Origin of the sequence: Inquilinus sp. 2KB_23 (genome assembly GCF_052115705.1) — a bacterium.
Classification (GTDB): domain Bacteria; phylum Pseudomonadota; class Alphaproteobacteria; order DSM-16000; family Inquilinaceae; genus Inquilinus; species Inquilinus ginsengisoli_A.
Window position 1 is genome coordinate 169874 of the sequence record NZ_JBFRHF010000009.1, and the last position, 84449, is coordinate 254322.

An 84449-nucleotide genomic window follows, 5' to 3' on the forward strand; every position below is an offset into this window, starting at 1 on the left:
GACAGGCGATCTTCCCCGCCCCAGCCATACAGCCAGTTGTCGGTGCTGTTTCCGACGAGGACATCGTTGAAAGCGGACCCTTCGACATCCTCGATGCGATAGAGAACATCACCCTGCGCATCGCCATGCTGGCCGATCCCGGCCACATTCCGCAGGTCGACCGTCACATAGATGCTGGAGTCGGCATAGCTGGCAAGGTCGAAGCCGTCGCCGCCGTCGAGGCGGTCCGCGCCGGTCCCGCCGGTCAGGATATCATCGCCACCGTTGCCGAAGAGGCTGTCGTTGCCTCCCAGGCCCGACAGTTCGTCATCGCCATTCCCGCCTGACACCGTATCGTTGCCGTCAGTCGGCTTGGCTGCTGCGGCCGTATCGCGGTCTGCCAATCCGGAATCCGTGGATTCCGATTCCCTGAACATGATCATTGATAGAATTCCCCCTGAGCGCTCAATTTTTATTTAGTAAGGCAATTATGCCTAGAATACGGCGATCGCCAATATCGATTCTATCCCCGTTCCCGATCGCCGCTCGCGGCCAGAAATCGATCAATCCGCGTCGGCACGGGCGCCCGCCGATGCCGGCGGGCCGGCCTGAGCCGTTGCGGAAGGTCACAGCGGCTGTTGACCGTTATCGATCCGGCCGCGGTGATGGAGCACGCCGCCCGGTCCACCAAAAGGGCGAGATCACGGTGGTGAAGGGCGACGGCTTGCGGTGGCTCGACACCGGATGAAGACAATCGTCTTCTTCTCGTCCGGACCTCGCTGCGGCGGAAATGCTATCCGTCAGATAGAATCTCCAATTCCACAAAGGGGGGAGCACGCCATGACCGACGCAATCAGGTTGCCGGCAGATTCGGAGAGGCGTTCACGGCTCGGGCGGTCGCTCCATCGCGGCCTGCTGATGTCCCTCCTCGCCGCGGCATCGCTGTGGCCGGCCGGCGTCTTTGCCGCCGACCGCGACGAATTCTTCTGGCTCGGGGAAATCAACAAGGCGACCGCCGTCATCAACACCGACGAGGGCCTGCTCGACAAGCAGCTGACGCCCGGAATCGCGGCGGCCCTCGCCAAGGTCATCGCGGACGGAGACAAGAAGGGTGCCAAGCGGCCCAGCAGCGTGATCACCTTCGAGCCGCTGCTGATCGAAGCCGGCGGCATGGATGTGACGCTGCTGCACGCCGGGCGCTCCAGCCAGGACATGCACGCGACCTACCGCGCGGCGATCCTGCGCGACGATATGCTGGACCTGGCCGAACAGCTCAACCTCACGGCCACGACGCTGGTCGACCTGGCGGCCAAGCACGCCGACACCGTCGTGCCCAACTACACCAACGGCGTCGCCGCGCAGCCGAACAGCTTCGGCCACTACCTGCTCGGCCATGCCGCCGGGCTGGCGCGCGACGCCGAGCGTATCCGCCAGGCCTATGCGCGCATCGACCGGTCCGCGATGGGCACGACGGTGCTCAACGGCACCGGCTGGCCGCTGAACCGCCAGCGCATGGCCGATTATCTCGGCTTCGCGCAGCTGGTCGACAACGCCTATGACGCGTCCCAGATCTCCTCGATGGATGAACCGGTCGAGGTCGGGGCGGTGGTCACGGCGATCGCGCTGCACACCGGCAATTTCGTCGAAGACATCATGACGCAATATGCCGGGTCGCGGCCCTGGATCCTGCTGGAGGAGGGCGGCGGCAACACCTATGTGTCGAGCGCGATGCCGCAGAAGCGCAATCCGGGCCTCCTCAACTCGACCCGTAGCGATGCCTCGACGGCGATCACGCTGGCGCTCGGGCCGGTCATCCAGACCCACAACATCACGCCGGGCATGTCGGACCCGAAGGATGTCGACCAGAACACGGCGATGGTCGCCGCCGGCATCAAGACGCTGAAGGATCTCGACCGCGTGCTGAAGGCTCTGGTGATCAACCGCGACCGGGCGCTGGAGGAGCTGAACAGCGACTGGACGGCCTCGCAGGAGCTGGCCGACATCCTGATGCGGAAATACAGCGTGCCCTTCCGCGAGGGCCATCACTTCGCGTCGGAGCTGGTGGACTACGCCAAGCAGAACGGTATCAAGCCGCTGGATTTCCCCTATGCCGAGGCCCAGCGCATCTACGCCGAGGCCGTGGCCGGCACGAAGTATCCGCAGGCGCTGCCGATGGCCGAAGCGGAGTTCCGCGCCGCCCTCGATCCGGTGGCGATCGTGAAGGCGCGTGCCACGACCGGCGGGCCGCAGCCCGCGGAAATGGAGCGCATGATCGCCAAGGCCAGAGCCCAGCTCGCGGACCAGGATGCCTGGATCAAGGAGCGGCGCGGCGTCATCGATGCCGCCCTGGCCCGGCTCGACGGGGATTTCGCCAAGCTGATGCGGTGACGGGCAGGGGATCGGGACGCCGCCCTGTGCGAGCGTCCCGGTCCCCTGATGATCCGCGGCTTGCCGACTATCGTGTCAGCGGCGTACGCCGCCGGTCTTTTTCCGTCGTGCCAACTCGAGGAACTCCGCTTTGACGCGAGCAAATAGTCCCGGCGGGATGAAGCCGTAGGCGAAGACACCGGCCTTGCCCGGCACTGGCGAAAGGCCGCCATTGGGCCATTCGTCGATGTTGTGCTCCGACACGATCACCCAACTGGGCACGTCGTCGAGGCCGATCGCCTGCTTGACCTTCGTGGGGATCTCGATCCCGATCGTATCACCCGAGGGCGGTGTGTGCGTGATCGGCAGCAGCACGACATAGCGAGGACGCGTGGCGCTGTCGCTCGCTGCCACGAGACAGGTCGGGCGGTCCTTACCTTGGTCCTGTCCACGTTCAGCCTCGTGCGTCCACAGATAGTCGTAACGGACGATAAGGCCGGGCTTCGGTTCGGGGAACGACACAGGCCGTTCTCGGCTCTTACTTCAGCAGCTCATCCAGCGCGTCGTGTTCAGGATCCATTTCGGCCCGCTCCACGGCGTCGATGACCACATCGGGCGCATCCGCCGTACGATGAGTCCGCTGGGCAGCCGCCCTCAGCCAGTCGTAGTGCTCGGCCGACATCAGCACGAATTCACGCCGGCCGTGGCGGGTGATCTCGACCGGCTCGCGTTGCGCCTGATGCTGAAACTCGCCGAACTTGCGCTGGAATTCGAGAGCCCCGACCTTGGGCATGAGCGAGCATCCTGTTTGCAGTATGAAGTCCAAATTATACGTATAATGCGTATCTCTGGCAACAGCCGGTCCGGAGCCCGGCCGGACCGGCTTTGCGTTAGGGCTATGCCCTCACCAGCAGCCGCCCCGCCCGATCCACATCGGCTTCGCCGTGGCGCCAGGACATCCGGCCGTTGACCAGCACGAAATCCAGGCCCTTCGACGGGGTCTTCGGCGCTTCGAAGGTGGCGGCGTCGGCGATGCTGTGGGCGTCGAACACCACCAGGTCGGCGGCGTGGCCCTCGCGCACCAGGCCGCGGTCGTGCAGGGCGAAGCGCATCGCCGACAGGCCGGTCATCTTGTGCACCGCCGTCTCCAGCGGGAACAGGCCGAGGTCGCGGCTGTAATGGCCCAGCACGCGCGGGAAGGTGCCCCACAGCCGCGGATGGGGGTGGCTGTCATGCGGCAGGCCGTCCGACCCGATCATGGTCAGCGGGAAGGACAGGATGCGACGGACATCGGCCTCATCCATCTGGAAGTAGATGGCGCCGGCCGGGTGCAGCCGCACCGCCGCCTCCTTCTCGGTGCAGCCCCATTCCCGGGCGATGTCGGCGAGGTCGCGGCCCGCCACCTCCGGCTTCGCCTTCGACCACGCCACCATGATGCGGATGTCGCCGGTGACATGGTCGGGGTCCAGCACCGTCGAGCCCGCGGTGTAGGGATAGGCGTCGAGGCCGACCGGCTGGTTTTTGCTGGCCGCCTCGATCACCGGCAGGGTCTCGCGGCTGCGGCCCCAGTTGTGCGGTCCGGCGCATTTGTGGTGCGAGATCACCACCGGCACCTTGGCGCGGCGGGCGGTGCTGAAGCTTTCCTCCAGCGAATCCAGTACCTTGTCGTGCTCATTGCGCATATGGGTGGCGTAGACGCCGCCGCGGTCGGCCAGAAGTTCCGCCAGCGCCACCACCTCGTCGGCATCCGCCGCGGCGTTGGGCTTGTAGTAGAGGCCGGTGGAGAAGCCGATCGCGCCCGCGTCCAGGCTGTCGGCCAGCAGGCGCCGCATGGCGTCGATTTCCGGCGTGCTGGCCTTGCGGTCGAGATCCGGCATGGTGCCGATGCGCAGCGAGGAATGGCCGATCAGCGCCGCGACGTTGATGCCCGGCACCACCTCGCCCAGCCGGGCGCGGTATTCGGCGAAGCTCGCGAACTCATAGGCCGACTGGTCGCCCAGCAGGTTCAGCGGCGGCGGCGGCGCGCCGGTCAGGGTCAGCGGCGACAGGCTGATGCCGCAATTGCCGACCACCGCCGTGGTCACGCCCTGGCTGATCTTCGGCAGCATGTCCGGGCCGTCGATCACCGCCCGGTCGTCATGGGTGTGCACGTCGATGAAGCCCGGCGCGACGATGCGGCCGGCGACGTCGATGCTCTCCCGCGCCCGGCTGGCGGCGATGCTGCCGGTCGGCGCCACGGCGGCGATGCGGTCGCCCAGGATGGCGACATCGGCCTGCACGCGGGGGGCGCCGGAGCCGTCGATCACGGTGCCGTTGCGGAGCAGGAGGTCGTAAGGGGCACGGTCAGGCATGGGACTTCCCTGGGGCAGGACGCCGGGCAGCGGCGGGAGGACGCGGCGGCGGGCGCATCGCCGCGCCAGCCGGCTCGTCGAGGGTGGGGATCTGGCTGAGGGTGTATTTGATGCGGCGCAGGCTCTCCAGCGCAGCCGGGCCGCGCCGCATGGCAACGCCGGTCGCGACCACGTCGATCACCGCCATATGGGCCAGGCGCGACGCGGTCGGCTTGAAGATGTCGCTGTCCTCCGGCGGCGCCACCGCCAGCAGGATCTCCGCCGCCCGGGCCAGCGGCGTGTCCGGCCGGGTCAGGGCGATGGTGGTGGCGCCGTAGTGCCGGGCGATCTCGACGCTTTCGACCAGGTCGCGGAAGCGGCCGGAATTGCACACCGCCAGCACGCAGTCGCCGGGCCCCAGCGTCGCCGCCGACATGCGCTGCAGCTGGGTGTCGGCATGGAAGTCGGTCGGCAGGTCGAGCCGGAAGAACCGGAGATAGGCGTCGTGGCCGACCGCGTGCGACCCACCGCCGATGCCGTAGATGTCCAGCCGCCGGGCCTTGGCGATGCCGTCGATCGCCTGGCGCAGCGGCTGGGGGTCAAGCTGGTCGCGCACCACCGTCACCGCCTCGATGACGCTGTCCAGCACCCGATCGGCCAGCTGGGCAACGTCGTCCGGCGCGCCTTCCTGCGGCCGGCGCTGCAGATAGGGGCTGGCGACGGCGAGGTTCTGCGCCAGCTTGACCTTGAAGTCGCGCACGCTGTCGCAGCCCAGCGCCCGGCAGAAGCGGGTGACCGAGGGCTCGCTGACCTGCGCCCGCCGTGCCAGCTCGGCGATGCTGGCATGGGTGGCCCCACCGGGGTCGGCCAGCACCGCCTCCGCCACCCTCTGCTCCGAGGGCCGCAGCGACGCCTCCATGCGGCGGAGGCGCGAGACGATGTCGACCACATAGGCCATCAGAAGAAGGTCCGGATCGCGCCCGAGACGCGGTAGTCGTCCTCCACCACCATCATCACCTGCCATTTGTCGAAGGTGGTGCAGGGGTGGGAGATGCCGCAGCCGATCAGGTCGCCGACTTGCGGGTCGAAGCCCTCGGGCAGCTTGAGATAGGCGTGCTGGTCGTTCAGCCCGGTGATCACGGCGCCGGCCGGCACGCGCTGCGGCGCGGCGGTGGAGCCGGCGGGGCGCCACAGCGTCGGGATCGGCAGGTCGATGTCGTAGGAGCAGTCGCGCTTGCCCATGGTCAGGATCGCGAGGCCGGGTTCCGGCCGCGACTGCACCGCGGACCAGACCTCCAGCGCCGGCTCCAGATCGCCATGCCGGCGCCAATCGGCCGGGATGCGGCGGACGACATGCTCGAACAGCCGGGTGTACTGGCCGGAATCATGGGTCAGGTAGCAGCCGCTGCGGATCACCACCTGGACTTGGCGCGACAGCCGGACTTCGGAGAGCTTGCGGGCGACGATGTCGTAATAGGCGGAGCCGCCGGCGCTGAGCAGCACCGTGCCGTTGGCGAACAGCCCGGCCCGGTCGACCTCCGCCGCCACGGCCGCGAGGTCGTCCAGGAAGGCGGCCACGGCGATCTCGTCGGCCGCCGCGTCCTGGGTCACCACCAGGCCCTCATAGCCCTCGACCCCGCGCAAAGCGAGGCCCGGGCGGCCGGCGGTGGCGCGGGCCACTTCCAGAGCCTCGGCGGCCGTGCGGCAGCCGGTGCGGCGGCCTACCATGCCGAGCTCGACCAGCAGGCCCAGCGGCCGGCCCGGCGGCGTCACGCGGGCGGCCTCGGCCAGCCGCTCGACCCCGGCGACGGAATCGACCAGGCAGAAGGCCTCGAGCGCCGGGTCGGCGGCCAGGGCCGCCAGCACCGACCGCATCGCCGCCGCGTCGACCAGCTGGTTGGCCACCAGGATCCGCTTGACCCCGAAGCGGCGGCACACCTCGAACTGCTGGGCGGTGGCGACGGTGATGCCCCAGGAGCCGTTGGCGAGCTGCAGGTCGAACAGCTGCGGGCTCATCGTCGTCTTGCCGTGCGGCGCCAGGGCGACCCCGGTCTCGGCCAGGATGTCGCGCATCCAGCGGGCGTTGCGCTCGATCACCGACCGCTTCAGCACCGCCTGGGGGAAGGGCAGGTCGCCGGCCAGCGCGTTCCAGCCCTGGTCGCCGACGGCGCGGAACGGGATCGGCTGCAGCCCGGGCGGCAGGCCCTTGGTGGCGCCGTCGATGGCTGAGTCGAGGATCGGGTCGAGGGCGAGGACGGAGGCTTGCATCGTCGGGTCCTTCACAACCGCCGGCCGGAGGCGGCATCGAACAGGTGGGTGTGGGTGATGAGGGGGGTGAGGGGCACGACGTCGCCCGGCACCACCCGGCGGCGGCCGTGGATCACCGCGGCGACGCGGGTGCCGGCCAGGCTGCCGTAGAGATGGGTCTCGGCCCCGGTGGGCTCGACCAGGTCGATGGTCACCGGCACGCCGTTGCCGTCCTCGGCCAGGCTGAAATGCTCCGGCCGGACGCCGAGCAGCACCGGCTGGTCGTGCTCAGCCGGGCGGTCGGGGGCGGGCAGGCGGGTGCCGTCCGGCGACTCGACCACCGCGCCGCCGCTGTCGCGCCGGTAGCGCCCGGGCAGGAAGCTCATCGCCGGCGAGCCGAGGAAGCCGGCGACGAAGACATTGGCCGGCAGGTCGTAGAGGTCGAGCGGCACGCCCTGCTGCTCGATCCGTCCGCCATTCATCACCACGATGCGGTCGGCCAGGGTCATCGCCTCGATTTGGTCGTGGGTGACGTAGACGATGGTGGTGCCCAGCCGGCGGTGCAGCGCCTTGATCTCGGTGCGCATCTGCACCCGCAGCTTGGCGTCGAGGTTGGACAGCGGCTCGTCGAACAGGAACACGGCGGGGTCGCGCACGATGGCCCGGCCCATGGCGACGCGCTGGCGCTGGCCGCCGGACAGCTGCTTCGGCAGCCGTTCGAGATAGTCGAACAGGTTGAGGATCCCGGCCGCCTTGCCGACCTTGGCCTCGATCTCCGGCTTCGGTTCGCCGCGCAGCTTCGGGCCATAGGCGATGTTCTGCCGGGCGGTCATGTGCGGGTATAGGGCGTAGGACTGGAACACCATGGCGATGTTCCGCTTCTGCGGCGGCACCTCGTTGGCGCGGGTGCCGGCGATCGTCAACTCGCCGCCGGAGATGGTCTCCAGCCCCGCGATCATGCGCAGCAGGGTGGACTTGCCGCAGCCGGACGGGCCGACCAGGACGACGAATTCGCCATCGGCGATGTCGAGGTCGACGCCATGGACCACCTGCGCCTCGCCGTAGCGCTTCACCACCCCGCGCAGGCCGACCGTCGCCATGGTTCAGAACTCCTCCCGCATCAGAACTCTTCCCCCTATTAGAACTCTTCCAGCGTCAGTTCGCCCGCCATCACCCGGTTGCCGGCGGTCAGCCCGCCATCGACCGGCAGCATCGCCCCGGTGATGAAGCCGGCCAGATCGTCCGAGGCCAGGAAGGCCACGGCCTTGGCGATGTCGGAGGGTTCGGCCACCCGTTGCAGCGGATACCATTTGCGCAGGGACTCGAAGATCTCCGGCTTCTTGTCGATCCGCGCCTGCCAGATCGGGGTGCGCACCGTGCCCGGGCAGATCACATTGGCGCGGATGCCGAAGGGCCCGTACTCCACCGCCAGGGCCTTGGTGTAGCTGATCAGACCGGCCTTGGCCGCGCTGTAGGCCGGGTGGCCCAGCGCCAGCAGGGCGTTGACGCTGCTGATGTTGACGATGCTGCCGCGGGCCTGGGCCTTCATGCCGTCGATCACCGCGGCGATGACGTGGTAGGGGCCGTCCAGGTTCAGCTCGATGTCGGCATGCCAGCTGTCGATGGTGGTCGAGGCCAGGGTGCCGCGGTCGCCGCCGCCGGCGTTGTTGACCACGATGTCGACCGGGCCGGTCCTGGCAACGGCCGCCTCGATCGCCGCCCGGGTCTCCGCGGCGTCGCGCAGGTCGGCCGGCGCGGCAGCGGCCTTGATACCCGCCTCGGCCAGTGCCGCGACCCGCGCGTCCAGCGCCGCCGCATCGCGGTCGGACAGGATCAGCATCGCGCCGGCCTTGGCGAACTGGTCGACGATGGCGCCGCCGATGCCGCCCAGAGCGCCGGTGACGAGGACGGTCCGGTCGGCAAAGCGGGTCATCTCGAGGTCTTTCCGGCGGTGGCGGCGTGGGGTGGCGGCGCGATGGTATCGCACTGTTTGAAACTTACAAGACGGGTGTCATCCGCGTGCGCTGCAGCATGGGCCGTGGTGCGCCGCACAGGCAGGTGCTGCGAAAATTCCAGGCTCATCGCCGAATAATGAACAAGGCGATCGCGCAGCCACTTCCGAATTGCGTCCCAACGATGATTGTAAGAGAGTTACATCCAGGGACGGTTCCGGCGAAAAGCCGGTCGCGGCCGCCCCATGCCGGCCTCACCCCGGAGGGCGGTTCCCAAGTGCGATCGTGCGGCCGTGGCGCCGCCGAAACAGGAGGCTCTTCATGCAGCATGCGCTCCGGTCCGTGCTCCTCGGCGCGGGCGCGTCCATCCTGGCGGCCTTGGCCGTCGCCGCCCCGGCCCTGGCCGCCGAGGTGCGGGTGACCGTCGCCGAATACAGCTCGAAGACCGGTCCCTATTTCGAGGACGCCGCCAAGGCGTTCGAGGCCGCCAACCCCGGCACCGACATCAAGATCGAGGTCGTGCCCTGGGATGTGCTGCAGCAGAAGCTGACCACCGACATCTCCGGCAACGCCAATGCCGACCTCGCCATCATCGGCACCCGCTGGCTGGTCGATTTCGTGCAGCAGGGCGTGGTCACGCCGCTCGACAGCTATATGAACGATGCCTTCAAGGCGCGGTTCATCCCGACCTTCTTCGCGCCCGGCGTGCTGGACGGCAAGACCTACGGCCTTCCGATCGCGTCCTCCGCCCGCGCCATGTATTACAACAAGGAGCTGTTCGAGAAGGCCGGCATCGCCGCGCCGCCCGCGACCTGGGACGAGCTGGTCGCCGACGCGACGAAGATCAAGGCGCTGGGTCTCAAGGACACCTATGGCTTCGGCCTGCAGGGCAAGGAGATCGAGACCGACGTCTATTTCTACTATGCGATGTGGAGCTTCGGCGGCGACATCGTCGGCGCCGACGGCAAGAGCGGCGTCGACAGCCCGGCCGCGGTCAAGGCCGCGACCCTGTACAAGCAGATGATCGACGACGGGCTGACCGAGCCGGGCGTCACCGCCTACAACCGCGAGGACGTGCAGAACCTGTTCAAGCAGGGCCGCATCGGCATGATGTTCACCGCCCCGTTCCTGGCCAGCCAGATCAAGACCGAGGCGCCGAACCTTCAATACGGCGTCGCACCGGTGCCGAAGGGCACCACCTCGGCCACCTATGCCGTCACCGATTCGATCGTGATGTTCGACAATTCCAAGGTGAAGGACGAGGCGTGGAAGTTCCTCGACTTCCTGTTCCAGAACGACTGGCGCGAGAAGTTCACGGTCAATGAGGGCTTCCTGACCGAGAACCAGGCGGTGGCCAAACTGCCGTACTTCGCCGACGACCCGAACCTCAAGGTCTTCACCGCCATGCTGCCGAGCGCCAAGTTCGCGCCGACCATCGCCGGGTGGGAGGAGATCGCCGACGCCACCGGCCGGGCGATGCAGAAGATCTATCTCGGCGAGGCCAAGCCGGAGGAGGCGCTGAAGGCCGCCGCCGACCAGGCCAACGGCGTGCTGGGGGCGAAGTAGGCCCTTCTCGTTTTCCCTTTTCCTGTCATGCCCGCGCTTGACCCGGGCATCCAGAGACTGTCGACATTTTCTGGATTGCCGGGTCAAACCCGGCAATGACAGGAGAGGGACGGGCTCCAGGATTTAGAGGTATTCCGTCACCCATGACCGCCCCGCTGGCCACGCGGCTGCCCGGCCTGACGCCGATCCTGCTGATCCTGCCCAGCTTCGGGCTGGCGGCGTTCATCATCGCCTATCCGGTCTGGGACCTGCTGACCGTCGCCACGCATCAGGTCAACCGCTTCGGCCAGCTGCGCGACTTCACCGGGCTGATCAATCTCGGCAATGTCCTGGCCGACCCGCTGTTCCTCGGCACGCTGTGGCGGACCCTGGTGTGGACCGGGTCGGTGGTGTTCGGCACGGTGCTGGTGTCGGTGCCGGTGGCGCTGATCCTGAACCAGGACTTTTACGGCCGCGGCGCGGCGCGGGTGATCGTGATGCTGCCCTGGTCGGTGTCGCTGACCATGATGGCGATCGTCTGGCGCTGGGCGCTGAACGGCGAATCCGGCCTCTTGAACCTGACGCTGCAGGATCTCGGCCTGATCGACCAGAAGGTGGTGTGGCTGGCCTCGGCCGCCACCGCCTTCCCGGTGCAGATCCTGATCGGGATTCTCGTGTCCGTGCCGTTCACGGTGACGATCTTCCTCGGCGGGCTGTCGGCGATCCCGACCGACATCTACGAGGCCGCGTCGGCCGACGGCGCCTCGACCTGGCAGCAGTTCAGCACCCTGACCCTGCCGCTGATGCGCCCCTTCATCAACATGGCGGTGGTGCTGAACATCATCTACGTCTTCAACTCCTTCCCGATCATCTGGGTGCTGACCGGGGGCGGCCCGTCGGATTCGACCCAGATCCTGGTCACCTACCTCTACAAGCTGGCCTTCACGCTGGGGAAGATGGGCGAGGCGGCGTCGATCTCGCTGATCATGTTCGCCATCCTGCTGGTCTTCACCCTGATCTATCTGCGCATGGCGATGAGGGGCGAACGCGATGCTTAGGCGGAGCCTTCTCTGCTGGCTGGCGCTGTCGCCGCTGGTCGTCGTGGTGCTGTTCCCCTTCGCGGTGATGATCGCGACCGCGCTGAAGCCGGCGGCGGAGGTGCTGTCCGCCGACCCGTCCTGGCTGCCCAGCCGCATCGCCTGGGAGAATTTCGTCACGATGTGGCAGGCGACCGATTTCGGCACCGCCCTGCTGAACAGCCTCTACGCCGCCACCCTCTCGACCGTGCTGGCGCTGGCGGTCAGCATCCCCGCCGCCTATGCCATGTCGCGCTATCGTTTCCCGGGACAGGGGCTGTACCGCGACTTCCTGCTGGTCACCCAGATGCTGTCGCCGATCGTGCTGGTCATCGGGCTGTTCCGGCTGGTCGCCTGGCTCGGCCTCGTCGGGTCGGTCGATTCGCTGGTGCTGGTCTATGCCGGCTTCAACATCGCCTTCGCCGTCTGGATGCTGCAGAGCTATTTTGCCACCATCCCGCTGGATCTGGAGGAGGCGGCATGGCTGGAGGGCGCGTCGCGCTTCCGCACCGTGGTCCGGGTGTTCCTGCCGCTGGCGGCGCCGGCCGTGGTGGTGACCGCGATCTTCACCTTCATCAACGCCTGGAACGAATTCGCGGTCGCGCTCAGCCTGCTGCGGGCGCCGGAGACGCACACCCTGCCGATCAAGATTTTCTCGCTGGTCGCCGGCCGCTATACGATCGAATGGCACCATGTCATGGCCGCGACCTTCCTGGCGACGGTTCCCGTCGCCATCGTGTTCGCCTGGCTGCAGCGCTATCTGGTGCGGGGGCTCGCCCTCGGCGCCGTCAAGTAGGAACCATCATGAGCAAGCGTGAGCATTTCGGAACCACCGTCACCGGCGCCGGCGGGCAGAAGCTGCCCTTCTCCAAGGCGGTGCGGGCCGGGGATTTCGTCTACGTCTCGGGCCAGGTGCCGTTCGACGAGAACGGCGTGGTCGTGGCCGGCGGGATCGAGATCCAGACCCACCAGACCATGAAGAATGTCGAGGCGGCGCTGGCGCTGGCCGGCTGCACCCTGGCCGACGTGATCAAGGTCACGGCCTGGCTCGACGACACCCGCGACTTCGCCGCCTTCAACCGCACCTATGACAGCTATTTCACCGGCGACCGGCCGGCGCGGTCCTGCGTCCGCGCCGACATGATGATCGACTGCAAGGTCGAGATCGAAGCGATCGCCTTCAAACCATTGAGCTGACGCGCGGCGCGACGGGGACCGGCCGCTCGCCCTGCACCATGGTGCGGTACAGCAGCCGATCCTGGCCGTCATAGTCGTTGACGGCATAGTGCAGGGTGCAGCGGTTGTCCCAGATCGCCAGGTCGTGCGCGGTCCAGCGCAGCCGGCAGGTGAATTCCGGCCGGATGGCGTGGGCATAGAGGAAGTCGAGCAGCGGCTTGCTCTCCTCCACCGTCATGCCGTCGAAGCGCTGGGTGTAGATCGAATTGATGAACAGCGCCTTGCGCCCGGTGGCGGGATGGACGCGCACCACGGGATGGGGGATCTCGCGATCCGCCTCCGGCCGGTTGCGCTCGATGCCGATCGACTTCGAGACCGCGACATTGCCGGGAATGCCGCCGGTGCCGTAGGGCTTGCCGGAATGCATCGCGTCGAGCCCGTCGAGCAGCCGCTTCATGCCGTCCGACAGCGCGTCATAGGCGGCATGCATGTTGGCGAACAGCGTGTCGCCGCCATGGCTCGGCACGTGGCTGGCATAGAGCAGCGAGGCCATCGGCGGCTGGTCGAGGAAGCTGAAATCCGAATGCCAGGCATTGCCGAAGGTGCTGACCTTGCGCTCGTCCGCCGCCTTCTTCACCGCGACGACATCCGGGTGCTCGTCCATGTGCTTGATGTAGGGCGCCCGGCTGATCGGCCCGAAGCGCCGGCTCAGCGCCACCAGATCCTCCGGCGCCAGCTCCAGGCCATGCAGGTGGATCACCAGATAATCATCCAGGGCCTGGCGGATCGCGGCGAAGCTGTCGTCGTCGACCGGGCCGGCGAGATCGATGTCGGCGCCGAGCGACCCGGCCATCGGCCGGATCTCGACGCGTGCGCGGGGGGTGCTCATGGCCGCAGTATAGGCACCCGATTCGGTGAGTCGGAAGGGTCGGCAATATGAGAATGAACGGGCAGTCCGCTCTCTTTTTCTGTCATTGCCCGGCTTGACCGGGCAATCCAGGGGCCACCAAGAGCCGCTCTGGCCGCCCCTGGATGCCACGGTCAAGCCGTGGCATGACAAACAGAAACAGGCCGAAGTCGGGCCCGCCCTGACCTACGCCTGCTCTTCCGCCCGGATCGCATCCAGGCCTTCCCGATAGCCCGGATAGGTCAGCGTGACGCCGAGCTCGTCACGGATCCGGTCGACCGTCAGCCGTTTGCACTCGGCGTAGAATTCCCGGCCCAGGGGCGACAGGCCGGAGTCCTCGAACGGCACCAGCGGCGGCGGGTCGATGCCGAGCAGCTGGCAGGCGTATTCGATCGGGTCGTTCGGGCTGGACGGGTGGCCGTCGGCAACGTTGTAGACCGCCCCGGCGCGCGGCCGGCGCATCGAGGCCAACAGGACGCTGCCGATGTCGTCGACATGGATGCGGTTGAACACCTGGCCCGGCTTGTCGATCCGCCGGGCCCGACCGCGCCGCAGCTGGTCGAAGGCGCTGCGCCCGGGCCCGTAGATGCCGGCCAGGCGGAACACCTGCACCGGCACGCCGGTGTCCTGGAACGCCGCGAACCAGGCGCGTTCGGCCTCCAGCCGCTTCCAGCCGCGCGGTGAGCCGGGGGCGGGGGCGGCGGTCTCGTCGATCCAGGCGCCGTCGCGGTCGCCGTAGACGGCGGGGGTCGAGAGGTAGCCGACCCAGCGCAGCTCCGGCAGCGCCTTCAGCGTCTCCGCCAGCGCCGGCACCGCCGGGTCGCCCGATTCCTCCGGCGAGATCGACTGCACCAGATGGGTGGTCCCGGCCAGCACGGCGGGATCGAGCGGCTGGCCGGGGCCGAAGGCGTGGGCATCGAAGCCTTCGGCCCGCAGCTGTGCCAGCCGGTCGGAGTCGCGGGTGGTGCCGGCGACCTGCCAGCCCAGGTCGCGCAGGCGCCGTGCCAGCCGCGTCATGCTGTAGCCGAGGCCGAAGACGAACAGTCTTCCGGGTCGCAGTTCGTCCATGGGGTGTCGCGTCGCCTGTTGCATCCGAGGGGACCGCTATAGCAATGTGCCGGCCAGGACGTCGACGGTGCGTCCTGCGACGCCCCCGGGATGCTTGATGCAACGGGGTTTCTTCGGACGGATAGATCCAAGCGATATCCGCGCGTGCCGCCCACCGTCCGCTGCCGGGATTCGTCCCGGCCGTGCCGGCATGGCGTGGGGCCAGGAGGCATGATGGCGGGCAAGCTGGGTGTGATGATCTGCGGCCATGGCAGCCGGGATCAGGGGGCCGTGGACGAATTCGCCGCCGTCTCGCTGCAGCTGCGCCGCCGCCTGCCGCAATACGAGGTCGATTACGGCTATCTCGAATTCGCCCGGCCGATCATCCGCGACGGGCTGGACCGGCTGCAGGCCAAGGGCGTGACCGAGGTGCTGGCGATCCCGGGCATGCTGTTCGCCGCCGGCCACGCCAAGAACGACATTCCCTCGGTGCTCAACACCTACCAGGCCCAGAACCCCGGCCTGACCATCCGCTACGGGCGCGAACTCGGCATCGACGTGAAGATGCTGCGCGCCGCCGGCGAGCGGGTGCAGGAGGCGGTGGAGATCGCCGATGCAAGGCGTGACGACGGGCCGGTGCCGCTGCACCAGACCATGCTGGTGGTGGTCGGCCGCGGCGCCTCGGACCCCGACGCCAATTCGAATGTCGCCAAGGTCATGCGGATGATCTGGGAGGGTCTGGGCTTCGGCTGGGGCGAGACCGCCTATTCCGGCGTGACCTTCCCGCTGGTCGAGCCGGCGCTGGAGCATGCGGCCAAGCTGGGCTATCGCCGCATCGTCGTGTTCCCGTATTTCCTGTTCACCGGCATCCTGGTCGACCGGATCTACGACGCCACCGACACGGTGGCCGCGCGCCATCCCGGGATCGAATTCGTCAAGGCGCGCTACCTCAACGACCATCCGCTGGTGCTGGCGACGCTGGAGGAGCGCATCGGCGAGATCCTGGACGGCACCGGCAACATGAACTGCCAGATGTGCAAGTACCGGATGCAGGTGCTGGGCTTCGAGGCCGAGGTCGGCCTGCCGCAGGAAAGCCACCACCACCATGTCGAGGGCATCGCCGGCGGCCCGGCGCATGAGCATGGCCATGACCACGGGCACGACCATCACCACCACGGCGATCACGGCCATCCTCACGATCACGCGCACGGCCATGATCACGATCACGGGCATCGCCACGATCATGGGCACAGCCATGACCACGGGCACAGCCATGGGCACGATCACGGCCACCACCACCATCCCTATCCCCATGCCGACCACCCGCTGGGGCCGAAGAGCCTGAAGAAGGCCGGGTGAGGGCAGGGATGGCGCGGTCTTCCTACACCCCCGGCGACGAACCGCTGCCCCTGCTCGACGAGATCGAGAAGCGGCGCGGCCTCGCTTTGTCGTCCGGGGAAGACATGGCGGGCCCGTCCCGTCGCTATGACTATCTCCGCGATCCCGACGCGATCTACCGCCAGTCCTTCGCCACCATCCGGGCCGAGGCGCGGCTGGAGCGGTTCCCGCCCGATCTCGCCGAGATCGCCATCCGCGTGGCCCATGCCTGCGGCATGGTCGAGGTGGTCGACGACCTGGTCTTCGACCCCGAGGTCGCGGCGCGCGGCCGGGCCGCTTTTGCGGCCGGTGCGCCGGTGCTGGCGGATTGCCGCATGGTCGAGGCCGGCATCATCCGCGCCCGGCTGCCGGCCGGAAACGACGTGGTCTCGCTGATCGGCGATCCGTCGCTGCCCGACCTGGCGCGCCGCCTCGGCACCACCCGCTCCGCGGCGATGGTCGAGCTGTGGCGCGACCGGCTGGACGGCGCGGTGGTGGCGATCGGCAACGCGCCGACCGCCCTGTTCCGGCTGCTGGAACTGCTGGCCGACGGCGCGCCGAAGCCGGCGGCGATCCTGGGCTTCCCGGTCGGCTTCGTCGGCGCCGCCGAATCCAAGGCGGCGCTGGCCGGCAGCGGCCTCGGCGTGCCGTTCCTGACCCTGCCCGGGCGGCGCGGCGGCAGCGCCATGGCCTCGGCCGCGGTCAACGCCCTGGCGCGGGACGGGATCTGATGGTCGCGCCCTGGCTCTCGGTCATCGGCATCGGCGAGGATGGGCTCGACGGCCTGGCGCCGACCGCCCGCGCCCTTTACGACAGCGCCGAGATCGTGGTCGGCGGCAAGCGGCACCTGGAGATGGTGCCGGAGGATGGCCGCCAGCGTATCCCCTGGCCGCCGCAGCTGCTGGCCCTGGTGCCGGAGATCGAGGCGCTGCGCGGCCGCCGGGTGTGCGTGCTGGCCAGCGGCGACCCGATGTGCTTCGGCGTCGGCGTCACCCTGTCGCGCCGCATCCCGATCGCCGAGATGGTGGTGGTGCCGGCGCCCTCCGCCTTCAGCCTGGCCTGCGCCCGGCTGGGCTGGCCGCTGGTCGAGGTGCGCATGGTGACGCTGCACGGCCGGCCGCTGGAGCTGGCGGTGCCGCATCTGCAGCCCGGCGCCAGGCTGCTGGTGCTCAGCGCCGACCTCACCACGCCGGGCCGGCTGGCCGCGCTGCTGCGCGACACCGGCTGGGGCCGCAGCGGTTTCACCGTGCTGGAGCGGATGGGCGGGGAGGGCGAGCGGATCACCCGTGCCACGGCGGACGGGTGGGGCGACCAGGAGGTCGACGACCTCAACACCATCGCGGTCGACTGCGTCGCCGGGCCGGGGACGCGTGTCTTCCCGACCGTGCCGGGGCTGCCGGACGACGCCTTCGCCCATGACGGCCAACTGACCAAGCGCGAGATGCGGGCGATGACCCTGGCCGCGTTGGCGCCGTCGCCCGGGCAGATGCTGTGGGATGTCGGCGCCGGCTGCGGCTCGATCGCCATCGAATGGATGCGCTGCGATCCGCGCAGCCGGGCCGTGGCGATCGAGCGCGACGACAGCCGCATCGCCCTGATCGCCCAGAACGCGGCGGCGCTGGGCACCCCGTTCCTGAAGGTGCTGCGCGGCGAGGCGCCGGCCGCGCTGGCAGGCGACCTGCCGCGGCCCGACGCCGTGTTCATCGGCGGCGGCATCACCGGGGAAGGCGTGGTCGAGGCCTGCTGGGCGGCGCTGCCGCCGGGCGGCCGGCTGGTGGCCAATGTGGTGACGGCGGAGGGTGAGGCCGCGGTGGTCGGCCACCACGCCCGCCTCGGCGGCAGCCTGACTCGCATCGCCGTGTCGCGCGCCGAGCCGATCGGCGGCTATCACGGCTGGCGCCCGCTGATGCCGGTGACGCAATGGGCGGCGGTGAAGCCGTGGGGGGCGGCATGACCGGCACCCTCTACGGCCTCGGCGTCGGGCCGGGCGATCCGGAGCTGGTCACGCTGAAGGCGCTGCGGCTGCTGCGCGCGGCGCCGGTTGTGGCCTACCCGGCGCCGGATGTCGGCGACAGCTTCGCCCGGGCGATCGTGGCGCCGCATCTGCCGGGCGGGCAGGTGGAGATCGCCATCCGCGTGCCGATGCGGGTCGATCCCGCTCCGGCCCAGGCGGTCTACGATGCCGCGGCGGTGGAGATCGGCGGCCATCTCGAGGCCGGGCGCGACGTGGCGGTGCTGTGCGAGGGCGACCCGTTCTTCTACGGCTCGTTCATGTATCTGTTCGGCCGGCTGGCGGAGCGCCACCGGATCGAGGTGGTGCCCGGCGTCTCCTCGCTCACCGCCTGCGCCGCCGCCATCGGGCTGCCGCTGGCCGCCCGCAACGACGTGCTGACGGTTCTGCCGGCGCCGTTGCCGGCGGAGGAACTGCGGCCACGGCTGCAGGCCGCCGAGGCGGTGGCGATCATGAAGCTCAGGCGTCACTTCAAAAAGATATCGCAATTGCTTGAAGAAACTGGATTGTATCGCGATGCCCACTATGTCGAGCGGGCGACGCTCGGGCATCAGCGGGTGCTGCCATTGGCCGAGGTCGACCCCGACACCGTGCCGTATTTCTCGATGATCCTGGCGCATCGGCGCGGGGCGGCGTGGCGATGACGGCGCTGATCACCCTGACCGCGGGCGGACTCGAAATCGCTCGACGTCTCAAGCCGTTGTTGCCCGATGCTGCGATCCACGCGCCGTCCTGCCGCGTCACCGGCGCGGATGTCGCCTTCGACAAGCTGGCCGACCACCTGCGGACGCTGTTCCAGGCGGGGGAGCCGATCATCGGCCTCTGCGCCGCGGGGGCGCTGATCCGCATCCTGGCGCCGCTGCTGTCCGACAAGCGCACCGAGCCGCCGGTGCTGGCGGTGGCGGAGGATGGCAGCGCCGTGGTGCCGCTGCTGGGCGGGCATCACGGCGCCAACGACCTGGCGCGGCAGGTGGCACAGGCGCTGGGTATCTCGCCAGCGATCACCACCGCCGGCGATCTGCGTTTCGGCGTGGCGCTGGACGATCCGCCGGCCGGCTGGCGCCTGTCGGAAACCAGCGATTACAAGAGTTTCGTGGCCGATCTTCTGGCCGGCGAGACCGTGCGGATCGAGGATGGCCTGACCTGGCTGGCCGGGGCCGGCCTTCCACTCAACCCGACGGCGCGCAAGGGGATCGTCGCCGACATCCGGGCCCTCCCGGCCGATCCCGACCGGCTGGTGTTCCACCCGGCGGTGCTGGCGGTCGGCGTCGGCTGCGAGCGTGGCGCCGAGGCGGCGGAAATCGAGGCGCTGATCCGCGACACCCTGGCCGAGGCCGGGCTGGCGCTGGGAGCCGTCGCGGCGCTGGTCTCGGTCGACCTCAAGGCCGACGAGGCCGGGCTGCAGGCGGCGGCGCAGGCGCTGGGCCTGCCGTTGCGCGTGTTCGACCCGGCGACGCTGGAGGCCGAGACGCCACGCCTCGCCAACCCATCCGAGGTGGTGTTCCGCGAGATCGGCTGCCATGGCGTGGCCGAGGCGGCGGCGCTGGCCGCGGCCGGCCCTGGCGGCCGCCTCATCGTCGAGAAACACAAGTCACGCCGCGCCACCTGCGCCGTGGCCGAAGCACCTGATATTCTCGACCCGGATCGCATCGGCCGCCGCCGCGGCACGCTGGCGCTGATCGGCATGGGTCCGGGTCGGGCGGATTGGCGGGCGCCGGAGGCCGACCGGCTGATCGCCCGGGCCACCGACCTCGTCGGCTACAGCCTCTATATCGACCTGCTCGGTCCGGCCGCGGCCGGCAAGGCCCGGCACGACTACAAGCTGGGCGAGGAGGAACTGCGGGTGCGCGCGGCGCTCGACCTGGCGGCGGAGGGGCGGGATGTCGCCCTGATCTGCTCCGGCGATGCCGGCATCTACGCCATGGGCAGCCTGCTGTGGGAGCTGGTCGAACGCGGCGGCCGGCCGGACTGGCGCCGGGTCGAGATCACCACCGTGCCCGGCATCTCGGCGATGCAGGCGGCGGCGGCCCGGATCGGCGCGCCGCTGGGTCATGATTTCTGCACCATCTCGCTGTCCGACCTGATGACGCCCTGGCCGGCGATCGAGAAGCGGATCGCGGCGGCGGGGCAGGGCGATTTCGTCGTCGCCTTCTACAACCCGGTGTCGCAGCGCCGGCGCAGCCAGCTGGCCCGTGCCCGCGAGATCCTGCTGGCGCACCGACCGGCAGCGACACCGGTGGTGCTGGGCCGCAATCTCGGCCGCGAGGGCGAGACCCTGACCGTCACCACGCTGGGCGAGCTGACCGTCGACATGGTCGACATGCTGACCCTGGTGCTGGTCGGGTCCTCGGAGAGCCGGGCGCTGCTGCTCGGCGACGGCACCCCGCGCGTCTACACGCCGCGCGGCTATGGCGACAAGCCGGAGGCGCAGCGGGCATGACCGTGCATTTCATCGGCGCCGGCCCCGGCGCGCCCGATCTGCTGACCCTGCGCGGCCGCGACCTGATCGCCCGCTGCCCGGTCTGCCTCTATGCCGGGTCGCTGGTGCCGGAGGCGGTGGTGGCGCATGCGCCGGCGGAGGCACGGGTGGTCGACACCGCGCCGCTGCATCTCGACCAGATCATCGCCGAGATCGAGGCGGCCCATACCGCGGGCCAGGACGTCGCCCGGGTGCATTCCGGCGACCCGTCGCTGTATGGCGCCATAGCGGAGCAGATCCGGCGGCTGAAGGCGCTGGACATCCCCTACACCATCACCCCGGGCGTACCGGCCTTCGCCGCCGCCGCCGCGGCGCTGGGCACCGAGCTGACTCTGCCCGATGTCAGCCAGACCGTGATCCTGACCCGGACCACGATGAAGGCCTCGGCCATGCCGCTGGGCGAGGAGCTGGAGACGCTCGGCCAGTCCGGCGCGACGCTGGCGATCCATCTGTCGATCCGCAACATCCCGGCGATCCGCCGGGCGCTGGAGCCGCGCTACGGCGCCGATTGCCCGGTGGCGGTGATCTATCGCGCCACCTGGCCGGACCAGCAGATCATCCGCGGCACCCTGGCCGATATCGGCGCCAAGGTGCGCGCGGCCAAGATCACCCGCACCGCGCTGATCCTGGTCGGCCGGGTGCTGGGCGACACCGAGTTCACCGACAGCGCCCTGTACGACCCGGCGCATGTCCACGTGCTGCGCCCGAAGCGCGCCAAGAAGACCGTTTCCGTATCCTGACCGAAGGGGGATTTCCGATGCGATTCACCAAGACCGCCGCACTCGCCGTTCTCGCCACGCTGCTGCCGGTGGCGGCCTATGCTCATCCCGGCCATGACGTCTCCGGCTTCACCGCCGGCTTCGAGCATCCGCTGTCCGGCCTCGACCACATCCTGGCCATGGTCGCCGTGGGCATCTGGGCCGGCCAGGTCGGCGGCCGCTATGTCTGGCAGGCGCCGCTGGCCTTCCTGGCGCTGATGGCGCTGGGCGGTCTTGCCGGCATCGAAGGGCTGGGCCTGCCGATGGTGGAGATCGGCATCGCCGGGTCGATCGTGGTGTTCGGCGCGATGATCGCTCTGGCGGTGCGGCCGGTGGCCTGGATCGGCATGGCGGTGACCGGCGTGTTCGCCGTGTTCCACGGCTATGCCCATGGCGCCGAGATGCACCCGGACGCTTCGGCCCTGACCTATGGCGTCGGCTTCATGGTGGCGACGGCGATCCTGCACGGCGCCGGCATCGGCGTGGCGCTGGGCCTGAAGCGGATTAACCTGACCGCCGTCGAGCGGGCGCTGGGCGCGGCGATCGCCGTGGCCGGCGTCGTCATCGCAGCCGGTTAAGCGCCTGCCAGCCAGTCCAGCGCCCCGGCGATGTCGGCCACTATCGGGATGGGGGCTGATGCCGCCGGCAGCGCCGGGCGTCGGATCATGACCACCGGGATCGCCGCCTCGCGCGCCGCCGTCAGCTTCGCCGCGGTGGCGTCGCCGCCGGCATTCTTGGCGACCACGGCGCGGATGCCGTGGCGCGCGATCAGGGTGCGCTCGCCATCCAGCGTGAACGGGCCGCGCTCGCTCAGCAGCAGGCAATCCGCCGGCAGATCCTGCGGCGCCGGCGGCTCGATCGAGCGCAGCACGAAGCGCAACCCAGCACAGCGTTGGAACGGCGCCACCTCCTGCCGGCCCAGGGTCAGCAGCACGGCAGCGCCGGCCGGCAGCGCCGAGGCCAGCCAGTCGGCGGCCTCGGCCGCATCCGCCACGTCGATCCAGCGGTCGCCCGCCACCGCAACCCAGGCCGGCCGCTCGATGCGCAGCAAGGGCAGGCCGAGCCGGGCACAGGCGGCGACGGCATGGGCCGACATGGTGGCAGCGAAGGGATGGGTGGCGTCGATCACCCGGTCGATGCGTTCGGCCTGCAGATACGCCGCCAGCCCGTCGACCCCGCCGAAGCCGCCGGTGCGCACCGCGCCGGGCAGCGCGGCCGGTGCCCGGGTGCGACCGGCCAGCGAGGTGGTGACGTCCCAGCCGCCCGCCTCGGCCAGCGCACGGGCCAGCGCCGCCGCCTCGGTGGTGCCCCCGAGGATCAGCAGGCGCCTACCAGCCATCGGCCGCCCCCACCAGCCCGCCCTGGCGGTCGAACACCAGGATCTCGACGGCGACGCCGCTGCCTTCGACCACGGCCTGCGCCGTCGCCTGCGCCCGGCGTGCCACCAGATCGGCCAGGGGGATGCCGGCCGCGCCCGCCAAATCGAGCACCTGCTTCGCCGTGTTGGCGTTCCGCGCCTGGTCGACCAGTTCGGCCGGGGCGCCGGCCTCGGCCAGCCGGTCGCCCAGCCAGTCGAAATCGACCTCGCTGCGGCCGGAATGCAGATCCAGGAAGCCCTGCGCCAGCTTGGTCAGCTTGCCGAAGCCGCCACCGATGGTCAGGCGCGGGATCGGGTGCGCCCTGAGGTACTTCAGCAGCCCGCCGGCGAAGTCGCCCATGTCGAGCAGCGCGTTCTCGGACAACCCATAGCGCGCGACCACCGCGGCTTCCGAGGTCGACCCGGTGCAGCCGGCGACATGGCCCAGGCCGAGGGCCCGGGCGACATCGATGCCGCGATGGATCGAATGGATCCAGGCGGCGCAGGAGAACGGCACGACCACGCCGGTGGTGCCCAGCACCGACAGCCCGCCGAGGATGCCGAGCCGCGGGTTCCAGGTCTTCTGCGCCAGCTTGTCGCCGTCCGGGATCGAGATCTCGATCACCACATCGCCGGCGTCGCCATGTTCGGCGGCGATCCGCGCCACCACCTCCGACATCATCCGGCGCGGCACCGGGTTGATCGCCGGCTCGCCGGGCGGGATCGGCAGGCCGGGCAGGGTGACGGTGCCGACCCCGGGGCCGGCCTTGAAGCGGACGCCCGATCCGGCCTCGCCGCGCCGCACTTCGGAGACGACGAGAGCACCATGGGTCACATCCGGATCGTCGCCGGCATCCTTGATGATGCCGGCCCGCGCCCAGCCGGGGCCGAGCCCTTCCAGCGCCAGGGCGAAGGCGGGCGTCTCCCCGCGCGGCAGGGCGATCGTCACCGGATCCGGGAAGCGTCCAGTCAGCAGCGCGGTATAGGCGGCGGCGGTCGCGGCGGTGGCGCAGGCCCCGGTGGTCCAGCCGCGCCGCAACGGCGCTCCCTCGGAAGTCTGGGCAGGTTTGCGGGCCATGATGGATTTCGATACAGCATGCGTCGCACGCTGCATAGCGATGCCGGGGCGCGCGTTCTAAGGTGACGGCGATGGTTGATCTTCCCTTGTCCTTCCCGGCCTTCGAACCCGGCTGGGTCTGGCTGGTCGGCGCCGGGCCCGGCGATCCCGGCCTGCTGACGCTGCACGCGCTGCACGCGCTGCAGTCCGCCGATGTCGTGGTCTATGACGCGCTGGTGTCCGACGCGGTCATCGCCCTCGCCCCGCCGGGCGCCGTGCTGGAATTCGCCGGCAAGCGCGGCGGCAAGCCGTCGCCGAAACAGCCCGACATCACCGCCCGGCTGATCCAGCTGGCCCAGGCCGGCCAGCGCGTGCTGCGGCTGAAGGGCGGCGACCCCTTCGTGTTCGGGCGGGGTGGGGAGGAGGGGCTGGCGCTGGTCGAGGCCGGCATCCCGTTCCGCATCGTGCCGGGCATCACCGCCGGGATCGGCGGCCCGGCCTATGCCGGTATCCCGGTGACCCATCGCGACACCAACCATGCCGTGACCTTCCTGACCGGCCACGACGCCACCGGCGACGTCACCGGCGGCATCGACTGGGCGGCGATCGCCCGCGGCTCGCCGGTCATCGTGGTCTATATGGCGATCAAGCATATCGGCCGGATCGCGGCGCATCTGGTCGAGGGCGGCCGCGCGCCGACCGAGCCGGTGGCGGTGATCAGCCGGGCGACGACGCCGGAGCAGCGGGTGCTGGAATCGACGCTGGCCACGGTGGCCGCGGATGTCGAGGCCCAGGGGCTGCAGGCCCCGGCCGTGGTGGTGGTCGGCGAGGTGGTGCGGCTGCGCCAGGCGCTGGACTGGCACGGTGCCCTGGCCGGCAAGGTCCTGACCAAGGACCCGCTCGGCACCCGCGCGAAGGGCGAGGCGGTCTGAGCCATGCCGGCCCTGATGATCGCGGCGCCGTCCTCCGGCAGCGGCAAGACGGTGGTGACGCTGGGGCTGCTGCGCCATCTGCGCGACCGCGGCGTGGCGGTGGCCTCGGCCAAATCCGGGCCGGACTACATCGACCCCGCCTTTCACGCCGCGGCCAGCGGCCGGCCCTGCGTCAACCTGGATGGCTGGGCGATGCGGCCGCAGACGCTGGACGCGCTGGCGGAGCGCCAGGCGGAGAATGCGGATCTCCTGATCGTCGAGGCGGCGATGGGGCTGTTCGACGGCGCCCCCGGGCCGGGCGCGTCCGGTGACGGCTCGGCCGCCGATCTCGCCGCCCGCTTCGGCTGGCCGGTGGTCCTGGTGCTGGACGCGGGCGGGCAGGGCTTCTCGGCGGCGGCGGTGCTGGCCGGGTTCAAGGCCTTCCGCGACGACGTCCGGATCGACGGGGTGATCTTCAACCGGGTCGGCAGCCCGCGGCACGCGGCGATCCTGCGCCGCGCCGCCGGTCATGCCGGCCTGCCGGTGCTCGGCTTGGTGCCGCGCCTGCCGGCCCTGGCGCTGCCCTCGCGCCATCTCGGCCTGGTCCAGGCGGGGGAGCATGCGGCGCTGGAGGCGTTCCTGGCCGCGGCCGGGGCGGCGATCGGGGCGGCCGTGGATGTGGAAGCTGTAAGGCAACTCGCTCTTTTGAGTCCCCCCTCCCCCCGCGGGAGGGGGGACTCAGAAAGCTTCATTCCACCCCTCGGCCAGCGCATCGCCGTCGCCGCGGACACGGCCTTCGCCTTCACCTATCCGCATCTGCTGGCGGCGTGGCGCGAGGCGGGGGCGGAGATCCTGCATTTCTCGCCGCTGGCCGACGAGGCGCCGGATCCGATGGCCGATGCCGTCTACCTGCCGGGTGGCTATCCCGAACTCCATACCGGCCGGTTGGCCGGGAATCGCCGGTTCCTCGACGGGCTGCGCGCCGCGGCGGCCCGGGGCAGGGCGGTCTATGGCGAGTGCGGCGGCTACATGGTGCTCGGCACCGGCCTGACCGACGCGGAAGGGCAGCGCCACGCCATGGCCGGGCTGCTGCCGGTCGAGACCTCCTTCGCCGAACGGCGGCTGCATCTGGGCTATCGCCGGGCGGTGCTGGCCGCAGCGACCCCGCTGGGGCCTGCCGGCACGGCGTGGCGCGGGCATGAGTTCCACTATGCCTCGATCCGCGCCGAAGGGCCGGGCGAGCCGTTGTTCGAGGCCTGGGACGCCGAGGATGCGCCGCTGGGCTTCCTCGGCCGGCGCGCCGGATCGGTCTTCGGCTCCTTCTTCCACCTGATCGACCAGGCATGAGTATGGTTCCGCATGGCGGCGACCTCGCCGCGGCCGAAGCGCGCTGGGGTGTCCCGGCCCGGGGCTGGCTCGACCTCTCCACCGGCATCAATCCGGTGCCCTATCCGATCCCGGCGATCGACCCCGCCGCCTGGCACCGGCTGCCGCAGCACGACCGGCTGCGGCAGCTGCTGGCGGCGGCGCGGGACGCCTATGGCGCCCCAGATACCGCGCCGGTGGTCGCCGCGCCGGGGACCCAGATCCTGATCCAGCTGCTGCCGCGGCTGCGGCCCGGCGCACGCGTCGCCATCCTGGGCCCGACCTATGGCGAACATGCCGCCTGCTGGGCGGCGGAAGGGGCTGATGTGACCGCGGTCGACAGTTTGGACGCGGCTGCCGCGGCCGATGTCGTGGTCCTGGTCAACCCGAACAACCCCGACGGCCGCATCGTCCCGTCCGACCGACTGCTGGCTCTTGCAGATGGTCTGGCGGCGCGTGGCGGCCTGCTGGTGGTCGACGAGGCCTTCGCCGAGGTCGCCCCCCAGGCCAGCGTGGCGGCGGAGGCCGGGCGGCCCGGGCTATTGATTCTCCGATCGTTCGGTAAATTCTTCGGCCTGGCCGGCGCGCGGCTCGGCTTCGCCTTGGGGGCTGTGGCGGAGATCGACCGGCTGGCCCGCCTGCTCGGCCCCTGGGCCGTGCCCGGCCCGGCGATCGAGATCGGCATCGCCGCCCTGTCGGACCGGGCCTGGCAAGGCGCGGCGAGGGCGAGATTGTCGGCCGACGCCGCGAAGCTCACGGCGACACTCGAAGCCCGTGGCCTGCGGGACCGTGGCGGCACCGACCTGTTCCGGCTGGCTGGGCATCCGGACGCGGCCGGGGTGTGGAACCGCCTCGGCCGGGCCGGCATCCTGGTCCGGCCCTTCCCGGACCGGCCGACCCTGCTGCGCTTCGGCCTGCCTGCCGATGCCGCCGGCTTCGAACGGCTGGCCGCCGCGCTGGGTTAAAGCCCCCGGAGCCGGGCCATGACGTAGCCGTCGACATACTCGCCGTCGCGATAGGCGTAGGCGCGCTCGCGGCCCTCGATCTCGAAGCCGAACTTCTTGTAGATCGCGATCGCCGGTTCGTTGTCGGTCCACACCCCCAGCTCCAGCCGCTTCAGGTCCAGCCAGTTGTCGGCGCTGTCGATCAGCGCCGCCATCAGGGCCGAGCCGATGCCGCGGCCGTGGAAATCGTCATGCACGCCCATGATGATGTAGCCGGCATGGGCGCGCCGGCCCTTGCCCGGCTGCAACTGGGCCCGGCCGACCGCGCGGCCCTCGACCACCGCGACGATCTGGACCTCGTCCGGCGGGATCGCTTCGAGCTGCTTGCGGATGGCGTCGGGCGACCGGAAGGGGGTCTGCAGCGTGCCCCAGCGGTAGCGGGGCTGGGCCTGCATCTCGACGATGTCGGGCCAGTCCTCGGGACGCATCGCCCGCAGGGTGAAGCCGGGATCGGTCATGCGGTCGGGTCCTTCGGTGTCGCCGGATCGGGGCGATCATAGCGCGGCAGATCCCGCTTTCGAACCCCGGGCGGGAATCTGTTTTAAACTTAAAGCATTTCATGATTAGATCATTGCAATCGCTTCCGCCGGACGGGGGCACATGAAAGACTGACGGCGCGATCGGCGGCCACCGTCGGCGCGGCAAGAAACGGGGGAGAGCATCATGGCGAGACGCGTTCCGGCCTTGTTGGCGGCTGCGATACTGGCGGTGGCGTTGCCGCTGGGCGCCCAGGCGGAAGAGGGCAAGCTCAAGATCGGCTTCATGGCCACGCTCTCCGGCCCACCCGCCGCGCTGGGCCAGCACATGCGCGACGGCTTCCAGCTCGGGGTCAAGGAGCTGGGCGGAAAGCTCGGCGGCATTCCGACCGAGGTGGTGGTCGAGGATGACGAGCTGAAGCCCGACGTCGCGGTCAACAAGGTGCGCAAGCTGCTGGAGAGCGACCAGGTCGACATCGTCGTCGGCGTCGTCTTCTCCAACGTCATGATGGCGATCGCCAAGCCGGTGACCGACGCCGAGAAGATCCTGATCAGCCCCAACGCCGGGCCGTCGCCGTTGGCCGGCAAGGGCTGCAACCCGTATTTCTTCTCGGTCTCCTACCAGAACGACCAGAACCACGAGGTCATGGGCAAGTATGCCCAGGACAAGGGCTGGACCAAGGTCGCGCTGATCGCCCCGAACTACCAGGCCGGCAAGGACGCGCTGGCCGGCTTCAAGCGCTTCTACAAGGGCGATGTGGCCGAGGAGATCTACACCCAGGTCAACCAGCAGGATTTCTCGGCCGAGCTGGCGAAGATCGCGGCGGCCGAGCCGCAGGCGGTGTATGTGTTCATGCCCGGCGGGTCCGGCGTCAACCTGGTGCGCCAGTACCGCCAGGCCGGCCTGGCCGACCGCATCCCGTTCCTGTCCGCCTTCACCGTCGACGAGACCACGCTGCCGGCGACCAAGGACGCGGCGCTGGGCCTGTTCGCCGGGGCGCAATGGGCGCCGAACCTGGACAACCCCGCCAACAAGGCCTTCGTCGCCGCCTTCGAGACCGAATACGGCTACGAGCCGGCGCTGTACGCCGCCAACGGCTATGACGCGGCCAAGCTGATCGACGCGGCCATCCGCCAGGCCGGCGGCAAGGCCGATGCCGAGACGCTGAAGACCGCGATCCGGGCCGCCAAATGGGCCAGCGTCCGCGGCGACTTCGCCTGGAACAAGAACAACTTCCCGGTCCAGGACTTCTATTTGACCGAGGTGGTGAAGCGCGACGACGGCAAGATCGTCACCAGCCGGGTCTCGACCGTGTTCCCGCATTACGGCGACGCCTACGCCGACCAGTGCGCGATGAACTGAGGCCGGCCGGCGTGCTGTCTCCGGTCCTGCTTGTTCCCCCGCCGTCATTGCGAGGAGGCGCAGCCGACGAAGCAATCCATGGCGCCGGTGCGGGCTGCCCGATGGATTGCTTCGCTGCGCTCGCAATGACGGTATCGGAAGGCGGAAGGGCTCTGCCATGAGCACCACCCTCCTGGTCGTCCAGACCCTGAACGGGCTGCAGCTCGGTGTGCTCTTGTTCCTGATCGCGGCCGGGCTGACGCTGGTCTTCGGGGTGATGGACTTCATCAACCTGGCGCATGGCGTGCAGTACATGCTCGGCGCCTATTTCGCCGTCGCCTTCTACGGCCTGACCGGGCATTTCCTGGCGGCGCTGCTGCTGTCGCTGGCGGCGGCGCTGGCGCTGGGCCTGCTGCTGGAGGTGCTGGTGTTCCGGCACCTCTACGGCCGCAGCCATCTCGACCAGGTGCTGGCGACCTTCGGCCTGATCCTGTTCTTCAACGAGGCGGTGCGGGCGCTGTGGGGATCCTCACCGCTGAGCATCCCGATGCCGGAGGCGCTGTCCGGGTCGATCGCGCTGATGCCGGGCCTGCTGTACCCGGTCTACCGCCTCGCGGTGCTGGCGGCCGGCCTCGGCGTCGCCGCGCTGCTGTGGGTGCTGATCACCCGGACCCGGATCGGCATGCGGGTGCGGGCCGGGGCCAGCAACGCCGACATGGTCTCGGCGCTGGGGGTGAACGTCCGCCGGCTGTTCATGGTGGTGTTCGGCGTCGGCACCATGCTGGCGGGCTTCGCCGGCGCCCTGGCCGGGCCGATCTTCGCGGTCGAGCCCAGCATGGGCGACAACTTCCTGATTCTGGCCTTCGTGGTCATCGTCATCGGCGGCATCGGGTCGATCAAGGGCGCCTTCATGGCGTCGCTGCTGGTCGGGCTGGTCGACACGCTGGGCCGGTCCTTCGCCAGCGACATCTTCAAGCTGGTGCTGGCGCCGGCCTCGGCAAACCAGGTCGGGCCGGCCCTGGCCTCGATGCTGATCTACCTGCTGATGGCGGCGATCCTGTTCTTCCGCCCCGCCGGACTGTTCCCCGCCCATGGCCAGTGATGTGATGGTCACGACGGAGGCCCCCGCATCCCCGTCGGCGCTGCGCTCGGCGTGGCCGGCGCTGCTGATCTTCGCCGTGCTGGCGCTGGTGCCGGTGGTGGCGCCGCTGCTCGGCGCCGGCAGCTACGCCCTGACCATCGTCAGCCGGATCATGATCTTCGCTATCGCCGCGGTCAGCCTTGACCTGATCCTCGGCTATGGCGGGCTGGTGTCCTTCGGCCACGCCGCCTTCATCGGCCTCGGCGCCTATGCCGTCGGCATCCTGGCCGATGCCGGGGTGGGCGAGGGGCTGGTGCTGCTGCCGGCGGCGATGCTGGCGGCGGCGGTGTTCGCCCTGCTGACCGGCGCCATCTCGCTGAAGACCCGCGGCGTGCACTTCATCATGATCACCCTGGCCTTCGGCCAGATGGCCTATTTCACCATGACCAGCCTGTCCGCCTATGGCGGCGACGACGGGCTGACGCTGTGGGCCAAGCCGCTGGTCGCCGGATTCAAATGGCTGAACGACCGATCGGCCTTTCACTATGTCGTCCTCGCTCTGCTGATCGCGGCCTGGGGGCTGTGCCGCGCCGTCACCCGCTCGCGCTTCGGCCGGGTGCTGCGCGGCTGCCGCGAGAACGAGGAGCGGATGCGCGCCCTCGGCTACGACCCCTTCGCCTACCGCCTCGCCGCCTATGTCATCGCCGGCGCCATCGCCGGGCTCGCCGGGGCGCTGCTGGCGATCCAGGCCGATTTCATCAGCCCGGCCTACATGTCCTGGCAGCGCTCGGGCGAGCTGATCGTCATGGTGGTGTTGGGCGGCATCGGCAGCCTGCACGGCGCCATCATCGGCGCCGCCGCCTTCCTGCTGACCGAGGAGCTGCTGTCCGGCGTCACCGAGCATTGGCGCCTGATCTTCGGGCCGCTCCTGATCCTGGTGGTGCTGTTCCTGCGCGGCGGTCTGGGCGGGCTGCTGGGGAAGATCCGCCATGACTGAGCCGGTGCTGGCCGTCGAGGGCCTGTGCAAGCGCTTCGGCGCGCTGACCGTCACCGACGGGGTCGGCTTCGAGGTGCGGCCGGGCGAGATCCACGCCCTGATCGGGCCCAACGGCGCCGGCAAGACCACGCTGATCCAGCAGCTCTGCGGCCGCCTCGTGCCCGATGCCGGCACCATCCGCTTCCTGGGCGGGGACATCACCCGGCTGCCGGCGCACGCCCGAGCCCAGCGCGGCCTGGCCCGCACCTTCCAGATCACCCATCTGCTGCCCGGCTTCACCGTGCTGCAGAATGTGGCGACCGCGGTGCAGCGCCGGCGCGGCTCCAGCTTCCGCTTCTTCCGGCCGGCGGGCCGCGACCCCGACCTCAACGCCGCCGCCCAGGCGCTGCTGGCCCGCACCGGCCTGGCCGCCCGCGCCGCGACGCCGGCCGGAGCGCTGAGCCATGGCGAGAAGCGCCAGCTCGAACTCGCCATGGCCCTGGCGCTGGAGCCGAAGCTGCTGGTGCTGGACGAGCCGATGGCCGGGACGGGGCGCGAGGAGACGGCGCGGCTGGTCGAGCTGCTGAAGGGCCTGGCCGGCGGCCTGCCGATGATCCTGGTCGAGCACGACATGAGCGCGGTGTTCGCCCTGGCCGACCGCATCTCGGTGCTGGTCTATGGCCGCATCATCGCCACCGGCGCGCCGGACGAGATCCGCGCCAGCCCGGAGGTCCGCGCCGCCTATCTCGGCGAGGAGGCGGCATGACCGCGCTGCTGACCATCGACGGGCTGGAGGCCGGCTATGGCGGCGCCCAGGTGCTGTTCGGCGTCGCCCTGACCGTGGGGGCGGGGGAGATCGCGACCCTGCTGGGCCGCAACGGCATGGGCAAGACCACCACCATCCGCAGCCTGATGGGGCTGCTGCGCCCCGCCGCCGGCCGCATCGTGTTCGACGGCGCCGACGTCACCGGCCTGCCGCCCTACCGCCTGGCCCAGGCCGGCATCGGGCTGGTGCCCGAGGGCCGCCAGATCTTCCCGACCCTGACGGTGGAGGAGAATCTGGTCGCCACCGCCGCCGACCGCTTCCGCCGGCCCGCGCCCTGGACGCTGGACCGGGTCTACGCCGCCTTCCCGCGGCTGGCGGAGCGGCGGCGGCACCGCGGCACCCAGCTGTCGGGCGGCGAGCAGCAGATGCTGGCGATCGGCCGGGCGCTGATGACCAACCCGAAGCTGCTGGTGCTGGACGAGGCGACCGAGGGGCTGGCGCCGCTGATCCGGGCCGAGATCTGGGACTGCCTGGGCCGGCTGAAGGGCGAGGGCCAGTCGATCCTGATCATCGACAAGACCCTCGACGCGCTGCTGCGCCTGGCCCAGCGCCATGCGGTGATCGAGAAGGGGCGGGTGGTGTGGAGCGGCACCAGCACCGAGCTGATGGCGGCGGAGGGGATACGCGAGCGCTATCTGGCTGTATGATCCCGGCTGCGCGTTCCCCCACTGCGAGGTGTGCGATGAACTCGGCCAATCTCCAGCTCGAAGGCGTCTATGCCGCGATGACGGCGCTGATGACGGCCCTGCGCGACAAGGGCCTGCTCGACCAGGAGGAGATCGACGGCGCGCTGGAGCGGGCCGAGACCGCCCTGGTCTCGAACTCCCGGCGGCCGACCGAGCTGAGCGCCGCGAGCGTCGAGGCGATCTGCTTTCCGCTGCGCTACCTCCGGCTCGCCAACCGGGCCACGGCGGACGGCCCGGCCCTGTCCTTCGCCGAGCTGGCCGCCCGGGTCGGGCAGATGAAGGCCAGCCGCTGAAACCGGGGGTCGCGTGCGACACTGACGCCGGGCATCGGCGGCTGCTTCGGCTTGACGCCGCCGCCCGGTACCCTATCTAGGGGACGCCCCGGCCTGTCGTCGCGGTCGATGCATTTGAGATCGGCAAGGATCACGGAGCCCATGACCACCCCGAACCCCGGACTGGACGAAGCCTCGGACGACCATCACGAGGACATCCTGTATCCGGAGGCGGTGCCGTTCGTCCTGCTGCACCTCGCCAGCTTCGCGGCGATCTGGACCGGCGTCACCTGGCAGGCGCTGGTGATCTGCGTGGTCCTGTACGTCCTGCGCATCTTCGCCATCGGCGCCGGCTACCACCGCTATTTCGCCCACCGGGCCTATTCCACTAGCCGGGTCTTCCAGTTCTTCCTGGCCTTCCTGTCGCAGAGCACGGCGCAGAAGAGCGCGCTGTGGTGGGCCGCCAAGCACCGGCACCACCATCTGCATTCCGACACCGAGCTGGATGTGCATTCGCCGCGGCACCGGGGCTTCGCCTACGCCCATCTCGGCTGGATCTTCTCGACCCGCCACCGCACCACCGACCTGGGCAAGATCGCCGATTTCGCGCGCTTCCCCGAGCTGATGCTGCTGCACCGGTGGGAGCTGACCCCGGCCGTCATCCTGGCCGTGATCACCTTCCTGATCGGCGGCTGGTCGGGCCTCGTGGTCGGCTTCGTCTGGAGCACGGTGCTGGTCTATCACGGCACCTTCTGCATCAACTCGCTGGCCCATGTGCATGGCCGCAAGCGCTACGTCACCGGCGACGATTCCCGCAACAACTGGCTGCTGGCGCTGATGACCATGGGCGAGGGCTGGCACAACAACCACCACGCCTTCCAGAGCAGCGTGCGTCAGGGCTTCCGCTGGTGGGAGTTCGACCCGACCTTCTACATCCTGAAGGCCCTGTCCTGGTGCGGCGTGGTGTGGAACCTGAAGACCCCGCCCGAGGCGGTGCTGCGCAACGAGCAGCGCCTGGGCACCAAGATCATCGAGCGCGCGGCCGCCGAGCTGGCGGGCAGCTTCCACATCGACCGCATCGCCGCGGCAATGCGCGAGGCGCTGGCCCATGCCCATGCGCCGACCCTGTCGGACCTGCAGGACGCCCTGGCGGCCGCCCAGCACAAGACCGTGGACCTGCTGGCCAAGGCACATTTCCCGGCGCTGCCGACCCGCGAGGAGTTCCGGCTGCGCGCGGCGGCGATGTTCGCCAAGACGCGGTCGATGGAGGACATCGTCGAGCGCGCCCACCGCATGGTCCTCGACGCCGTCAGCAAGCGCCTGGCCGCGGCCTGACCGGCCATCCGATCCGGTGGACGCCGGATCGGGCCGAGAAGGAGCGTGTTGCCTCTCCCGCCAGGCGGGAGAGGTCGGGCTCGCGCAGCGAGACCGGGTGAGGGCTGGCCCAGGCCTCGACAAAATCCCCTCACCCGGAGCCGCTTCGCGTCTCCGACCTCTCCCGCAAGCGGGAGAGGCAACGCAAAGGCCGATTGCCCCGGGCCCGCACCGGTTTGACGTTGCGTCCCGCTGACAGCGCTGTCAGAATCCCGGTCTGAGCTCAAAAGAAGCTCGTGGCAGATCTTTGCCAGACATTGGGAGGACACGAAGATGGGCGATCGCGAACATCGCAGCAGACGTGACTTCATGGTCGCCGCAGCCGCCTCGGCGGGCGCCGCGGCGGCCCTGTTCGGCGGCGTGGACCTGAAGACGGCGGCCGAGGCGGCCGAGGCCGTCGGCCGGTCGGAGAAGCCGCTGAAGGCAGCCTTCTCGAATGCCGGCCTGCAGGCGACGTGGTGCGCCCAGGGCAAGCAGGCCGCGGAATTCTGGGGCAAGCTGTTCAACGTCGAGATCACCTGGTTCGACGGCGAGCTCGCGGCGCCGAAGCAGCGCGGCGCGATCGACAACATGGCCTCCCAGAAATGGGACTTCGTGGCGATCCAGGCCTTCGGCATCGGCACGCTGACCCAGCCGGTGCAGAAGATGATTGACGCCGGCATCCCGGTGATCGACATGGACACGCTGATCGCGCCGCTGGAGCAGATCAACGTCCACTCCTTCCTGGCCCCCGACAACGAGTTCATGGGCGCCGCCGTGACCCAGGCGCTGTGCACCGCCATCAAGGGCGAGGGCACCATCATCATGACCCAGGGCGCGCTTGGCCACACCGGGGCGCAGGGCAGGGCCCGCGGCTTCGACTCGGTGGTCAAGCAGTACCCGAAGATCGAGGTGCTCAACACCGATCCGGGCGACTGGGACGTGTCGAAGGTGGCCCGGATCTGGGAGACCCACCTGACCAAGTATCCGAAGATCAGCGCCGCCTTCTTCCACAACGACGACATGGCGCTGGCCGCCTACAACGTGATGAAGGCGCACAACCGCACCGACATCCTGATCGGCGGCGTCGACGCCATGCCACCGGCGATCCAGGCGGTCTCGGAAGGCCGCATGTTCGCGACCGTGCGCAACCCGTCCTGCCGCATCCATGGCGGCGCCGTGGTGGCGGGGGTCGCGGCCGTGACCGGCGGTGAGAAGACCGGCGAAGGCATCCCGAAATCGGTCGTCACCGACGGTCCCGTGGTCACCAAGGCCAACGCCGCCGGCATGCAGTGGATGCAGGATCACTTCCTGATCTGATCGCAGCCGATCGGTCGTGAAAGGATCGTCATTGCGAGCGCAGCGAAGCAATCCATGGGGCAGCCCGCATCGGCGCCATGGATTGCTTCGTCGGCTTCGCCTCCTCGCAATGACGATGGAGGCGGGCGTCCGGAAGACGTCTCGAAGAATGGACAGGCCCGCGCCATGACCCAGACTCCGTTGCTCGAGCTGAGCGGCATCTCGAAGTCGTTCGGCGGCGTCCGGGCGCTGCGGGAGGTCGACTTCACGCTCGAGGCCGGCGAGATCCATGGCCTCGTCGGCGAGAACGGCGCCGGCAAGTCGACGCTGATGAAGATCATCGCCGGCGTGCATGCCGACTATGACGGGCAGATGCGGATCGAGGGGCGGGCCGTCCGCTTCCGCTCGGCCCGCGACGCGGCCGCCGCCGGGGTAGGCATGGTGCATCAGGAGTTGAGCATCGTGCCGGACCTCAGCGTCGCCGAGAACGTGTTCCTCGGCACCCAGCCGGTCGGCCGCTTCGGCATCGTCGACTGGGCCGGGATGCGCAAGGCGGCGGGCGAGCAGATCCGCCGGCTGGGCATCGACGTCGACCCGCGCACGCCAGCCGGGGCGCTGCCGATCGGGCTGCAGCAGCTGATCGAGATCGCCCGGGTGCTGTTCTCCGGCGCCCGCATCATCATCCTGGACGAGCCGACCTCGGCGCTGTCGCCGCCGGAGATCGAGCGCCTGTTCGGCGTGCTGCGGCGGCTGCGCGAGGAGGGCCGCAGCTTCGTCTTCATCTCGCATTTCCTCGACGACATCCTGAAGGTGTCCGACGCCGTCACCGTGTTCCGCAACGGCCGCCGCATCCTCAGCGCCCGCGCCGCCGAGACCGACAAGGCGGYGCTGATCGAGCACATGATCGGCGCCGGCCACGGCGAGCTGGAGGAAAGCTACACCGGCGAGATCCGGCTCGACTCCAAGCCCGGCGCCCCGGTGGTGCTGGCGGCGGAAGGACTGTCGGCCGACCGCTTCTACAACGACATCTCGCTGGAGGTGCGGGCGGGCGAGGTGCTGGGCATCTACGGCTTCATGGGCTGCGGCCAGCTGGAGCTGGCGCGCACCCTGTTCGGCAAGCTGCAGCCCGACCAGGGCCGGATCCGGGTCGCCGGCCGGGCCGTGCGGCTGCGCAGCACCGCCGTCGCCCGCCGCGCCGGCATCGCCTTCGTGCCGGAAAGCCGGCGGGCGATGCTGTTCCACCACGAGCCGATCTACAAGAACACCTCGATCGCCATCCTGGACCGGGTGTCGCGCTGGCTGCTGAGCCCGGAGTCGGAGCGGCGCATCGCCCGCGAGCGGGTCGAGGAGCTGCGCATCCGCACCCCGCATGTCGACGCGCATCTCGGCGCCCTGTCCGGCGGCAACCAGCAGAAGGTCGCCCTGGCGAAGTGGCTGACCTTCACGCCCAAGGTGCTGATCTTGAGCGAGCCGACCCGCGGCATGGATGTCGGCGCCAAGGAGGATGTGGTCCGGATCGTGCGCGGCCTGCGCGACCGGGGCATCGGCGTGGTGGTGGTGTCGGCCGAGCCGGAGACGGTGCTGTCGCTCGCCGACCGCATCCTGGTGATGCGCAAGGGCGGCATCACCCGCGAATTCGCCGGCGGCATGGTCAGCAAGGACCGCCTGCTCGAGGCGGCATGATGGTGGAGCAGGGGAATCGCATGGACGCGTCAGCCAAACCGCCGGTCCGCGGCACCGCCTCCCGGCTCGGCGGGATGCTGGGCGGGCAGCTGCGCAACATCGCGCCGTTCATCACCCTGATCATCCTGGTCGGCTTCTTCAGCATCGCCAGCCCGTCCTTCCTGACGGTCGACAATTTCAGCAACATCCTGAACCAGATCTCGGTGACGGCGGTGATCGCCGTCGGCCTGACCTTCGTGATCCTGTGCGCCGAGATCGACCTGTCGGTGGCCAGCATCGCCAACGCCACCGGCATCATCGTCGCCTTCCTGACCGCGCAGGAAACCTACGTCACCATCGCCAACGTGCCGCTGCCGGGCTGGCTGGCGATCGTGATCGCGCTCGCCGGCTGCGCCCTGCTGGGCCTGGTCAACGCGGTGGGGGTGACGCGGATCGGCATCCCGTCCTTCATCATGACCCTGGCCATGATGCAGATCGGCGCGGGGATCTGCGCCATGCTGGTGCGCGGCCAGATCGCCTATGCCGTGCCGCCGCTGGTGGTCACCCTGGGCTCCGGCTCGATCGGCGGCATCCCATGGATCGTGATCGTGGCCGCCATCATGCTGCTGGCCGGGCACCTGGTGCTGACCTACACGCGCTTCGGCCGCTACGTCTACATGGTGGGCGGCAACCGCGAGGCGGCGGAGTATTCCGGCGTCAACGTCCGGGTCATCGTCGGCGCGGTGATGGTGATCTCGGCCGTCTGCTCCGGCATCGCCGGCATGCTCGGCGTCGCCTATTTCGGCAGCGCCCAGCAGAACGAGTTCGACACCTTCCTGCTCGACGCCATCGCCGCGGTGGTGGTCGGCGGCACCAGCCTGTTCGGCGGCCGCGGCGGCATCGGCAACACCATCATCGGGCTGTTCATCCTGGGCGTGCTGAACAACGGGCTGGACCACGTCAACATCGACAGCTTCCTGAAGATCCTGATCCGCGGCCTGATCCTGCTCGCGGCCCTGGTGATCAACGTCTACGCCCAGCGGCTGCGCTCCGCCGGCGACACCGGCAAGGCGTCGTGACGCTTCGGCGCCGTTGACCCCCTTGCCCGCGCCTCCTACTGTGCGGCCATCGCGCAGCTGGTTCCCCAAGGGCGGACGCCCGAGGGGATGAAAAGGGAACGCGGGACGGTCTATCCTTTCAGGAGGCCTGATCCGCGGCTGCCCCCGCAACTGTAGGCGGCGAGCCCAACTCCGACAGCCACTGGCCGATGGCCGGGAAGGCGGAGGCAGGCGACGACCCGCGAGCCAGGAGACCTGCCGGCGAGGCGATGCGTGCGAACCGCCGGGCGGGGTGAACCGGTGGCGCGGGATGCATGGCGCCTTCCGGGCACCGTCTCCGGCGTCCGATTGCCCTGGCCGGCCGACCGGAAGGGCGAGGCGTGCAGCATCGAGCTATCAGTGGCTAGTCTGCCGGCAGCGACGCTGGTGCTGGGCGGCGCCCGTTCGGGCAAGAGCCGCCATGCCGAGGCGCTGGTCGAGAGCCAGCCCGGCGACTGCATCTATCTCGCCACCGCCGAGGCCTGGGACGCCGAGATGGTCGAGCGCATCTCCCGCCACCAGGAACAGCGCGGCTCGCGCTGGCGCACGGTCGAGGCGCCGCTGGAGCTGGTCGAGACCCTGGACAAGGTCGCCGGCCCCGGCCACGCCGTGCTGGTCGACTGCCTGACGCTGTGGCTGTCCAACCTCATGCATGCCGACCGCGACATCGCTGATGAGACCGACCGGCTGGTGCGCTGGCTGGCGGCGCCGGCCGGCCCCGTGGTGCTGGTCTCGAACGAGGTCGGGCTCGGCATCGTCCCCGACAACGCCCTGGCCCGCGCCTTCCGCGACCATGCCGGGCGCCTGCACCAGGCCGTGGCGGCCGTGGTTCCCTCCGTCGTCTTCGTCGCCGCCGGCCTTCCCCTAACCCTGAAATCCGCCTGAGAGAGACCGCATGCCCGCCAAGATCCCCGCCACCGTCATCACCGGCTTCCTCGGCGCCGGCAAGACCACGCTGATCCGCCACCTGCTGCAGACCGCGAATGGCCGCCGGCTGGCCCTGATCATCAACGAGTTCGGCGATGTCGGGGTCGATGGCGACCTGCTGCGCAGCTGCGGCGACGCCACCTGCCGCGAGGAGGATGTGGTGGAGCTGGCCAATGGCTGCATCTGCTGCACCGTGGCCGACGACTTCATCCCGACCATCGAGAAGCTGCTGAACCGCGCCGAGCCGCCGGACCACATCGTGATCGAGACCAGCGGCCTGGCCCTGCCGAAGCCGCTGGTCAAGGCGTTCGGCTGGCCCGAGATCCGCACTCGGGTCACGGTCGACGGCGTCATCACCGTGATCGACGGCGCCGCCATGTCCGAGGGCCGCTTCGCGCTGGACGAGGAGGCGCTGGCCGCCCAGCGCGCGGCCGACGAGGGGCTGGACCATGACAACCCGCTGGAGGAGCTGTTCGAGGACCAGCTCGCCTGCGCCGACATGGTGATCCTGAACAAGACCGACCTGCTGGATGAGGCCGGGCTAGCGACGGTGTCCGCCGAGCTGGCCGCGCAGCTGCGCCCGGGGGTCAAGGTGGTCAAGGCCCGCCACGGCGCGATCGACGCCGCGGTGCTGCTGGGCCTCGGCTCCGCGGCCGAGGACGATCTGGCGGCGCGCCCCTCGCATCACGATGCCGAGGACGAGCACGACCACGATGATTTCGAGAGCTTCCATGTCGATCTCGGCGCCGTGACCGACCCCGACGCCCTGACGCGCAAGCTGAAGCCGGTGATCGAGGCGCATGACATCCTGCGGCTGAAGGGCTTCGCCGCGGTCGAGGGCAAGCCGATGCGCCTGGTGGTCCAGGCGGTGGGCGGCCGGATCCAGCATTACTACGACCGCCCGTGGCGCGCCGACGAGGCCCGCGGCACCACCCTGGTGGTGATCGGCGAACGCGGCCTCGACCGCGCCGCCATCACCGCATCGCTCGCGGCCTGATGCATCTCCTCGCCACCCAGCCGGGCAGCGTCGCCGACGGGTCGGAGGCGGTCGATCTCGGCCAGAGTCCGGGCGACATCGTCGTCCTGACCGCGGCCGACACCGAACTCGCCTGCCTGTCGGCGGCGCGGTCCGGTTTCGGCGAGGATTTCCCCTCAGTCCGGCTGGCCAACCTGCTGCAGCTCGGCCACAACCTGTCGGTCGACACCTATGTCGACGACGTGGTCAGCCGGGCGAAGCTGGTGGTGGTGCGGCTGCTCGGCGGCGCCGGCTATTGGCGCTACGGCATCGAGCAGGTGCATGCCGCCTGCCGGCGCGAGGGCATCCCCCTGGCCGTGCTGCCGGGCGACGACAAGCCGGATGCCGATCTCGACGCGCTGTCGACCCTGCCGGAGGAGGCGCGGGGCCGGCTGTGGCGCTATCTGGTCGAAGGCGGCATCGAGAACGCCCGCGGCTTCCTGGCCTATGCCGCGACGCTGACCGGCCGCGACCTGCAATGGGCCGAACCGCGGCCGCTGCTGCGCGCCGGGCTGTACTGGCCGGACCTGCGCCATCCGTCCTATGCGGAGATCGCCGGGCGGTGGCCGGGCGACGCCCCCGTCACCGGCCTCGTCTTCTACCGGGCCCTGGTGCAGGCGGGGAACCTGGCGCCGGTCGATGCGCTGGTCGCGGCGCTGCAGGCCCGGGGACTGAACCCGCTGCCGATCTTCGTCTCCAGCCTGAAGGACACGGTGTCGGCCGAGCTGGTCACCGAGGCCTTCGCTCGCCATCCGCCGGCGGTAATCCTCAACGCCACCAGCTTCGCTGTCTCCAGCCCCGGCGGCCCGACCCAGCCGACGCCGTTCGACGCGGCCGACTGCCCCGTGCTGCAGGTGGTGTTCGCCGGCGGGGGCGAGGCGGCGTGGCGCGACGGCACGCGCGGCCTGTCGGCCCAGGATCTGGCGATGAATGTCGCCCTGACCGAGATCGACGGACGGGTACTGACCCGCGCCGTGTCCTTCAAGTCGGAGGCACGCTGGGATCCACTGACCGAATGCACCGTGGTGTCCTACCGCCCGGTGGCCGACCGCATCGATTTCGTGGCCGATCTCGCTGCCGCCTGGGCGGGACTGCGGCGGACGCCGGCGGCCGATCGCCGGGTCGCACTGATCCTGGCCAACTACCCGAACCGCGACGGCAGGCTCGGCAACGGCGTCGGCCTCGACACCCCGGCCGGGACGGTCGAGGTGCTGCGCGCCCTGGCCGCCGCCGGCTATGCCGTCGCCGATGTGCCCGAGGATGCGGCTGACCTGATGGCGCGGGTGACGGCCGGGCCGACCAATGCGCTTGCGACCCGCGCCGACCGCGCCGGCGGCGAGGCCTATCCGCTGGCCGACTACCGCGCTTTCTTCGCCGGCCTGCCCGAGCCCGTGCGAACGGCGGTGACGGCCCGCTGGGGCGAGCCCGAAGCCGATCCCTTCGTCGAGGGCGATGCCTTCCGGCTGGCGGTCCACCGCTTCGGCCATGTCATCATCGGGGTGCAGCCGGCGCGCGGCTACAACATCGACCCGCAGGCGACCTATCACGACCCGGCGCTGGTGCCGCCGCACGGCTATCTCGCCTTCTACGCCTGGCTGCGCGGCGGCTTCGGCGCCCAGGCGTTCATCCATATGGGCAAGCACGGCAATCTGGAGTGGCTGCCGGGCAAGGCGCTGGCGCTGTCGCAGGACTGCTTCCCGGAGGCCGCCTTCGGCCCCGTCCCGCATCTCTACCCCTTCATCGTCAACGATCCGGGCGAGGGCACCCAGGCCAAGCGCCGCACCGCCGCCGTCATCATCGACCATCTGACGCCGCCGCTGACCCGGGCCGAGAGCTACGGCCCGCTGAAGGACCTGGAGGCGCTGGTCGACGAATACTACGAGGCCGCCGGCATGGACCCGCGCCGGCTGGCGCATCTGCGCGACCGCATCCTCGACCTCGCCCGCAGCTCCGGCCTCGACCAGGATTGCGGCGTGGCGCCGGGCGACGAATCCGATTCCGCCCTGGCACAGATCGACAACCATCTGTGCGAGCTGAAGGAGATGCAGATCCGCGACGGGCTGCACATCTTCGGCCGCTCGCCCGCAGGCGACCAGCGCACCGACCTGCTGGTGGCGCTGACCCGGGTGCCGCGCGGGGCCGGGCAGGGCGGCGACGCCTCGCTGATCCGGGCTTTGGCCGGCGATCTCGGCCTCGGCTTCGACCCGCTGGACTGCCGCTTCGGCGATGCCTGGGCCGGGCTGCGGCCTGCAGCTCTCGGGCCTGTGGAAGGCTGGCGCACCCTGGGCGACACGGTGGAGCGGCTGGAGACTCTGGCGCGCGATCTGGTCGCCGGCACCCGGCCGGCGGAGGCCGGATGGACCGCCACCGCCGCCGTGCTGGCGGAGATCCAGGCCGCCGTTGCCCCGGCCGTCGACCGCTCCGGCGCCGCCGAGATCGACGGGCTGCTGCGCGGGCTGGCCGGGCGCTTCGTGGCGCCGGGATCCTCCGGCGCGCCGACCCGCGGGCGGCTGGACGTGCTGCCGACCGGCCGCAACTTCTACTCGGTCGACAGCCGCACGGTGCCGACCCCGGCCGCCTGGCATCTCGGCTGGAAATCGGCGGCGCTGCTGGTCGAGCGGCACCGGCAGGAGCATGGCGACTGGCCCCGCACCATGGCGCTGAGCGCCTGGGGCACCAGCAACATGCGCACCGGCGGCGACGACATCGCCCAGGCGCTGGCGCTGCTCGGCGTGCAGCCGCGCTGGGACCCGGCCTCGCGTCGCGTCACCGGCTTCGAGATCATGCCGGCCGGGGTGCTCGACCGGCCGCGGGTCGACGTCACCCTGCGCATCTCCGGCTTCTTCCGCGACGCCTTCCCCAGCCAGATCGACCTGTTCGACAGCGCCGTGCGCGCCGTGGCGGCGCTGGACGAGCCGGAGGACACCAACCCGCTCGCCGCGCGGGTGCGGGCGGAGACGGCGGCGCTGGTCGCCGCCGGCACGCCTGAGGCCGAGGCGCGCCACCGCGCCGGCTTCCGCGTCTTCGGCGCCAAGCCGGGGGCTTACGGCGCCGGCCTGCAGGCGCTGATCGACGAGAAACTGTGGCGCGACGAGGCCGATCTCGGCCGCGCCTATCTGGAATGGGGCGGCTGGGCCTATGGCGACGGTGCCGAGGGCGCGGCCGCGCACGGCCTGTTCGCCCAGCGGCTGGAGACGGTCGAAGCCGTCGTCCACAACCAGGACAACCGCGAGCACGACCTCCTGGATTCCGACGACTACTACCAGTTCGAAGGCGGGCTGGCGGCGGCGATCCATCACCTCTCCGGCGCCCGGCCGGCGATCTACCACAACGACCATTCCCGGCCGGAGCGGCCGGTGATCCGGACCCTGCGCGAGGAGATCGCCCGTGTCGTCCGCGCCCGGGTGGTCAACCCGAAATGGATCCGCGGCGTGATGCGCCACGGCTACAAGGGCGCCTTCGAGATGGCGGCCACGGTCGACTATCTCTTCGCCTTCGCGGCGACCACCGATGCCGTGGCCGACCACCAGTTCGACCTGGTCTATGACGCCATGCTCGGCGACCCCGAGGTCCGGGCCTTCCTGGAACAGGCCAATCCGGCGGCGGCGCGCGAGATCGCGGAGCGGCTGCAGGAGGCGCTGGATCGCGGCCTGTGGCAGCCGAGGGCGAACGCCGTCTACCATGAACTCGACGCGCTGACGAAGGAGCCCGGCCGATGAAGACCGACGGCATGACCGAAGACGAGATCAACGCCCGCCACGCCGAGAAGATGGCGAAGAAGAAGGCGGTGCGCGACCGCATGCTGGCGGACAAGACCCTGGAGAAGGGGCTGCTTATCGTCCACACCGGCAAGGGCAAGGGCAAGTCGACCGCCGCCTTCGGCATGGTGCTGCGGTCGATCGGCCACGGCTTCCGCACCGGTGTGGTGCAGTTCGTCAAGGGCAGCTGGGAGACCGGCGAGCGCCATGTGCTGGAGCGGTTCCCGGAGCTGGTGACGATCACCGCGATGGGCGAGGGCTTCACCTGGGAGACCCAGGACCGCGAGCGCGACATCGCCGCCGCCCGCGCCGCCTGGGAGGCCGCCAAGGCGATGATCCGCGACCCGGCCTACCGCATGGTGCTGCTGGACGAGCTGAACATCGTGCTGCGCTACGACTACCTGCCGGCGGAGGAGGTGGTGGCCTTCCTGCGCGACGAGAAGCCGGCGGACACCCATGTCATCGTCACCGGCCGCAACGCCAAGGACGAGCTGATCGAGATCGCCGACCTCGTCACCGAGATGACCCAGATCAAGCACCCGTTCCGCGACGGGGTGAAGGCGCAGGCGGGGATCGAGTTCTGATGGGGTTTTCCCCAATGACGGCCTCCCTCTTTCTGTCATTGCCCGGCTTGACCGGGCAATCCAGGGGCCACCGAGAGCCGCTCTGGCTGCCCCTGGATGCCACGGTCAAGCCGTGGCATGACAGAGAGTGACAGGGAGCCGCCCCCTCGCCCTGATGATCCAGGGCACCGGCTCCGATGTCGGCAAGTCGCTGATCGTCGCCGGGCTGTGCCGGGTGTTCGCCCGGCGCGGCCTGCGGGTGCGGCCGTTCAAGCCGCAGAACATGTCGAACAACGCCGCGGTGACGGCGGATGGCGGCGAGATCGGGCGGGCCCAGGCGCTGCAGGCCCGCGCCTGCGGCGTCGAGCCGACCGTGCACATGAACCCGGTGCTGCTGAAGCCGGAGAGCGAGACCGGCGCCCAGGTCATCGTCCAGGGCCGGCGCATCGCCACGCTGAAGGCGCGGGACTACGCCGCCCGCAAGCCGGAGCTGCTGGCGGCGGTGCTGGACAGCTTCGCCCGGCTGTCGGCCGAGGCCGACCTGGTGCTGGTCGAGGGCGCCGGCAGCCCGGCCGAGGTCAATCTGCGGGCCGGCGACATCGCCAATATGGGCTTCGCCGAGGCGGCGGACCTGCCGGTGGTGCTGGTGGCCGACATCCATCGAGGCGGCGTGATCGCCAGCCTGGTCGGCACCCATGCGGTGATCGCCCCGGCCGAGGCCGCCCGCATCCGCGGCTTCATCATCAACCGCTTCCGCGGCGACGCGGCGCTGTTCGCCGACGGCATGCGCATCGTCGCCGACCGCACCGGCTGGCAGGGCCTCGGCATCGTGCCGCACTGGCCGCAGGCGTCGCTTCTGCCGGCCGAGGACGCCAACGCCCTGGCCGAGATCGAGACGGCGCCGGGCCGCGCCATCACCATCGCCGTGCCGGTGCTGTCGCGCATCGCCAATTTCGACGATCTCGACCCGCTGCGGCTGGAGCCCGACGTGTCGGTGCGGATGGTGCGGCCGGGCGAGGCGCTGCCGGGCGACGCCGACCTCGTGCTGCTGCCGGGGTCGAAATCGACCATCGGCGACCTCGCCTTCCTGCGCGCCCAGGGCTGGGATGTCGACATTGCGGCACATGTCCGGCGGGGCGGCCGCGTGCTCGGCCTGTGCGCCGGGTTCCAGATGATGGGGCGACGGCTCCACGACCCGGATGGCATCGACGGCGCGCCGGGGTCGGCCGAGGGGCTGGGGCTGATGGACCTCGAGACGGTGATGACGCCGGAGAAGAGCCTGGTCGCGGTCGCCGGCACCCATCGGCCGACCGGTGCCGCGATCCGCGGCTACGAGATGCATGTCGGCCGCACCGACGGCCCGGCGCTGGCACGGCCGCTGCTCGACCTCCAGGGAAGGCCGGACGGCGCGGTCTCGGCCGATGGCCGTGTGGCCGGCTGCTACGTCCACGGCCTGTTCGCGGCGGACGGCTTCCGCGCCGCCTTCCTGGCCGCGATCCGGCCGCGCGCCGATGCCGGCCTGGCCTATGATTCCACGGTCGACGCCACGCTGGACGGGCTGGCGGATCATCTGGAGCGGCATCTCGACCTGCCGGCGCTGGCGATGATGGCCGGGCTTCCGGTCTAACGGGGACACGCGGAGCCAAAACCATACCCGTCATTGCGAGCCCCGAAGGGGCGTGGCAATCCAGCGGTACCGGTCCCTAGATCGCCACGGCGCTGCGCGCCTCGCGATGACGGTGAAAAGTGGCGCTTTCGGCCCTACAGCAGCATCGCTCCCGCCACCGCGACTAGGATCAGCAACACCCCGGCGCCCTTGGTGACCTCCAACGCCCGGCGGATGTCGCGCGGCGTCGCTTCCGCGCGTCCGCCATCGCCCATCCAGGCATCGGGCACCACCGTGCCGTGATACTGGCGCGGCCCGGCGAGGGCGAGGCCGAGGCCGCCGGCCATCGCCGCCTCCGGCCAGCCGGCATTGGGCGAGCGGTGCTTCGGCGCGTCGCGCAGCATCGCCGTCCAGGCCGCACCGATGCGGCCGCCGCCGAAGGGCGCGGCCAGCGCGATCAGGGCGCCGCACAGCCGTGCCGGGATCAGATTCAGGACATCGTCCAGCCGGGCCGCGGCCCAGCCGAAGGCCTCATGCCGGGCGGTGCGGTGGCCGATCATGCTGTCGGCGGTGTTGACCGCCTTGTAGACCAGGATACCGGGCAGGCCGAACAGCGCAAACCAGAAGGCCGGCACGAACACGCCGTCGGAATAATTCTCGGCATCGCTCTCGATCGCGGCACGGCAGACGCCGGCCATATCAAGGCTCTGCGGGTCGCGGCCGACGATCATCGACACGGCGCGGCGCCCGCCCTCCAGCCCCTCCAGCTCGCAGGCGGCGCCCACCGCGGCGACATGGTCGTGCAGGCTGCGCTGGGCCAGGAACACGGCGGCCAGGGCGATCTCCAGCAGCCAGCCGAAGGGCAGGGCGCGCAGCAGCGCCGAGACGCCCCAGCCGAGGCCGCCGGCCACCAGCACCAGCAGCAGCGTCGCGGCGATGCCGGCGGCGCGGCGCCGGTCCGGGGCGTCGCCGTCATGGTTCAGCCGGCGGTCGAGCCAGCCGATCCCGCGGCCGACCAGGACGATGGGATGCGGCAGCCGGCGCCATAGCCAGGGCGGGTCGCCGACCAGCGCGTCGAGCAGCAGGGCGCCGGCCAGGAGCCAGAGATGGTTGGGAAAATGCGACATGCCCTCAGCGGCTCCAGACAGCCGCCCGTCATCGCGCGGCACGAACGCCTGGATTGCCACGCCCCTGCGGGGCTCGCAATGACGATGAGGGGGGTGGCCTATGCTGCGGCGCCGGCCGGCGGCGGACGGATGCGGCGCCAGATCGTCCAACCGATCACCGCCAGCCCGCCGATGAGGCCGGAGGCATAGCTGGCGAGATGGGCCCAGGCGGCGCCGGCGAAGGCGACATGGATCTCCGGCGGCAGCACCCGTCCCCAGCCGTCGGGCAGGGAGGACCGCCCCGACGCCACCGCCCAGGCGCCCCACAGCCCGGCCGCCAGGGCGCACAGCGCCATCGTCGCCAGCAGGCGCAGGATGACGGGGCGGAGATCGGCGAGTCCCAGCCGGTTGCCGCGGCCGATGCGGGCGGCGGCCGCGAGCAGCAGGCCCAGCGGCAGGCCGACCCACCAGGTCGCCAGGATCCCCCAGCCGATCGCCAGCAGGAAGGGCGATTCGGTGGGGAACACCGGCGGATGGGCGATGGTGAAGTACTCGACGCAGAGATGCGCCGTCACCTGGTCGTGCAGGATGCCGTAGGCGATCGCCGCGGCCAGGCTGAAACCGATGATCTTGAGGACTTCCATGGCCACTCAGCGGTTGTTGAACAGCATCACGGCGGCCGCCGCCACGGCCAGGCCGGCCAGCACGGCGAGGCCGATCTTGACCCAGCTCCAGGGGCGCTGGCCCTGCACCTCGCCGGTGCGGCCGTTGATCACGAAGCTGTAGGTCTGCTGGCCGTAGCGGAAGCTGTTCATCCAGACCGGCAGCAGGATGTGCTTGAAGGTCACGGCGCTGTAGCTGGTCTGCAGCGAGCTGATGGTCTGCTTGTCGCCGCCGATGTCGGCGCAGACGTCCCGGCGGATCACCGGGTCCATCTTGCCCTTAGCCGCCTCGAACCCCCCGGCGAGGTCGAGCTGGTAGTGCTGGGCGCCGAAGCCGCTGAGATAGCGCTGGTCGTAGGGGCTGAGGTCGGCGAGGTCCCAGGGCTCCAGCTTGTCGAGATAGCCGCTCGGCAGCGACCGGCTGGCGACCACCAGCACGTCGTTGAAGCCGCGCGACACCTGTCCGCTGCGCGGCGTCCAGCGCGTCTCGACCACGGTGCGGGTCTTGTCGCCGTCCTGGATCGTCCGGGTGTAGTTATCGCCGCGCTGGCCGTCATAGTCGCTGCTGGTGTCGGCATCGTAGGTCCAGTACGGCACGTACATGCCGATGAAGCCGTAGTCGGCCTTGGCCAGCCGCCGGACATCGTTCGGCGCGAACCACAGGCCGGACAGCCAGGTCTCGTATTTCGCTCGCGCGCCCTTGGCGTCGAAGCTGAAGGGCAGCACCGCGCCGGGGCGCAGATGGGTGACCGCGCGCGATTCCAGCACGATCGGCGTGCCGCAGAACGGGCAGCGCGAGGCCTGGATCGACGGGTCGAGCTGGAACTCCGCGGCGCAGCGCTTGCAGGACACCACCTGGATGGTCTCCTGCGGCGCCGCCTGCCCGGCCTCGGCCAGGCCGGCGGCGTAGTCGATCTCCTCGACCCGGGACCAGGGCGAGGCCGCGATCGGATTCTCATGCCCGCAATAGGGGCATTTCAGCATGCTGGTGCCGGGCGCGTATTCGAGCTGCGCGCCGCAGGACGCGCAGGCGAAAGCCATGTCCGCCATGATGGCCAAACCTATCGTGAGCGGGGATCAGGCGGCGGGCGGCAGAGGCGGGGGCAGGTCGGCGAACAGCGCGGCCAGCGCGGCGACGTCGCCGGCCTTGGTCCAGGCCGCCATGCCCTGGCTCCACACCAGGCTGTCGCGGGTCAGGCGCCCGTCGCCGGCCATGGCCTGCAGGTCGGCGGCCGGGAACGGACCGCTCTGCTTGCCGTCGATCGCGACGTGGTAGGCGACCGCGCCGGGCAGGGGCGGCGGTGCGGCGCCGGCGGATGGCGCCGTGCTCTGCTGCACCGCGCCGCCCATCGCCGAGGCCAGGCCGCCGGCGGTGGCCATGCCGATGCCGATGCCGGCCGCGCCGCCGGGATTCTCGGCCGCGGCCTTGATCGCCTCGGCCGTCTGGAACTGGGTGTAGCGGCCGAGATCGCCGACCACGCCCATGCTGCTGCGGCGATCGAGCGCCTTCTCGACCTCTTCCGGCAGCGAGACGTTCTCGACCAGCAGCGTCGTCACATCGAGGCCGTAGGCGTCGAACTCGGGCTGGATGGCGTCGCGGATCACTTGACCGACCTTGTCGTAGTTGGACGACAGGTCGAGCACCGGGATGCCGGATTTCGCCACCGCGCCGGCGAAGCTGGTGACGATCAGGTTGCGCAGTTGCTCGGTGATCTCGTCGGTGGTGAAGCGGCCGTCGGTGCCGGCGATCTCGCGGATGAAGGCGGCCGGGTCCTTGACCCGGATGGCGTAGGTGCCGAAGGCGCGCAGCCGCACCGGCCCGAACTCCGCATCGCGCAGCATCACCGGGTTCATCGTGCCCCATTTCAGGTCGGTGAACCGCTTGGTGTTGAGGAAGTAGACCTCGGCCTTGAACGGGCTGGCGAAGCCGTATTTCCAGCCCTGCAGCGTCGACAGGATCGGCAGGTTCCTGGTTTCCAGCGTGTACATGCCGGGCTGGAACACGTCGGCGATCTTGCCTTCGTTGACGAAGACCGCGACCTGGCTCTCGCGGACGGTCAGCTGGGCGTTGTACTTGATCTCGTTGCCGTGCCGCTCGAAGCGGTAGACCATCGTGTCCTGGCTATCATCGGTCCATTCGATGATGTCGATGAATTCGCCGGTGATCTTGTCCCAGAGCGCCATGGTCCGTCTCCCGCGGGGGCCGGTCTCGGCCCGAGTTGCGCGCAGACGATAATATCAGGTTGAGACCGAAAAGAGGCAGGTGTGGGAGGGAATGTGGTTACCGGTGAAATGGGGAAACGGCTGTGAGCCTTGGGGGCGGCGCGGCGGCGCACCGGCCCCGGGCTCGGGTTCAGCTGCGGGTGGTGGGCTGCGGCGCCGCGGCCGGCGTCGGCGGAGCCAGCTTCACGCCGGGCAGGCTGGCGGGCAGGCGGCGCGGGTCCAGCCGCAGGTCGTAGCGCTCGGCCAGCAGCGCCCCGCCCATGATCAGCAGGCCGGTGCCCGACACCGCCAGGAAGGGCAGGTACCAGGCCAGGTCGGTCACCACCATGCCGAGCAGGACCACGCCGGCCGCCGTCTCCGGAATGCCGCTGCCGGCACCGCTGGCATAGCCCGAGCGGCGCGAACTGCCCTTCTTCGGGGTGCGGACGAAGCCGCTGCGCCGGCCGATGAAGGCCTCGATCACGCCGCGCGAATTCGACAGCGACAGGCCGGCGTTCAGCGCCATGGTGGCGAGCATGTCCATGGCGACGCGGCTGAGCCGGTCGCGCCGCACTGCACAGCGGCCGGAGACCAGGAAGGCGACGGTGCCGGCGATGCCCAGCACGGTCGAGCACAGGCCGAGCACGGTCAGGAACACCGGCTGGTCGAAGCCGATGCCGAGGAACATCAGCGTGTTGATCAGGGCCACGGCGGCCAGCGGGTAGAACAGGCACTGCAGCAGCTGCAGGCTGACCGCGACCTTGGCCTTGCGCGGCAGGTCCGAGCGCCAGATGGTCGGCAGCAGCTTGCAGGCGACCTGGGCGAAGCCCTTGGTCCAGCGGAACTGCTGCACCCGCCAGGCGGCGATGCTGGACGGCAGCTCGCCCGGCACGGTGATGTCCGAGAGGTAGCGGGCGCGCCAGCCCTTGAGATGGGCGCGCAGGCTGAGGTCGAGATCCTCGGTCAGGGTGTCGGCCTTCCAGCCGCCGGCGTCGTCGATCGCGGCGCGGCGCCAGATGCCGCAGGTGCCGTTGAAGGGCAGGGGCAGGCCGGTCATGCTGCGGGCCGGCTGCTCGACCCCGAAATGCGCGTCCAGCATAAGGGTCTGGGCGCGGGTCAGCCGGTTCTCGTCGCCGTTCAGATGGTCCCAGCGGCCCTGGACGAAGGCCAGGCGCTTGTCGTTCTCCAGCACCCCGACGGTGCGGCGCAGGAAGTCCGGGCGCGGGATGAAGTCGGCATCGAACATTGCGACATAGGGATGGTCGGTCACGCTCAGCCCGGCATGCAGCGCGCCGGCCTTGAAGCCGGTGCGGTCGGTCCGGTGCAGCCGGTGGGCGTCGACGCCGGCGGCGCGCAGCTCCAGCACCGCCGCCTCGGCGATCTCGCGGGTCTCGTCGATGCTGTCGTCGAGCAGCTGGATCGTCAGCTTGTCCGCCGGCCAGTCCAGCGCCGCGGTGGCGCCCAGGATGCGGCGCACGACGTGGCGTTCGTTGAAGATCGGGACCTGGATCAGGACCCGCGGCAGGTCCTCTTCATCCAGGGCCGCGGCCGGCGCATGATTCGCCAGGCTCTGGCCTTGCGACTGGTGCCGCCAGAAGGTCGCGGCGAGCCAGAGGAGGTTGCTTGACAGGAGGCACAATAGCGTCAGCGCGATGGTCAGTAGACCGTATACGCTGAATTCGAAGATCTCTAAGGGGGTCAAGATGGACCGGCCTTTTCTTGCGTTTATTTCAGAACTGAAAACAGCCGACTCATGGCGTTGTTCCGTCATACTACCGTATTGGCTGAACATCGGCATCAAGCGCAGCGCAACGTGGCGTCAGCAAGGCAGCGCGTTGCGGAGATGCGGCGATATCAGCGGGAAGGCCTTGAATCGTCCGATGTAGACGATAGGCTGGGCGCGCCCGCGAAGCCGGGACACCGAGAGGAAGCGTCATGACCAAACCCGTCGTCCTTGCGCTGGCAGGGCTGATGCCCGGACCCTTCGCCGAGCTGGAAGCGAATTGCACCGTGCACCGGCTGTGGGAGGCGGCGGACAAGGAGGCGCTGATCGCGCGCGTCGCGCCGGAGGTCCGCGGCATCGTCACCGGCCCCGGCGTCTCCGCCGAGTTGATGGACCGGTTCCCGGCGCTGGAGATCATCGGCAATTTCGGCGTCGGCTACGACAAGGTCGATGTCGGCCATGCCAAGATCCGCGGCGTGCGCGTCACCAACACCCCCGGCGTGCTCGATGACGAGGTCGCCGATCTCGGCCTGCTGCTGATGCTGGCGACGGCCCGGCGTCTCTGCGTCGGCGACCGCTTCGTCCGGTCCGGGAAATGGACCCAGGGCGGCCTGCCGCTGGCCCGCAGCCTGCGCGGCAAGCGCCTGGGCGTGGTCGGCATGGGGCGGATCGGCCAGGCGGTGGCGGAGCGGGCGCAGGTGTTCGGCCTGTCGATCGCCTGGCACGGGCCGCGGGCCAAGCCCGACATCGCCCATCCCTATTATCCCGACCTGGTGGCCCTGGCCCGCGACTCCGATGTGCTGGTGCTGTGCTGCCCGGGCGGCGCCGCCACCCACCACATCGTCAACCGCGCGGTGATCGAGGCGCTAGGCCCCGACGGCATCCTGGTCAACATCGCCCGCGGCACGGTGGTGGACGAGCCGGAGCTGGTTGCCGCCCTGACCGACGGCCGACTGGGCGCCGCCGGCCTGGACGTGTTCGAGCATGAGCCGAAGGTGCCGGAGGCGCTGTACGGCCTCGACAACGTGGTGCTGCAGCCGCATGTCGGCAGCGCCACGGTCGAGACCCGCAACGCCATGGCCGACCTCGTGGTCCGCAACCTCCTGGCTCATTTCGCCGGGAAGCCGCTGCTGACGCCGGTGGCCTGAGGCCGAAAGCGCGGTCTCCGTCGAAGGAGTCCCGATTGCCTCTCCCGCCTGGCGGGAGAGGTCGGGCTCACGCAATGAGACCGGGTGAGGGCTGGTCCAGGCCTCGACAAAGAACCCTCACCCGGAGCCGCTTCGCGCCTCCGACCTCTCCCGCAATCGGAGCAGCGGCTCAGCGCCCCTTCGCCTTGCGCCAGGCGGCGAAGTCGAGCTTGGTCTGGTCCTCGGTGGCGGGGTAGAGGCCGAGGATCGAGCGGCCCTTCATCACCTCCTCGGTGACGAAATCCTCGAAGGCGGTCATCTCCACCGCCTCGTCGGCGATCTCGTCGGCGATGTCGGCCGGGATGATCACCACGCCTTCGCCGTCGCCGACCACGATGTCGCCGGGGAACACCGGCGCGTCGCCGCAGCCGATCGGCACGTTGATGTCAAGCGCCTGGTGTCGGGTCAGGTTGGTCGGCGCCGCCGGGCGGTTGTGGTAGGCGGGGATGCCCAGCCTGGCGATCTCGGGCGAATCGCGGAAGCCGCCATCGGTGACCACGCCGGCGACGCCGCGCATCATCAGCCGCGCCACCAGGATCGACCCGGCCGAGGCCGCCCGCGGGTCCTTGCGGCTGTCGATCACGAACACCGCGCCCGGCGGGCAATCCTCCACCGCCTTGCGCTGCGGGTGGGCGCGGTCCTGGAACACGCTGAGCGGGTTCAGGTCCTCGCGCGCCGGGATGTAGCGCAGGGTGAAGGCCTCGCCGACCATCGGCTCGCCGGCCGGGTTCAGCGGATGGACGTCCTGGATGAACTGGTTGCGCAGGCCGCGCTTGAACAAAGCGGTGGTCAGGGTCGCGGTGCTGACGGTCTTCAGCTTGTCGCGGGTTTCGGGCTTCAGTTTGGTCACGTCTGGTCGTCCTTGCTGGAATGGTCGCCCGGGCGGTCAGCCGCCGATGGCGCCCTGGGTGTTGACGTAGAGGGCGTAGACCGACTGGCTGGCGGCCATGAACAGGCGGTTGCGCATCTCGCCGCCGAAGCACAGGTTGGCGCAGCGCTCGGGCAGGGCGATCCGGCCGATCGGCTTGCCCTCGGGGTTGAAGATCATCACCCCGTCGAGCTCCTCGCTGCCCATGCCCCAGCCGCACCACAGGTTGCCGTCGACATCGACCCGCATGCCGTCCGGCGTGCCGGGGCCGGCGTCGATCAGCACCCGGCGGTTGGCGATGCGCCGGCCGCCATCGACCACGTCGAAGGCGGCGATCAGCCGGTTCGGCACGGCCCTAGATTCGACGAGGTAGAGGATCGATTCATCGGGCGAGAAGGCGAGGCCGTTCGGCCCCCGGATGTCCTCGGCGACGACCGCCAGGGCCCCGGTCTCCGGATCCAGCCGGTAGACGTTCCCCGGCAGCTCCGCCTCAGCCTTGCGGCCCTCGTAATTGCCGGCGATGCCGAAGATCGGGTCGGTGAACCAGATCGAGCCGTCCGACTTCACCACGATGTCGTTGGGCGAGTTCAGCCGCTTGCCGTCGAAACGGTCGGCCAGCACGGTGATGCTGCCGTCATATTCGGTGCGGGTGACGCGCCGCCCGAGATGCTCGCAGGTCACCAGCCGCCCCTGGCGGTCGCGGGTGTTGCCGTTGGCGTTGCTGGACGGCTTGCGGAAGGCGCTGACCGCCCCGGTCTCCTCATCCCATTTCAGGATGCGGTTGTTGGGAATGTCGCTCCACAGCAAGGCCCGGCGGTCGCCGAACCACACCGGCCCCTCGGCCCAGCGGCAGCCGGTGGCGATGCGCTCCACCGCGGCGCTGAAGATCCGGTAGGGTGCGAAGCTGGGGTCGAGCACCTGCACCGCCGGATCGGGGTACCGGGTCGACGGAGCCCATCCGCCCGTTTCATCCTGTCTGCTCATGGCCGGGCTCCGCTTCAGAAAATGTCGGGTTCGACCACCGGCGCGCCGAAGCCGGTCTCGAGGAAGTCGAAGTCGCAGCCCTCATGGGCCTGGCGGATGTGCTTGTTGAACATCCAGCCATAGCCGCGCTCGTAGCGGGCCGGCGGCGGCGCCAGCTCGGCCCGGCGGCGGGCGAGTTCCTCCTCCGACACCTCCATGTCGAGGCGACGGGCGGCGACGTCGAGGGTGACGAGGTCGCCGGTGCGCAGCAGCGCCAGCGGGCCGCCGACATAGGATTCGGGCGAGACATGCAGGATGCAGGCGCCGTAGCTGGTGCCGCTCATCCGCGCGTCGGAGATGCGGACCATGTCGCGGATGCCCTGCCTCACCAGCTTCTTCGGGATCGGCAGCATGCCCCATTCCGGCATGCCGGGGCCGCCCTGAGGCCCGGCGTTGCGCAGCACCAGCACGTGGTCCGCCGTGACGTCCAGGTCGTCGCGGTCGATCGCCGCCTTCATCGCGGGATAGTCGTCGAACACCAGTGCCGGGCCGGTGTGCTTCAGGAAGCGCGGCTCGCAGGCGCTGGGCTTGATGACGCAGCCATCCGGCGACAGGTTGCCGCGCAGCACCGCCAGCGCGCCCTCGGCATAGACCGGGTTGTCGATGGGGCGGATGACATCGTCGTTGTGGATCTCGGCATGGGCGATGTCCTCGCCCAGCGTCCGGCCGCTGACGGTCAGCGCGTCGAGATGCAGATGGTCGCGCAGCCGCGACATCAGCCCGGGCAGGCCGCCGGCATAGAAGAAATCCTCCATCAGGTACTGGTCGCCGCTGGGACGGACATTGGCGATCAGCGGCACCACCCGGCTGGCGGCGTCGAAATCGTCCAGCGAGATGTCGCAGCCGGCGCGGCGCGCCATGGCGACGACATGGATGATGGCATTGGTCGAACAACCCATCGCCATCGCCACCGCGATCGCGTTCTCGAAGGCGGCGCGGGTCTGGATCTTGGCCGGGACCAGGTCCTCCCACACCATCTCGACGATGCGGCGGCCGCAGGTCGAGGCCATGCGGATATGGCCGGCATCGGCGGCCGGGATCGAGGAGGCGCCGGGCAGGGTCAGCCCGATCGCCTCGGTGATCGCGGTCATGGTGCTGGCCGTGCCCATGGTCATGCAGTGGCCATAGCTGCGGGCGATGCCGCCCTCGATGTCGACCCAGTCCTGGTCGCTGATGTTGCCGGCCCGGCGCTCGTCCCAGAACTTCCAGGCGTCGGAGCCGGAGCCGAGCACCTTGCCCTTCCAGTTGCCGCGCAGCATGGGGCCGGCGGGCATGAAGATCATCGGCAGGCCGGCGCTGGTCGCGCCCATCAGCAGGCCGGGGGTGGTCTTGTCGCAGCCGCCCATCAGCACCGCGCCGTCGACGGGGTGGGAGCGCAGCAGTTCCTCCGCCTCCATCGCCAGCATGTTGCGGTACAGCATGGTGGTCGGCTTGACGAAGCTCTCCGACAGCGACAGCGCCGGCAGCTCCATCGGGAAGCCGCCGGCCTGCAGCACGCCGCGCTTCACATCCTCGACCCGCTGCTTGAAATGGGCGTGGCAGGGATTGGCGTCGGACCAGGTGTTGAGGATCGCGATCACCGGCTTGCCGGCCCATTCCTCCGGCGCGTAGCCCATCTGCATGGCGCGCGAGCGATGGCCGAAGGAGCGCAAATCGTCCGGCGCGAACCAACGGGCGCTGCGGAGCGTGTCGGGGGTCTTGCGGGGGGTGTCGGTCATGGCTCGCTGCCGTCTGGAGGGATCGGTGGCTGGGGCGCGGGATCGGGTCTGCAGGCCGCCCCAGGACGCTCTGTGCGGTCGCGTTGAAACACTAATGCATTAGTGCATCGACGGTAAACCCGCTATCATCGGGTCGATACGCGCCAAGGCCCGTATTGACCCGAGGGATGAGGAGGGATTGCTGCACCGATGACCGTCACGGCGATCCAGCCCTTGCCGCTCGACCGCGCCCGCCAGGCGGCGCCGCAGGTGTTCGAGCGGCTGCGCGAGCAGATCATCGCGCTGACGCTCGCGCCCGGCACGGTGCTGGCGCGCAACGAGCTGATGGCCCAGTTCGGGGTCAGCCAGACGCCGATCCGCGACGCTCTCCTGAAGCTGGCCGAGGAAGGCCTGGTCGACATCTTCCCGCAGCACGCCACCGTGGTCAGCCCGATCGACCTGCCGGCGGCGCAGCAAGCGCATTTCCTGCGCCGGTCGGTGGAGCTGGAGGTGGTGCGGACCCTGGCGCTGCGGGCCAGGGAGTCGGGGGCGGACCGGTCTTTCGTGCCGCGGCTGCAGGCGCTGATCGCGCGCCAGCGCGGCATGCTCGACGCCCAGGATTTCGAGAGCTTCGCCGAGACCGACCAGTCGCTGCACCGCCAGCTGTGCGAGGCGGCGGAGGTGCCGGACCTGTGGGCGCTGATCCGCAGCCGCAGCGGCCATCTCGACCGGCTGCGGCGGCTGCATTTGCCGGTGCCGGGCAAGGCCCAGTCGATCCTGGACGACCACGCCCTCATCCTGGCGGCCATCGCCGATGGCGACGCCGACCGGGCGCAGGAGGCGCTGCGCCAGCACCTGTCCGGCACGCTGGCGCAGGCCGACGAGATCCGCACCAGATTCCCGGACTACGTCAGGGGATAGGTGCCGTTCATTGACCGATCGACCGGTCAGGGATCCGCTGTTCCCGCCACCAGACATAGGCGCCGGCGGCGACGATGACGGCGCAGCCCAGCAGCGGTCGCGCGCCGATCACGTCGCCGAACACCACCCAGCCGAACACGAGGCCGTAGATCAGCTGGCTGTACTGGAACGGCGCCAGGGTGGAGGCGGGGGCCTGGCCGAAGGCCGCGATCAGCAGGCTGTGCGACAGCAGCCCCAGCAGCCCCATCGCCACCATCAGGCCCCAGCCGGCCGCGTCGGGCGGCGTCCAGACGAAAGGCTGCGCCAGGCTCAGCACCACCGTGCCGACCAGCGCGGTGATGAACAGGGTGGTGCGGGGATCCTCGCCCTCCAGCCGCCGCGTGGCGACCAGGCCGATCGCCCAGAACAGCGCCGACCCGAAGGCGACCAGGCCGCCGAGAAGGCCGACGCCGTCGCCGCTGGGCCAGACGATGATCAGCATGCCGGCGAAGCCCGCCGCCACCGCGGCCCAGCGGTGCGGGCCGACATGTTCGCCCAGGAACACCACCGACAGCACGATCACCAGCAGCGGTGAGATGAAGTTGATCGCGAACAAATCGGCCAGCGGCATCAGGCTGAAGCCGAGGATCGCCAGCACGGCGGAAGCCAGCAGCGCCAGGGCGCGCCCCGCCTGCAGCGCCGGCCGGGACGTCGCGGCCATCCGCCGGAAACAGGACGGCCCCGCGATCACCAGCATCGGCAGCGCATGGAAGGTGTAGCGCGCCCAGGTCACCTGGATCGGGTCGTAACTGCCGGTCAGCGCCTTGGACACGGTGTCCATGGTGGTGAAGCTGCCCATCGCCGCCAGCATGAGCAGCATGCCGGCGGCGGGGGCGGCCGCGGTCCGCGGCAGGGCGGTCATGGCCGGTGGGAGGTCAGGGCGTCTGCACGCCCCGCGTGTTCAGGTAGACCGCGCGCAGCGAGGTGGTGGCGCATATGAACAGGCGGTTCTTCTTGACGCCGCCGAAGCAGACATTGGCCACCACCTCCGGCACCTTGATCTTGCCGATCAGCGTGCCGTCCGGGGTGTAGCAATGCACGCCGTCGGCGGCGCTGGTCCAGATGTTGCCGTGATGGTCGACGCGGAAGCCGTCGAACAGCCCGGCGGTGCAGTCGGCGAACACCTCGCCGCCGGCCAGGGTGCCGTCGTCGCGGACCTGGAAGCGGCGGATGTGCTTCGGCCCGTCCGGGTCGTGGCTGGCGCCGGTGTCGGCGATGTAGAGCAGCTTTTCGTCGGGCGAGAAGGCGAGGCCGTTCGGCTTGACGAAGTCGGTGGCCACCGTCTTCAGCGCGCCGGAGGTCGGGTCGAAGCGGTAGACGTGGCAGCCATCCTGCTCCAGCTCCGACTGGTGGCCCTCATACTCCGACAGGATGCCGTAGGACGGGTCGGTGAACCACACCGTGTCGTCCGACTTCACCACCACGTCGTTCGGCGAGTTCAGCCGCTTGCCGTTGTGGCTGTCGGCCAGGACGGTGACGCGGCCGTCATGTTCGGTGCGGCTGACCCGGCGGCCGCCATGCTCGCAGGACACCAGGCGGCCCTGGCGGTCGCGGGTGTGGCCGTTGGTGTGGTTCGACGGGTTGCGGTAGACGCTGACGCTGCCGTCGGTCTCGTCCCAGCGCATGATCCGGTTGTTCGGGATGTCGCTCCACAGGAGGTAGCGGCCGTCGCCGAACCACACCGGCCCTTCCGACCAGCGCAGCCCGATGTCGCTGGCCAGGACATCGATATGGACATTGCCCATGACATAGGACGCGAAGCGCTTGTCGAGCACCTCGAAACAGGGGTCGAGCATTTCCGGTTTCCTCCCGTCGTCCGAGCTTGGGGCTCGGATCGCCTCAATGATCGGACATAACTGGCCGGAGTGTCGCGTCGGCCGTGCCGCCCGTCAACGATTCAGCACGGGAGGAGGGCACCGCGCAAACGGGCGATGCCCTCCCGGCCATGTTATTTCCCGAGTCCCGGCAGGACCGATGTGCCTTCCTGCCTGACCGCGGCGAGCTCCGCCGGATCCAGCCCGAGCGCCGTCAGGATCGTGGGGGCGATCTCCGCGGTCTGCGCCGGCTGGGTGACCACGCGGGCGCCGATGCCCGGCCCGGAGACCAGCAGGGCGACGTTGGTGTCATCGGGGTTGGTGCCGCCATGCTCCGCGATCTTGGTGCTCTTGGCGCCCTTGTAGACCACGCCGATCCGCGACTGGATGGCGATGTCGGGCGCCCGGGAATCGGTGGCCGGATCGGTCAGCCGGGCGGCCAGGGCCGGACCGGTGAAGATCTCGCCGATGCCCAGTTCGTCCTGGTGGGCGGTCAGGGCCGCCACCGCCTCCGCAGCCTTGCCCTGGTCCTTGAGCCAGATGTAGGTCGCGTCGTCGGCGATCTCGAAGGCCAGGTTGCCGCCGATGATCTTGCCGTAGGCGGCGTCATCGATGCCGACCGTCCGGCCCGGCTGGATCGGCGACTGGCCGTGTTTGGCGCTGATGATGACGAGCGTGGAGTCCAGAAGCTTCCGGGTCGCCAGGGCCTGGACGATCGAACCGATCGACCGGCTGGTGTGCAGGATGGCGTCCTCGAGGCCGGGGCTCGGCGTCGCCTGCGCGTCGAGATAGCCCGCTCCGGCACTTTTCTGGCCGACGCTGACCGCCTGGAAGTTCAGGCCCAGGATCGTCGGGACGTCGGCCGCCCGCGCCCCGTCGCTGGTCTTGCCGTTGATCTCGTTGATCACGGCGGTGACCTTAAGATCGTCATTCGCCTCGGTGGCGGGAACCGTGGTGCCGGCCGACTGGACCTCCGGCGTGTACAGATCCTCGACGCCCTTGCCCGACGGCCCGTTGACCAGGTCGTAGGCCGGGTGCTTGTCCGCCCAGGCGGTGTGGCCGCCATGGCCGCGGATCACGTCGAAGACCGTGTTCACGCGCAGGAAGCTGTGCGGGTAGACCGGCTGGCAGCCGTTCTTTGGGTCGCGCGGCAGCCGCGCCGGGTCGATCGCCACCCCGCCATGCTTGCCGGCGCCGCCGTCGAGGGCGGTGTCGTCATAGTCGAGGTCCTCCGTGAACGCCGTCTCGGTGCCGACCGTCGAACAGTCCGACCCCGGCGGCGACAGCGTCCGATCGTAGGAATCATCATAATAGACGCCGGTCGAGCGCGGCGTGCCGCCGGTGATCTGCGCCAGGAGGCCCGGGAACGAGTCGGACGGGATCGGGGTCGCCGCGTTCACGTACCGAGTGCCCTTGACGGCAAGGGCGGCGAGCGGCGCGTCGGGATGGGCGGCGATCAGGTTTTCGAGATCGACGGCATGCAGGCCGTCGACGCTGATCAGCAGGACATGGCGGACGGGATCGGCCTGCGCCTGGCCCGATCCGATAAGCGCGGCGCCCGCCAGAACAGACGTCGCCAGCAGCCGATTGAGCATCGTCATAACCCGACCCTTTTGGGAAAGCATTTGTGAGGCCGGGATCATTCCACCGGCCCATGACAGATTTGTTGCTGCCGGGCCGACTATTCGGAACATTAACTAATGATAACCTGGAGCCACGTGGCGTGGCGTGGCGTCGGTCGGTCAGGCCGCGGCCCGGCCGCCCCGGCCATACAGCACCAGCATCAGGATGATGACGAGGCCGTAGATGATCTGCCGCCCGGCCTCGGGCATCTGCATCACCGACAGCACGCTCTGCAGCAGCACGATCAGGATGGTGCCGACCACGGTGCCGGCATAGCGGCCCTGGCCGCCCAGGATGTTGGTGCCGCCGATCACCACCGCCGCGATCGAGGGCAGCAGGTAGGTGTCGCCCATCGCCTGGTAGGCCTTGCTGGAATAGCCGGCCAGCAGGATGCCGGCGAGGGCGGCGCAGAAGCCGCACAGCACGAAACCGCCGACGATCACCAGCCGGGTGTTGACGCCGGAGAGGTAGGCCGCAGCCTCGCGGTTGCCGATGGCGTAGATGTAGCGGCCCATCGGCATGCGGGTCAGCAGGAACACCAGGGCCAGGGACAGCAGGATCCAGACGAACACTGCCATCGGGATGCCCAGCAGCTCGGTCTTGGCCAGGAACTCCATCGGCGGGGTCGCCATGCTGGTGGGCGAGAAGCCGCCGGTCAGCATCACCATCAGCCCGCGCAGCACGGTGTTGACGCCGAGGGTGAAGATCATCGACGGCACCCTGAGGAAGGCGACGCCCAGGCCGTTGAACAGCCCGACCAGCATGCCGACGCCCAGCCCGACCGGGATCGCCTCCGGCCCGCCGACCGCGGTCGCCAGCATGGCGGAGGCGGTGATCGTCCAGGGCACCGACAGGTCGATATGGCCCATCAGGATGACCAGCATCATGCCGGCCGCGATCACCCCCATGAACGACGCGACCTTGAGCTGTTGCAGCAGGTAGGTCGGCGAGAGGAAGGTTGCCGTGCCCTGGGTGATCATGGTGTAGGCGGTGCCGGCCATCAGGATCAGGATCACGAAGCCGCAGGCCACCAGGATCGGCCGGTCGACGGAGCGGAGGAAAGCGGTCATCGCGGTCCCTAGCCGAACAGATGCAGGCGGTTCTTGACGCTGAACACCCGGGCCGCGCCGATCGAGACGGCGGCCAGCAGGATCACGCCTTCGAACAGCGGCTGCAGCAGCGGGTTGGCCAGGAAGGCCAGGGCGCTGTCCTCCGGCACCACGCGGAAGCAGAAGGAGATCGCGCGCAGCACCATGACGCCGACGATCGAGGCGACGGCGCCGCCCGACCCGCCGAACAGCGAGGTGCCGCCGACCACCACCGCGGCGATCGAGTTCAGCGTGTAGGTGCCGGCCATCGAGGTGTCGGCGTTGCCGCTGCCGGTCTGCAGCGCCAGATACACGCCGGCCGCGGCGGCGAAGAAGCCGGACAGGGTGAAGGCGGCCAGCTTCGACCGGTCGATGGCCACGCCCGACATGAACGCCGCCTGCTCCGACGACCCGATGGCGTAGCAGCCGCGGCCGGTCACCGAATTCTTGAACGGCAGCCACACCAGCCCGACCATCAGCACCGCCAGGATCACCGGCACCGGGATCGCCTGGATGGCCTGGAACCAGCCCGGCAGGTCGCCGCCCCACCAGCCATAGGTGTCGGCCACGTCGAACAGGGTGTTGGACGCGGCCCAGGACAGGTCGGCATCGACCGCGCCGCCGGGCGTCGGCCGCAGGAACAGGGCGATGCCGATGAAGACGGCGCCGCTGGCCAGCGTGGCGATGATCGGCTGGATCCGGCCATAGACCACCAGCGCGCCGTTGACGAAGCCGGCCAGCACCCCGGTGGCGAGGCAGAGCACGACGCCGAGGGCGAGGTCCCAGCCGGTCCCGGTCAGGAGATGCGAGGCCAGGCAGTTCACCAGCGTCATCAGGGCGCCGACGGAGAGGTCGAGGCCGCCGAGCAGGACCGGCACGGTCTGCGCCATCGCCACCAGGGCGAGGGTGAAGGTCTCGTTGACGTTCTGGGCGATGACGTCGGCGCTGCCGCCGCGCGGGTGGTAGGCCGAGTACAGGCCGTAGAACAGGACGAACAGGCCAATCGCCAAAAGAAGGCCGCGATCGCTCGACCATCGGCGCATCGCGGCGGTCAAGTGGAGCTTCCCCGCAAGGCACACCCCCCACCGTCATTGCGAGGAGGCGAAGCCGACGAAGCAATCCATCGAGCCGTTCGCGCGGCCCGATGGATTGCTTCCCCCGGCTCAAGGCCGGGGTCGCAATGACGATCTTCGATGTTTTTCTGAGGTCCGGTCATGCGGGCATCGCCTCCGGCATCGCGTCGCCTGGGGCCAGGTTCAGGGCGCTGGCGACGATGTTGGTCTCGGTGATGTCCTCGCCCTCCAGGGTCCGGATCACCCGTCCGCCATATAGGATCATCACCCGGTCGCAGCAGCCGATCAGCTCGTCATAGTCGGTCGAATAGAGCAGGATCGCCGTGCCGGCATCGGCGAGGTCGCGCAGCAGCTGGTAGATCTCCTGCTTGGTGCCGACATCGATGCCGCGGGTCGGGTCGTTCAGCAGCACGATCCGCGCATCGGTCAGCAGCCATTTGGCGATGACCACCTTCTGCTGGTTGCCGCCCGACAGCGTGCCGACCGGGGCCGAGGCCGAGCCGAGCTTGATCTTCAGCGCCTCGACCATCCGGTCGATCCCGGCGCTTTCCTTGCGCCGGTCGACGGCCAGGAACTTGGTCATGCCGCCCAGCGCGGCCAAAGTGATGTTCTCGCCCACCGACATCGGCAGCAGCAGGCCCTCGGTCTTGCGATCCTCCGGGATCAGCGCCATGCCGATGCCGGCGCGCTTGGCACCGCGGGGGCTGCCGATCCGGCAGGGCTTGCCGTCGATCAGGATGTCGCCTTCGACGCCACGCAGCACGCCGAACAGGGCCAGCAGCAGGTCGCGCTGGCCCTGGCCGTCCAGCCCGCCCAGGCCGACGATCTCGCCGCGGCCGACCGTCAGCGAGATGTCGGCCAGGCGGTCGGTCCAGCGCAGGTTGCGGGTCTCCAGCACCGGCGTCGGTGCCGCGGTCCTGGCCGGCTTCGGCGGATACACATTGTGGATCTCGCGGCCGATCAGCATGTGCACCACCTCGTCATTGGTGCGCGCGCCGGCCGGGAAGGTGTCGATGTGACGGCCGTTGCGGAACACCGAGCAGGTGTCGCACAGCGCCTTGATCTCCGGCATGCGGTGGGAGATGTAGAGGATGCCCAGGCCGTCGCGCCGCAGCTGGTGCAGCAGGGTGTAGACCTTCTCGACATCCGCCGCGGTCAGCGCCGAGGTCGCCTCGTCCAGGATCAGCAGGCGCGGGTCGCGCCCCAGCGCCTTGGCGATCTCGACCATCTGCCGCCGCGACAGGGGCAGGGCCTTGACCGGCATCCGCGGGTCGATGTCGGCGCAGCCGACCCGGGCCAGCAGCTCTTCCGCCCGCCGGCGCTGGCCCCGCTGGTCGATCAGGCCGAACCGCGTGGGCGGCCGGGTGATGCAGATGTTGTCGGCGACCGACAGATCCGGCATCAGCGACAGCTCCTGGAACACGCAGACAACGCCGGCCGCATTCGCCGCCTGGGGCGAGGCGAAGCTGATCGGCCGGCCATCGACCTGCATCTCGCCGGCGCTGGGCTGCACCACGCCCGATATGATCTTGATCAGCGTGCTCTTGCCGGCGCCGTTCTCGCCCAGCACGCCGTGGATCGAGCCGGGGCGGGCCGCGAAATCGACCTCGCGCAGGGCGTGCACGCCGCCATAGTGCTTGCTGACCCCGGCCAGACGCACCAGTGGCGGCGTGTCGGCTGCACTCATCGGCCCGTTCCGGAAGTTGCGACAGTGACTGGAAACAAAGACCCGTCATCGCGAGCCCCGGAGGGGCGTGGCGATCCAGCGGCACCGCTCTCTGGATCGCCACGGCGCTGCGCGCCTCGCGATGACGGCTTCAGGATCGGCATGAATTCCACGTGCCGAGGGCCGGTCCTACTTGTTGTCCGCGTTCTGGGCCATGATCTGCGGTGCCTTGAACGTAATGCCGCAGGGTTCGAACGCGTTCGGGGCGAAGAAGTCGACCGTCAGGTCCGACCAGTAGTTCTCGCCGTCCTTCAGCGTCTTGTAGTCCGCCACCGGGATCGGGATCGACACCATCTGCGGCATCGTCTCGCCCTTCAGCGCGGCGATCGCGGCCTTCATCGCGATGGCCACCAGGGCCGGCGACTGGCCGTAGGACAGGCCCTTCAGCCCCTGGTCCTTGTACTGGACGATCTGCTGGCGGAACAGGTTCTCGCCTTCGCCGGCCATCGGCACCAGCGGCTGCTTGGCGTCGAGCAGCGCCTGCACCGTGCCGTTCGACCCGCCCTGGGTGAAGATGCCGTCGAAATGGCCATGCACGGCCAGGGCGTCGGCGGTGGCCTTCTGCGAATCGCCCGGCGCCCAGTTGCCGACGACCTCGACGATGTCATAGGGCTTGCCCGAGGCCTTCATCGTGGTCTGGAAGCCTTCGTGCCGGTCGCGGTCGACCGAATTGCCCGGGACGCCGCGCACCTCGAGGATCTTGCCGCCGTTCGGCACGTTCTCGACCAGGAACTTGGCCGACATCACGCCCATGGCGGTCTGGTCCTCGTTGACCTGCATCACCTCGGTGGTGTCGAGGGTGTTGTCGAACGGCACCAGCACGACGTTCTTGCGGTTGGCCAGCTTGATCACCCGGTCGAAGCCGGTGGTGCTGACCGCGTTGACCACGATCGCGTCATAGCCCTGGTTGATGAAATCCTCGATCGCGCCCAGCTGCGCCGCCGCGTCGTTGCCGGTGGAGATCACCTTGAATTCCTTGATGTCCTTGGCGACATCCGGCAGCGCGGCATAGGCCTTGGCGGTCTGGATCATCTGGATGCGCCAGATGTTGCCGACGAAGCCGTTGACCAGGGCAATGCGGAACGGCCCCTGATGGGCGTCCCATTTCATGTATTTCGTGTCCTTGTCCCAGGGCGCGAAGCACTGGGGCAGGGCGCCCGGCCCGGCCACGATCTTCGGCGCGGCGGATGCCGGCACCGACAGCGCGGACACGGAGAGCAAGGCGGCCGCAGCAATTGCGGCGACATGGCGAAGCAGCATTCGGTCCTCCCTGAAATTGGGCTTTGCCCTGCGAACGATTGAAACTCGTCCGACATAATTTGCGAGGTGAATCTTGCTCCGAACCGGCCCCGGCGTCAATCATCAGACCGTTGCCCAAAAGGTGAGACTCCCCTTCGAATGGTGTGGAGGCCAGACCGGCGTTTCACGGGGATGGCGCGGCCCAAAAGTCCGACGTAAAGTGGGGCAGCCCAGGATTGCCAGGCAAAACCCAAGAGACCCGCACCAAGTCCATGCCCAGCCCCAGCCTCTTCATCCGCCTGAACCGCGATGACAACGTCGTCCTCGCCCGCGCCGACATCACGCCGGGCACGCCGATCCCGGAGGAGGGGGTGACCACTGCCGGCCATATCCCGGCCGGCCACAAGATGGCGACCCGCCCGATCGCGGCGGGCGAGCCGATCCGCCGCTACAACCAGATCATCGGCTTCGCCACCGAGGCGATCGGCACCGGCGAGCACGTCCATGTCCAGAATTGCGCCATGGGCGATTTCGAGCGCGACTACGCCTTCTGCGCCGACGCCAAGCCGACCGCGATGCTGCCGGAGTCGGAGCGGGCGACGTTCCAGGGCTTCCGCCGCGCCAACGGCCGCGTCGGCACCCGCAACTACATCGGCATTCTCTCGTCGGTGAACTGCTCGGCCACCACCAGCCGGATGATCGCGGCGCATTTCGAGCGCTCCGGCATCCTCGAGCAGTTCCCGCATGTCGACGGCGTGGTGGCGATCACCCATTCCACCGGCTGCGGCATGGCGGATACCGGCGAAGGCTACGACAACCTGCAGCGCACCCTGTGGGGCTATGCCCGCAACCCCAACTTCGCCGGGGTGCTGATGATCGGCCTGGGCTGCGAGGTCAACCAGATCGACTTCCTGCTCGAGGCCTATCAGGTCGAGCGCGGGCCGCTGTTCCAGACCATGAACATCCAGAACCTGGGCGGCACCCGCAAGACGGTCGACCATTGCATCGCCAAGGTGATGGAGATGCTGCCGGAGGCGGACAAGGCCCGGCGCGAGACCGTGCCGGTCAGTGAGCTGATGGTGGCGCTGCAATGCGGCGGCTCGGACGGGTATTCCGGCATCTCGGCCAACCCCGCCTTGGGCGCCGCGGTCGACCTGCTGGTCCGCCACGGAGGCAGCGCCGTGCTGTCGGAGACGCCGGAGATCTACGGCGCCGAGCACCTGCTGACCCGGCGCGCGGTCAACCGCCAGGTCGGTGAGAAGCTGATCGCCCGGATCAAGTGGTGGGAAGGCTACACCAGCCGCAACGGCGGCGAGATGAACAACAACCCGTCGCCGGGCAACAAGCGCGGCGGCCTGACCACGATCCTGGAGAAGTCGCTGGGCGCCGCGGCCAAGGGCGGCACCACCAACCTGGTCGAGGTCTACAAGTATGCCGAGCAGATGACGGCCAAGGGCTTCGTGTTCATGGACACGCCCGGCTACGACCCGGCCTCGGCCACCGGCCAGGTGGCGGGCGGGGCGCAGATCGTCTGCTTCACCACCGGCCGCGGCTCGGTCTCCGGCTTCAAGCCGGCGCCCTGCATCAAGGTCGCCACCAACTCCGCCATGTACCGGCACATGGAGGAGGACATGGACATCAACTGCGGCACCATCATCGATGGCGACGAGTCGATCGAGGCGGCCGGCCGCCGGATCTTCGACGTGTTCCTGGCGACGGCGTCCGGCGCCCAGACCAAGAGCGAGGCCCAGGGCTTCGGCGACAACGAGTTCGTGCCATGGCAGATCGGCGCGGTGATGTAAGGGGACTGGAGGTCCACTTTCTTTGTCATTGCCCGGCTTGACCGGGCAATCCAGGGGCCACCAAGAGCCGCTCCGGCCGCCCCTGGATGCCACGGTCAAGCCGTGGCATGACAGCTTAAAACTGGTGATTTGCGGTCAACCGACGCTTGCGAGACAAGCCCGGAAGAGAAGCGGGAAGGGACATCCATGAAGCAGTACATCTCGGTCGCGGCCAGCCTGCCGGCGGATGCCGATCGCGCCACGCTGGTCGGCCGGGTCTGGCTGCCGCAGGTGGAGGGGCCGGCCGTGGTCGCCCTGCGCGGCGGTCAGGTGATCGACATCACCCGCGCGGCGCCGACCATCACCGACCTGATCTCCGCCGCCGACCCGGTGGCGCTGGCCAAGTCCGACGGCCCGGCGATCGGCAGCATCGCCGACCTGCTGGCCAATGCCGACGAGACCAGCCGCGACGCGTCGAAGCCCTGGCCGCTGGCCCCGGTCGACCTGCAGGCGGTCAAGGCCGCCGGCGTCACCTTCGTCGCCTCGATGCTGGAGCGGGTGATCGAGGAGCAGGCGCGCGGCGACGCCACCAAGGCCGACGCCATCCGCCAGCGCATCGTCTCGATCATCGGCGACGACCTCGCCGCCATCCGCCCCGGCTCGGCCGAGGCGCAGCGGATCAAGGACGTGCTGCTGGCCCAGGGCGCCTGGTCGCAGTATCTCGAGGTCGGCATCGGCCCGGACGCCGAGATCTTCACCAAGAGCCAGCCGATGTCCTCGGTCGGCCTCGGCGCCGAGATCGGCATCCTCCCGATCTCGACCTGGAACAACCCGGAGCCCGAGATCGTGCTGGTGGTAGCGCCCAGCGGCACCGTCGTCGGCGCCACCCTCGGCAACGACGTCAACCTGCGCGACCTCGAGGGCCGCAGCGCGCTGCTGCTCGGCAAGGCCAAGGACAACAACGCCTCCTCCGCGATCGGCCCCTTCATCCGGCTGTTCGACGGCGGCTTCGGCATCGACGACATCCGCAAGGCCGACCTGGCGATGGCGGTGCACGGGCCCGAGGGCTACACCCTGCAGGGTCACAGTTCGATCTCGAAGATCAGCCGCGATCCGCTCGACCTCGCCGGCCAGCTGCTGGGCCCGAACCATCAGTACCCGGACGGGGCGGTGCTGTTCCTCGGCACCATGTTCGCGCCGACCGACGACCGCGACGCGCCGGGCATGGGCTTCACCCACAAGATCGGCGACATCGTCACCATCTCGACGCCCACGCTCGGCACCCTGGTCAACCGGGTGAACCACACCGACAAGATCGCGCCCTGGCAGTTCGGTGTCCGGGCGCTGATGGCCAGCTTGGCGAAGCGCGGGCTGCTGTAGGCACTAGCCTAGGCAACCCGTCCTAATCGAAGCGGCTGAAATCCGGCTTCCGCTTCTCCAGGAAGGCGGTGAAGGCCTCCTTGGCCTCGGCGGATTTCAGCTGGGTGCCGAAGGCCTCGACCTCCAGGGTCATGGCCTCGCGCACCGCGGCCTGGTGCGGCGCCCGCAGCAGCGCCTTGGTCTGGCGCAGCGCCGCCGGCGGCAGGGCGGCCAGCCGCGCCGCCACGGCGGTGAGTTCGGCGTCCAACGTGGTCTCGGCGATCAGCCGGGTGATCAGCCCGGCGGCCAGCGCCGCCTCGGCGTCGAAGCCCTCGCCGGTCAGCAGCCACCACGAGGCCTTCAGCCGGCCGGCGGCCGCGGGCAGCAGCAGGGTGGACGCCGCCTCCGGCACCAGGCCGAGCTGGACGAAGGGCAGCTGGAACCGGGCCGAGGGCGTGGCCAGCACCACGTCGCAATGCAGCAGCATGGTGGTGCCGATGCCGATCGCGGCGCCGCGGATCCCGGCGACCAGCGGCTTGGGAAAGGCGGCCAGCGCATCGAAGAAGTCCAGCACCGGCCGCAGCCCGGTCTCGCCGCCGGTGGCGAGGAAGTCGGCGATGTCGTTGCCGGCGGAGAAGTCGTCGCCGCCGCGCAGGATGACCAGGCGCACCGCCGGGTCTGCCGCGGCCGCCTGCAGGGCCGCGGTCAGACCCTGGTACATCGCCATGTTGATGGCGTTCTTCTTCTCCGGCCGGTTCAGCCGGATGGTCATGGCCGGGCCGTTGGTTTCGGTCAGGATCGGATCGGTCATGGCGGTGCTCCCTGGGTCGCTGCTGCGCCACGCTAGAGAGGTGATCCTATCCCTGTCGAGCGGGTTGCGCCGGGGCTACCCGCCGGCCGGCCCGTCGCAGAGGGATCAGCCGATCAGAGAGCGGGCGACGGCGACGCCGGTGGCGAAGCAGCCCTGCAGCAGGTAGCCGCCGGTCGGTGCCTCCCAGTCCAGCATCTCGCCGCAGGCGTAAAGGCCGGGCAGGGCGCGCAGTTCCAGGCCCGGCGTCAGCGCCTCGGCCCGGATGCCGCCGGCGGTGGAGATGGCGCGATCCAGCGGCCGGATGCCGGTCAGGCGCAGCGGCACCGCCTTGATCGCCGCAGCCAGTGCCTCCGGCGTCGCCAGAGCGTCGGGCGGGAAGCCCTCGCGCAGCAGCGGATAGGCCCAGCCGGGGAGTGACAGGGCGCGGCGCAGCCGGTTCGGGGCGCTGTCGCTGCTGCCGGTGTGGCCCAGCCGTTCCGAGGCCTCGGCCAGGCTCATGTCGGGTCTCAGGTCGAGCACCAGGGTTGCACTGCCCTCGCGCCCGATCGCCTCGCGCAGTTCGGGCCCGAGGGCGTAGACGGCGCCGCCCTCGATGCCGCTTGCGGTGATCACCGCCTCGCCTCGCACCATGCGTCCGGCGAAGGACAGGGCGATGCGCTTCAGCGGCGTGCCGGCGAAGCGGTCGCGCAGATGGCTCGACCAGGCGATGTCGAAGCCGCCATTGGCCGGGGCCAGGGGCGTGATCGCCACGCCGCGCGCCGCCAGGACCGGGGCCCAGGCGCCGGTGCCGCCGAGGCGCGGCCAGCTGGCGCCGCCCAGCGCCAGGATGGTGGCGTCGGCCTCGACCGGGGCCTCGCCCTCCGGCCCGTGCAGCACCGGCCGGCCGTCATCGGTCAGCCCCGTCCACTCGTGCCGGGTGTTGAATGTCACATTGAGGCTGTCGAGCCGGCGCAGCCAGGCGCGCAGCAGCGGCGAGGCCTTCAGGCTCTGCGGGAACACCCGCCCGCTCGACCCGACGAAGGTCGGGATGCCGAGGTCGTGGCTCCACGCCTGCAGGTCGTCTGGGGTGAAGGCGCGGACCAGCGGCTCCATCCACGCCCGGGCGGTCCCATAGCGGGTGACGAACTGGTCCAGCGGCTCGGAATGGGTCAGGTTCAGCCCGCCGCGCCCGGCCATCAGGAACTTCCGACCCACCGTCGGCATGCGGTCGTAGACGGTGACGCGCCGCCCAGCCTCGGCCAGGCGCTGCGCGGCGATCAGCCCGGCGGGGCCGCCGCCGATGATGGTGATGGACTGGGGCAAGGGGACAGCCGGATGTTGCGGGGCGCGGACCCTACCGCGTCCGGCCCCCGAGGCCAAGCCGCGTGCCGCAAGTCCGGTTCCCCACGCCCTATTCTGTCATGCCACGGCTTGACCGTGGCATCCAGGGCGGCCAAAGCGGCTCTGTGTGGCCCCTGGATTGCCCGGTCAAGCCGGGCAATGACAAGGAGTGGAGGGCGGAGTTGGGTCAGCTGAAGTTCATCATCACGTGCCGCAGCACGGTGTAGTCCTCCAGCCCGTACATCGACATGTCCTTGCCGTAGCCGGACATCTTCAGCCCGCCATGCGGCATCTCGGCGGTCAGGGTGAAGTGGGCGTTGACCCAGACGCAGCCATACTGCAGCCGGGCCGAGGTCTTCAGCGCCGTCTTCACATTGCTGGTCCAGACCGAGGAGGCGAGGCCGTAGTCGCTGTCATTGGCCCAGGCGATCGCGGCGTCCGGGTCGTCGAAGCGGGTGACCGAGACCACCGGGCCGAACACCTCCTTGCGCACGATCTCGTCGGTCTGCAGCGCGCCGGCCACCAGGGTCGGCTTGAAGAAGAAGCCGCCGCCCTCGGCCTTGCCGCCGCCGGCCAGGATCTCGGTGTGCTTCTGCGCCGCCGCGCGCTCGACGAAGCTGGCCACCCGCTCGCGCTGGCGCTCGCTGATCAGCGGCCCGATCTCGCTCGCGGCATCGTCCGGCGCGCCGTATTTCAGGGTGGAGACGGCGCTGGCCAGGTCGGCCACCAGGCGGTCGTAGATCTTGGGCCCGGCATAGACCCGACAGGCGGCGGTGCAGTCCTGGCCGGCATTGTAGAAGCCGCCGGCGCGCACGCCCGCCACCACCGCCTCGAGGTCGGCGTCGTCGAACACCAGCACCGGCGCCTTGCCGCCGAGCTCGAGATGGGTGCGCTTCAGGGTCTTGGCCGCGGATTGCAGCACCTTCTGGCCGGTGGCGATGTCGCCGGTCAGCGACACCATCCGCACCTGCGGATGGCTGGTCAGGGCCGAGCCGACAGTCTCGCCGCGCCCGGTGACGATGTTGATCACGCCCTTCGGGAACAGCTCGGCCAGGGTGCGAGCCAGGCGCAGCGCGGTCAACGGCGTCTGCTCCGACGGCTTCATCACCACGGTGTTGCCGGCGGCCAGCGCCGGGGCGACCTTCCAGGCCAGCATCATCAGCGGGTAGTTCCACGGCGCGATCGACCCGACCACGCCGATCGGGTCGCGCCGGATCATGCTGGTGTGGTTGGCGACGTATTCCCCGGCGGCCGACCCGGTCAGGCAGCGGGTGGCGCCGGCGAAGAAGCGGAAGGTGTCGACGATCGCCGGGATCTCGTCCTCCAGCACCCGGGCGTAGGGCTTGCCGCAGTTCAGCGATTCCAGCCGGGCATAGGTCTCGGCGTCGCGCTCGATCGCGTCGGCCAGCTTGAGCAGATGCCCCGCGCGCTGGGCCGGGGTGGTCTGCGACCAGCCGTCGAAGGCCCGCGCCGCGGCGGCGACGGCCTGGTTGAGCTGGGCCTGCGAGGCTTCCGGCACATCGACCACCAGCGTGCCGGTCGCCGGGTTCAGCACCTTCTCGGCCGGGCCTTCGCCGCGGACCAGGGCGCCGTCGATCAGAAGCTCGATGTCCATGGACTGTCTCCGTTTACTTGCCGGTTCCCGAGAAATCATGGGTGTCGCGGGTCAGGTAATAGGCGCCGAGGATCGGCAGGAAGGTGACGACGATGACGATGATGGCGACCACATTGGTCACCGGCCGCTGCCGCGGCTTGATCAGCTCGGTCAGCATCCAGATCGGCAGGGTCTGCTGCTGCCCGGCGGTGAAGGTGGTGACGATGACTTCGTCGAAGCTCAGCGCGAAGGCCAGCATGCCGCCGGCCAGCAGCGCGGTGGCGATGTTCGGCAGCACCACGTGGCGGAAGGTCTGGAACCCGTCGGCGCCGAGGTCCATCGACGCCTCGATCAGCGAGCCGGAGGTGCGGCGGAACCGGGCCAGCACGTTGTTGTAGACCACGACGATGCAGAAGGTGGCGTGGCCGATGACGATGGTCCAGAAGCTGAACGGGATCTCCAGCAGCGCATAGGCCGAGCGCAGGGCGATGCCGGTGATGATGCCGGGCAGGGCGATCGGCAGGATGATCAGCAGCGACAGCGTCTCGCGCCCGAAGAACTTGCTGCGCCAGACCGCGGCCGCGGCGCAGGTGCCCAGCACGATGGCCAGCAGCGTCGACATCGCCGCCACCCGGACCGACAGTCCCAGCGCCGCCCAGATGTCCGGCCGGTCGAACCAGGCCACGCCGAACCAGTGCAGCGTCAGGTCCGGCGGCGGGAACTGGAAGGTCTTCTCGTCGCTGGAGAAGGCGTAGAGCAGGATGAACAGCAGCGGCAGGTGCAGGAACAGGATGCCGCCGAGCGCCGCCAGCCGCAGCCCGTGCGGGGCGCGGATGCCGCTGGTGACCTTGCCCTTGGCATCAGAGCGCATCGAAGGCCCCCAGGCGTTTCGCCACGGTGAGGTAGATGCCCATGATCACGATCGGCACCACGGTGAAGGCGGCGGCCAGCGGCACATTGCCGGCGGTGCCCTGCAGCTGCAGAACCACCTGGCCGATGAACGGCCGCGACGACCCGATGATGCCGGGGATGATGTAGTCGCCCAACGTCAGCGAGAAGGTGAAGATCGATCCGGCGACCACGCCCGGGAAGGCCAGCGGCAGGATCACGGTGCGGAAGGTCTGGCCGGGCCTGGCGCCGAGATCGGCCGAGGCTTCGGTCAGCGACCGCGGCACCCGCTCCAGCGACGCCTGCAGCGGCAGGATCATGTAGGGCAGCCAGATGTAGGTGAACACCAGGGCGGTGCCGATATAGGCGCTGGACAGGGACGGCCCGCCGACCACCGGCAGGGCCAGGATGCCGTCCAGCAGCCAGGTTAGGTGCAGCTGGCCGGCCAGCCAGGTGATCACACCCTCGCGGGCCAGGATCAGCTTCCAGGCATAGACCTTGACCAGGTAGCTCGACCACAGCGGCAGCATGATCGCGATGTAGAACGCCGCCTTGGCCCGGCCGCGGGCGTAGCGCGCGACGTAGTAGGCGATCGGAAAGGCGATCAGGGCGCAGATCACGGTGACGGCGGCCGCCATGGTCGCCGTGCGCAGCACGATGTCCATGTTGGCGGCGGTGAACAGGTCGCCATAGGTCGACAGGGTGAATTCCGGAACGATCATCCCGGTGAAGCCGTCGACCGAATAGAAGCTCTGCAGCAGCAGCGCGAACAGCGAGCCGAGATAGATCACCCCGAGCCACAGCACCGGCGGCACCAGCAGCAGGATCAGCACCAGCCAGCCGTTGCGGTACAGCAGGCGGGAGGCGCGGCGGCCGAAGCCGTCCGCGGCCGGGGCGGGCAGGGTGGCGGCGATCATGCCGCGACATCCGCTTGCGGATGCGCCGCGACGTCCGCCAACGGATGGGCGTGGTCGCGGCGCCAGCTCAGCCGCACGGCCTCGCCGGGTGATTTCGGCGCGGTGTCGAGGTTGGATTCGATCACATCGATGGCACCGCCGGGCGCCAGCGCCACGCGGTAGCGGGTGGTGGCGCCGAGGAAGCTGACGCCGTCGACCGTGCCGGCGACCTCGACCGAATCCGCCGGCACGGCCTGGCCGTCGACCAGGATGCGGATGCGCTCCGGCCGCAGGGCGAAGGCCCGGTCCTGGCCCATCAGCTTTCCGGCGGTAGCGGCGTCGACCATGTTGGAGGCGCCGACGAAGCCGGCGACGAAGGCGGTGGCCGGGCGGTCGTAGATCGCGCTCGGCGTGTCGATCTGCTCGACCCGGCCGAGGTTGAACACCGCCACCCGGTCGCTCATCGCCAGGGCCTCGCCTTGGTCGTGGGTGACATAGACGAAGGTGATGCCGACCTGGCGCTGCAGCGCCTTCAGCTCCTCCTGCATCGCCTCGCGCAGCTTGAGGTCGAGGGCGCCGAGCGGTTCGTCCAGCAGCAGGACGGAGGGGCGGTTGACCAAGGCGCGGGCCAGGGCGACGCGCTGGCGCTGGCCGCCGGACAGTTGGGCCGGCCGCCGCCCGGCGAAATCGCCGAGCTTGACCATGCCGAGCATCGCCTCGGCCTGGCGGCGGCGTTCGGCCTTGGGCACCCGGCGGATCATCAGGCCGTAGGCCACGTTCTCCCAAACGCTCATATGCGGGAACAGGGCGTAGTCCTGGAACACGGTGTTGACGTCGCGGTCATAGGGCGGGGTGGCGGACACGTCGCGGCCGTGCAGCAGCAGGTGGCCCGCGGTCGGCTGCTCGAAGCCGGCGATCAGGCGCAGGCAGGTGGTCTTGCCCGAGCCGGAGGGGCCGAGCATCGAGAAGAACTCGCCGTCGCGGATCTCGAAGCTGACGTCGTTGACCGCTCGCACCGCCCCGAAATGGCGGCTGACATGGTCGAAGCGGACGGCGCTGCTGCTGTCGGTCATGGGTATGCCGTGCCTTGCTGATAGGCGAGCGGATGGCGAAGCGTTGTCCGCCGCAATACACATCGTCATTCCCGCGGAAGCGGGAATCTCTTCGGGTGATGTCCCTTTGAGATCCCCGCTTTCGCGGGGATGACGGAAGAAGAGTGGGAGCGGCGTCCCAGGATCCGGAACGCCGCTCTAGGACCTATCTACCGCCCAGGATGGCGATGTAGTCCGTGGTCCAGCGCAGATACGGGACGCAGCCTTCCGGATGGTCGGTGCATTGCTGGCGCGGCGTGGTCCAGAAGTGGATCTTGTCGAAATTGTCGAAGCCGTTGGCCTTGCAGCCCTCGGCGCCGAGCAGCTCGTTGCCCTCGCAGGCCGCCGGCACCACCGGCACCGAGCCGAACCAGGCGGCCAGGTCGCCCTGCGCCTTCTTGTTCAGCGAATGCTCGATCCACTTGTAGGCGCAGTTCGGATGCGCCGCGTCGGCGTGCAGCATGGTGGTGTCGGCCCAGCCGGTCGCGCCTTCCTCGGGGATGACGCTGGCGATCGGCTTGTTCTGCGACTTCAGCAGGTTGACCTGGAACGGCCAGGTCGAGGAGGCGACCACGCCCTCGTTGATGAAGTCGTCGACCTGCACCGCGGCGTCGTGCCAGTAGCGCACCACCAGCTGGCGCTGGCCGCGCAGCAGGTCGGTCGCCGCCTTGTACTGCTCCTCGTTCAGCTGATACGGGTCCTTGATGCCCAGCTCGGGCTTGTGCTTCATCAGGTATAGCGCCGCGTCGGCGATGTAGATCGGCCCGTCATAGGCCTCGACCCGGCCCTTGTTCGGCTTGCCGTCGGGCAGGGTCTGCGGCTCGAACACCACGCTCCAGCTCTTCGGTGGCTCCTTGAACACCTCGGTGTTGTAGGCCAGCACGTTCGGCCCCCACTGGTAGGGCACGCCGTAATGCTTGCCGTCGACGGTGAACCAGGGCGCGTCCTGCAGCCGCTTGTCGACGGTCTTCCAGCTCGGGACCAGGTCGGTGTTGATCTCCTGCACCCGCTTTCCGTAGATCAGGCGCAGGCTGGCGTCGCCGGAGGCGGTGACGAGGTCGAAGCCGCCCTCGTTCATCAGCGCCACCATCTCGTCCGAGGTGCCGGCGATCTTGACGTTGACCTTGCAGCCGGTCTCCTTCTCGAAGCCGGTGACCCAGTCATAGGCCTTGTCGGTGTCGCCGCGCTCGACGTAGCCGGCCCAGGCGACGATGTCGACCTGGCCTTCGCCCGCGCCGATCGCCGTCAGCGGCGCGGCAACGGCCAGGGTGGTGGTGCAGAACACGGCCAGGGCGCTGCCCAGGGCCAGGCTCCGGCGTAGACGCGATCCCATCTTGTTCTCCCCGTTGTTCGTTCGACGTCGTTGGGAAGAAGCGTAGGTCCGTTGCCGGGATGGCGAGAAATATGAAATATCCTGATTTTCTATCGGTAAAACCGATGGCTAAAGCGACCGCAGCCGTGGAGCCGGGTGCGTCCGCGCCACCTGGATGAAGGTCTCGGCCTGGACCGAGAGGGGCGAGCCGCGGCGCCAGACCACGCCGACATCCAGCGTCGGCAGCGGGTCGGCGATCGGCCGCGCCTCGATCCGGTCGCCTTCCAGCGACCACGGGCGGTAGGCCATGTCGGGCAGGATGGCGACGCCGGCGCCGGTCGCCACCAGGCTGCGCACGGCCTCGACCGAGGCGGTGCGCAGCACCCGCTCCGGGATCAGCCCGGCGGCCCGCCAGAACAGGTCGCTGGCCTCAACGATCTCGTCCACCGCCAGGGCGATCAGCGGCTCGCCGACGATCTCGGCCAGCGGGATCGCCTCGCGCCCCATGAAGCGGTGGTCCGGTGGCAGCCACAGCCGGCTTTCGGAGCGGACCAGGACCTCGCTCTCCAGCGCGTCGCGGTTCTCCAGGGTCGAGACGATCATCACCGCGACCGTGATCTCGCCGTTGATCAGCAGATGCTCGATATAGGTGCGCTCCTCCTCGATCACCTGCACCGTGACGTTGGGGAACACCCGGCGGAACCGGGCCAGCAGGTCGGCCAGGAAATAGCCGGAGACCATGGTGGTGACACCGAGGGGCAGGGTGCCCTGGACCGCCTCGGGCAGGGTCTTCAGCGCGTTCTGGGCGTCGGCCACCGCGGCCAGGATGACGCGGGCGTGGCGCAGGAACTGGTGGCCGGGATAGGTCAGGATCACGCCGCGGGCGTGGCGCTCGAACAGGCGCGCGCCGGTCTGCTCCTCCAGCGCCTTCAGCGCGTCGGTGATCGCCGATTGCGAGATGCCGACCGCCGCGGCGCCGCCGGAGACCGATCCGGCCTCGGCCACCGCGGTGAAATAGGCGATCTGGCGCAGAGTGACGTTCATGGGGTCGAGCGTCCCGCGCGGCGGGGATTATCTGCAAGAAAAATCGATGGCTGGCGCTATCACTCAAGCGAAACCGAACGGAAATAATCGGTCGCGCAGCGCAGGTCAGGATTGCAACCCTCGGCGGGGCTTGACTTTTGTGCGCTGCGCAACGACATTCCGGTCGCTGCAGAAGCAGCCGTCGGCAACCGATCGCGTGAACGCGCCCCTTGGGGATGTGTCCTGTCGGTCCCGATCGAATCCATCCGACTGCCCAGATCGCGCGGGGCGTCATCGTCAACCCCGCGCTCTTCCCCACGACGCCCGTACACACGGAGTCGGTGGTTCGGCGTCGTCGTTACCGAAAGCACCCTTTTGACCAATTTCACTGATCTCGGCCTCAATCCGCTCCTTCTTAAGGCGCTGACCGCCGAGAACTACGAGACGCCGACGCCGATCCAGGCGCAGGCCATCCCCCATCTCATGCAGGGCCGTGACCTGCTGGGCGTCGCCCAGACCGGCACCGGCAAGACTGCCGCCTTCGCCCTGCCCATCCTGCACCGCCTGATGGCCGACCGGCGCACCGCGCCGCGCCGCGGCTGCCGCGTGCTGGTGCTGAGCCCGACCCGCGAGCTGGCCAGCCAGATCGCCGAGAGCTTCCGCGTCTACGGCCGCCACCTGCCGCTGACCCGCACCACCGTGTTCGGCGGCGTCGGCATGGGCCCGCAGATCCGCACCATGGCGCAGGGCGTCGACGTCCTGGTCGCCACCCCGGGCCGCCTGCTGGACCTGATGTCCCAGGGCGCCATCCGGCTCAGCGACCTCGAGGTCTTCGTCCTGGACGAGGCCGACCAGATGCTGGACATGGGCTTCATCCATGCCATCCGGAAGATCGTCGCCACCATCCCGGCGAAGCGCCAGAGCCTGTTCTTCTCGGCCACCATGCCGACCGACATCGCCGACCTCGCCGGCCGCCTGCTGACCGACCCGGTCAAGGTGGCGGTGACCCCGGTCGCGACCACGGCCGAGCGGATCGAGCAGCGCGTCATGTTCGTCGAGAAGGACGACAAGCGCTCGCTGCTGATCGAGATCCTGCGTGACGAGGCCATCCGCCGCGTCCTGGTGTTCACCCGCACCAAGCACGGCGCCGACCGCGTCGCCAAGCAGCTGACCCAGGCCGGCATCAACGCCGATGCCATCCACGGCAACAAGTCGCAGAGCCAGCGCGAGCGGGCCCTGCTGGGCTTCCGCAACGGCAAGGTCCGGGTGCTGGTGGCCACCGACATCGCCGCCCGCGGCATCGATGTCGACGGCGTCACCCATGTCGTCAACTTCGAGCTGCCGAACGTGCCGGAAAGCTACGTCCACCGTATCGGCCGCACCGCGCGCGCCGGCGCCGAGGGCATGGCGATCTCGTTCTGCGATGTCGAGGAGCGGGCGTTCCTGCGCGACATCGAGAAGCTGATCCGCCAGCCGGTTCCGGTGGTCGAGGACCACGCCTACCGCTCGACCGTGCCGTTCCGCCAGGGTGGGGCCGGTCCGGCCCCGCGCCAGAACCAGAGCCGCGGCCGGCCGCATGGCCAGGGGCAGCGGCCCCAGGGCCAGCGCCCGCATGGCCATGGTCATCAGGGGCAGGGCCAGCGTCCGTCGCACCAGGGCCATGGCGCCGATCGTCCGGCGCGCCAGGTAGCGGCCCCGGCCAATGACGGCGGCTCCGCGCCGATGCGTCGCCGGTCGCCCGCCGGCCGGTAAGGTAACCATGACGGCCGGGGCCAAGGCTTGGCTCCGGCCGGTTTGACAGTAGACTGCGTCCATGCCGCGCAATCCCACGCACCGCCTCTCCGTGGCGCCGATGATGGACTGGACGGACCGGCATTGCCGGTTTTTCCTGCGCCTGATCTCGCGCCACGCTTTGCTCTACACCGAGATGGTGACCACCGGCGCGGTGCTGCATGGCGACCGCGACCGCATCCTGGGCTTTTCCGGGCCCGAGCATCCGGTCGCGCTGCAGCTCGGCGGCAGCGACCCCGAGGCGATGGCGAAGTCCGCCGCGATCGGGGCCGAGCGCGGCTATGACGAGATCAACATCAATGTCGGCTGCCCCAGCGACCGGGTGCAGTCCGGCCGTTTCGGCGCCTGCCTGATGGCGGAGCCGGCGACCGTCGCCGCCTGCGTTTCGGCGATGCGCGCCGCCTGCGACGTGCCGGTCACGGTGAAGTCGCGCATCGGCATCGACGACCGCGACAGCTACGAGCTGCTGGCCGAGTTCATCGGCACCATCGCCGCCGCCGGCTGCGACACCTTCACGGTGCATGCCCGCAAGGCCTGGCTGAGCGGGCTGAGCCCGAAGGAGAATCGCGAGATCCCACCGCTGCGCTACGATGTGGTGCACCGGCTGAAGCGGGATTTCCCGCACCTCACCATCGCGATCAACGGCGGCATCACCTCGCTCGACGCCGCCGAGGCGCAGCTGGCGCTGGTCGACGGCGTGATGATCGGCCGCGAGGCCTACCAGAACCCCTGGATGCTGGCCGAGGCCGACCGCCGGATCTTCGGCGACAGCGACGCGCCGGTCCGCAGCCGCCAGGAGATCGTCGAGGCGTTCCTGCCCTATGTCGAGGCGATGCGCTCGCAGGGCGCGCCGCTGGGCGCCATGACCCGCCACCTGCTGGGCCTGTACCAGGCGGTGCCGGGCGCCCGCGCCTTCCGCCGCCACATCGCCGAAAACGCCCATCGCGCCGGGGCCGGGCCGGAGGTGCTGCGCACCGCCGTCGACCTGGTCGAGAGCGCGATCGAACAGCGCCGCGCGGCCTGACGAAAAGACAGTCGGGCCGCCGCATTGCGGCCTTGACAGCCGGGACGCCGCCCCGTACTTAAGCGGCCCCGACGACGCGGGGGCGCGTAGCTCAGCGGGAGAGCACTCCCTTCACACGGGAGGGGTCACAGGTTCAATCCCTGTCGCGCCCACCATTCCTTCCCCGATCGTCGATCCCATCCCTGCCGGCAGGCCGCCCAGCGGCGCTTCAGCCCAGCGCAGCCTTCAGGAAGGCCAGCGCCGCCTGCCAGTTCGCTTCCGCGCCGCCGGGATTGCGCGCTGCGATCAGCGTCGACGAGCCGTGGACGCCGCCCTGGCTCGGCACATACTGCACCTTCACCTGCGCCGGCGATGCCGCCAGGATGGCGCGGGCCGCGGCGATCTCTCCCGCATCCTGGGCCGAGGTCACGAAGACCGGCGCGCGCAGCTGCGCCGACGCCCGGCGGACCGCGTCCGACGGGTTCAGGTATTCGCCCGGCGAGAAGGCGAGCACGGCCCGCACCGCCCCGGGATGCTCCGCCGCGACCAGGAAGACCAGCGCCGCCGAATAGCTGCTGCCCCACAGGACCAGAGGCTGGTGCTGCGCCTCGCCCCAGCGCAGGGCACCCTCCAGATCCTGCTTCGCGGCGAGGTAGCCGGGGTCGCGGCCCAGGCCGGCGGCGGTCTCGTTGACCCCGAACAGGGATCCGCCGGACCGCTGGTCGACCGCGAGCGCGCTGTATCCCGCCGCCGCCAGCCGCGGCGCGATCGTCGCATACTCGTCCTTGCTCGATCCCGCCTGATGGAACAGCAGGATCAGCGCCTTGGGGGTCGCGGCGGGATAGTAGCGGGCGTGGACCGTCACGCCGTCGCTGGCCTGGAAGGTCAACGGCGTGGCCTCCGGCGGCGGCGCTGCCCCCGCAGGCTGGAGACCGGCGGTTGCCAGCAGGGCGGCGGCGAGGAGGGTTGAGAGGATGCGCATCATCCCGGCTGTTCGCCGACCACGCCCAGGATGTTTCACGGCCGGCCCCTGGATATCGCCGCAATCGCGCCCCAGTTTCTCTGCAGTTTGACGAACGCCACCGCAACGATCATCGAGGCAGCATGCCCCGCGCGTTTCCGACCCTCGCCGCCGCCGCGTCCCTCGCTTTGACCGCCACGGCGCCGGCCCTGGCGGCCGACGCCCAGGCCCGCATGACCTATGACGTCTATGTCGGCGGCCTGCGCATGCTCGAGGTGGAATCGGGCCTGGCCCTCGGCGCCGACCGCTACGACGTCGACCTGTCGGCCCATGTCGTCGGCATCGCCGCCGCCTTCAGCGACTGGCGCTCGAACGTGCGGTCGAGCGGGGCGGTGGACGGGCCGCGGGTGCAGCCGGCCCGCAACGTGGTGCAGCGCATCAACGGCGACAGCGACAAGACCACCACCATCACCTTCCTCGGCGGCGGCAAGATGGATGTCGAGATCGTGCCGAGCACCAAGCCCAAGCGCGAGCAGGCCATCCCGCCGCAGCAGCTGGTCCACGCCCTGGACCCGATGAGCGGCGTGGTCTCGATCCTGCAGGCCATGCATGTCGGCGCCGCCGCCTGCACCGGCCAGGTCCCGGTGTTCGACGGCCGCCGGCTGTACCGCGCCGATCTGGCCGATGGCGGCACGGTGATGCTGGATAAGGCGGAGCAGGGGATGTATGGCGGCCAGGCCCAGCGCTGCACCATCTCGCTGACCCCGATGGTCGGCGACTTCAACTTCGGCGACGAGCGGCGCAACGCCAAACCGACCGAATACCTGCAGCGCACCTCGCGGGCGCCGGACCAGCGGGTGATCACGACCTGGCTGGCATCGCCCGGCGGCAACCTGCCGGCGGTGCCGGTGCGGATCGAGAGCGAATCCCCCTGGGGTCGCGTCATTGTGCATCTGCGGGCGGTTGCGGCCGGCGCCTCCTGATCCCCTGGCCGATGGGTGCCGTCGCAGGGCGTAACCCGGCGAAACAATAATTGAATTCCGGTTTGCCGATCACCGTGGCAGACCACTATGCGCGATCCCGTGACGCTGGAGCCCGAGCCAAGTGAGTGCTGTCGCCTGCCTGATCCTCGCCGCCGGCAAGGGCACCCGGATGAAGTCCGACCGGCCCAAGGTGATGCATGAGATCGCCGGCCGGTCGATGCTGGGCCATGTCGTCGCCGCCGCCCAGGCGCTGTCGCCGGAGCGGATCGTGGTCGTGGTCGGCCCGGGCATGGATGCGGTGGCCAGGAGCGTCGCCCCGGTCCCCACCGTGATCCAGCCCGCCCAGAAGGGCACCGGCGACGCGGTGCGGGCCGCGCTGCCGGCGATCGCGGGTTTCGAGGGCGACGTCATCGTCCTGTTCGGCGACACCCCGCTGCTGTCCCCGGCGACGCTGGAGCGGCTGATCGAGGCCCGCCGCGCCGCCGCCGACCCGGCGGTCGTGGTGTTGGGCATGCGCCCCGCGGACCCGGCCCAGTACGGCCGGCTGGTGCTGTCCGGCCAGGGCGGGCTGGACCGCATCGTCGAATTCTCCGAGGCCGATGAGGTCGAGCGCGGCATCGGCCTGTGCAATGCCGGCATCATGACCTTCGACGGCCGCCGGCTGCCGGAGCTGATCGCGGCGCTGCGCGACGGCAACGCCAAGGGCGAGTTCTTCCTGACCGACACGGTGGCCGCCGCCCGCGCCCGCGGCTGGGCCTGCAGCGTGGTCGAGGGCGATCCCGACGAGGTGCTGGGCATCAATTCGCGGGTCGAGCTGGCCGACGCCGAGGCCATCCTGCAGGACCGGCTGCGCCGCCGCGCCATGATCGAGGGCGCCACCCTGGTCGACCCCAAGACGGTGTGGTTCTCGTCCGACACCAGGATCGGGCGCGACGTGGTGATCGGGCCGTCGACCTTCTTCGGCCCCGGCGTCACGGTCGAGGACAGGGTCGAGATCCTGGGCTTCAGCCATATCGAAGGGGCGACGATCCGCACCGGCGCCCGCATCGGGCCCTTCGCCCGGCTGCGGCCGACCACCACGGTGGGCGAGGGGGCGCATGTCGGCAATTTCGTCGAGCTGAAGGCCGCCGACCTCGCGGCCGGCGCCAAGGCCAACCACCTGACCTATCTCGGCGACGTCTCGGTCGGCGCCAAAACCAACATCGGCGCCGGGACCATCGTCTCGAACTACGACGGCTACAACAAGTTCCGCACCAGCATCGGGGCCGAGGTTTTCATCGGCTCGGACACCGTGCTGGTGGCGCCGCTGACGGTCGGCGACGGGGCGAATATCGCCGCCGGCAGCGTCATCACCCGCGACGTGGCGCCGGATTCGCTGGCGATCGGCCGCGCCCGGCAGGAGGACAAGCCCGGCTGGGCCCCCGCCTATCGTGAGAGGAAACGGGCCGAAAAGGCCAAACGTGAGCGGGAGAAGAGCTGAATGTGCGGCATTGTCGGCATCGTCGGGACCAAGCCGGTCGCCGGCCGCCTGGTCGAGGCGCTGAAGCGCCTGGAGTATCGCGGCTATGATTCCGCCGGCATCGCGACCCTGGTGGGCGGGCGGATCGAGCGCCGCCGGGCCGAGGGCAAGCTGGCCAACCTGGAGCGGCGGCTGGGCGAGGCCCCGATCGACGGCACCATCGGCATCGGCCACACCCGCTGGGCCACCCATGGCCGGCCGAACGAGACCAACGCCCATCCGCATGCCACCGACCGCGTCGC

75 protein-coding genes, 1 tRNA gene, 1 pseudogene and 1 riboswitch (1 of these 78 cut by a window edge) are annotated in these 84449 nt (G+C 69.9%); of the genes and pseudogenes, 40 read left to right on the plus strand and 37 right to left on the minus strand.

Annotated elements, in window-relative coordinates:
• A protein-coding gene (locus AB4112_RS13815) for a calcium-binding protein (protein ID WP_309796496.1) crosses the window boundary here: on the minus strand, positions 1–422 show its beginning. 1672 nt of this gene lie to the left of the window's left edge; only the first 422 of its 2094 coding nucleotides appear in the window; its start codon is at positions 420–422; its stop codon lies off the left edge, out of view.
• 475 nt (positions 423–897) lie between these two features.
• On the opposite strand from AB4112_RS13815, the gene AB4112_RS13820 reads away from it, so the two are divergent.
• Positions 898–2367 carry an argininosuccinate lyase gene (locus tag AB4112_RS13820; RefSeq protein ID WP_441720409.1) on the plus strand — a complete coding sequence of 490 codons (1470 nt, stop codon included), beginning with the start codon at positions 898–900 and terminating at the stop codon, positions 2365–2367.
• A gap of 75 nt (positions 2368–2442) precedes the next feature.
• Here AB4112_RS13820 and AB4112_RS13825 read toward each other — a convergent pair whose 3' ends face one another.
• The 7 genes from AB4112_RS13825 to AB4112_RS13855 all read right to left on the minus strand — a co-directional run bounded on the left by AB4112_RS13825 (position 2443) and on the right by AB4112_RS13855 (position 8856).
• A complete protein-coding gene (locus tag AB4112_RS13825; RefSeq protein ID WP_441720411.1) occupies positions 2443–2868 on the minus strand; it encodes a growth inhibitor PemK in 426 nt (141 codons plus the stop codon).
• Positions 2869–2884: 16 nt separating this feature from the next.
• Positions 2885–3139, minus strand: coding sequence for a type II toxin-antitoxin system prevent-host-death family antitoxin (locus tag AB4112_RS13830; RefSeq protein WP_441720413.1), 255 nt, complete (start codon positions 3137–3139; stop codon positions 2885–2887).
• A gap of 103 nt (positions 3140–3242) precedes the next feature.
• On the minus strand, positions 3243–4697 hold the full coding sequence (locus AB4112_RS13835) for an N-acyl-D-amino-acid deacylase family protein (protein WP_441720415.1): 1455 nt from the start codon (positions 4695–4697) through the stop codon (positions 3243–3245).
• Complete coding sequence (locus tag AB4112_RS13840) at positions 4690–5634, minus strand: SIS domain-containing protein (protein ID WP_441720417.1); 945 nt, start codon at positions 5632–5634, stop codon at positions 4690–4692. The genes AB4112_RS13835 and AB4112_RS13840 overlap by 8 nt, the downstream gene beginning before the upstream one ends.
• The gene (locus AB4112_RS13845) at positions 5634–6944 is read right to left on the minus strand and encodes an amino acid deaminase (protein ID WP_441720419.1); all 1311 of its coding nucleotides are present in this window, start codon (positions 6942–6944) and stop codon (positions 5634–5636) included. Before AB4112_RS13845 ends, AB4112_RS13840 begins: the two co-directional genes overlap by 1 nt.
• 11 nt (positions 6945–6955) lie before the next feature.
• Positions 6956–8023, minus strand: coding sequence for an ABC transporter ATP-binding protein (locus AB4112_RS13850; RefSeq protein WP_441720421.1), 1068 nt, complete (start codon positions 8021–8023; stop codon positions 6956–6958).
• Between the two features lie 38 nt (positions 8024–8061).
• Positions 8062–8856, minus strand: coding sequence for an SDR family oxidoreductase (locus AB4112_RS13855; protein WP_441720423.1), 795 nt, complete (start codon positions 8854–8856; stop codon positions 8062–8064).
• Positions 8857–9196: 340 nt separating this feature from the next.
• Here AB4112_RS13855 and AB4112_RS13860 point away from each other — a divergent pair, with 340 nt between their 5' ends.
• The 4 genes from AB4112_RS13860 to AB4112_RS13875 all read left to right on the plus strand — a co-directional run bounded on the left by AB4112_RS13860 (position 9197) and on the right by AB4112_RS13875 (position 12693).
• Positions 9197–10441, plus strand: a complete 1245-nt coding sequence (locus tag AB4112_RS13860) for an ABC transporter substrate-binding protein (protein WP_309796518.1) — start codon at positions 9197–9199, stop codon at positions 10439–10441.
• 143 nt (positions 10442–10584) lie between these two features.
• On the plus strand, positions 10585–11478 hold the full coding sequence (locus AB4112_RS13865) for a carbohydrate ABC transporter permease (protein ID WP_309796519.1): 894 nt from the start codon (positions 10585–10587) through the stop codon (positions 11476–11478).
• Complete coding sequence (locus tag AB4112_RS13870) at positions 11471–12292, plus strand: carbohydrate ABC transporter permease (protein WP_309796521.1); 822 nt, start codon at positions 11471–11473, stop codon at positions 12290–12292. Before AB4112_RS13865 ends, AB4112_RS13870 begins: the two co-directional genes overlap by 8 nt.
• Positions 12293–12300: 8 nt before the next feature.
• Positions 12301–12693 (plus strand): RidA family protein, encoded by a 393-nt coding sequence (locus AB4112_RS13875; RefSeq protein ID WP_309796523.1) that lies wholly within the window; start codon positions 12301–12303, stop codon positions 12691–12693.
• Here AB4112_RS13875 and AB4112_RS13880 read toward each other — a convergent pair.
• Positions 12677–13561 carry a TauD/TfdA dioxygenase family protein gene (locus tag AB4112_RS13880; protein ID WP_441720427.1) on the minus strand — a complete coding sequence of 295 codons (885 nt, stop codon included), beginning with the start codon at positions 13559–13561 and terminating at the stop codon, positions 12677–12679. The two genes, AB4112_RS13875 and AB4112_RS13880, sit on opposite strands and share 17 nt — an antisense overlap.
• Positions 13562–13765: 204 nt before the next feature.
• The gene (locus AB4112_RS13885) at positions 13766–14647 is read right to left on the minus strand and encodes an SDR family oxidoreductase (protein ID WP_441720429.1); all 882 of its coding nucleotides are present in this window, start codon (positions 14645–14647) and stop codon (positions 13766–13768) included.
• A gap of 213 nt (positions 14648–14860) precedes the next feature.
• Between AB4112_RS13885 and AB4112_RS13890 the strand changes: the two genes are divergently transcribed.
• The 7 genes from AB4112_RS13890 to AB4112_RS13920 all read left to right on the plus strand — a co-directional run bounded on the left by AB4112_RS13890 (position 14861) and on the right by AB4112_RS13920 (position 21829).
• Positions 14861–15985: a sirohydrochlorin chelatase gene (locus AB4112_RS13890; protein ID WP_441720431.1), complete on the plus strand. Its 1125-nt coding sequence runs from the start codon at positions 14861–14863 to the stop codon at positions 15983–15985.
• Between the two features lie 104 nt (positions 15986–16089).
• On the plus strand, positions 16090–16734 hold the full coding sequence (locus AB4112_RS13895) for a precorrin-8X methylmutase (protein ID WP_441720509.1): 645 nt from the start codon (positions 16090–16092) through the stop codon (positions 16732–16734).
• Positions 16734–17957, plus strand: a complete 1224-nt coding sequence (gene cbiE / locus AB4112_RS13900; protein ID WP_441720433.1) for a precorrin-6y C5,15-methyltransferase (decarboxylating) subunit CbiE — start codon at positions 16734–16736, stop codon at positions 17955–17957. The genes AB4112_RS13895 and cbiE overlap by 1 nt, the downstream gene beginning before the upstream one ends.
• Positions 17954–18658, plus strand: a complete 705-nt coding sequence (gene cobI / locus AB4112_RS13905; protein WP_441720435.1) for a precorrin-2 C(20)-methyltransferase — start codon at positions 17954–17956, stop codon at positions 18656–18658. Before cbiE ends, cobI begins: the two co-directional genes overlap by 4 nt.
• On the plus strand, positions 18655–20454 hold the full coding sequence (gene cobJ, locus AB4112_RS13910; protein WP_441720437.1) for a precorrin-3B C(17)-methyltransferase: 1800 nt from the start codon (positions 18655–18657) through the stop codon (positions 20452–20454). The genes cobI and cobJ overlap by 4 nt, the downstream gene beginning before the upstream one ends.
• The gene (gene cobM, locus AB4112_RS13915) at positions 20451–21233 is read left to right on the plus strand and encodes a precorrin-4 C(11)-methyltransferase (protein ID WP_441720439.1); all 783 of its coding nucleotides are present in this window, start codon (positions 20451–20453) and stop codon (positions 21231–21233) included. Before cobJ ends, cobM begins: the two co-directional genes overlap by 4 nt.
• A 17-nt stretch (positions 21234–21250) precedes the next feature.
• The gene (locus AB4112_RS13920; RefSeq protein ID WP_441720441.1) at positions 21251–21829 is read left to right on the plus strand and encodes a HupE/UreJ family protein; all 579 of its coding nucleotides are present in this window, start codon (positions 21251–21253) and stop codon (positions 21827–21829) included.
• Here AB4112_RS13920 and AB4112_RS13925 read toward each other — a convergent pair.
• The gene (locus tag AB4112_RS13925) at positions 21826–22590 is read right to left on the minus strand and encodes a cobalt-precorrin-6A reductase (protein ID WP_441720443.1); all 765 of its coding nucleotides are present in this window, start codon (positions 22588–22590) and stop codon (positions 21826–21828) included. The two genes, AB4112_RS13920 and AB4112_RS13925, sit on opposite strands and share 4 nt — an antisense overlap.
• The gene (locus AB4112_RS13930; RefSeq protein WP_441720445.1) at positions 22580–23686 is read right to left on the minus strand and encodes a cobalt-precorrin-5B (C(1))-methyltransferase; all 1107 of its coding nucleotides are present in this window, start codon (positions 23684–23686) and stop codon (positions 22580–22582) included. Before AB4112_RS13930 ends, AB4112_RS13925 begins: the two co-directional genes overlap by 11 nt.
• Positions 23687–23757: 71 nt before the next feature.
• Between AB4112_RS13930 and cobA the strand changes: the two genes are divergently transcribed.
• From cobA to cobD, 3 genes are read left to right on the plus strand one after another with little or no spacing between them, the layout of a single operon-like run.
• Positions 23758–24597, plus strand: coding sequence for a uroporphyrinogen-III C-methyltransferase (cobA, locus tag AB4112_RS13935; RefSeq protein ID WP_441720447.1), 840 nt, complete (start codon positions 23758–23760; stop codon positions 24595–24597).
• 3 nt (positions 24598–24600) lie between these two features.
• A complete protein-coding gene (locus AB4112_RS13940; RefSeq protein WP_441720449.1) occupies positions 24601–25923 on the plus strand; it encodes a cobyrinate a,c-diamide synthase in 1323 nt (440 codons plus the stop codon).
• The gene (gene cobD, locus AB4112_RS13945) at positions 25920–26906 is read left to right on the plus strand and encodes a threonine-phosphate decarboxylase CobD (RefSeq protein ID WP_441720451.1); all 987 of its coding nucleotides are present in this window, start codon (positions 25920–25922) and stop codon (positions 26904–26906) included. Before AB4112_RS13940 ends, cobD begins: the two co-directional genes overlap by 4 nt.
• Here the strand turns inward: cobD and AB4112_RS13950 are convergent.
• Positions 26903–27403, minus strand: a complete 501-nt coding sequence (locus AB4112_RS13950; RefSeq protein WP_309796555.1) for a GNAT family N-acetyltransferase — start codon at positions 27401–27403, stop codon at positions 26903–26905. The genes cobD and AB4112_RS13950 overlap by 4 nt on opposite strands.
• 205 nt (positions 27404–27608) lie before the next feature.
• Between AB4112_RS13950 and AB4112_RS13955 the strand changes: the two genes are divergently transcribed.
• The 15 genes from AB4112_RS13955 (at position 27609) to AB4112_RS14025 (ending at position 45905) form a co-directional block, all read left to right on the plus strand.
• Complete coding sequence (locus AB4112_RS13955) at positions 27609–28784, plus strand: ABC transporter substrate-binding protein (RefSeq protein WP_309796556.1); 1176 nt, start codon at positions 27609–27611, stop codon at positions 28782–28784.
• Between the two features lie 157 nt (positions 28785–28941).
• Positions 28942–29865 (plus strand): branched-chain amino acid ABC transporter permease, encoded by a 924-nt coding sequence (locus tag AB4112_RS13960; protein ID WP_309796558.1) that lies wholly within the window; start codon positions 28942–28944, stop codon positions 29863–29865.
• Positions 29855–30841 carry a branched-chain amino acid ABC transporter permease gene (locus AB4112_RS13965; protein WP_309796560.1) on the plus strand — a complete coding sequence of 329 codons (987 nt, stop codon included), beginning with the start codon at positions 29855–29857 and terminating at the stop codon, positions 30839–30841. The genes AB4112_RS13960 and AB4112_RS13965 overlap by 11 nt, the downstream gene beginning before the upstream one ends.
• On the plus strand, positions 30834–31586 hold the full coding sequence (locus AB4112_RS13970) for an ABC transporter ATP-binding protein (RefSeq protein ID WP_309796563.1): 753 nt from the start codon (positions 30834–30836) through the stop codon (positions 31584–31586). The genes AB4112_RS13965 and AB4112_RS13970 overlap by 8 nt, the downstream gene beginning before the upstream one ends.
• 5 nt (positions 31587–31591) lie before the next feature.
• On the plus strand, positions 31592–32293 hold the full coding sequence (locus tag AB4112_RS13975) for an ABC transporter ATP-binding protein (RefSeq protein WP_309796614.1): 702 nt from the start codon (positions 31592–31594) through the stop codon (positions 32291–32293).
• A gap of 35 nt (positions 32294–32328) precedes the next feature.
• On the plus strand, positions 32329–32625 hold the full coding sequence (locus AB4112_RS13980) for a hypothetical protein (RefSeq protein WP_441720454.1): 297 nt from the start codon (positions 32329–32331) through the stop codon (positions 32623–32625).
• A gap of 141 nt (positions 32626–32766) precedes the next feature.
• A complete protein-coding gene (locus tag AB4112_RS13985; protein ID WP_309796566.1) occupies positions 32767–33939 on the plus strand; it encodes an acyl-CoA desaturase in 1173 nt (390 codons plus the stop codon).
• Positions 33940–34251: 312 nt separating this feature from the next.
• Positions 34252–35277, plus strand: coding sequence for a sugar ABC transporter substrate-binding protein (locus AB4112_RS13990; protein WP_309796567.1), 1026 nt, complete (start codon positions 34252–34254; stop codon positions 35275–35277).
• Between the two features lie 165 nt (positions 35278–35442).
• The gene (locus AB4112_RS13995; protein WP_441720456.1) at positions 35443–36939 is read left to right on the plus strand and encodes a sugar ABC transporter ATP-binding protein; all 1497 of its coding nucleotides are present in this window, start codon (positions 35443–35445) and stop codon (positions 36937–36939) included.
• A 20-nt stretch (positions 36940–36959) separates the two neighbouring features.
• Complete coding sequence (locus AB4112_RS14000; RefSeq protein WP_309796570.1) at positions 36960–37997, plus strand: ABC transporter permease; 1038 nt, start codon at positions 36960–36962, stop codon at positions 37995–37997.
• Between the two features lie 41 nt (positions 37998–38038).
• Positions 38039–38253, plus strand: a riboswitch (cobalamin riboswitch).
• Positions 38254–38375: 122 nt separating this feature from the next.
• Positions 38376–38900 (plus strand): bifunctional adenosylcobinamide kinase/adenosylcobinamide-phosphate guanylyltransferase, encoded by a 525-nt coding sequence (gene cobU, locus AB4112_RS14005; protein WP_309796572.1) that lies wholly within the window; start codon positions 38376–38378, stop codon positions 38898–38900.
• Positions 38901–38910: 10 nt separating this feature from the next.
• Positions 38911–39939 carry a cobalamin biosynthesis protein CobW gene (cobW, locus tag AB4112_RS14010; RefSeq protein WP_309796573.1) on the plus strand — a complete coding sequence of 343 codons (1029 nt, stop codon included), beginning with the start codon at positions 38911–38913 and terminating at the stop codon, positions 39937–39939.
• On the plus strand, positions 39939–43676 hold the full coding sequence (gene cobN / locus AB4112_RS14015) for a cobaltochelatase subunit CobN (RefSeq protein ID WP_441720459.1): 3738 nt from the start codon (positions 39939–39941) through the stop codon (positions 43674–43676). The genes cobW and cobN overlap by 1 nt, the downstream gene beginning before the upstream one ends.
• Complete coding sequence (cobO, locus tag AB4112_RS14020) at positions 43673–44299, plus strand: cob(I)yrinic acid a,c-diamide adenosyltransferase (protein WP_309796577.1); 627 nt, start codon at positions 43673–43675, stop codon at positions 44297–44299. The genes cobN and cobO overlap by 4 nt, the downstream gene beginning before the upstream one ends.
• A 154-nt stretch (positions 44300–44453) precedes the next feature.
• Positions 44454–45905 (plus strand): cobyric acid synthase, encoded by a 1452-nt coding sequence (locus tag AB4112_RS14025; protein ID WP_441720512.1) that lies wholly within the window; start codon positions 44454–44456, stop codon positions 45903–45905.
• A 134-nt stretch (positions 45906–46039) separates the two neighbouring features.
• Here AB4112_RS14025 and cbiB read toward each other — a convergent pair whose 3' ends face one another.
• The 5 genes from cbiB to AB4112_RS14050 all read right to left on the minus strand — a co-directional run bounded on the left by cbiB (position 46040) and on the right by AB4112_RS14050 (position 51556).
• Positions 46040–47011, minus strand: coding sequence for an adenosylcobinamide-phosphate synthase CbiB (gene cbiB, locus AB4112_RS14030; RefSeq protein ID WP_441720461.1), 972 nt, complete (start codon positions 47009–47011; stop codon positions 46040–46042).
• Between the two features lie 98 nt (positions 47012–47109).
• A complete protein-coding gene (locus tag AB4112_RS14035; RefSeq protein ID WP_441720463.1) occupies positions 47110–47634 on the minus strand; it encodes a hypothetical protein in 525 nt (174 codons plus the stop codon).
• Between the two features lie 6 nt (positions 47635–47640).
• The gene (locus tag AB4112_RS14040) at positions 47641–48702 is read right to left on the minus strand and encodes a hypothetical protein (RefSeq protein ID WP_441720465.1); all 1062 of its coding nucleotides are present in this window, start codon (positions 48700–48702) and stop codon (positions 47641–47643) included.
• A gap of 27 nt (positions 48703–48729) precedes the next feature.
• Positions 48730–49836, minus strand: a complete 1107-nt coding sequence (locus AB4112_RS14045) for an SPFH domain-containing protein (protein ID WP_441720467.1) — start codon at positions 49834–49836, stop codon at positions 48730–48732.
• Between the two features lie 169 nt (positions 49837–50005).
• Positions 50006–51556 (minus strand): glycosyltransferase, encoded by a 1551-nt coding sequence (locus tag AB4112_RS14050; protein WP_309796587.1) that lies wholly within the window; start codon positions 51554–51556, stop codon positions 50006–50008.
• A gap of 233 nt (positions 51557–51789) precedes the next feature.
• Here AB4112_RS14050 and AB4112_RS14055 point away from each other — a divergent pair, with 233 nt between their 5' ends.
• On the plus strand, positions 51790–52725 hold the full coding sequence (locus AB4112_RS14055; protein WP_441720469.1) for a 2-hydroxyacid dehydrogenase: 936 nt from the start codon (positions 51790–51792) through the stop codon (positions 52723–52725).
• Between the two features lie 169 nt (positions 52726–52894).
• On the opposite strand, the gene AB4112_RS14060 is transcribed toward AB4112_RS14055, so the two are convergent.
• From AB4112_RS14060 to araD, 3 genes are read right to left on the minus strand one after another with little or no spacing between them, the layout of a single operon-like run.
• Positions 52895–53614: a ribonuclease activity regulator RraA gene (locus AB4112_RS14060; protein WP_309802265.1), complete on the minus strand. Its 720-nt coding sequence runs from the start codon at positions 53612–53614 to the stop codon at positions 52895–52897.
• Positions 53615–53650: 36 nt separating this feature from the next.
• Positions 53651–54616: an SMP-30/gluconolactonase/LRE family protein gene (locus tag AB4112_RS14065; protein WP_441720471.1), complete on the minus strand. Its 966-nt coding sequence runs from the start codon at positions 54614–54616 to the stop codon at positions 53651–53653.
• A 14-nt stretch (positions 54617–54630) separates the two neighbouring features.
• Complete coding sequence (araD, locus tag AB4112_RS14070) at positions 54631–56373, minus strand: L-arabinonate dehydratase (RefSeq protein ID WP_441720473.1); 1743 nt, start codon at positions 56371–56373, stop codon at positions 54631–54633.
• Between the two features lie 189 nt (positions 56374–56562).
• On the opposite strand from araD, the gene AB4112_RS14075 reads away from it, so the two are divergent.
• Positions 56563–57273, plus strand: a complete 711-nt coding sequence (locus AB4112_RS14075; protein ID WP_441720475.1) for a GntR family transcriptional regulator — start codon at positions 56563–56565, stop codon at positions 57271–57273.
• Positions 57274–57280: 7 nt separating this feature from the next.
• On the opposite strand, the gene AB4112_RS14080 is transcribed toward AB4112_RS14075, so the two are convergent.
• The 7 genes from AB4112_RS14080 to AB4112_RS14110 form a co-directional block, all read right to left on the minus strand.
• A complete protein-coding gene (locus AB4112_RS14080) occupies positions 57281–58174 on the minus strand; it encodes a DMT family transporter (RefSeq protein WP_441720477.1) in 894 nt (297 codons plus the stop codon).
• A gap of 13 nt (positions 58175–58187) precedes the next feature.
• The gene (locus tag AB4112_RS14085) at positions 58188–59108 is read right to left on the minus strand and encodes an SMP-30/gluconolactonase/LRE family protein (protein WP_441720479.1); all 921 of its coding nucleotides are present in this window, start codon (positions 59106–59108) and stop codon (positions 58188–58190) included.
• A 152-nt stretch (positions 59109–59260) separates the two neighbouring features.
• The gene (locus tag AB4112_RS14090; RefSeq protein WP_441720481.1) at positions 59261–60727 is read right to left on the minus strand and encodes an alkaline phosphatase family protein; all 1467 of its coding nucleotides are present in this window, start codon (positions 60725–60727) and stop codon (positions 59261–59263) included.
• A gap of 141 nt (positions 60728–60868) precedes the next feature.
• A complete protein-coding gene (locus AB4112_RS14095; RefSeq protein WP_441720483.1) occupies positions 60869–61819 on the minus strand; it encodes an ABC transporter permease in 951 nt (316 codons plus the stop codon).
• A gap of 8 nt (positions 61820–61827) precedes the next feature.
• Positions 61828–62892, minus strand: a complete 1065-nt coding sequence (locus AB4112_RS14100) for an ABC transporter permease (RefSeq protein ID WP_309802253.1) — start codon at positions 62890–62892, stop codon at positions 61828–61830.
• A 157-nt stretch (positions 62893–63049) separates the two neighbouring features.
• A complete protein-coding gene (locus AB4112_RS14105) occupies positions 63050–64597 on the minus strand; it encodes a sugar ABC transporter ATP-binding protein (protein ID WP_441720485.1) in 1548 nt (515 codons plus the stop codon).
• 168 nt (positions 64598–64765) lie between these two features.
• Positions 64766–65896 carry a sugar ABC transporter substrate-binding protein gene (locus tag AB4112_RS14110; RefSeq protein ID WP_441720487.1) on the minus strand — a complete coding sequence of 377 codons (1131 nt, stop codon included), beginning with the start codon at positions 65894–65896 and terminating at the stop codon, positions 64766–64768.
• Positions 65897–66147: 251 nt separating this feature from the next.
• On the opposite strand from AB4112_RS14110, the gene AB4112_RS14115 reads away from it, so the two are divergent.
• Positions 66148–67677 carry a UxaA family hydrolase gene (locus AB4112_RS14115; protein ID WP_309802248.1) on the plus strand — a complete coding sequence of 510 codons (1530 nt, stop codon included), beginning with the start codon at positions 66148–66150 and terminating at the stop codon, positions 67675–67677.
• Positions 67678–67863: 186 nt separating this feature from the next.
• Entirely contained in the window at positions 67864–69036 is a 1173-nt protein-coding gene (locus AB4112_RS14120) for a fumarylacetoacetate hydrolase family protein (protein WP_441720489.1), read from the plus strand.
• A 22-nt stretch (positions 69037–69058) separates the two neighbouring features.
• Here the strand turns inward: AB4112_RS14120 and AB4112_RS14125 are convergent, their stop codons facing one another.
• From AB4112_RS14125 to AB4112_RS14160, 8 genes are all read right to left on the minus strand, one after another.
• Entirely contained in the window at positions 69059–69826 is a 768-nt protein-coding gene (locus AB4112_RS14125; RefSeq protein WP_441720491.1) for an enoyl-CoA hydratase-related protein, read from the minus strand.
• Positions 69827–69931: 105 nt separating this feature from the next.
• Positions 69932–71128 carry a TIGR03862 family flavoprotein gene (locus tag AB4112_RS14130; RefSeq protein WP_441720493.1) on the minus strand — a complete coding sequence of 399 codons (1197 nt, stop codon included), beginning with the start codon at positions 71126–71128 and terminating at the stop codon, positions 69932–69934.
• A 205-nt stretch (positions 71129–71333) separates the two neighbouring features.
• Entirely contained in the window at positions 71334–72761 is a 1428-nt protein-coding gene (locus tag AB4112_RS14135) for a gamma-aminobutyraldehyde dehydrogenase (protein WP_441720495.1), read from the minus strand.
• Between the two features lie 13 nt (positions 72762–72774).
• Positions 72775–73611, minus strand: coding sequence for an ABC transporter permease (locus tag AB4112_RS14140; protein ID WP_441720497.1), 837 nt, complete (start codon positions 73609–73611; stop codon positions 72775–72777).
• Complete coding sequence (locus AB4112_RS14145) at positions 73601–74545, minus strand: ABC transporter permease (RefSeq protein WP_441720499.1); 945 nt, start codon at positions 74543–74545, stop codon at positions 73601–73603. The genes AB4112_RS14140 and AB4112_RS14145 overlap by 11 nt, the downstream gene beginning before the upstream one ends.
• A complete protein-coding gene (locus AB4112_RS14150; protein ID WP_309802237.1) occupies positions 74542–75597 on the minus strand; it encodes an ABC transporter ATP-binding protein in 1056 nt (351 codons plus the stop codon). Before AB4112_RS14150 ends, AB4112_RS14145 begins: the two co-directional genes overlap by 4 nt.
• A gap of 184 nt (positions 75598–75781) precedes the next feature.
• A complete protein-coding gene (locus AB4112_RS14155; RefSeq protein WP_441720501.1) occupies positions 75782–76948 on the minus strand; it encodes an ABC transporter substrate-binding protein in 1167 nt (388 codons plus the stop codon).
• Between the two features lie 108 nt (positions 76949–77056).
• The gene (locus AB4112_RS14160; protein ID WP_309802235.1) at positions 77057–77971 is read right to left on the minus strand and encodes a LysR family transcriptional regulator; all 915 of its coding nucleotides are present in this window, start codon (positions 77969–77971) and stop codon (positions 77057–77059) included.
• A 354-nt stretch (positions 77972–78325) separates the two neighbouring features.
• Between AB4112_RS14160 and AB4112_RS14165 the strand changes: the two genes are divergently transcribed.
• The 3 genes from AB4112_RS14165 to AB4112_RS14175 all read left to right on the plus strand — a co-directional run bounded on the left by AB4112_RS14165 (position 78326) and on the right by AB4112_RS14175 (position 80920).
• Positions 78326–79702, plus strand: a complete 1377-nt coding sequence (locus tag AB4112_RS14165) for a DEAD/DEAH box helicase (protein ID WP_441720503.1) — start codon at positions 78326–78328, stop codon at positions 79700–79702.
• Between the two features lie 61 nt (positions 79703–79763).
• Entirely contained in the window at positions 79764–80765 is a 1002-nt protein-coding gene (gene dusA, locus AB4112_RS14170) for a tRNA dihydrouridine(20/20a) synthase DusA (protein ID WP_309802231.1), read from the plus strand.
• 80 nt (positions 80766–80845) lie between these two features.
• Positions 80846–80920: transfer RNA gene (locus AB4112_RS14175), tRNA-Val, on the plus strand.
• Between the two features lie 53 nt (positions 80921–80973).
• Here the strand turns inward: AB4112_RS14175 and AB4112_RS14180 are convergent.
• A complete protein-coding gene (locus AB4112_RS14180; protein WP_309802230.1) occupies positions 80974–81729 on the minus strand; it encodes an alpha/beta hydrolase in 756 nt (251 codons plus the stop codon).
• Between the two features lie 119 nt (positions 81730–81848).
• Between AB4112_RS14180 and AB4112_RS14185 the strand changes: the two genes are divergently transcribed.
• From AB4112_RS14185 to AB4112_RS14195, 3 genes and pseudogenes are all read left to right on the plus strand, one after another.
• Positions 81849–82688, plus strand: coding sequence for a DUF3108 domain-containing protein (locus tag AB4112_RS14185; RefSeq protein ID WP_309802229.1), 840 nt, complete (start codon positions 81849–81851; stop codon positions 82686–82688).
• 121 nt (positions 82689–82809) lie between these two features.
• Positions 82810–84168, plus strand: coding sequence for a bifunctional UDP-N-acetylglucosamine diphosphorylase/glucosamine-1-phosphate N-acetyltransferase GlmU (glmU, locus tag AB4112_RS14190; protein WP_309802227.1), 1359 nt, complete (start codon positions 82810–82812; stop codon positions 84166–84168).
• Positions 84169–84449 (plus strand): annotated as a pseudogene (locus AB4112_RS14195) (glutamine--fructose-6-phosphate transaminase (isomerizing)); the annotation flags it as partial.

Excerpts from the sequence above, each read along its gene's own strand:
- AB4112_RS13820 (WP_441720409.1), top strand. The coding sequence starts at position 898 with ATGTCCCTCCTCGCCGCGGCATCGCTGTGGCCGGCCGGCGTCTTTGCC.
- AB4112_RS13830 (WP_441720413.1), bottom strand. The coding sequence starts at position 3,139 with ATGCCCAAGGTCGGGGCTCTCGAATTCCAGCGCAAGTTCGGCGAGTTT.
- AB4112_RS13835 (WP_441720415.1), bottom strand. The coding sequence starts at position 4,697 with ATGCCTGACCGTGCCCCTTACGACCTCCTGCTCCGCAACGGCACCGTG.
- AB4112_RS13840 (WP_441720417.1), bottom strand. The coding sequence starts at position 5,634 with ATGGCCTATGTGGTCGACATCGTCTCGCGCCTCCGCCGCATGGAGGCG.
- AB4112_RS13845 (WP_441720419.1), bottom strand. The coding sequence starts at position 6,944 with ATGCAAGCCTCCGTCCTCGCCCTCGACCCGATCCTCGACTCAGCCATC.
- AB4112_RS13850 (WP_441720421.1), bottom strand. The coding sequence starts at position 8,023 with ATGGCGACGGTCGGCCTGCGCGGGGTGGTGAAGCGCTACGGCGAGGCG.
- AB4112_RS13855 (WP_441720423.1), bottom strand. The coding sequence starts at position 8,856 with ATGACCCGCTTTGCCGACCGGACCGTCCTCGTCACCGGCGCTCTGGGC.
- AB4112_RS13860 (WP_309796518.1), top strand. The coding sequence starts at position 9,197 with ATGCAGCATGCGCTCCGGTCCGTGCTCCTCGGCGCGGGCGCGTCCATC.
- AB4112_RS13865 (WP_309796519.1), top strand. The coding sequence starts at position 10,585 with ATGACCGCCCCGCTGGCCACGCGGCTGCCCGGCCTGACGCCGATCCTG.
- AB4112_RS13870 (WP_309796521.1), top strand. The coding sequence starts at position 11,471 with ATGCTTAGGCGGAGCCTTCTCTGCTGGCTGGCGCTGTCGCCGCTGGTC.
- AB4112_RS13875 (WP_309796523.1), top strand. The coding sequence starts at position 12,301 with ATGAGCAAGCGTGAGCATTTCGGAACCACCGTCACCGGCGCCGGCGGG.
- AB4112_RS13880 (WP_441720427.1), bottom strand. The coding sequence starts at position 13,561 with ATGAGCACCCCCCGCGCACGCGTCGAGATCCGGCCGATGGCCGGGTCG.
- AB4112_RS13885 (WP_441720429.1), bottom strand. The coding sequence starts at position 14,647 with ATGGACGAACTGCGACCCGGAAGACTGTTCGTCTTCGGCCTCGGCTAC.
- AB4112_RS13890 (WP_441720431.1), top strand. The coding sequence starts at position 14,861 with ATGGCGGGCAAGCTGGGTGTGATGATCTGCGGCCATGGCAGCCGGGAT.
- AB4112_RS13895 (WP_441720509.1), top strand. The coding sequence starts at position 16,090 with ATGGCGGGCCCGTCCCGTCGCTATGACTATCTCCGCGATCCCGACGCG.
- cbiE (WP_441720433.1), top strand. The coding sequence starts at position 16,734 with ATGGTCGCGCCCTGGCTCTCGGTCATCGGCATCGGCGAGGATGGGCTC.
- cobI (WP_441720435.1), top strand. The coding sequence starts at position 17,954 with ATGACCGGCACCCTCTACGGCCTCGGCGTCGGGCCGGGCGATCCGGAG.
- cobJ (WP_441720437.1), top strand. The coding sequence starts at position 18,655 with ATGACGGCGCTGATCACCCTGACCGCGGGCGGACTCGAAATCGCTCGA.
- cobM (WP_441720439.1), top strand. The coding sequence starts at position 20,451 with ATGACCGTGCATTTCATCGGCGCCGGCCCCGGCGCGCCCGATCTGCTG.
- AB4112_RS13920 (WP_441720441.1), top strand. The coding sequence starts at position 21,251 with ATGCGATTCACCAAGACCGCCGCACTCGCCGTTCTCGCCACGCTGCTG.
- AB4112_RS13925 (WP_441720443.1), bottom strand. The coding sequence starts at position 22,590 with ATGGCTGGTAGGCGCCTGCTGATCCTCGGGGGCACCACCGAGGCGGCG.
- AB4112_RS13930 (WP_441720445.1), bottom strand. The coding sequence starts at position 23,686 with ATGGCCCGCAAACCTGCCCAGACTTCCGAGGGAGCGCCGTTGCGGCGC.
- cobA (WP_441720447.1), top strand. The coding sequence starts at position 23,758 with ATGGTTGATCTTCCCTTGTCCTTCCCGGCCTTCGAACCCGGCTGGGTC.
- AB4112_RS13940 (WP_441720449.1), top strand. The coding sequence starts at position 24,601 with ATGCCGGCCCTGATGATCGCGGCGCCGTCCTCCGGCAGCGGCAAGACG.
- cobD (WP_441720451.1), top strand. The coding sequence starts at position 25,920 with ATGAGTATGGTTCCGCATGGCGGCGACCTCGCCGCGGCCGAAGCGCGC.
- AB4112_RS13950 (WP_309796555.1), bottom strand. The coding sequence starts at position 27,403 with ATGACCGATCCCGGCTTCACCCTGCGGGCGATGCGTCCCGAGGACTGG.
- AB4112_RS13955 (WP_309796556.1), top strand. The coding sequence starts at position 27,609 with ATGGCGAGACGCGTTCCGGCCTTGTTGGCGGCTGCGATACTGGCGGTG.
- AB4112_RS13960 (WP_309796558.1), top strand. The coding sequence starts at position 28,942 with ATGAGCACCACCCTCCTGGTCGTCCAGACCCTGAACGGGCTGCAGCTC.
- AB4112_RS13965 (WP_309796560.1), top strand. The coding sequence starts at position 29,855 with ATGGCCAGTGATGTGATGGTCACGACGGAGGCCCCCGCATCCCCGTCG.
- AB4112_RS13970 (WP_309796563.1), top strand. The coding sequence starts at position 30,834 with ATGACTGAGCCGGTGCTGGCCGTCGAGGGCCTGTGCAAGCGCTTCGGC.
- AB4112_RS13980 (WP_441720454.1), top strand. The coding sequence starts at position 32,329 with ATGAACTCGGCCAATCTCCAGCTCGAAGGCGTCTATGCCGCGATGACG.
- AB4112_RS13985 (WP_309796566.1), top strand. The coding sequence starts at position 32,767 with ATGACCACCCCGAACCCCGGACTGGACGAAGCCTCGGACGACCATCAC.
- AB4112_RS13990 (WP_309796567.1), top strand. The coding sequence starts at position 34,252 with ATGGGCGATCGCGAACATCGCAGCAGACGTGACTTCATGGTCGCCGCA.
- AB4112_RS14000 (WP_309796570.1), top strand. The coding sequence starts at position 36,960 with ATGGACGCGTCAGCCAAACCGCCGGTCCGCGGCACCGCCTCCCGGCTC.
- cobW (WP_309796573.1), top strand. The coding sequence starts at position 38,911 with ATGCCCGCCAAGATCCCCGCCACCGTCATCACCGGCTTCCTCGGCGCC.
- cobN (WP_441720459.1), top strand. The coding sequence starts at position 39,939 with ATGCATCTCCTCGCCACCCAGCCGGGCAGCGTCGCCGACGGGTCGGAG.
- cobO (WP_309796577.1), top strand. The coding sequence starts at position 43,673 with ATGAAGACCGACGGCATGACCGAAGACGAGATCAACGCCCGCCACGCC.
- AB4112_RS14025 (WP_441720512.1), top strand. The coding sequence starts at position 44,454 with ATGATCCAGGGCACCGGCTCCGATGTCGGCAAGTCGCTGATCGTCGCC.
- cbiB (WP_441720461.1), bottom strand. The coding sequence starts at position 47,011 with ATGTCGCATTTTCCCAACCATCTCTGGCTCCTGGCCGGCGCCCTGCTG.
- AB4112_RS14035 (WP_441720463.1), bottom strand. The coding sequence starts at position 47,634 with ATGGAAGTCCTCAAGATCATCGGTTTCAGCCTGGCCGCGGCGATCGCC.
- AB4112_RS14040 (WP_441720465.1), bottom strand. The coding sequence starts at position 48,702 with ATGGCGGACATGGCTTTCGCCTGCGCGTCCTGCGGCGCGCAGCTCGAA.
- AB4112_RS14045 (WP_441720467.1), bottom strand. The coding sequence starts at position 49,836 with ATGGCGCTCTGGGACAAGATCACCGGCGAATTCATCGACATCATCGAA.
- AB4112_RS14055 (WP_441720469.1), top strand. The coding sequence starts at position 51,790 with ATGACCAAACCCGTCGTCCTTGCGCTGGCAGGGCTGATGCCCGGACCC.
- AB4112_RS14065 (WP_441720471.1), bottom strand. The coding sequence starts at position 54,616 with ATGAGCAGACAGGATGAAACGGGCGGATGGGCTCCGTCGACCCGGTAC.
- araD (WP_441720473.1), bottom strand. The coding sequence starts at position 56,373 with ATGACCGACACCCCCCGCAAGACCCCCGACACGCTCCGCAGCGCCCGT.
- AB4112_RS14075 (WP_441720475.1), top strand. The coding sequence starts at position 56,563 with ATGACCGTCACGGCGATCCAGCCCTTGCCGCTCGACCGCGCCCGCCAG.
- AB4112_RS14080 (WP_441720477.1), bottom strand. The coding sequence starts at position 58,174 with ATGACCGCCCTGCCGCGGACCGCGGCCGCCCCCGCCGCCGGCATGCTG.
- AB4112_RS14085 (WP_441720479.1), bottom strand. The coding sequence starts at position 59,108 with ATGCTCGACCCCTGTTTCGAGGTGCTCGACAAGCGCTTCGCGTCCTAT.
- AB4112_RS14090 (WP_441720481.1), bottom strand. The coding sequence starts at position 60,727 with ATGACGATGCTCAATCGGCTGCTGGCGACGTCTGTTCTGGCGGGCGCC.
- AB4112_RS14095 (WP_441720483.1), bottom strand. The coding sequence starts at position 61,819 with ATGACCGCTTTCCTCCGCTCCGTCGACCGGCCGATCCTGGTGGCCTGC.
- AB4112_RS14105 (WP_441720485.1), bottom strand. The coding sequence starts at position 64,597 with ATGAGTGCAGCCGACACGCCGCCACTGGTGCGTCTGGCCGGGGTCAGC.
- AB4112_RS14110 (WP_441720487.1), bottom strand. The coding sequence starts at position 65,896 with ATGCTGCTTCGCCATGTCGCCGCAATTGCTGCGGCCGCCTTGCTCTCC.
- AB4112_RS14115 (WP_309802248.1), top strand. The coding sequence starts at position 66,148 with ATGCCCAGCCCCAGCCTCTTCATCCGCCTGAACCGCGATGACAACGTC.
- AB4112_RS14120 (WP_441720489.1), top strand. The coding sequence starts at position 67,864 with ATGAAGCAGTACATCTCGGTCGCGGCCAGCCTGCCGGCGGATGCCGAT.
- AB4112_RS14125 (WP_441720491.1), bottom strand. The coding sequence starts at position 69,826 with ATGACCGATCCGATCCTGACCGAAACCAACGGCCCGGCCATGACCATC.
- AB4112_RS14135 (WP_441720495.1), bottom strand. The coding sequence starts at position 72,761 with ATGGACATCGAGCTTCTGATCGACGGCGCCCTGGTCCGCGGCGAAGGC.
- AB4112_RS14140 (WP_441720497.1), bottom strand. The coding sequence starts at position 73,611 with ATGCGCTCTGATGCCAAGGGCAAGGTCACCAGCGGCATCCGCGCCCCG.
- AB4112_RS14145 (WP_441720499.1), bottom strand. The coding sequence starts at position 74,545 with ATGATCGCCGCCACCCTGCCCGCCCCGGCCGCGGACGGCTTCGGCCGC.
- AB4112_RS14150 (WP_309802237.1), bottom strand. The coding sequence starts at position 75,597 with ATGACCGACAGCAGCAGCGCCGTCCGCTTCGACCATGTCAGCCGCCAT.
- AB4112_RS14155 (WP_441720501.1), bottom strand. The coding sequence starts at position 76,948 with ATGGGATCGCGTCTACGCCGGAGCCTGGCCCTGGGCAGCGCCCTGGCC.
- AB4112_RS14160 (WP_309802235.1), bottom strand. The coding sequence starts at position 77,971 with ATGAACGTCACTCTGCGCCAGATCGCCTATTTCACCGCGGTGGCCGAG.
- dusA (WP_309802231.1), top strand. The coding sequence starts at position 79,764 with ATGCCGCGCAATCCCACGCACCGCCTCTCCGTGGCGCCGATGATGGAC.
- AB4112_RS14180 (WP_309802230.1), bottom strand. The coding sequence starts at position 81,729 with ATGATGCGCATCCTCTCAACCCTCCTCGCCGCCGCCCTGCTGGCAACC.
- AB4112_RS14185 (WP_309802229.1), top strand. The coding sequence starts at position 81,849 with ATGCCCCGCGCGTTTCCGACCCTCGCCGCCGCCGCGTCCCTCGCTTTG.